We start from the raw sequence: 115,343 nt of genomic DNA on the forward strand, positions 1-115,343 counted from the left end.
TGCTCTATCCGGCATTAGCACCCGTTTCCAGGCGTTATTCCGGTCTGACAGGCAGATTGCCCACGTGTTACTCACCCGTCCGCCGCTGATTCCAGAAGGCAAGCCTCCTGAAACCCGCTCGACTTGCATGTATTAGGCACGCCGCCAGCGTTCGTCCTGAGCCAGGATCAAACTCTCAAACCTATCCTGTGACTCTTTCGAATCACTTCGTACGTTCGCTCTCAGGGCGTGTTCAGTTTTCAAGGAACCAGTCGCTTTCCCTGCCGCCAAGCGGCGCCATCCATCTTACCACACCGCAACCCCGAAGGGAAGCGGGAGTCTTTGGAGGACCTTCACTTGGCAGCCTCCGCTGGAAGACTTACACCGGCTGATCCTATTGGATGGTTCCGCCGACATCCGAACCGCTCGCACCCGAGCGCCTGACTGGCGCTGTGGCCGTATCGGCGATGCCGTCGCAGCAGCGACGTATCCGAATATAGCACGGATCGGCGTAGAGATCAAATAGTAAATTCATCCAATCCACAGTTTCGGATTCCGTTGGATCCTGTTGGCCACCGGGGCGGACGCGGACCATCATCGATGTTCACATCCGTTCAGCACGATGCTGCGGCTCCAGGACGTCGATCCCGCTGAAATCCCCCTGCTCCCAGCGCGCAATCCAACGCCGATCCGCGTCCGTCAATGGATACCCGCGGAGCAGATCCGGCCGGCGCGCCCAGGTTCGGTACAGGGCGTGCACGTGGCGCCATTCTGCGATCTTTTGATGGTGCCCGGACAGCAACGTCGGCGGGACCGCCCAATCCCGGAAGACGGCAGGACGAGTATACTGCGGATACTCCAACAATCCCGCGGAAAACGACTCGTCATGCGCCGACGCCTGATTGCCCAGCACACCCGGCAACAGGCGCGCGACTGCGTCCAACAGCGCCATGGCCGCAATTTCTCCCCCGGTCAGAACGAAATCGCCCAAGGAGATTTCGTCGGTGACCAGGTGTTCCCGGACGCGTTCATCGAACCCCTCGTAATGGCCGCACAAGACCATCCACTCGCGTTCCCGCGCCAACTCCTGCACCAGGCCTTGCGTCAACACCCGCCCCTGCGGCGACATCAGGAGGACGCGCGGACACCCCCCCGGCATACGCGAGCGCACCGCCTCCACCGCATCGAACAACGGTCCCGGTTTGAGCAGCATGCCCGCCCCGCCCCCGAACGGATAGTCGTCCACGGTGCGGTGCCGGTCCGTGGCGAAGTCGCGAAAATTCACCAATTCCACCGCGAGCTGGCCTTGCTCCAGGGCGCGCTTCAGAATACTCGCACCCAGCACACCCGTGAACATCTCCGGAAACAGGGTCAACACGGCCACTCGCAGCATCAGCGTTCCTCCACATCCAGCGGGGCTCCACCCTCGGCCTGTCCCTCTGGCGCACCCGTTCTCTGCCCGACGCCCCCTTGGGAAGCTCCTTCCACGTCCTCCGCCGCGTCGTCCACCACGTCACCGACGACGTCGTCCACGTCCTCATCTTCGTCCAACAGGCCCGGCAGCAGATGAACCGTCATGCGTTTGGCCGCGAGATCGACGTCCAATACACAATCCGGGATCGCAGGCAACAGCACGTCGTTCTTCTGCAGGGGGCCGCGGACCACGTACACGTCATTCGCCCCAGGGCGCAGCACCTCGACCAATCGTCCCACCCACCGGCCGTCGTCCGCGACCACCTCGAGACCAATCAGGTCATGAATGTAGTACGTCCCCTCGGGGAGCGTCTGCAACTGCGACGCATGGACACACAGTTCCATCCCTTTGAAGCGCTCGACATCGTTGATCGACAGCATGTCTTCGAACGCCACCAGCCACCAGTGTTTGTGACGCCTGCCGGACCGCACCGTCACCTCCGCCACGGGCGTTCCGCCAGGCTGCCGGATGTACAGGCGCGACCCTTTCCGAAACCGCACCTGCGGAAAATCCGTCCGGGAGATGACCTTGACCTCGCCCCGGAGCCCGTGCGTGCCTGTGATGGCCCCCACCGTGTAGTAGGTATCCGCCACCGAAATCCCTCCGTTCGCGCAAACAGGGCCGGCGTCCACGCTCCCGTGGCTCCCGGCCCCATGCCACATTCCACCTCAGGCGAACCTTGGACGCTCAGTCGCGCACCGGTTCGCCGCCTCGGCGGATTTCGTGCACAATCCCGTCCTTGATGATGATCTCCGCGCCGCGCAGGATCTTGCTCCAGTCATCCCCCACGTGCACGTCGACGGTCGTCTCCACGCTCATATTTTGAATCTCCGTGCCGAGCTCCATCTGCTGAATTTGCTGGATCTGCTGGATCAACTGCTCGCGCTGCTGAACGCGGGTGTTGCGCTCCTGCTCGATCCGCTGGCGGACCTGCTGCGCCACATCCCCACCCTGGGTCATCGCCTGTTCCAAAAGCTGCCGGCCCTGTTGCTCCAACTGCTCCAGTTCTGCGGTGAGCCGTTCGACCTGGCGCCGCTGCTCGTTCAGGATCTGCTGCTTCGTGGCCTCCGTCAAGATAAACTTGACCGCGACCGGTTGCCGAATCGTGATCACAGCCCGTCCTCCTCCACCGCGCGTCGCCGAACCTGAGGGCCTCAGGAGGATGCGCCCGCCAACCGCGGTCCCCGGAGACAACGAGCCTCACCGGCAGACCTCATGGCGCACCGCACCGCTCCCGACGCCCCCGCCTTCAGGCTTCGATGTCGACCACGACCTGCTGATTCTCCCGATGCGCCGCCGCGCTGACGACGCTGCGGATGGCCTTCGCAATCCGCCCGTGGCGGCCGATGACCTTCCCCGTGTCACTCGGGTGAACCGACACCCGGTAGACCCGCGTCTCTCCGCGCTGCTCCTCCGTGACGACCACGGCGTCCGGCTGGGAAACCAGCGATTTGGCCAGGTACTCCACCAATTCCTTCATCCGACGGCCCCCTGTGCGCGGGCGGTTCGGCACCCCCGCAGACTTACTTCTTACTCAGCTTCAGTTCGTGGAATTGCTTCAGAATTCCTGCCTGCCGGAACAGGTGCCGCACCGTGTCCGTCGGCTGGGCCCCCGTCTGAAGCCAGTGCAGGGCGCGCTCGGCGTTGATCTGGATGGCCGCCGGATCCGTGAGCGGGTTGTAGGTCCCGATCTGCTCGATGAACCGTCCGTCGCGCGGCGAACGCGAATCCGCCACAACCACCCGGTAGAACGGCGCCTTCTTCGCGCCCATCCGCTTCAATCGAATCTTCACTGCCATGGAAAGATCCCTCCGTACCGTACAATTTCTTTCGATCGCGCTACCACCGCGATCCCGCGCGGCTTAACGCCGCTTCTTCTTCTTGTGGTGCCGCCGTTCGCGGCCCACTCCCGGCGCCCCGGACGCGCCCGGCACCTGGCCCCCCGCGAGCCCGCCGAGATCGCCCAGGTCGCCCATCGACTTCAGTGCGTTCAGTGCGCTCCGCCGCCCGAATCGCTTCCCGAGGCCCGCAAAGCGCTTCATCATCTCCCGCGCCTGCTCGAACTGATTGAGCACCTGGTTGACTTCCCGCACCGTGACGCCGCTGCCCATCGCCACCCTGCGGCGGCGGCTTGCGTTCATGATGGACGGGTCCTGGCGCTCTTCCTTCGTCATGGAGGAGATGATGGCATCGATCCGCTGCAGCCGGCGCTCGTCCACCTGCAGGTTCTCTATCCCCTTGATCTTGTTGACGCCGGGCAGCATCTTCAGGATCTGGTCCATGGGCCCGAGTTTGCGCACCTGTTGCAACTGCTCGCGAAAGTCATCGAGCGTAAACTGCGCCGTCCGGAGCTTGTGCTCCATCTCCTGGGCCTTTTCCAGGTCGATGGCCTCCTGCGCCCGCTCAATCAGGCTCAAGACGTCCCCCATGCCGAGGATCCGGGAAGCCAGCCGGTCCGGGTGGAACGGTTCAAGGGGTTCAATCTTCTCCCCGAGACCCACGAACTTGATGGGGCATCCCGTCGCCGCGCGCACCGTCAGCGCCGCACCGCCGCGGGTATCGCCATCCAGCTTGGTGAGGATCACGCCCGTCAAGCCCAGGTGCTGGTGGAACGATTCCGCCACCGTGACTGCGTCCTGACCCGTCATCGCGTCGACGACGAGGAGCACTTCGTCCGGCTGCAGCGCGTCCCGCATCCGCCGCAGTTCGTCCATCAACGGCTGGTCGATGTGCAGGCGGCCCGCGGTGTCAATGATGACCACGTCGGCCCCCTGCCGAATGGCCTCCTCTCGCCCGCTGCGGGCGATGTCGACCGGATCCGCCTGGTTCCCCAGTTGGAAGACCGGGACGTCAATCTGTTTTCCCAGCACCTCCAACTGGTGGATGGCCGCCGGGCGGTACACGTCGGCCGCCACCAGAAGCGGCCGGTGTTGATGACGGCGAAAGGAGAGCGCCAGCTTGGCGGCCGCCGTCGTCTTGCCCGCGCCCTGCAGGCCGACCAGCATCACGACCGTCGGCGGTTTGGCCGCCATGCGCAGCCGTTCCTGGCTGCCGCCCATCAGCTCCGTCAGCTCTTCGTAGACAATCTTGACGACCTGCTGACCGGGCGTGAGGCTCTTCTGCACCTCCTGCCCGATGGCGCGTTCGCGAACGCGATCGACAAACTGCTTGACCACCTTGACGTTGACGTCCGCCGCCAGCAGCGCCAGGCGCACCTCGCGCATCGCGGCCTGCACGTCATCCTCCGTCAGCTTGCCTTTGGATCGCAGTTTGCCAAGCGCCTTCTGCAGGCTGCTCGAGATGCCTTCCAGCATGGCCTCACCCCTCTTCCCACGGCGTCCGCAGGACGGCCGCCAACTCGCGCAGCCAGCCTGCAAACCGATCCCGCTCGGCCTCCGGCAGACAGGCGGCCACTCGGGGCCAAGCCGCCAACATCCGGCGCAGGACCGCCGCCCCGGCCGCCATCGACAGCACCGCCTCGTACGCCTCGAGCTGCTCCTCCGCACGCCGCAGGTTGTCGTGAACCGCCTGCCGGCTGACGCCGAAGTGCTCGGCGATCTCCGCCAACGACCAGTCGTCGAAGTAGTGCAGCTCCACCATCTGCCGCTGTCGTTCGGTCAACAGCTGGCCATAGCAGTCGTAGAGATGGCCCACCCGCGTGACCTTCTCCATGATACGGGCGTCATCCGACATTGTCAAGGAAATCCCCTTTACAGCCAGCTCGGGTCACGGCCGGCAGATCCCCGCCGCGAACGACGCGGCATCGAACGGTTCCAGATCGTCAATCCCCTCGCCGAGCCCGACCCATTTGACCGGAATGCCCTCCTCGCGCACAATCGGGACCACCACGCCACCCTTGGCGGTGCCGTCCAGCTTGGTGACGACCAGGCCCGTCACGGACACCACCTCCTTGAACGCCTTCGCCTGCGCCAAGGCGTTCTGGCCCGTGGTGCCGTCGACCACCAGCAGCACCTCGTGCGGCGCACCCGGCAGTTCCCGGGCGATGACCTTGTTGACCTTCGCCAACTCCGCCATCAGATGAGCCTTGTTGTGTAAGCGGCCCGCCGTGTCGCAGAGGACGACGTCCGCCCGGCGGGCTTTCGCCGCCGCGATCGCGTCGTACACCACCGCCGCCGGATCGGCGCCTTGACTGTGGCGCACGACGTCGCAACCTGCGCGCGTGCCCCACTCCACCAACTGCTCGATGGCCGCGGCCCGAAAGGTGTCCGCCGCCGCCAGGATCACCTTCCGGCCCTCCTTCCCGTAGCGCGCCGCCAGCTTGCCGATGGTGGTGGTCTTTCCGACCCCGTTGACGCCCACCACCAGGTAGAGCGTCGGCCCCGCCTCCGCGGTGCGCATGCGCGCGTCGTTGTCCGCGAACGCCTCTTCCATCGCCCGCTGCAACAGCACCGGCAAACCCGCGGGATCGGACAGCTTTTCCTGGCGGGCCAACTGCCGGACGCGTTCGACCATCCACAGCGAGGTGTCGACGCCCATGTCCGCCGCAATCAACGCTTCTTCCATCTGTTCATACAGCGACTCGTCCAGCTTGCGTCCCTGGAAGACACCCGTCAGCCGCCCCCAAACGGCCTCCCGGCTCTTCTCCAACCCGCGCCGGAACTTGTCGAACAATCCCATTCGCGTCGCTCCCTTCCACGCCAGCCCCTCGTCCACCGCCCGGGAGACGGCCAGTGTTCCCGCCGCGCGGTGAAATGAACCGGGCCACGCCATGCATCCGAGCGTCTCAGGCGCTCTCGAACTCCGGCTCGTCGTCGCCCAGCCGCACCCCGATGAGGGACGACACCCCGGATTCCTGCATCGTCACGCCGTACAGGACGTCCGCTTCCTCCATCGTGCCGCGCCGGTGGGTGATCACGATGAACTGCGTCTCATCCGAGAACCGCCGCAGCTGCTGGGCAAAGCGGCTCACGTTCGCCTCATCGAGCGCAGCCTCGACCTCGTCCAGCACGCAGAACGGCACCGGCCGCACCTTGAGGATGGCGAACAACAGGGCCATCGCTGTCAAGGCCCGCTCTCCGCCCGAGAGCAGGTTGAGATTCTGAAGCTTTTTCCCCGGCGGCTGCGCGATGACCTCAATCCCCGTGGTCAGGGGCTGATCCGGTTCCGTGAGCGTGAGATCCGCCCGTCCCCCGTCGAACAGCTGCCGGAAGGACACCTGGAATTCCGCCCGGATCTGCTCGAACGTCTGCCGGAAACGCCGGGCCATCTCCTCGTCCATTTCGGCGATCACGCGGTTCAAGTTCGCCCGGGCCTGCTCCAGATCGTTGCGCTCGTCCGTGAGAAACTGCAGGCGCTGGCTGAGCCGTTCCCACTCCTCGATGGCCCCGGTCCGCACCGTGCCGAGATCGGCCATGGCCCGCCGCAGCCGGTCGGCTTCCCGTTTTGCCGCCTCGACGTCTTCCGGCGGCGGATGGTGCCCGCGCGCCCACTCGTACGTCATCTGATACGACTCGCCGAGCTTGCGCAAGGCGTGGTTGAGCTCCAAATCGGCCCGTTCCGCCTGCACCTCCGCCCGGTGCAGGCGCTCGTCCAACTCGGCCAGGGCTCGCTGCGCCTCGCGGAGCCGGCGTTCGCCTTCGGCGACCTCCGCCTCGAGGCCACTGCGGGACTGCCGGATCTCTTCGAGCTGGGCTTCCAAGTCCACCACCTGGCCGGCCAACGCTTCCAGACGCGCCGACGCTTCGGCAATCGCGTCCTCCGCCTGGAGTGCGGCGTCCGCCTGAACCGCGATATCCTTCTCCAGCAGGCTCCGCCGGGACGCCAATCGGTGCATCCGGTCATCCAGATCCCGGACCTGGTGAGACAGCGCCTCTTCCTCCTGCTCCAGCCGGGCCACCTCGACCCGCAAGGCGGTGACCGTCTCCTGCCGGGCCGACGCCTCCGCGTCCCAGGCCGCCAGGCGGGCACGCGCATCCGACAGCATGGATTCCAGCTTCCTGATCTCCGCCTCGGCGAGCACCAGACGTTGTGCGGCTTCCGCAGCCCGCGCGCGCCACGCGTCCTGTCCTTGCTGCAGCTGATCCGCGTCCCAACGCACGCTGTCCAGGCGCTCCTGCACCGACTGCCGGCGGGTCCTCGCTTCCTGGGCGGCCGCCTCCGCCGCGGCGAGGGCGGTTTTGGACTCTTCCAAGCGCTCCCATACGGCCTGCTGCTGCCGGCCCAGCGCCGAGATGCGCCCCCGAACGGCGCTTTGTTCGGCGACCAACTGCGCTTCCGCCTCGCGGCATGCCTCCAGGTGGCGCTCCACCTCGCGGCGCTCCCGGCTGCGGCCCAACAGTCCCGGACCGCGCCTGTGATGGCTTCCGCCTGTCATGGCGCCGCCTGGACTGACCACGTCTCCTTCCCGGGTGACGATGCGCACCCGGTAGTCCAACCGACGCGCCAACGCGTTGGCGTCGACGAGCCGCTCCGCCACCACCACGTTGCCGAGCAGGTGCTCCACCACCCCGCGATGCTCCGGCCGGCAGCGCACCAGGTCGCTGGCCACGCCGACGAACCCCGGGGTACCGCGCACCCGCTCCAGGTCCTGCGCGGACAGGCGGCGCGGTTTGATCACCGAGATCGGCAAAAAGGTCGCGCGTCCTGCCTGCCGGCGCTTCAACAGGTCGATGGCCGCCCGGGCGTCCTCCTCCGTCTCCACCACGATGTTCTGCAGTGCCCCGCCAAGCGCCACCTCGACCGCCGTCTCGTGTTCCTTGGCCACCTCGACAAGCGTCGCGAGAGCGCCGTGCACGCCCTGCAGCCGCTGCTTGGCGGACGCCTGCAACACCGTCTTGACGCCGAGCGCGTATCCGTCGTATCCCTCTTCGAGTTCGCGCAACAGATCGTGGCGGGAGGAGAGCGACGCCATCCGCGCCTTCAACTCGTTGAGCCGGGCCGCCAGCGCCGCGTCCTCCTGCCCGAGCGCCTGCACCTGCCGGCCCAACTCCTCCAGTTCGGCTTCCGCGGCGCGCATCTGCGCCTGTTGTTCCGCCGCGGCCTCCGACCACCGGGTCTCTTCGGCGGCGTACCGCTTGGCCTCTTCGCGCAGGCGTTGGAGGTCCGCGTCGAGGCGTTCACGCCGGCGATCTTCCTGAGCGATGGATTCTTCGGCCAGTTTGAGCTCGTTGCGCAGCGACGCCGCCTGGTGATGCGCCTCGATGAGGTCCGCGTTCAAGCGAGCGATGTCGTCTTCCAGGCGTTGGCGCGCCTTCGGATCGACGGCCCCCAAGGCCGCCTCCAGCGCGGCCGCCTGTCCCTCGCGATGCGACCGGACCTCCGCCCGGCGGGCATCCACCTGCTCCCGCTGGCGCCGCAGTTCCTCCCATTCGACCGCCACCTGTTGCCGCTGCGCCTCGCGGTCGGCGATGACCGCCTGGGCGTTCGCCAACCGCTCCCGCGCCAAGGCGAGGTCTCCCTCGCTGCGCTGGCGCGCCTGAAGGTCTTCCATGAGCCGCTTCTGCAGCGTATCCGCGGCGGCCGCCGCCTCTTCAAATCGTCGCCGCGTTTCCTGGAATGCCGTTTCGCGCTCGGCCACCGCCTGCGCCTGCTGGATGCGCAGGCGGGAGAGATCCTCCACGGTGGCCGAAGCCTCCCGCCACCGGTGGTTCAGTTGGTCGATCTCGGCGACCAACAGCGCGATGTCAATCGCCTTCCACTCGGCCTCGAGCGCCTGGTACCGCCGGGCCCGCTCCGCCTCCACCTGAAGGGGACCCGCCTGCCGCTGCAGCTCCGAGAGGAGGTCGTCGACGCGCACGATGTTCGCCGCCGTCTCCTCCAGCTTGCGTTCCGCCTCCCGTTTGCGGAACTTGAATTTCACGATGCCGGCAGCGTCCTCGAACGGCCCCCGGCGATCCTCAGGGCGGGTGGAGAGCATCTCCTCGATGCGCCCCTGCCCGATGATGGAATAGGACTCCCGCCCCATGCCCGAGTCCATGAACAGTTCGGTGATGTCGCGCAAGCGGCACGGCTGCCGGTTGATGAAATACTCGCTCTCGCCCGAGCGGTACACCCGCCGAGTCACCGTCACCTCGTCGAACACCACCGGCAGATGGCGGTCCGTGTTGTCCAGCGTCAACGTGACCTCGCAAAAATTGATGGGCCGGCGCGTCTCGCTGCCGGCGAAGATCACGTCCTCCATCTTGCTGCCGCGCAGATTCTTTGCGCTCTGCTCGCCGAGCACCCAGCGGATGGCGTCGGCGATGTTGCTCTTGCCGCTTCCATTCGGCCCCACCACCGCGGTGATGCCAGGGGAGAAGTCGATTCCGGTCTTGTCTGCGAATGACTTGAACCCCACGACATCAATCCGCTTCAGGAACAACCGGATCCCTCCTCACCGGCAGGCGGCCCAAGCGCTGCAGGGCCTCGCCGGCCGCGCGCTGCTCCGCCTCTTTCTTCGAGCGACCGCTGCCGCGGCCCATGCACTCGTCGCCGACCCAGACTTGGACGACAAATTCCCGGGCGTGCGCCGGTCCGCGCTCTTCCACGGTCTCATAGCGGAGATCCCGGCCCAGATGTTGTTGCACCCACTCCTGCAGCGCCGTCTTGCAATCGAGCGCCGAGGAATAGTCATGTACGTGCGGAAACATGTGACGGTGCGCGAACGCCTGCACCGCGGCCAGCCCTTGATCGAGGTAGAGGGCCCCGATAAACGCCTCGAATACGTCGGCGAGCAGAGCTGGACGGTTTCGGCCGCCCGAACGCTCCTCCCCTTTGCCGAGCCGGATGTACTGTTCAAACCCCAATCCGCGCGCGAACCGGACGAGAGAAGATTCGCACACGATGGACGCCCGCAGGCGCGTCAATTCTCCCTCTGGCAGATCCGGTCGGGTGCGGTACAAGTAGTCGCTGACGACCAGCTCCAGCACGGCGTCGCCGAGGAATTCCAGCCGTTCATTGTCTTGCAGTGCAGGTCTGCGGTGCTCGTTCCGATAGGATGCGTGCGTGAATGCCTGCTTGAGCAGGGCGGGATTTGTAAACGTGATCTCGAGCGCGGACTGCAAATCGTCCCATCTGTTCCTCGCCAAGCGACCTCACCTCTATTTGGAAAAAGCCCCCGGCCCAAGCCGGGGGCTCGCAACCCTGCCAACGCACCGTCACTCCGGTTGATAACGGCTCAGCACGATGACCGCGTTGTGCCCGCCGAACCCGAACGAATTCGACAACGCGTAACGCACCGGCGCGGGACGCGCCACGTTCGGCACGTAGTCCAGATCACACTGCGGGTCCGGTGTCTCCAGATTGATGGTCGGCGGCAGGATCCCTTCTTCAATCGTCTTCACCGTCGCCACCGCCTCGACGCCGCCCGCCGCACCGAGCAGGTGCCCAATCATGGATTTATTGGAGCTGACGGCGAGGCGCTTGGCGTGTTCACCAAACAACCGCTTAATGGCCACCGTCTCCAACACGTCGCCGAGGTCCGTCGAGGTACCGTGCGCATTGATGTAATCCACGTCCTCCGGGCGAATGCCGGCGTCCCGCAGGGCGGCGGCCATGGCCCGGTAGGCGCCCTCTCCTTCCGGATGCGGCGCCGTGACGTGATAGGCGTCTCCCGACATCCCGTACCCGACGATCTCCGCCCGTATGCGGGCCCCGCGGGCCAAGGCGTGATCGAGCGCCTCCAGCACGATGACACCCGAACCTTCGCCCATGACGAAACCGTCCCGGTCCTTGTCAAACGGGCGGCTCGCTTTCTCCGGCGCGTCGTTGCGCGTGGACAACGCTTTCGCGTTGCTGAAGCCCGCCAGCGCCAGATCGACGATGGCCGCCTCGCTGCCGCCCGCAATCATCACATCCGCGTCACCGCGTTCGATGATCTTAAACGCGTCACCGATGGCGTGCGTCCCGGTCGCGCACGCGGTCACGGCCGCTGAGTTCGGACCCTTGGCCCCGAGCAGGATGGAGACCTGGCCGGACGCCATGTTCGCAATCATCATCGGGACGACAAATGGGCTCACCCGGCGCGGCCCCCGGTCCAAGAGGGTACGGTAGTTCTCCAGCAGCGTGTGGATGCCGCCGATGCCCGAACCGATGTACACGCCGACCCGTTCGGCATTCTCCTCATGGATCTCGAGCCCCGCGTCCTCCACCGCCTGCCGCGCGGCGGCGATGGCAAACTGCGTAAACCGGTCGAGCCGGCGCAACTCCTTCTTGTCGATATATGGTTCCGGATTGAAATCGCGAACCACGGCTGCGATCTTGGTGGGGTAGTCGGACACGTCGAACGCGTCGATCCTCGACACCCCCGAGCGCCCCTCCACCAGATTGCGCCAAAACGTGGGGACGTCGCTGCCGATGGGCGTGACCACCCCGAGTCCCGTGATGACGACTCGCCGTTTCACCCTTGCACCCCCATCCGTACCCCGCGATATAACAAAGCCCCGGCAACCGCGCGGGACTCCGTTGCAAAGCTGTCTGTGTCACGACTGATGCGATTCGATATATGTAACCACATCGCCGACGGTCCGGATTTTCTCCGCGTCTTCATCGGAGATCTCCATGTCGAACTCATCTTCCAATTCCATGATCAGTTCGACGACGTCCAGGGAATCGGCACCCAGGTCGTCCTTGAACGTGGAGTCCGGGGTGACCTTGTCGTCCTCGACTCCGAGGCGCTCGACGATGATCTTCTTCACGCGTTCAAACGTGTCAGCCATGATCTCACCCCCTCCTGCGAACAAGCCCACACTCCAGAGTATACTACATGGCCATGCCGCCGTCGACATTCAGCACCTGCCCGGTGATGTACGCCGCGTCGGGCGACGCCAAGAAGGCGACCGCCTTGGCCACGTGCACGGGTTGTCCCACGTGCCCGAGCGGGATTTGTTCCTTCATTTTGGCCACCCATTCCTCGCCGAGCTCCGCCGTCATGTCCGTCTCGATGAAGCCCGGCGCGACGGCGTTGACCGTGATGTTCCGCGGCGCCAACTCCCGGGCCGCCGCTTTCGTCAACCCAATCAGCCCCGCCTTCGCCGAGACGTAATTGGCCTGCCCCACGTTGCCGACAATCCCCACGACCGACGTGATGTTGATGATGCGCCCGGAGCGCTGTTTCATCATCGGCCGGGCCGCCGCGCGGATCAGGTGAAACGCGCCCTTGAGATTGGTGTCGAGGACCGCGTCCCACTCCTCGTCCTTCATCCGCAGCAACAACGTGTCGCGGGTGATGCCGGCGTTATTCACGACGACGTCCAGCCGGCCAAAGGCAGCCAACGCTGATTCTACCAACCGCTCCGCGTCGGATGCAATACGCACGTCCGCCTGTTCGACGATGGCGCGCCCGCCCTCCTGCTCAATCAAGCGAGCGGTCTCCCGCGCCTCTTCGATGCGGCCGACGCAGTTGACGACCACACGGCCTCCGCCGCGGCCCAGCTCGACAGCGATGGCCCGCCCGATGCCGCGCGAAGCGCCGGTGACGATGGATACCCTCTCCTGCACCCGTACACCTCCTCCTTCTCGCCCGTCCGGGGCGTCCGGCCGCTTGAGCCTTCCGCCCGTCCCTCAGGCCTGAATCGCCGCGATGGTCTCGCGCAACGAGACTTCATCTTCTACGTGAAAAGCCGGAATCCTGCGATCCACTTTGCGGATCAGCCCGGAGAGCACCGTGCCGGGGCCGAATTCGATAAAGCCCTCCACGCCCATCTCCAGCATGGCGCGTACCTCATCCTCCCACCGGACCGGCCGGTACAACTGAACCTCCAGTGCCTGCCGAAGCGCGGCGAGGTCCGTGCGTGCGACGGCGTCGACGTTGGCCATGACCGGGATGGTGGTCTCCTGCCAGGTCACCTCCGCCAGCGCGCGCGCCAGGCGCTCCGCGGCCGGCTTCATGAGCGAGCTGTGGAAGGGGCCGCTGACCTCCAACGGGATGACGCGCCGCGCCCCGCGCTCCTTGGCCAACTCGCCCGCCCGGGCCACCGCCTCCGCGGCGCCGGAGATGACAATCTGGCCGGGGCAGTTGAAGTTTGCCACCTCCACCGGCTCTCCCGGCGCCGATGCCTCGCGGCAGACCGCCTCCAGCTCGGCGGCATCCATGCCGAGCACGGCGGACATCGCCCCTTGGCCCGCCGGGACCGCCTCGTCCATCCAGCGGCCGCGCAGGTGCACCAGTCGGACCGCTTCCTCGAAGCGAAGCACCCCGGCCGCCACCAAGGCCGAATACTCGCCCAGGCTGTGGCCGGCGGTGACCACCGGATCGATCCCGGTCAACTCCCGAAACACCCGGTGCGCCGCCGTGCTGACGGTCAACAGCGCCGGCTGCGTATGATAGGTCAGCTTCAGCTCCGCCTCGGGTCCCTCAAAGCACAGCCGGCTGAGGGAGAAGCCCAGCACCCGATCGGCCGTCTCCATCACCTCGCGAGCCGTCGGATAACGGTCGTACAATGCTTTGCCCATCCCTACGTACTGGGCCCCTTGGCCCGGAAACACAAACGCGAGTTTCACCCGATTCCCTCCTTGGCTCGGGAGATCACAGCCGGACGGCCGTGGCCCCCCACGTCAAACCGCCGCCAAACCCAACCATGACAATCAGCTGCCCGGCCCGGGCGCGGCCGCTGCGCACCGCTTCATCCAGCGCAATCGGGATGGAAGAGGCGGAGGTGTTGCCATACCGGTCGATGGTGACGACCACCTTCTCTTCCTCCAACCCGAATCGCTTTCGGGCCGCGTCGATGATGCGGATGTTCGCCTGATGGGGCACCAACAGGTCGATGTCCTCCCGCGCCAAGCCCGCGGCATCCAGCACCCGCTCGGTCGAAGAGGCCATGGCCTTGACGGCGAACTTGAACGTCTCCCGTCCCTCCATCTTGATGAAGTGCTGGCGCGCCGCCACCGACTCCGCGCTGGCCGGTTGGCGCGAACCGCCGGCGGGCAAGTAAAGGAACCGGCCGCCGCTGCCGTCGGAGCCGAGATCGAAGGCGAGGAAGCCGCGGTCTTCCGGCACGCGGCCGACCAACACCGCCCCCGCCCCGTCCCCGAACAGCACGCACGTGCTGCGGTCCTCGTAGTCCGTGATGCGGGACAAGAGGTCGGCGGCGCACACCAATACATACCGCTGCATTCCGCTCTCCACCATCGCCACGGCATTGGCCAGCGCGTACAGAAATCCGGTGCAGGCGGCCGACAGGTCGAAAGCGCCGGCGTGAACCGCCCCGATGCGGTACTGGATCAAGCTGGCCGTGGATGGAAACATCATGTCCGGGGTGACCGTGGCGCAGATCACCATGCCCACGTCCTCCGGCGCCACCCCGGCCGCTTCCAGCGCCCGCTGGCAGGCCTGTACCCCGTAATCGGACGTGGCCTCCCCAGGCTCCGCGATGCGCCGCTCCCGGATACCCGTACGCTCCACGATCCACGTATCACTTGTATCAACCATTTTCTCCAAATCGTGGTTTGTCAACACCCGCGCAGGCAGGGCTGACCCCGTGCCGAGAATCCCCGCTCGGTATGGTCGGTTCACTTGTCGTTCTCCTCCCGCGCCGGCTCAACCCCGTGGGCCAAGCCCTGCGCCATTTTCTGAACCATGTCCTGTTCGACAAAACGGACGGCCTGCCGCAGGGCGGATCGCCACGCCCGCGCGTCGCTGCTGCCGTGCGCCTTGATGCATCCGCCCGCGACGCCGAGAAAGGGGGCCCCGCCGTACTCCGCGTAGTCAAACCGGTTCCGCAGCCGAACGAGGGACGGTTTGAGGACGGCGCCGGCCAACTTCTGCGCCATGCCCGCCGTCAACACTTCGCGGAGCGCGCCGAACAGGCCCAGGCCCACCCCCTCAATCAGCTTCAACACGACGTTCCCGACGAACCCGTCGCACACCGCCACGTCGACCGCGCCGCTGAGCAATTCGCGCGCCTCGACGTTGCCCGTGAAGTTCAGCCCAGAGGCCGCCAACCGGCCATACACTTCTTTGCAGACAGCGTTTCCCTTGCCCGGCTCGGTGCCCACGTTGAGCAACCCCACCCTGGGGTTTGCAATGCCGAGCACGTGCTGCGAATACAGGCTCGCCATCACCGCGAACTGCAGCAGATTGTGGCTGTCGGCGTCCATCGTCGCGCCGGCGTCGGCGAGCATCACCCCGTTCCCGGAAAACGTCGGGAGGACGGGCGCCAACGCGGGCCGGTGGATGCCCCGCAGACGGCCGACGACCAACAGCCCAGCGGCCACCAGTGCACCGGTGCTGCCCGCCGACACCATCGCGTCCGCCTCTCCGTCCCGAACCAGACGCGCAGCGGTCACCAGCGATGAATCCGGTTTCCGCCGCACGGCGCGCGCCGGTTCCTCGTCCATCTCAATCACGCTGTCGGTGTGCAGCACCGTCACCTGACGAGGCCACGGCACGTCCGCAACGGCGCGCATCTTGACCTCGTCTCCCACGAGGACGAACGAGACGTCCGGCCGTTCGGATGCCATCGCCAACACGCCCTGGACGGGCGCGGCCGGTGCCAGGTCGCCGCCCATGACGTCAATCGCGATTCTCACACGTCCACCCCTTCATCCCACGGCGCAATTGCACCGGTCCGCACCGCTTTCGTCCAGATCACGCCTTCCAATACCCGGTCGCCGCCTGCGTACGTAACCGCCTGGCACTTGCTCAGACCCGCGCGCTGCGCCACCACGTCGACGCGGCTGTGCAGCCACTCACCCAGCCGGACCGGCCGGTGGAAGCGCAGCTCCGCCTTGGCGGTCACGACCACGTCCGCATCGACCACCGCCGTGGCCAAGGAGTTGACTTGAGCGAACAGATGGTGCCCCCGCATGATGCCCGTGCGCGCGAACACATGCTCCCGTGACACCTGGAACACCGAGGTGGCGTACCGCCCCAAAACCAGTTCCTGGATGTCGCCGACCACCTCCTGGCGTTCCAGAGAACGGAGCGCGTCCAATTGGCGGCTGGCCATCCGGCGGATGCGCTCACGCACCTCTGGAATGTGAAGTGCTGCACGGTCCAACCGGATGGTGGCCACGCTGACCTGAAAGTGTTCCGCCAACTGCTCGTCTGTCACGAACGGGTCTTCACGGATCTTCTGCACCAACGCCGCCCGGCGTTCCGACTTCTTCAGCGTCCATCCCCCACCGGTGATCCCACAAGGATTATCACCAGATATTAAAACCACGTGATAATTTTACTGTAGCAAGGACGCAGGCTGCGCGCAAGGGTCAGCCCACGATCCTTGCGTACGGCGGGCAGCACGCGCGTCGGTGCGGGTGTGGCCAAAAACCATCCTTGCAATGAAAAAAGCCGGTTTCCACCGGCTTTCCCCGTGATTCACTTCACCTTCAAAACGGTGCGGCCCTTGTAGGAACCGCAATTGCGGCACGCGTGATGCGGCAACTTGTACGCTCCGCACTGCGGGCACGCCACCATGTCCGGCAGCTCCAGCTTGAAGTGCGTGCGGCGCAGGCGCTTGCGGGTCTTCGACACCCGGTGTTGCTGTACGGCCACTTCGAACACCTCCTCGACGTGGTCGTCGCGGCGACCACCCACATCTTACTTGGACCCGTCGTCGGAAAACAAGTCCTTCAACACGTCCAACCGCGGATCCACCGGCCTGCGGTCGCATCCGCACTCGCCCAGGTTGAGGTTCGCCCCGCACACCGGGCACAGACCTTTGCACGCGTCCGAACACACCGGATACACGTCCAACTCCAGATTGATGGCCTGTTCGATGTACGGATCCAGCTCGATGGTGTCTCCCGACAGGTGGTGATCCTCGTCCACCTCATCCGGATTGTCCGTGAACAACTCGTCGAACCGGGTCGTCAGCCCGCGCACGAACGGCTCCAGGCAACGCGAACAGTCGTAGGTCACCCGCGTTGTCAGGCGGCCGTGCACGTGGCTCGTGTGCTGTGCCGCCTCCGCCTCCAGCTCGCAGTGCACCGGATCCATCCCGGCGACCTGCGGATTCTCTTCCACGATCCGCGGCAGGTCCACATCCTCGTGCAACTTCACCGGCCGTCCGGCTTGGCGGAGGTCGGTCACATGCAGCTCCATCTCCATCACCCTGTCGACAACGGATTCCAGTATAGCGTCCCTCGGTGCAGGCTGTCAATCCACGTTACGGAGCGGCGTTGGCCGCCTCGATGGCCGCCCGGATCTTCGGGATGGACGCCACCGCCGCCTGGTAACCCGCGGCCACCGCCTCCGCGCTGCGGTGAAACTGGGAAGTCCCGATATCCGACACGTCCGGTTCGATGGCGACGTCAGGGACGTTGTCCGACGACCGCAAGGCGTGTTCCTGCATCACGTCGATGGACATCGTGACGACGTCCAGCACCGTCTCGGGCACGCGCGACCGGTACACGGCGGCGACGTCCACGCCAATGACCACATCGGCGCCCAACTGGCGCGCCGCAGCCACCGGCACCCGGTCGAGCACGCCCCCATCGACGAGCACCCCTTCCTCGGTCACGACGGGCACGAACACACCGGGGATGGAGATGCTTGCGCGGACCGCGTCGGCCACGCTCCCCGTCTTCAGGATGACCTTGCGGCGGTGGAGCAGGTCGGTGGCCACGCAGGCGAACGGCCGCTCCAGCTCCTCAAATGTGGCGTGGTGCGTCAACAGCCGCAGCATCTCGTGCACCTTCTCCCCGGCGACGAGGCCCACCTTCGGAATCCCCAGGTCGAGCCAGTGACGCACGTGCAGCGAAGCGGCCAGCCGCTCCATGAACCGCGGCCGCATCCCCGTCACATAGAGGGCGCCGACGAGGCTGCCCATGCTGCTGCCGGTCACCACGTGAATGGGGATCTCGTGTTCCTCCAGCGCCCGGAGCACGCCGATATGCGCGAATCCCTTGGCCCCTCCGGAACCGAGCGCCAAGCCAATCACCGTGTCCGCCAAGGTCCCTCACCTCATCCGCGCAGGCCCGCGTCCAACGGGGGATCCTCCGCAGGCGGAGTCGCTTCCCCGCGCTGTTTCCCCCGTCCCCTATTTCCGCCCGCGGGTCTGGAACTTTTCCATCAAGGCGGATGCCACCGGCGGCGGCACCAACCCTTCCAAGGCGCCGCCGCCCGCCGCCACCTGTTTGACAAGCGACGAGCTGACAAAAGCGTACTCCGGCGCCGACGGGACGAAGAGGGTCACGGCCCCCCCGTAAAGATGGCGGTTCATCTGCGCCATCTGCATCTCCGCCTCAAAGTCCACGGCACTGCGCAGTCCGCGCAGAATCACGTCGACCCCCTCCCGCCGTACGTAGTCCACCAGCAAGCCCGAGAATGCGTCCACCCGGACGTTCGGCCAAGGCCGGACCACCTCGCGCATCAGCGCCATCCGCTCCTCCACCGAGAACAGCGGCCGCTTGTCGGGGTTGACCAACACCGCCACGCGCACCTCGTCAAACAACGGCGCCACCCGGCCCAGGATCTCCAGGTGACCGTTCGTCATCGGATCAAAACTGCCCGGAAACACCGCGCGCGTCAATCACTCCACCCCCCTTTCCCACCGCGTCCGCCGCTGCGGCCCCATCCGGTCCGGACGGCGGATGGGATTGGTACAACGAGATGGCGATGTCCCCGTACACGCGGTGCTTGACCCGCCGCAGCCGGCCCACCGCGTCCGGCAGATTCACGCTGCCCGGGTGTTCGCACGCCACACCGTGCCGGATGGGCACCGGGCTGTCCGCGAGGACCGACAGGACACGGGGCCACAGGCCCAGGCGGTACGGCGGATCGACAAACACCCACCCCGCGGCCCAGCCGAGACGCTCCAGGCGCTCCCAGGCCCGCGCCCAGTCCAGCCGCCACACGGAGCAGCGCTCCTCGGCGCGCAACCGATGCACGTTTTCCCGTACCGCCGCCAGCGACCGGGGGTGCGTGTCGACCAACACGGCGTGGTCCGCGCCCCGGCTCAACGCCTCCAAGCCCAAAGAACCCGAGCCGGCGAACAGATCGACCGCGATCCCGCCTTCCCACGACCACCCCATCAAATTGAACAGGGACTCCTTGACCCGGTCCGTCGTCGGCCGCGCCACCTCCCCGGAAGGGGCGACCAACCGGACGCCGCGCCACTGTCCCGCAATGATGCGCATATCCACCCCGCCTCGTTGCCTGCATCGGATCGTCTTCACTGTATCACATGGGCGGCCGAGAAAAAATTTTTCCGCCAGTGCAGGACGCATGTATAATCCCCCGTAAACTGGAAAACCTGTAGACAACAACGGCATCTGCTGTTGTAGGCAACCGCGGGTGAAGGCTTAGTTCCCCATAAGCACTTCCTCCGGTTTCTCCTCTCCCAGACTCGCTGATTCCGGCTTCTGGCCGGGGCCGGCGGCAGAACCCACGCGTACCCGGGCGTGGGTTTTCTGCGTTCGGAATTGTATAATTTCCGCATGGGAGAAGGAGGCGTCTGCGTATGAACCCCCACCTGTGGACCATTTCGGAATACCAACAGCACCTCGCCAAGCGGGACATCTCCGCGGAAGAAGCGGTGCGCGACACCTTGGCGCGCATCCGCCAGTTCGATCCCGCGCTGCACGCGTACATCCACGTCTCTGAAACGGCCGTGGAAGAGGCCCGGCAAATCGACGAACGGCTGGCCCAAGGGCTGCCGGTCGGTCCCCTGGCAGGCGTCCCCGTGGCCGTCAAGGATCTCATCGACACCGAGGACATGCCCACCACCTACGGCGGGCTGCACTTCGCCGGACGCCGCCCGTCCCGCACCGCCACCGCCGTCGCGCGCCTGCGGGCGGCCGGCGCCATCGTGATTGGCAAAACCAATTTGCACGAGTACGCGTACGGCACCACGAATGAAAATCCGCATTACGGACGCGCCCGCAACCCGTGGAACCGCGCCAAGATCCCCGGCGGCTCGAGCGGCGGAAGCGGTGTGGCCATCGCGGCCGGACTGGCCATGGCCGCCCTCGGCACGGACACCGGCGGCAGCGTCCGCATTCCGGCCGCCCTGTGCGGCCACGTCGGCCTGAAACCCACCTACGGCCTGGTCAGTAAGGCAGGCGTATTCCCGCTCGCCGATTCGTTGGATCACGTCGGTCCCATGGCCAGATCCGTCCTGGACGCGGCGCTCCTCCTGTCCGTCCTGGCAGGGCCCGATCCGCGTGACCCGACGACGGTGCGCATCCCGCCCCGGGCGTATCACCAGGTCCAGCCGAAGGCGCGCGCCCGCGTCGGGGTTCCGAAATCCTTTTTCTTCGACAAGTGCCACGCCGGCGTCGCCCAGACGGTTCAGGCGGCCTTGCGCACCCTTCAGGAACACGGGTTCGACCTGGTGGAGGTGGATCTGCCGAACGCACACCAGGTCCCCGAGATGCAGAACGCCATCATCTCCAGCGAGGCGCTCGACGTCCACGAAGCCCTGCTCAAGGCACATCCGGAGCAGTACGGGGAAGACGTGCGAAAGCGCCTGGAGAGCGGGTATGAGATCCGCGGCCATCAGGTGGTGACGGCGACGCGCTTCCGCCGCCAATTCGCCACCGAGATGCAGCAGGTGTTCGCGCAGGTCGACGTGATCGCCACCCCCGCCACCCCCATCACGGCGACGGATGTGGGGCAGCAAAAGGCGCACATCCGTGCGCAGGAGGTCTTGGTCCGCGCACACCTCACCCGCTACACCAACCCGTGGAATTTGACCGGCCTGCCGGCCATCACCCTGCCCTGCGGCCTGGCCCCGGACGGACTCCCCGTCGGGTTGCAGTTGGTGGGCCCGCGCTTCGGGGAGATGAAGTTGTTGGCTGTCGCCCTGGCCGCAGAGTCCGCCCTGCCCTGGAATCCGGTGGCTCCCGATTACCGGTAAAAAAAGCCCCGCGGCCGTCCGAAAACGGGGCCGCGGGGCGTCCGCCAGGGTCAGCGCCACTTGGCGGTCGGCGCAATCACCTGAAAGTCCACCCGATCCTGGTAGCGGCGGGCGGTGTCAATCAACTCCCGAATGAGGTCGTCCGACAACAGATGGGGCTTCAGGCCGAGGTCGAGCAGCTTGGTGTGCACGGCATTGTAATAATGCTCCTCTTTTTCGACGCGCGGGTTCTCGAGGTGGGCAATCTTGGCCTCAATGCCCATCGTCCGCGCCACCCGCTGCACCCGCTCCGCCAACTCCAGCACGGAGAACTGCTCCGTGAACTGGTTGAAGACGCGGAACTCGCCGCGGTCGGCCGGGTGCAGAGCGGCCAGCTCCACGCACTGCAGGGTGTCACGGATGTCGAGGAATCCGCGCGTCTGTCCGCCCTTGCCGTACACCGTCAGGTCGTATCCCACCGCCGCCTGGATGCAGAAGCGGTTCAGCGCCGTCCCAAAAACCCCGTCGTAGTCGATCCGGTTGTACAACCGCTCATCCCGTTTGGTCTCCTCCGTCCACAGCCCGTAGACGACGCCCTGGTTGAGATCGGTGGCGCGAATGCCCCACGCCTTGCAGGCAAACATGATGTTGTGGCTGTCGTGGACCTTGGACAGGTGGTAGAACGAGAACGGCTGTTTTGGATACGGCAGGACGTCTTCCCGCCCCTTGTGCTGAATGCGTATGTATCCTTCCTCGATATCGATGTTGGGCGTCCCGTACTCGCCCATCGTCCCGAGCTTGATGAGATGGCAATCCGGCGCAATCTCCTTGATGGCGTACAGGACGTTGAGCGTGCCGACCACGTTGTTCACCTGGGTGAACACGGCGTGTTCGCGGTCAATCATGGAATACGGCGCCGAACGTTGTTCCGCGTAATGGACAATCGCCTCCGGCTCGAACTCCCGGAAAACACGTTCCACGAAATCATACTGGGTCAAGTCTCCGACGTATGCCCGAATCTCTTTTCCGGAAATTTCTTTCCAAGCCCGTACCCGTTCTTCTAGTGAAGCAATCGGCGTGAGCGATTGAGTTCCCAGTTCCTCGTCCCATTTGCGGCGGATCAAGCTGTCCGCGATCGCCACTTCGTGTCCGCGTTCCGAAAAATGGAGTGCGGTCGGCCAACCACAGAACCCGTCGCCCCCGGCGATCAATATCCTCATGCATCGTCACCCCATCACTGGTCAGTGCGCGAAAACGCGCATTCTAACACTTCTACTCTACAGGTTTTCCGCCCATCCAGCAAGGTGACAAAAAACGGGGCCGCACACCCTGGTTCGGACATGCGGCCCCGGCCGCTCACCACGGCCCGTACGGATCTCCCATCGTTTCGCTCGCCTTGACCATCCACGCCCAATAGGCGCGCAGGCCTTTTCCGCACCACCGCAACACGGTCCGGACAGGTCTCATGCCCACCACCTCGGCATCAGGATGCCCACTCTGTCCGTTCCGCCATACACCCGGTCGTCACACCGTGGTGGCAATCATCTGGCCCATGCGGACCCATTGGCCTGCGTGCACCCGAAAGGCCCCCACCATCCCCGGTTCGAACACCAGGATCACCGTCGAACCCAGTTCAAACCGGCCTATTTCCTCGCCGCGGTCCAACCGGAGCGAGGCGGATCCGCTCTCCATTCGGACCGATCGCCGCCGGACGGGCCCGCGGTATCCCGGGCCATATCCGGTTCGGATGCTGCCGACGATGGTGGCCCCGACCTTCACGACCACAAACCGCCCGCTGGCCGTGTGCACGTACGTGATCAGCCGCTCGTTCTTGGTGAACAGCCCCGGAATGCTGCGCACCCCGGCCGGGTTGACCGGAAACAGGCTGCCCGGGATGTAGCGCCATCCCCGGATGACGCCTGGCAGCGGCATGTGAACGCGGTGATAATCGCGGGGACTCAGGTAGAGCGTGATGTAATCCCCGCCCTGAAACGATTCGGCCTCCTGTGCGTCGCCGAGCAAAGCCGCCAACGTATACGTGCAGCCCTTGACCTGCAGCAGGCTGCCTTCCCGGATGCGGCCGAAGCAACTCACCGTCCCGTCCACCGGAGACACGATGCCCTCCCCGGCGACGGGGCGCGCCCCGCTCTTCAGTCTGCGGCAAAAAAACTCCAGCAGGTTGTCGTACGCGTGCGGCGGGCGCTCCAAATCCTTGCAATCAATCCCGTAGTACCGGATGTACAACGGGATCAAATGCCGGCTCCAGCGGCATCGCGACACCCGCCCCACGCACGCCGTGAGGGTGCGCTTGGGCAGCGCGCCAAGGGTCCATCTCGCGAGTGCCCGTTTCATGCTCCATCCCGTCTTCGCCATCATAATCCTTGATTATGCGCGACGGGGCAGCCAAAGTCCATATTCCGCCCGGTCAGTCGCGGACGGGCGCAGACTGCATCTGCCGCTGCAGATGTTCGCGCAGGGGACGCCACGACGGCAACAGCCAAAAGTCCCCGCTCTCCATGGCCCGTACCGCCTCGTCCCGCGCCACCTCCATCACGCGGAAGTCCCGTGTGAGGTCGCCCACCATGAACTCCGGCAACCCGCTCTGCCGGACGCCAAACAACTCGCCCGGGCCGCGCAGTTCCAGGTCGCGTTCGGCAATCACGAAACCGTCCTGCGTCTCCACCAGCGTCTCGAGCCGCCGCCTGGCCATCTCCCCTTCGGCATCCGACAACAGGATGCAGTAGCTCTGCCAGCGGCCGCGTCCGACCCGCCCGCGCAGCTGATGGAGTTGCGCGAGTCCGAACCGCTCCGCGTGGTACACCATCATCACGGTGGCCTCGGGGACGTGGATGCCGACTTCGATGACGGTCGTGCTGATGAGCACCTGCATCCGCCCTTCGACGAAGGCCCGCATGACTTCGTCCTTGTCCCGGCTGGACATCCGGCCGTGCAACAATCCGACCGAATACCCTGCGAAGGCTTCGGACAGGCGCGAGGCCAGTTGCGTCGCCGAAGCGACATCCGCGAGCTGCTCCGAGTCTTCCACGAGGGGCGCCACGACGTACGCCCGCCGGCCCGCCGCCAATTCCCGCCGAACGAGACGGATGGCGCGGTCCTCCTGGGCGAGCGGCAGCCACCGCGTGACGACGGGTTTGCGGCCCGCGGGCAGTTCGTCCAGCACACCCACGTCAATGTCTCCGTAGATCGCCATAGCGAGCGTGCGAGGGATGGGCGTTGCGGACAGAAACAGCACGTCGGGCCGTCCCCCCTTCTGCCGAAGGCCCGCTCGCTGCTGCACCCCGAAGCGGTGCTGTTCGTCCGTGATCACGAGGCCCAAGTCGCGAAACTGGACGTCTTCGGTCAACAGCGCGTGCGTTCCGACCACGAGGTCCATCTCGCCGCGGGCCAACTGCGCCACCCGCTCCTGGCGCACCTTGCCCGGCGTGCTCCCGGTCACGAGGCCCACCCGCAACCCGAGGGGTTCCAGCCGCGCGACGGCCTCACGAAAATGCTGCTCCGCCAAGATCTCCGTGGGCGCCATCAGGGCCGACTGCCCGCCCGCGCGCGCCATCGCGTAGACCGCCCACAGCGCCACCCACGTCTTTCCCGACCCGACGTCCCCCTGCACCAGCAGACGCATCGGCGCCGGCCGCTGCAGGCGGTCGAGAATTTGCAGACAGACGCGGCGCTGGGCCCCCGTCAGGGGATGCGGCAGGCTGTCTTCAAAGATGCGAAAGGCGTCCTCCGGAACCTCTCTTCCCGTCCCGTCCAGATTCCCTTCGCGCCGGTGGCGTGTCCACTGAAGCTGCAGTTGGAAACAGAGAAACTCCTCGAACACCAGGCGGCGGCGCGCCTGCTTCAGCGCTTCCTCCCCGTCCGGACGGTGCATCCAGCGCAGCGCCTTGGCATGGGTGCACAGCCGGTAGCGCTGGGTCAAGGCCTGCGGCAACAACTCCTCCACTTGATTGCCGTACTGCTCCAGCGCCCGTTCGATGAGGGTCTGGAGCTGAGCAGAGGAGATGGCCTGCGACGCCCGGTACACCGGGGCCCATCGCCCGTACCGGCCGGAGTCCCCCGAGCCGAAATCGGTGTGCGACACGACAAGCGTGCGCCGTGCGGGATCGAACTTCCCGCTGACAATCACCACGCGCCCGTCGGTCAATTTTTCTTTCAGGTAGGGCTGGTTGAACCACAGCCCGGTCACGCGGTGGCGTTGGTCCACGAGCAGGCGCGCCCGCAGGAGCGACCGCCGGTTCTGCCACCGCACCGTCGCCATCCCTTCCACCACGGCGCGGACGGTGACTTTGTCGGACGACGCCTGTGCTTCCAAGGTCAATATCCGCCGGTCCTCATACCGCACGGGAAAGTGATGCAACAGGTCGCCCACCGTCACAATGCCCAGATCCTGCAGCGCCTTGGCCTTCGCCTGCCCGACGCCCGCCACCCATGTCACCGGCAGTGAATCCAGCATCGCGAACTTACTCCACCGAAAGAATGTAATCGTACACCGGCTGACCCCCGGGGCGCGCCTCCATCTCGATTCCGAAGCGCTCGCCCACCGCCTCGGCCAACCGCTCCACTTCGGGTGCCTCGACGCCCTCGCCGTAGAAGACGGTCACCAATTCCGCCCCCTCCTGGCACAGGGCCGCCACCACTTCGAGAAACGCCTGTTCCCGGTCGCCTTGCACACACACCAGGTCTTGATCCACCATGCCGAGATACTGATTTGCCTTCACTTCCCGGCCCTGGTACACCGAGTCGCGCGCCGCGCGGACGACCGATCCCGCGCGCACCTCCGCGATGGCTTGGGTCATTCGGGCGACGTTCTCGTTCGTCCCGGCGGCCGGCAGAAATGCCATCATGGCCGCAATGCCCTGGGGAACCGTCGTCGTCGGCACGACGATCAGGCGATCGCCCGCCACCTCCCGCGCCTGTTCGGCGGCCAACACCACGTTCTTGTTGTTCGGCAGCACGATCACGCGCTCACCGGGAGCGGTCTCCACCGCAGCGAGGATCTCCTGCGTGCTCGGGTTCATCGTCTGTCCCCCGGCCACCAGCGAATCCACGCCGAGGCTGGTGAATACTTCGCGCAGCCCGTCGCCGGCGACGACCGCCACGACCGCGGTCGGTTTGCGCCCCTCCATTCGGGCGGGGGGCGCGGAAGAAGCCGGCTCTGCAGAGGCGCCGCCGGCCTGCGCCCGGATCTGCGCGTGCTGCTCCGTCATGTTGTCGACCTTCACCTTGACCAATTCCCCGTGCGCCAAGGCGTCTTCCAGCACCCGCCCGGGATGGAGCGTGTGCACGTGCACCTTCACCAGATCCCCGGCGGATACGACCAGCAGCGAGTTTCCGTACCCGGCGAGCGTCGCGCGGAGGGCAGACTCGGCCCGTTCCGCATCCCGAGTGCGCACCAACACCTCGGTGCAGTACCCGAACTCCCCTTCCGCGTCCACGTGCGCCGCAGCAAAATCCAGCGCGAGGGGGGCCTCCGGCGTGGCCGTCGCGGCGCGTTGCGCGGCCGCCGCACGGGGCTCCTCTTCCCCGCGCAGCCAACGATCGAACCCTTCGAGAATATACACCAGCCCCTGCCCGCCGGAATCGACGACGCCCGCCTGCTTGAGCACCGGCAGTTGGTCGGGCGTCTTGGCGAGGGCGTCTTTGGCGGCCTGGAGGACCTTGTGCATCCATTCCGGTACAGGGGGGTTCCGCTTCGCCTCGCGCAGGCCCACCGCGGCCGCCTCGCGCGCGACGGAGAGCATCGTGCCTTCGACCGGCTTGGCCACCGCACGGTAGGCAATCTGGACCCCTTCGTGCAGCGCCCGGGCGAAGGCGGGCGCGTCCAACACGTCGGTGTCGGCCGCCGCCTTGGCGAAACCGCGAAACAGTTGGGACAAGATGACCCCAGAATTGCCGCGCGCCCCCATCAAAAGGCCGGAGGCGAGCGCGGATGCCGCCTGCCCCAACGTCGGGTTCGTCAGTCGTTCGAGGCTCTCCATGCCGGCGGCGAGGGACAATTCCATGTTGGTACCGGTGTCCCCGTCCGGTACCGGGAAGACGTTCAAAGCATTGACGGCGTCCACCATCGCCTTGAGCCGCGCGTGCCCCGCGCGAACCAACTGCACGAAAGCGGCACCGTCCAGGTGAGAACGGACAGTCGTCATGAAAACCTCCTAGCGTTCTGCGGCGACGCGCACACCCTGGACAAAGATGTTCACCCGGTCGACGGCGATGCCAATCGATTCGTTCAACACGTATCGGACTTTATCGCGGACGTTTTGCGCCACCTCGTAGATATTCACACCATAGCTGACCACGATGTACAGATCCACCTGCACGTCTTCCCCCGAGATGCGGACCTCCACGCCGCGTCCCGGGTTGTCCCGGCCCAGGAGTTCACTCAGGCTGTCCTTGACCTGCTTCCGGGACGCCATGCCCACCAGACCATAGCAATCCATGGCCGCGAGTCCCGCCACGGTCGCGATGACGTCCTCGGCGATGCTGATGGTGCCATACTCGGTGTGGATGGTCTTCGGCATGCGGAACCCCTCCTGCATCCTGCCTTTATGCAATTGTACTATATCACACAAGCCGGCACCGCCCTGCACGCCGACAGTGATCGCGAACCATTGCGTGAGAGAAGCGGCTTGTGTTACAATTGCAGGCGTTGGCCACGGGGAGGTGCGGAATATGGCGAAACGGTGTGAGATTTGCGGAAAGCAGCCTCAGAGCGGAAACTTGGTCAGCCACGCGGAGAACAAGACCAAGCGCCGTTGGCTGCCGAACCTTCAATCGGTGCGCGTGAACATGGGGGGCACTGTGAAACGGATCAAGGTGTGCACGCGTTGCCTCAAAGCAGGCAAGGTGCAGCGCGCGGTTTGAGGGGTTCGAAAACGTCGAACACGTAGGGGCTGATCCCCGCCAGCGGGAGATCAGCCCCTTGTCGTGATCCGCCCAAACATCCGCCGAACCGTGGCGCCGCCCGTTCAGTCCTTCGAGAACACCCCGATGAATGCCTTGACGATGCCGCCCACGAACTTGGGCAATTTGATTGTATAGAATTTCACCCCGCCGTCCCTCCTTGTTTTCACCGCTGAACACCGTCATGGGCGTACCAGATCGCTAACTATATATATTCGGCCCAGTCGTGGATGTGCACCTGGACGACGGCGCTCAAGCGCGGGGATCCGGCGCCGCGTCAACGGCCGCAGCCCGCAACGCCGCGATGGCGGCCCGGCGGTCCGGGGTGCCGAACACCGCCGATCCCGCGACGAGGACGCGGGCCCCCGCGCGGACCACGGACGGCGCCGTGGCGGGCGTGATGCCGCCGTCGACTTCGATGGGGACCTCCGTCCGGCCGGCGGCGTCGAGAATCCGGCGGGCCTGCTCAATCTTCGGCACCATCGAAGCCAAGAACGGTTGGCCGCCAAATCCGGGATTGACGGTCATGATGAGGACGAGATCGACCAGATCTGCCACATGCACCAGCACATCCAGCCCCGTCCCGGGGTTGACCGCGAGTCCCGCCGCCGCCCCCGTATCCCGGATCAACTGCAGGGCCCGATGGATGTGCGGCGTCGCCTCGGCATGGACCGAAATGGACCGGGCGCCGCTCTTGGCGAACGACTCGATGTGCGCCTCCGGCCGTACCACCATCAAATGTACGTCGAGGTGGGCGCCGGCATGACGGGCGAGCGACGCTACCACCGGTTGGCCCATGGTAATGTTGGGCACGAATCGCCCGTCCATCACGTCGATGTGGATCCAATCCGCCCCAGCCTCCAGCACGGACGCCACCTCGGCGCCCAGTTGACTGAAATCGGCCGACAGGATGGAAGGCGCGATGATCACGTTCAAAACCGCGTCGCCTCCTTCTCGCGAAGGTCCCGCAGAAGCTCCAGGTACGACTGGTACCGCTCCGCGTTCACGTCCCCGCGCCGGACGGCGGCGCGGACGGCGCAATCCGCCTCCTCCGCGTGTTCACAACCCCGGTACGCGCACGACGCAGCCCACGGCGCAAACTCAGGAAAGTGCAGCCGAAGGTCACGCGCGGGCAGATCCAGCTCAAGCTGGCTGAACCCGGGAGCATCGACCACATACGTGTTCCCGCCGAGGTCGAACAGTTCGACGTGGCGGGTGGTGTGTCGGCCCCGCCCAATCTTGTCGCTGACGTCGCCCATCTTGAGCCCCAGCCCCGGCGCCAGGGCATTGCCGAGGGATGACTTGCCGGCGCCGGAGGGACCCACGAACACCGTCACCCGGCCGGTGATGGCCGCCCGCACCGCCTCCACGCCCTGTCTCAACGGCGCGGCCGTGCGCAAGACAGGATACCCGGCCGCCGTGTACGGTGCGGCGGCGCAGTCAACCGCCTCCGGATCGGCGAGGTCACACTTGGTCAATACGACCGTTGCGGACAGTCCGGCCACCGATACGGCCACCAGCGCCCGGTCGAGCAGCCGGGGCTGGAAGTTCGGGGTGACGACGGAGAAGACGAGAAGGGCGTGGTCGACGTTGGCGACCGGCGGGCGCACCAGCTCCGTTCTGCGGGGCAGGACCTCCGTGATCACGCCTTCAGAGGCGCCGACCGGCTGGTACCGCACCCGGTCCCCCACCAACACGCGCACGCCCCGCTTCCGAAATACCCCGCGGGCCCGGCAGCGCCGGGTGACGCCCGCGTCGGCCACATCGAAGAAGCCCGCGAGCGACCGGATCACCCATCCTTCTCCCAAGTCCATTCTCCCTTCCCGGCCGTGTCTCGCCCGTTTCAGGACCCGTACGGCACATTGTACGTCTTCTCAAGACGCCCGTCTTCATAAACGAGGATCTGTCCCGGCGTGTCCGGGGTGACGACGACGTTGACGGTCCATTGCTTGTCGTTCCGGATCACCTCGTCCACCACCATCTGCCGGGCGGACGCCGCATCCGACTTGTAAATCTGCACATGCAGGGCCTTGTGACTCTTATCGGTCACCGTGACCTGGAACGTCTTCACCTGCTGGCCATCCCCGGACGGATTCCCGTCTCCGGTCGTGTTGTCCGGGGGCGTGTTCAATCCCCCGCCGGACTCGCCCGAGTTGTCCGCGACATACAGCGTGATGGTGGATCCCACAGGCACCTGGGCGCCCGCCTGGTACGGCACAATCTTGAACACCTGGTTGTCCTTTACCGGGTACTGCATCCGGACGACCTGGTAGTTGAGCTGGGCCGCGGCCAAGGCCTTTTTCGCGTCGTCCAAAGACAAGCCGACTACCGACGGAACGGTGGTCATCGCGCCGTCGCTCACCTGCAGGACCACCTTGGCGTCCAGGCCGACCATCGTCCCCTTTGGCGGATTGGTCGACACGACCAATCCCGCCCCGAACTGACTGTTCTGCACCGTCTGCTTCGTGATGTTGTCCGGAGACAAGCCGAGGTTTTTCAACTGCTGGATGGCTTCGTCCACCGGCACACCGGAGAGATCCGGCATCTGCACCTGCTGCGGGCCTTTGCTCACCCACAGGGTGACGGCGCGACCAGGTTTCACCTCACTGTTGCCAGGCGGGTCCTGGTCATACACGGTGCCCGCCGGGCTGTTGTTGACGCCCTGCTGTTCGTCGATTTGATTGAAGCCGGCCTGGTGGAGAATGCTCTCCGCCTGCGCCACCGTCTTTCCGCGCACGTCGGGCATGTTGACATTCGGGACCTGGATGAGGTCCATGACGATGTAATAGGCCGCCAGCGCACCGATGCAGACCACCACCAGGGCGACGCCCGACCAGAGCAGGGCCTTCCACCACCGCCGGCGCTTTTTCCCGTTGTCGGTGGCTTCCGCCTCCATCCCGTCCGCCGCCATTCGGCCCGGACCCACCAAAGGCACCGCGATGGTCGCTTCGGTGGCATCATCCGGGACCTGAAATTTTGGCACGTTGGGATGAATCAACGCGTCCTCCAGGTCCCGTTTGACCGCGCGCATGTTCGGGTACCGGTGCTCCGGCGCCTTGACCAGGCAGCGCAGGATGATGTTCTCCACACTCTGCGGCACCGCGGGGTTGATTTCCCGAGGATCCGTGAACTTGTCGCGCAGGTGTTTGAGCGCCACGCTGACCGGGGAATCCCCGGAAAACGGCAGCTGGCGCGTCAGCATCTCGTACATGACGACGCCGAGCGAATAGATGTCGCTCTTCACGTCGGTCGCCGCACCACGCGCTTGCTCCGGAGAGAAGTAGTGCACGGAGCCCAGGACCGAGTCCCCCTGATGATGAGTGATGGTGTTGGTGGTGCTGGCGCGGGCGATGCCGAAATCGGTGACCTTCACCTGTCCCGTCTTCGTCAACAGGATGTTGTGCGGCTTGATGTCACGGTGGATGATGCCGTGGTCGTGGGCGTGCTCCAGGGCATCGCAGATCTGCATCGTGATGTCGAGGGCTTCTTTCACCGGCAGCGGTCCGCGATCGCGGATCACTTCCTTAAGCGTCGGCCCGTCGACATACTCCATGACGATGTAGTGCTGGCCATCTTCCGTGATGCCCATGTCGTACAGGTTGACGATGTTCGGATGCGACAGACTGGCGGCCGACTGCGCCTCGCGCCGGAAGCGGCGCACGAACTCCTCGTCGCCGGCAAACTGGGTCCGCAGCATCTTGACTGCCACCTGGCGGCCCAGCCAGGTGTCGATGGCGCGGTACACCACCGCCATCCCGCCGCCGCCGATCTCCTCCTGCAGGTCGTACCGTCCGCCGAGCAAGCGGCTCACGCTGTCTCACGCTCCTCTCGGCGAACCAACAGCGCCACCGTGACGTTGTCCGACCCCCCGCGCGCCAGAGCCAGCCCAATCAGCTCCTCCGCGGCCTGTTCCACATCCGCCTGCACCTTGGCATCCTGCAGCGGTTCCAGCCGCTCCTTCAACTCCGACGGCTGCACGAGGTTCGACAGCCCGTCCGTACACAGCAGCAACACATCGCCCTCGTCAAACGGGCGGACCGACACGTCGGGATCGGTGAATTCGGCGGTCCCGAGGGACCGCGTGACGATATGGCGCTGCGGGTGATGCTGGGCTTCCTCCTCCGTCAACTGGCCGCGCCGCACGAGCTCCGCCACCAGCGAGTGGTCGTCCGTCACCTGCGCCAACTCTCCTTTGTGCAGGACATAGGCACGGCTGTCCCCTACGTGCGCCAGGCACACGCTGCCGCCGTGGATGAACGCCGCCACCAGCGTCGTGCCCATCCCGACGTACTCGGCGCTGTGCCGGCTCGCCTCCCAAATGCGGTGGTTCGCGGCCTGGACGGCGTCGCGCAGGACTTTCTCCGGCTCCACGCCGGTCCCCGCCTGGCGGTACGCCTCGGCGACGTACTCCGAAACGGTGTCGGCGGCAAGGCGGCTTGCCACCTCACCGGCCTGTGCGCCCCCCATCCCGTCCGCGATGACCACCAGACAGGCCGGCGCCACATCGGTGCGCACTACAAAGCTGTCCTGGTTGTTGGGACGAACCAATCCGACGTGCGTCTTCGCTGCTAACAGCATCTGCTCCTTCACCCCTCCATCCGGCCCGCGTCCCCAAAGGCGACGCGGCCACGCCGCCTATGGCCGCCCATCCGCGTACTCCGCGCGCAACTGGCCGCAAGCGGCCGCGATGTCGTGACCCATCTCCCGGCGAACGGTCGCTTGGACACCGAGCGACCGCAACTCCTTCAAAAAGGCCTGAATTTGCTCCTTTGGCGTGCGCTGGTAGTTTCGCTCCGGCACGTAATTGACCGGGATCAGGTTCACGTGGCTCGGGAGCCCGCGCAACAGCTCCGCCAGACGGCGGGCATCCTCCAAGGAGTCGTTCTTCCCGCCGATGAGGGCATACTCGAACGAGATCCGCTTCCCCGTCTTCCTATGATAATAATGGCAAGCTTCCATGAGCTTCGCAATCGGATACGCTTTGTTGACCGGCATCATCGACGACCGCAACGCATCCGTCGGCGCGTGCAAGGAGACGGCGAGGGTGATGGGACGCCCTTCGTCCGCGAGGCGGATGATGCCCGGCACCAACCCGACCGTCGAGATGGTGATGTGACGCTGGCCGATATTCAACCCATCCGGATGGTTGATGATATCGATGAACTTCATCGCCGCGTCGTAGTTGTCCATCGGCTCGCCCGAGCCCATCAGGACGACGGACGAGACGCGCCCGCCCTCCTCGTCGAGCAGCCGCTGGCTGTACATCAGCTGTTCCACCATCTCGCCCGCCGTCATCTGGCGGATCATCCCGCCCAGGGTCGAGGCGCAGAATGAGCAGCCCATCTTGCAGCCGACCTGTGTGGAGACACAGACGCTGTTGCCGTAGTCGTGGCGCATCAAGACCGTCTCCACCGTCACCCCGTCCGGCCAGCCGAGCAAGAACTTCACCGTTCCATCGATCCGCGACACCTGCCGGGTCAGCTCTCGTGAGACCTGGATGGCGCAGTCCTCGGCCAACCGATCCCGCAAGGCCTTGGGCAGGTTGGTCATCTGATGGACGGAGGTCGCGCGGCGCTGATACAGCCACTGAAAGACCTGTTTCGCCCGATAGCGCGGCTGCCCGAGCTCCGCAAACCACGCTTCCATCTCATCCATGCGCATGTCGTACAGATGCCGCACGCTTGATCCCCCTCACTCCGTCCTGCGCAGACGGGCCATGAAAAATCCGTCCGTACCAAACCATTCCGGGGTGACCCACGCCCCGGCGGACCCCAGAGACACCCGCGCCGCCACCGCAGCGGGCAAATCCGGCCGGACGTCCTCGACCGCCAGCCGCCCGCCGGCGTCCGCCACCGCCGCCGCGACGAGTTCATCGTTCTCTTGCCGGGTGAGCGTGCACGTCGCGTAGACAATTACGCCGCCCGGCCGGACCAACGCCGCCGCCGCGTCGAGCAGCTCGCGTTGCAGTCGCGCGAGCGCCGCCGTGTCCTCCGGGCGCCTCCGCCACCGGATATCCGGGCGCCGGCGGAGCACGCCGAGGCCGCTGCAGGGCGCATCGAGCAACACCGCGTCAAAACGGCCCAACAGCTCCGGCCGCCCGGGCAACGCCCGCGCATCCGAGAGGACGACCTCCACCCGGCCGTCGACGCCGAGCCGCCGGGCCGATTCCTGCAGCAAGCGCAGCTTGTGCGCGTGGATGTCGCACGCCATCACCCGCGCGCCATCCGGCAGGTGCTCCGCAATTTGCGTGGTCTTCGTCCCCAGCCCCGCGCACAGGTCCATCACCGACGCGCAGCGGGCGGGTTTGAGCAGCGGCGCAATCAGCATGGACGCCTCGTCCTGGACCGAGACCGCCCCCTGCCGGTACGGCGGCCAAGCCTCCACGTCCACGCCGCGCCCCAGCCGGATTCCCCACTCGGACACCTGCGAGGGCGAGGCCGGTATGCCCGCCTCCCGCAGCGTTTGAAGCACCTCGTCCCGGGTGGCCCGCCGGGGGTTGACGCGCAGGGAAAGGAGCGGCGGGTCGTTGCAGGCGGCGAGCACCGCCTCCGCGCGTTCCCGGCCCAGGGACGCAGCCAAGGCATCCGCAATCCAGGACGGGTACGAGTGCCGGATCCCCACCGCGTCGGCCCAAGCGGACGCCGCACGCGCCGCTTCCTCCAATCGCTCGGCGGCGGACCGTTGGTCGCGGGTGAAGGCCCGAAGCACCCCGTTGACGAACCCCGCCGCCCGCGGCGCCGTGCGCTTGCACAGATTCACGGCGTCGTTGAGGGCGGCGTACGCCGGCACCCGCGTGAGGTACGCCAGTTGATACACCGTCATCCTCAATATCGTCAACACGCGGCGGTCCAAATCATCGAGCGGACGGGCGCAGTACGGCGCCAACAGCGCGTCCAGGGACCGGCGCCGCTGAACCGTGCCGTAGACCAACTCGGTGCACAACGCTTTGTCCCGGTCGTCGAGCGCCGCATTCCGGAACGCCTGCTGCAAGGCGAGATTCGCGTACTTTCCGTCCGTCTCGATGTCGAGCAAGACCCGCAATGCGACCGAGCGCGCCCGCGCCGTCATCCGCCCGCTCGCCCGCCGGGCTCCGGCTCCGTCAAGTCCATGCGCACCTCATCACGGCGCAGTCCCCGCCACCAATCCGCAGCGGGCATGTGCCGCCGGCCCGCCGGCTGGACTTCGTCCATCCGGAGCCAGCCGTCCGCACAGCGAACCGCGACCCCTGTCCCGGGGAACATGCGCACCACCCCCGGCTCCGCCGGGGCTTCAATCTCCGTGGCGGGCGCCGTCCGCCAGACCTTCAACGGGCCGCCGTCCGCTTGCGCGGACGCCCCGGGCCAGGGCCGCAGCCCGCGAACCTGGTTGTGGACCTCCCGCACCGGACGCCGCCAATCGATCCACTCGTCCGCCCGCGTGATCCGATTTGCGTACGTCACGCCGTCCTCGGGTTGCGGCCGGGGGGTGATCCGCCCGTCGGCGTAATCCGGCAACAACTCCAAGACCAGCGCGGCACCCAGCGCCGCCAGTTTGTCGTGCAGGGTGCCCGCGTCGTCGTCCGGATCAATCGGAATCTCCCGCGCCCCGACAATCGGCCCCGCGTCGAGGGCGGCGATCATCTCCATCAGCGTGACGCCGGTCCGCTCATCCCCGGCGAGGATGGCCCGGTGGATGGGTGCCGCGCCTCGCCACCGCGGCAACAGCGACGCGTGCACGTTCAAGCAGCCCCGCCGCGGGATGTCGAGCAGCCGCTGCGGCAAGATCTGCCCATAGGCGGCGGTGACGCAGACGTCCGGTTCGAGGCGGGCGATGGCCTCGAGGGCCTCCGGCGCGCGCACCCGCTCGGGCTGCCACACAGGCAGCCCGAATTCCGCCGCCGCCCGCTTGACAGGCGGCGGGGTCAGCGTCTGCCTGCGCCCCGCCGGCCGGTCCGGCTGCGTCACCACCCCCGCCACCTCGGCCCACGGAGCGCCCGCCAGCGCGCGCAGCACGGGAACCGCAAATTCCGGTGTACCGAAGAACACGATCCGCACCCTGCCGCTCATCGGGCGTCCTTGCCCTCCATCTCGTACACGATGTCTTCCGGGCGAACGTGATCGATGAACAGGATGCCGTCCAGGTGGTCGACCTCGTGCTGCAACGCGCGCGCCAGCAGGTCCGTCCCCTCGATCTCGAACGGCTCACCGCGGCGGTTCAACGCGCGCACCTTCACGCGCGCCGCCCGCGTGACTTCCGCCCGCATGCCCGGAAGGGACAGGCAGCCCTCGTACGCCCGCTGGCTGCCGCTGCGCTCCAGGATTACCGGATTGATGAGTTCAATCAGCCCGTCGCCGACGTCAATCACCACCAGCCGCTTGAGAATGCCAATCTGAACGGCGGCCAAGCCCACCCCGTCCGCGTGATACATGGTCTCCGCCATGTCATCGAGCAGTTTTTCAATCGCCTTCGTGACCTCCGGCACCGGTTTCGACACCTGGCGCAGCACCGGATCGTTCCCGGTGCGAATCATCCGGATGGACACCGTGATCCCTCCTCGCTTCACAGGCCTGTACGCTCCCGTCCGGGGTCAGACCTCTTTCCTGCGGCGCTACCCGATACGTCCCGCGTTGACATCGAGGACGCAGGTTCCGCCGGCCGAGTGCATCTTTTCGTCGACCGTGCGGAACGCGGCCATGACCCCTTCGCGCACATGTACCCAATGTGAATACTTTACCACAACCTGATACCGGTATTTGTCCTCCACCCGGCCGACGCCCGCGGCGACCGCAGGCAGCACCGTCACCCCGTCTTCCCCGAGGCGGCGGCGCAACTCCCGTTCGAACCGCTGGGCGGCCGACCGGGCCAGGCGCTCCTCGGGGTGGATGGCCCAAAACACGGTGATCTCGCAGAACGGCGGGTACGAAAACGCCTCCCGCAAGGCCCGCTCGCGCCGATAGAAGGCGGCGTAATCGTGGTGCGCGGCGGCCTGGATGGCGTAGTGCTCCGGCCGGTAGGTCTGCACGACCGTCTTCCCTTCCGCCTCGGCCCGTCCGGCCCGGCCCGCCACCTGCGTCAACAGATTGAACGTGCGCTCGGCCGCTCGGTAATCGGGCACGGCCAACATGGTATCGGCCGACACGACGCCGACGAACGACACGTTCGGGAAGTCCAGGCCCTTGGCGATCATCTGCGTGCCGACCAGCACATCCGCATCTCCATCCGCGAAGCGGGAGATCGCCTGCTGGTGCGCCCCTTTGCGGCGGGTGGTGTCCACGTCCATGCGCATCACCCGCCAGGTAGGCCACTGCTCCCGCAGGGCCTGCTCCACCTGTTGTGTCCCGACCCCGTACGGGCGAAGCGCGGGCTCGCCGCACTGCGGACACACGGCAGGGACGGACGCCGTCTCGCCGCAATAGTGGCACTGGAGCCACGCCCCGTCACGCCCCCGATGCAAGGTCATCGAAATGTCGCAATGCGGGCAGTCGAGAGTCTCCCCGCAGCTGCGGCAGAGCAGGAACGCGGCGTACCCGCGCCGGTTGATGAAGAGGATGGCCTGGCGGCCCGACCCGACCGCCTCCTCCAATCCCTGGCGAAGGGCCCGGCTGAACAGGGACCGGTTGCCGGCCCGCAGTTCTTCCCGCATGTCGACCACGGTCACCGGCGGCAACGGTTTGCCGTTCGTCCGCTGGGGCATGGGGATGACGTCCGCCCGACCGCGCTCCACCTCGTGCATCGCCTGCAGCGACGGCGTCGCCGACCCGAGCACCAGCGTGCCCCCGCACCGCTCCATGCGCCACCTCGCCACCTCGCGCGCGTCGTATCGCGGGCTCTCCTCCTGTTTATATGACGGTTCGTGCTCCTCGTCCACGATGATGAGGCGCAGGTTTTCGACCGGCGCGAACACCGCCGAGCGCGCGCCGACCACAATGCGCGCCGCCCCCCGGCGCACGCGCATCCACTCGTCCCGCTTCTCGCCCTGCGACAGGCCCGAGTGCAGCACGGCCACTTGCGGCCCGAACCGTCCGACGAACCGCTGCACCATCTGGGGCGTCAGCGCGATTTCCGGCACGAGGACGAGTGCGCCGCCCCCCGCGGCCAGGCAGGCCTCCATCACCTGCAGATACACTTCCGTCTTCCCGCTCCCGGTCACGCCGTGCAGGACATGCACGGAGAAGCGCTCGTCCACGACCCGCGCCGACAAGCGCCGGATGGCCTCCGCCTGCCAGCGCGTCAGCGCCGCCGGCCGCTCGTCGCGCCCGGCCGCCGCTTCGGGGACGCGCGACACCTCGCGGGCCTCCAACCGGACCATACCCTGCGCCGCCAGCGCTCGGACGGGTTCATCGGACGGACGCAACGACAGGGCCGTCAGCGGCACCCCGCCGGGCGGACAACCCGCCTCCGCCCACGCCGCCGCAAGCGCCTCCAGGATCCGCGCCTGGCGCGGTGCGCGCCGCGACCGTTCCGTCGCGGCCGCCCGCATCGTCTCCAGGGAACCTGTGGGTACGGCGAACCAAATCTGGCGGGCCCCTACCTGGTCGCGCCCGGCCGCCGCTTCCTCGATGCAACCCAGGGCGAGAAGCCGCTCCAGCGCAATCGCCGCGTCCGGGCCGTGGCGAGCGAGTACCTGGCGGTACGACAGCGGTTCCCGCCGCAACGCCTGCCACAGCGGCTGCAGGTCGTCCGGCGGCAGTCCCCGGAAATCCGGGCGGACCCGGTACTTCCGCTGGGGTTGCAGCCGGAAGGCCGCCGGCACCACCGCCTGCAGGCACGCTTGCGTGCTGGCCCCGTAGCGCTCCCCCAGCCACGCCACCAGATCCATCAACTCCGCCGTCAACAGCGGGGTGTCGTCCACCACCGCCAAGAGTGGCTTCAGGTCCCTCGCGGCCGGTCCGTCCACGTCCGCCACCGACCAGACGTACGCCTGGCACAGGCGCCGGCCGAGGGTCACGTACACGCGCTGGCCTGGAGCCACCCGGCCTTCCCACTCGAGAGGAACCCGGTAGTCGAACCGGCGGTCGAGGGCACGCGCCGGGATCTCCACCACGACGCTCGCGACCTGCACCGCCGCCTCAGTCCTCCCGTCGCGCCTGCAAGAGCTCGGCGACGCGGTCGAGGATGCGCTCCGCCACTTCCCGCTTGGACATCAGCGGCAGGGCCTCCTCTCCCCCCTGGCCGTCGAGGACGACGACCCGGTTGGTGTCCACGGCGAACCCAGCCCCAGGTTCCGTGACGTCGTTGACGACGACCAGATCCAGCCGCTTCCTCGCCAGCTTGTCCCGGCCGTAGACCACTGCATCGTGCGTCTCCGCCGCAAAGCCGACAAACACCTGCCCGCTCCTCCGGCGCGCCGCTGCGGCAGCCAGGACGTCCGGCGTGGGTTCCAGCTCCAGCACCGGCGTCCCGTCGGTCTTCTTCCACTTCTGCGCCAGCCGGCGCACCGGGCGGAAGTCGGCGGGCGCGGCCGCGCTGATGAACACGTCCGCCTGGTCAATCACCCGCATCACCGCATCCAGCAGGTCCTGCGTCGAACGGATGGTCTCCACCCGCGCCCCCGGCACCGGCGGCAGCGGCACCGGGCCGGAGATAAGGTGCACCTCGGCCCCCCGCGCCACCGCTGCCTCCGCGATGGCATAGCCCATCTTGCCCGACGACGCGTTGCTCAGGTAACGCACCGGGTCAATCTCCTCGATGGTCGGACCCGCGGTCACCACGATGCGCTTCCCCGCCAGGTCCTGCCGCCGGCGCAGCGTGCGTTCCACTACCTCGAGGATCTCCTCCGGCTCCGCCAGCCGGCCCTTGCCGGTGTACCCGCAGGCCAACTGACCGCTGCCCGGTTCGACCACCACGGCGCCGCGCTCTTTCAGCACCTGCAGGTTCTGCTGCACCGCCGGGTGATCCCACATGTGCACGTTCATCGCCGGCGCAATCACCATGGGCGCGGTGCACGCCAGTGCGGTCGTGGTCACCATGTCGTCCGCGAGACCGTGGGCCAGCTTGGCGATAAGATTGGCCGTCGCGGGGGCGATGACGAACACGTCCGCTTCATCCGCCAGCGCGATGTGCGCGATCTCGGACGGATTGGGCTCCGCGAACGTGTCCACGACCACCGGGCGATGGCTCAATGCCTGAAACGTCAACGGCTGCACAAACCGAGTGGCATTCTCCGTCATCAACACCTGGACGTCGTATCCGCGCTTGACCAAAAGGCTGCACAAGGCGGCGGACTTGTACGCTGCGATTCCGCCGCTGACGCCCAGCAGCACGTTTGCCGGCACGGTGCTCCCCCCTCTTTTCAGAAAAAACTTCCCGCATCGCCATCGCGGATGCGGGAAGCTGTCGACCGCGGAAGACCCGTCCACAGGAGGCCGTCCGCCCGATGCCGTTGACCGGCCGCCGGACGGCCGCCATCGCCCGCCCCCGGCCGTCCGGTGTCACTTCAGCCCTTCCTTGGTCCGATAGAACCGCACCTTGCCTTCGGCGATCTCCCACAGGGCACGGCTCACGCTTTTCGTCGTGCTCGATCCCGGTTGATGCATCGTCCGCTCCTGCAGTTGGCGCGCCCGCTTCGACGTCGCCACCACCAGGCTGTATTTGCTGTCCGTCAGACTCATCAGGTGATCGATGGATGGATACAGCACAGGCATCCCCCCTTTTTCTGCCGCTTCTCGGACGGCCCTCGGAGCGGTCCGGCGTAGCTGCCGGACCGCTCCCGCTACCATTCGGACATCAGATGCAGATTGCGCGACACACTGCAGTGCTCGGCCGTCATGATGGCGCGGATGCGCTCGCACGCCGCCTCGACCACGTCGTTGACGACCACATAATTGTATTCCTTCATCATCTGCAGTTCGTGGCGGGCGGCCCCGAACCGCTGGCGGAACGAGTCTTCCGTCTCCGTTCCGCGCCCCAGGATGCGCGCCTCGAGTTCCGTGGCCGACGGGGGAATGAGAAAGATGAACACCCCCTGCGGATAGGCGCGCTTCACCTGCATGGCGCCCTGGATGTCGATCTCCAACAGCACGTCGTGCCCCGCCGCGAGATTCTCTTCGACGTAGGCGCGCGGCGTTCCGTAGTAATTATCGAACACGCGGGCCCACTCGAGCAACTCCCCGTTCTCAATCATCGCCTCGAACTCCGCCTTCGTGTGGAAGAAGTAGTTCACCCCGTGCCGTTCTCCGGGCCGCGGCGGGCGCGTCGTCACCGACACGGACAGGCGCATGTCGGGCAGTGTCTCCATCAGGGCCTTGCACACCGTCCCTTTGCCGGCCCCGGATGGGCCGCTCAGGACAAACAGAATCCCGGAGCCCCGGGCATGAGCCATGAGCCATCATTCCTCGTCGTCTAGAATTTGGTCTTTGGCCGTCAACCGGTGCGCCACTGTCTCAGGCTGGACGGCGGACAGGATGACGTGATCGCTGTCCATGATGATCACCGCCCGCGTCCGGCGGCCGTACGTCGCGTCAATGAGCATGCCCCGGTCCCGGGCCTCCTGGATGATCCGCTTGATGGGCGCGGACTCCGGGCTCACGATGGAGATGATCCGGTTGGCGGACACGATGTTGCCAAACCCGATGTTGATCAGCTTGATACTCACACGCAGCGCCTCCTCCATGCGGCCGCCGCCGCCTCACTCGATGTTCTGGGCCTGTTCGCGGAGCTGCTCCACCAGCGCCTTGGCCTCCAGAACGGCTTTGGCAATCTGCAGATCCGTCGACTTCGATCCGATGGTGTTCACCTCGCGGTGCATCTCCTGGACGATGAAATCCAGGCGGCGGCCCACCGGGCTGCCCTCGCGGACCGACTTGCGAAATTCGGCGATGTGGCTCTCCAGGCGCACCAGTTCTTCGTCGATGCAGGCCCGGTCGGCGAGGATGGCGGCTTCGGACAAGAGCCGCTGCTCGTCCGCCTGCGGCACCACCGACTTCATCCGATCCCGCAGCCGCCGCAGCACCGCCTCCGCGGCGGCAGGGGCAAGCCGCGCCATCTCCTCCGTCAAACGAGCCAAATCGTCCAGTTTCGCAAGCATGTCGGCCGCTATCCGGCTGCCTTCGCGCACGCGCATCTCGATGAGCCGGTCGCACGCCAAGGCCACCGCCTCCAGGACGTCCCGCCGCAGGGCATCGGGATCGAACGTGCGCGTCTCCACCGTCACCACGCCGGGGTAGGTCATCCAATGGGCCACCGAGACCAGCGCGGGCTTGTCCACCCCCTGCCGCCTCAACGCGGCGCGCTCCGCCTCGCACAGGGCGTCGAGCAGATCCCAGTTGACCGACACCTGGGCCGGCAGGGGCCGCAGCGGTTCGACGGAGACGAACCCATCCACTCGCCCTCGCCCGATTCGCTTCGCCGCCAGCGCCCGCACTTCCTCTTCCAAGGCGAACAGATCCCGCCCGATTTTGATTTGAAATTCGGCGAAGCGGTGGTTCACCGACCGGATTTCGACCTTGACCCGGACCTCGGTTCCCTCGACCACCGCCTGTCCGAATCCGGTCATGCTGCGCAGTGCCATCGGGCCAGCCCTCCAAACGTGACTATATTCTACTGAAATCCGCGGGTTGGCACAACTTTTCCGGCCCAATCGCGCCCATCCGCCGCAAAGCGCGAAAAGACGGGGCCGGTCCATCACCGGTCCCGCCGAGACGGCTCGACGGCCGGGCTTCAGCGCCCAAGCGCGATCTTGGTTTTCAGTGCCTTGCGGCCCGCCCGGCGCAGGGACAGCGCCAGCGTCGGCACGGCGGCCGCCAGGACCACAATCCCCCACTCCGTCGGCGACGGCGGCTCCGTCCCGAAGACCTCCACCAGGGCCGGCACGTACAGCGTCATCAGGAACAGGCCGAGCGAACACAACACCGCCAGCACCAGCCAGGTGTTCTCGAACAGGTTGCGCTTCCAGATGCCGCCCTCCGCACTGCGGCAATCGAACACGAGGATGAACTGGCTCATCGTCAGCGTCGCGTAGGCCATCGTCTGCGCCTTGGCCAGATCGTCGGGATGGGTCTGCAGCGCCCAGATGAACACCGCCAGCGTCACCGCGCCGATGAGGATCCCGCGGCTCAAGATCTTGACGGACAACCCGCGCGCAAAGACGCCCTCGTTGACCCCCCTGGGTGGCCGGGACATGATGTCTTTTTCCGCCGGATCGACGCCGAGCGCGATAGCGGGAAGGCCGTCCGTCACCAGGTTGACCCAGAGGATCTGGATGGGCACGAGGGGCAGCGGCAGCCCGGCCAGCATCGCCACGAACATCGTGACCATTTCGCCCACGTTGCTGGCCAGCACGTAGCGGATGAACTTCTTGATGTTGTCGTAGATGCCACGCCCCTCTTCGACAGCGGCCACGATGGTCGCGAAGTTGTCGTCCGCCAAGACCAACGCGGAGGCCTCCTTGGCCACGTCCGTGCCGGTCATGCCCATCGCGATGCCGATGTCCGCCTGTTTGATGGCCGGCGCGTCGTTGACGCCGTCCCCCGTCATCGCGACAATGTGCCCGCGCGCCTGCAGCGCCTTCACGATGCGCAGTTTATGCTCCGGCGACACGCGCGCGTACACATAGATGTCGTTGGCCCGGCGCGCCAACTCCTGGTCCGCCATCTCGTCCAGCTCGGCGCCCGTGACGACCACGCCGTCCTTGGGCAGAATGTCCAGTTGGCGCGCGATGGTGGTCGCCGTCTCCTGGTGGTCCCCCGTGATCATCACCGTGCGGATGCCCGCCTGGTGGCATTTGCGAATGGCTTCGAACACCTCTTCCCGCGGGGGGTCCATCATGCCGCACAGGCCGACGAACACCAGATCGGACTCCGGATGGCGCTCCGCCTTGGCGGCCTCGACGCTCCGGAAGCGGCGGTACCCGAGCGCCAGGTTGCGCAGGGCCGCCTTCGCCATGTGCTCGTTGGCCGCCGCGATCTGACGCTTGACGCCCGACGAGATGGGCTCCTCCTTGCCGCCCGTCAGGATGAATTTGGAGCGCTCCAACAGGACGTCGGGCGCACCCTTGGTGAAGAGGAACACCTCGTCCCCCCGGCGCACCAGCACCGACATCAGCTTGCGGTCCGAGTCGAACGGGATCTCGTCGATCCGCTCGTACACCGCATCCGGGTCGCCGAACCCGGCCTTTTTCGCCATCACGAGCAGTGCGCCTTCCGTCGGGTCGCCGTGGCATTCCCACGCCTCGCCCTCGTCGGTGGCCACCTGTTTCATCACCGCGTTGTTGCAGGTGGCCGCGATCTCATTCAGCCACCGGAGCGCCGGCCGGCGCATCGGCTGGATGGGCCGGTCCTCGTAGACGAACTCGCCGATGGGGTTGTACCCGGAGCCGGTGACGCGGAACCACTGTCCGTCGGCCCACACCTGCTGCACGGTCATGCGGTTCTGGGTCAACGTGCCGGTCTTGTCGGAACACACCACCGTCGCGCATCCGAGGGTCTCTACGGACGGGAGCTTGCGGACGATGGCATGGCGTTTGATCATGCGCTGGACCCCGAGCGCCAGCGCAATCGTCACAATCGCAGGCAGCCCTTCCGGGATGGCGGCGACGGCGAGGCTGACGCCGGCGAGGAACATCCGGTAAAGGTTCTGGCCGTGCAGGATGCCGGTGACGACCACCAGCACGGTGATGCCGACGGCCAGCCACACCAGCACCTTGCCCAAATCGTCCAGGCGCTTCTGCAGCGGCGTCAGCATCTCCTCCGACTGCTGCATCAGGCCGGCGATTTTGCCCATCTCCGTCTGCATGCCGGTCTCGGTGACCAACACCTCCGCCTTGCCGCGGGTGACGAGAGTCCCCATGTACACCATGTTGATCCGGTCGCCCAGCGGCGAGACCGGATCGACGAAGGCGTTCGCCTGTTTGCTGACGGGCACCGACTCCCCGGTCAGGGACGCCTCCACCACGTCCAGCCCGGAAGCGGTGAGGATGCGCCCGTCCGCGGGGACGCGGTCGCCGCCCTCCAGCAGGATGATGTCCCCCGGCACCAGGTCCTTGGCCGGCACGGTGTCCACCTTGCCCGCCCGCCGGACCCTGGCGGTCGGGGCCGTGAGTTCTTTGAGGGCGGCGAGCGACCGCTCCGCCTTGACTTCCTGGACGAATCCGAGCACCCCGTTGAGGACGATGATGGCGATGATGGTGATGGCGTCGGTGTACTCGCCGAGCAAGCCGGAGATCAGGGTCGCGGCGAGGAGGACAATCGTCATGAAGTCCCGGAACTGATTGAGAAACAAGGTCAACAGCGACACCTTCGCGCCTTCCACCAGCTGGTTCGCCCCATAGTTGGCGCGCCGTTCGCGGACCTGGTCCTCGTCCAAACCGCTCGGCTGGGATTCGAGGATCGCCAAGCAATCCTTGGCGGCCAGCGCGTGCCAGTTCTTCTCCAAATGGAGCCACCCCTTCAGCAATCTTGTCTCGTAATCCATATGCTCGGCCGGGTTCGCCTATGTCCAAGCTTCCACCGCAAAAGGCAGAAGGCGGGACAAGGTGTTCAGCAACAATGCGCCCCACCCTCGCCATGGGGGACGGCCTTTCGTGCGGCGGCGAAGCAGGGAAGGTGCTTCTCTCCGTTTCTGCTGCGTGGGCGTTTCACGCAATGTCTTGCGCAGCACAAACGGAGTAGTTCGTGCGTCAGCACGGACGCCCACGCACAACCGATGGTATACTCAGGGGAGCCATGGCTGTACGAGGAGGGATGGGGACATGGACGGACTGGCGCTGGCGGTGCTGTGCGCCGACTGGAATGAACGATTCGCACGGGCGCGCATCGAGAAGATCCATCAACCGGGCGAGCGGGAGATCGTGCTGACCCTGCGCACGCGAACCGGCGTGCACCGCGTGCTCCTGTCGGCCCACCGGGCGTTAGCGCGCGTCCACCAACTCGTCCACGCCCGGCCGGCGAACCCCGAAGAGCCGCCGATGTTCTGCATGATGCTGCGCAAACGGCTGGAAGGCGGGCGAATCACCGCCATCCGCCAGCAGGGCTGGGACCGGGTGTTGGAGATCCACGTCGAAGCGCTGAACGAGATCGGCGACCGCGTCCAGTACGCGCTCGTCTGCGAGATGATGGGCAAGCACAGCAACCTCATGTTGGTGGAAGCGGACGAAACGGGCCGGCTGGGGCGCATCGTCGACAGCGTCGTCCACGTGGACGCCGATCTCAGCCGCGTCCGCCAGGTGCTGCCCGGCCTTCCGTACCACCCCGCGCCGCCGCTCCCCCGCAAGGCGTATGACGAGGTGACCGAGTCGGACATCGCGGGTCTGGAACTGTGCGCGCTCGACACCAAACGCCGATCCCGCGCCCTGGCCAGCCTCGTCGCTGGAGCGGGAACGGTCACGGCGGCCGAGGTGCTCGCTCGGGCGGGCGATTGCGATCCCGCCGGCGTGGCGGCCGCCCTGCGCGAGGTGTTCACCGCCGCCCTGGAGCGGCGGGAACCGGCGACGCTCGGTCTGGACGACCTGGGATGGCCTGTCGCCGAGGCCCCCTTCCGGCTCACCCACTGCGCCGGGCACGAGATGGTCGGGAACCTCGACGAGGCCCTGGACCGCCTGTACAGCAAGGTGCTCGAACGCGGCCAGACGTCGCGGCTCGCCCAGGCGCTGGCGCGGGATGTGGAGAAGCAGTTGGACCGCCTGCGCGGGAAGATCGCCAATCTGGAGCAGCAGCGGGCGGAGGCGCTCGATCACGACGCCTTGCGCGTGCAGGGGGAACTCTTGCTCAGCTATCCCCACCTGGTGCCCCGCGGGGCCCGCGAGGTGACGCTGCCCAACTTCTACGCGGACGGTGCGCCGCTTCACATCCCGCTCGACCCTGCGCTCACGGCCATCGAGAACGCCCAGCGCTACTTCCACCAGGCGAGCCGCAAGAAACGCGCCATCCCCCGCGTCGAGGCCGAGCTGGCGCAGGCCCGGCAGGACCTGCGGTATCTGGAGGAGATTCTGCTGTACGTCGAAGGGGCACGGCCGGAGGAATTGGCGGCCATCCGCCGGGAGTTGACGCAACAGGGATTCCTGAAGGCGCGCCGCACCCGGACGGCCACGGGCGGGCGCCCGCGGGACGGCGCCCCCGGACACCCGGACGCGTACGAGAGCAGCGACGGGTTGGTCATCCGGGTCGGCCGCAACCACGCGCAAAATGACCGGCTCACCTTGCGCCAAAGCCAGCCCCAGGACGTGTGGTTGCACGCCAAGGACCTGCCGGGATCGCACGTGGTCATCCAGTTGGGCGGCCGAGAGTTGCCCGAGAATACCCTGCATGAAGCCGCCCTGCTCGCCGCGTACTTCAGCCGCGGCCGCGAGGCGGGCAGCGTGGCCGTCGATTACACCCGGATCAAACACGTATGGAAGCCCAACGGGGCGCGCCCAGGCTTCGTGCTGTACGATCACCAGAAGACCCTCTACGTCCACCCCGACCGGCACCGCATCGAGGCGATTCTCGGGCGCCGCATCGAACGGCGGGGTTGACCACTCAACCCTCGGGTACCGTCGGCCACGGCCAGCCGTCCAACAGGGACGTCCGCTGCGCGTCAAAGCGCCGCGCCGTCTCGGCGACCTCGTCCGGCGACAGGCGCAGACGCCACAGATGTCCCAGGGTCTCGGCCACGTCGGTCCGTCCGAGATGATGCGCGAGGAGCACGGCCAAGCGCTGGCCGTGTCCGCGCAGGCCGCCGGCGTCCCGGCGCCGTGCCCACCAGACGGCCCAGCGCGCCACGTCACGCACGCTTGCGGTCGCCGCGAAAGCCTTCCACAGTTCCATGTACAGCCCCAGCGCCTCCACCTGAACCTCTTGCGCGGTGAGGGCTTCGAGCGTGTCCTCGAGCTCTTCCACCAGCAGGAATCCCGACAGGAGCGACGTCGCGCCCGCAGGCTGCGACGAGAAGAGAGACTCCCCGATGGTGGCAATCACCTCCCAGGTGCGGACGCAGAACGTCTGCCCCCGCCGGCTCTGGCGTGCCGCGCACAGGCCGAGCAAGTAGAGCCGCCGCGCGACCCGTTCCACGTAGAACACCTGCCCCTCCACGAACAGGTGGGTGAACGTCAGATGGCGAAACGCCCGGATGACCAACTCGGCGGCCGGCCAGGCCTCCGCCTCGACGTACAGTTGGCCCTGCGCGTAAAGGGCGTCCAGGCCGCCGTTGAGCAGCCCGGTCTCCTTCTCCTTGGCCGCCACGCCGACCATCTCCACCCACTGTTCCACTAAATTGCGGTGGATCTCCAACAGACCGTCGTCCCGGTCCTGCGGCAGCGGCAGCCTGGCGGCGATCCGGAGCATCACGTCCATACAGCGCATGCCCGTCAGCGAGTCGTTGAAGGATGCGGCGCGCTTGGCGATGTCGCAGATCTGTTCGACATTGTCGAGCGCGGCCCGGTAGTCGCCCCGCTGGAAGGCGCGTCCGTACTCGCGCACAATCAGATGGATGATGCGCTCCGGCTTGAGGAGCTGCACGACCGCGTACATGTACCCCAACAGACTGAGGAAGCAGATCATCACCAACACCAGGTCGGCGCTCATTTCGGGCCGCAGGGCGGCCGGGAGCGGTTCGTTGACGGTGTCGGTGATCTTGGTCAGCAGGAAGAAGCTGTGCATGATGGTGACCAGATAGATGAAAAACAGCGAGACGTTGTACGGCAGGCGCATGAAAAAGTCGAGCACCCGGTGGGTGTAATTGCTCGCGGTCAGCTGGATGGCCACCAGGATGATGGAGATGCACAGCGCCAGGATGGTCGAGAGGGAGGAAACGATGGTATTCAGATAGTTGCGGGCCGTGTCGGTGTCCCCCGAGAACACCGCGGGCGTCCAGGCGAACACGGCCACGACGATGGCCGCGGCGACCACCAGGTGCACCACCTGGGAGGACGCCATCCACTGCCAGCCCGCCCGCAGCCGTCTTTCCGCCCGCCAATCCCCCAACCACATCCGCATCCCTCCCTTTCCCGGTGGTTTCACACTTTCCATCCTGCCCCGTGTGATTTATGATGAAACCGAGCGACCCGTGTCCCGGGACAACCCGGGGTCCATGGAGAGGAGCGTACCCGTCATGTCCACGAAAGTCAGCAAACGGCTGGCGGCAGGCGCCAGCATGCCCGCCGCCGACGAGAACGTACTGGCCAATACCCAGGAGGCTGTGCACACCGCACTCACCCGCCTCGGCTACTCCGATACGGTGTATGAGCTGCTCAAGGAACCCATCCGCGTGTTGACCGTGCGCATCCCCGTGCGCATGGACGACGGCCATGTCGAGGTGTTCACCGGATTCCGCGCCCAGCACAACGACGCCATCGGCCCGACCAAAGGGGGCATTCGCTTCCACCCCAACGTCACCCTCGATGAGGTCAAGGCGCTGTCCATCTGGATGAGCATCAAATGCGGCATCTTCAACCTGCCCTACGGAGGTGCCAAGGGCGGCATCATTTGCGATCCGCGCAAGATGTCGGTCCATGAACAGGAGCGCCTGGCACGCGGGTACGTCCGCGCGGTCAGCCAGATTGTCGGTCCCACCAAGGACATCCCGGCGCCCGACGTGTACACCAACCCGCAGATCATGGCCTGGATGTACGATGAATACTCCCGCATCCGCGAATACGATTCACCCGGATTCATCACCGGGAAACCGTTGGTGCTCGGCGGTTCACAGGGGCGCGAGAAGGCGACCGCGCTCGGCGTGTGCATCGCCATGCGCGAGGCGGCAGCCGCGCGCAAGCGGTCGCTCCAGGATCTGCGCGTCCTCATCCAGGGATTCGGCAACGTCGGCAGCAACGTCGCCGCCATCCTGCACGAGATGGGCGTCAAGGTGGTGGGCGTCAGCGACGCGGGCGGCGGCCTGTACGATCCGGAGGGGCTCGACATCCCCTCCCTTCTGGAACAGCGGGACTCCTTCGGCATGGTCACCCCCAACTTCTCGAATGTCATACCAAACGAGGAGTTCCTCGTCCAGCCGTGCGATGTCCTGGTCCCAGCCGCCCTGGAGAACCAGATCACCGCGGACAACGCCAACGATATCCAGGCATCCATCATCGTCGAGGCGGCCAACGGTCCGACGACGCCGCAAGCCGATGAGATCCTCGCCGGACGCAACGTGCTCATCGTCCCCGACGTGTTGGCCAACGCCGGCGGCGTGACGGTATCCTACTTCGAGTGGGTACAGAACAGCCAGGGATGGTACTGGACCGAGGAGGAGGTCAACCAGCGCCTGGAGGCGATGATGGTGCAATCCGTGCACAACATCCTCCGGACCGCGGAGCGGTATCACGTCTCGACACGCCTGGCCGCCTACATGGTCGGCATCAAACCGTTCGCCGAGGCGATGCGCTGGCGCGGCTGGGTCTAACCTTGTTCATCTGCGTTGCGGCGCGCGGCCGGAGGGTTCCGGCGGCGCGCCGTTCTGTTTGCGCAATCTCCACAAAATGTCCACAATTCCACGTGAAAGCCCCTGCCGCACATGGTAAGATGAAACTAGTGCCTTTATCGATTTCTTCCGTGATTTTTGCCCTGCGAGACTTGCGCGGGCAGCCAGATCCGTCATGCGAGACGTCAGAGCAGGCAAGGAGGCAGTCTTATGGAGCACAAGCAGGGTGCACCGCTGCAACCCGACACCGAGCCGCACGTGAGCCTCGACGAGCAGCGGGGACTCACCCGGCGCCAGTTCCTGACCTACGTCCTCGGCGGCACCGGCGCATTCATGGGGACCTTGGTGGCGGCGCCGATGATCGTCAGCGCGTTCGATCCGCTGCACCGCAGCGGCAGCGCCAACTTCTCACGCACCACCTGGAAGGTGTCCGACTTCGACGACAAGCTGCCGAAACACGTGAAGTTTACGGAACACATTGACGACGCGTGGAACTCCCAGGACAAACCGAACGACGTCTACGTCATCAAGTACCAGAACCGCTTGATGATCATGTCGCACGTGTGCACCCACCTGGGCTGCCACGTGGACGGCTCGGAAGACAACGGACAGTCGGTCGCGCCGAAGTACGGCAATGGCCAGTACTGGTTCCGTTGTCCCTGCCACGACAGCGTGTACAACATCTACGGCGTCCCGTCCGACACCTCGCCGGCGCCGGAACCGCTGGCCCTCTACGAGTACCGGATCGACAGCGACGGCACCGTGCTGGTCGGGGGCGCTGTCAAACGCACCAAGGAGACGTGGAACCAGGTGCCCGGCCCGACCATCGCCTGACCCCTCGGTTTCTCCCGTACATAGCGGCCGCCCGTGCCACTTCGGCGCGGGCGGCCATGTTGCATGGGATGCCTGTGATACGATGCCCCGCCCGGTCCCGTCCGTGCGGATTCTCGTCCGGGTTCATGCCCCGGCCATCTCGACCCAGACGGCCGCCAGAGCCGACAGCGGATCGTCCGCTCGCGTCACCGCCCGGCCGAGCACCAGGCGCGTGGCGCCGGCTTTCATCGCCTCCCCCGGCGTGAGGCTTCGCACCTGGTCGTGGCGCGGGGCCCCCGCGGGGCGAGTGCCCGGCACGACGATCTCAAATCCCGGCGGCGCGCACGCGCGGATGCGGCGAGCCTCGAGCGCCGACGCCACCACCCCGTCGAGGCCGCAACGGACCGCCAAGCCGGCCCAGCGTTCCGCCAAGGCCCCCGGTTCGGCCTGTGGCCCCGTCCAGCCCAAGGCGTCCAGGTCCGACGCACCGAGGCTCGTGAGCACCGTCACTGCCACCAGCAGAGGCCGCACCACACCAGATGCCTCCGCCGCCCGGTCCAGCGCCTCCCGGGCAGCCGTCAGCATGGCCGGACCGCCCGACGCGTGCACGTTGACCATCTCGACCTCGAAACGGGCGATAGCGCGCAGAGCCCCCGCGACGGTGTTCGGAATGTCATGGAGCTTCACGTCGAGAAACACGCGCTTGCCCATCGACCGCAGGGCCGACAGGGCGGTGGGGCCGTCGCCGAAGAACAGCTCCAGCCCCACCTTGTATCCGTCGACCGCAGCCCCGAATCGATGCACCAGCGCCTCCGCCTGCGTCCACGTCGGCACGTCCAGCGCCACGTAGGTGGCGCGCCGGACGCCGTCGTACCGGGGCTCGCACAACAACGCCTGCAGCGCTTGGCTCACCGGCCCACCTCCACCTGCGAAGACGCATCCGCCGCGTTTCGTCCGTGGTCCGCCCGCGTGGCCGGCGGCTGAAGCGGCACGGTGGCGAAGCGGATGGTGGAGAGCACCTCCAGCAGGGATGCTGCGGTATCCAGCGACGTCAGGCACGGCACGCCGTGCTCGACCGCGGTGCGGCGAATGCGAAAACCATCCCGCTCGGGCTTGAGCCCCTTCGTCAGGGTGTTGATGACCAACTGAATCTTCCCGTCGCGGATGTCGTCCGCCAAATTCGGCGTACCCTGCGCCAGCTTGTTGACGACGCGCACCGTGAGGCCCTTCTTGCGCAGGAAGCGCGCGGTTCCCTCGGTGGCCGCGATGCGGTAGCCGAGATCCGCGAAACCCTTGAGGATGGGCCACGCTTCCTCCTTGTCCTTGTCGGAAATGGTGGCGAGGACCGTCCCGTGCGCGGGAATGGCCATGCCCGCCGCCAACAGGCCTTTGTACAGGGCCTTGGCCAGCGTGCGTTCGCTGCTCATCACCTCGCCCGTGGACTTCATCTCCGGCCCCAGGGTGATGTCCACCCGGCGCAGCTTGGCGAACGAGAACACCGGCACTTTGACCGATACCAGCGGCTGCTCCGGCACGAGCCCCGTGTCGTATCCGAACTCCGCCAGCGATCCGCCGAGCACCGCGTGCATCGCCAGGTCCACCATCGGGACGCCGGTCACCTTGGACAAGAACGGCACCGTGCGCGACGAGCGCGGGTTGACTTCGAGGACGTACACCTGATCCCCCTGCACGACGAACTGGATATTGACCAATCCCTTGACCGACAGGCCGCGGGCGATCCGCACCGTGTAGTCGACCAGGGTCATCTTCACCGCCTCCGTCAACGACTGGGGCGGGTACACCGCGATGGAGTCCCCCGAGTGCACCCCCGCGCGCTCGATGTGCTCCATGATGCCCGGGATGATCACCGTCTGGCCGTCGCTGACCGCGTCGACCTCCACCTCGGTGCCCTGCACGTACCGGTCAATCAGGACCGGGTGGCTGTGCGAGGCGCGGACCGCGTCCCGCATATACACCTGGAGTTCCTCATCGTTGTAGATGATCTGCATCGCGCGCCCGCCGAGGACGTACGACGGACGCACCAGCACCGGATAGCCCAACCGGCTCGCCGACGCCAGGGCTTCCTCGGCCGAGGTGACGGTCACGCCCGCGGGCCGCGGGATGCCCAGTTCCGCCAGGAGCGCGTCGAACTTCTCCCGGTCCTCCGCCCGGTCGATGTCGTCGAGCGAGGTCCCGACAATCCGCACCCCCGCTTTCGCCAGCGGTTCCGCCAAGTGGATGGCCGTCTGGCCGCCGAACTGGACAATCACCCCGTCCGGCTGTTCGCGTTCAATCACGTTCAGCACGTCGTCGATGTACAGCGGTTCGAAGTACAGGCGGTCGGACGTGTTGAAGTCGGTGGAGACCGTCTCCGGGTTGTTGTTGACAATCACGGCGTCATACCCGACCCGCCGGATGGCCCACACCGCGTGCACCGACCCGTAGTCGAACTCGATGCCCTGCCCGATGCGGATGGGCCCCGAGCCGAGCACGAGCAATTTCTTCTTGGCGCTCGGCGCCACCTCGTCCTCTTCTTCGTACGTACTGTAATAGTACGGTGTTGCCGCCTCGAACTCTCCCGCGCACGTGTCCACCATCTTGTACACCGGCCGGATGCCGAGCTCCCGGCACAGCTGCCGCACCGCGTCCACCGGCACCCCGGTCAGGCGGGCGATCACGCTGTCCGGATACCCCATCCGCTTGACCCGCCGCAGCGTCTCTGCCTCCGCCCGAAGGCCGTCCGTCCCCTTGCCGGCGAGCCCCTCCAGCGTCCGCTCCGCCTCCACCAGACGCTCGATCTTGGCCAAGAACCACCGGTCCATCTTCGTCAACTCATGCAGCCTCTCCCGCGTCACGCCACGGCGCACGGCCTCGGCCAAGAGCCACAGCCGCTCGTCGTCCGGCTCCGCCAGGCGCCGTTCGAGCTCCGCGTCGGACAGCCGGTCCGCCCCTTCCATCTGCAGCGAATCGCGCCCGATCTCCAGAGACCGGATGGCCTTCATCAGGGACTCCTCGAACGTCCGCCCGATGGCCATGACCTCACCGGTGGCTTTCATCTGCGTCCCCAGCTTGCGGTTGGCGCTCTGGAACTTGTCGAATGGCCAGCGCGGGATCTTCGTCACCACGTAGTCCAGCGCCGGCTCGAAGCAGGCGTACGTCTGCTGGGTGACCGGGTTGACGATTTCGTCCAGCCGGTAGCCCACCGCAATCTTCGTCGCCACGCGCGCAATCGGGTACCCGGTCGCCTTGGAGGCGAGCGCGCTGGAGCGGCTCACGCGCGGATTGACCTCAATCACGTAATACTTCCGGCTCCGGGGATCCAGCGCGAACTGGATGTTGCATCCACCCTCGATTCTCAGCGCGCGGATGATGCGCAGGCTCGCCGAGCGCAGCATCTGGTGGTCCTGGTCGGAGAGCGTCTGGCTCGGGGCGACGACGATGCTGTCGCCGGTGTGGATACCGACCGGATCCACATTCTCCATGTTGCACACGATGATGCAGTTGTCCGCCCCGTCGCGGATGACCTCGTACTCCAGTTCCTTGTACCCGGCGATGCTCCGTTCAACCAACACCTGGTGAATGGGGGACAGGGTCAGTCCGAGTTCGACCATCTCCTCGTACTCCTCCCAGTTCCCGGCGATGCCCCCGCCCGTGCCGCCCAGGGTGTAGGCCGGGCGGATGATGATGGGGAAGCCGATCTCGCGGGCGAACTGACGCGCCTCGTCCATGGAGGTGACGATGGCGCTCTCCGGCACCGGCTCGCCCAGGCGGTTCATCAGGGCGCGGAACCGTTCCCGGTCCTCCGCCTCCCGGATGGAATCGAGCTGCGTCCCGAGCAGCTCGACGCCCTCCGCTTCGAGCACCCCCATCTCCGCCAGTTGCACGGCCATGTTCAGGCCCGTCTGGCCGCCCAGGGTCGGCAACAGGCCGTCCGGCCGCTCCTTGCGGATGATCTGAGCGACGAACTCCGGCGTCAGCGGCTCGATGTACACCTTGTCCGCCATCTCCGGGTCGGTCATGATGGTGGCCGGGTTGGAGTTGACCAGCACCACCTCGTACCCTTCTTCGCGGAGGGCCTGACAGGCCTGGGTGCCCGCATAGTCGAACTCCGCCGCCTGCCCGATGGTGATGGGACCACTGCCGATGACCATGATCTTGCGCAAGTCAGTCCGCTTCGGCACGAGGGATCCACCTTCCTTCCTGGACCGCGTCCATCAGCTGCATGAACTCGTCGAACAATCCGTCCGAATCGTCCGGGCCCGGCCGGGCCTCGGGGTGGTACTGCACGCAGAAGGCCGGATACCGGCGGTGAACGAGCCCTTCCACCGTGCCGTCGTTCTGGTTGACGTGCGTCAGCTCCAGGTCGGTGCCCGGCAGCGACGCCGGGTCAACCATATAGCCGTGATTCTGGGAGGTGATGGCGACGCGGCCGGTGCGCAGGTCCTTGACCGGGTGGTTGACCCCCCGGTGGCCGAAGCGCATCTTCACCGTCCGCGCTCCGCACGCCAGCGCCATCAATTGCAGCCCGAGGCAGATGCCGAACACCGGGACCTTGCCGAGCAGCTGGCGGACCGTCTCAACGGCATACGGCGCGTCCTCGGGATCGCCCGGGCCGTTGGAGAGCATCACCCCGTGCGGCCGCCAGGCGAGGATCTCCTCCGCCGAGGTCTGCGCCGGCACCACGATGACATCGCAGCCGCGGGCGAGCAACGACCGGACCACGCCCGACTTCATCCCGAAGTCCATCGCCACCACCCGCCGGCCCTCGCCCGGGCAGCGGTACACCGTCGGCGTCGTCACCCGCGTGATCTGATCCCGGGGCAGGGGCGCCTGCAGTTGTGCCACCAGCGCCTCCGTCGGTGTGTCCTTCGTCGTCAACACCCCGCGCAGCGTGCCGTGTACCCGGATGATCTTCGTCAACCGCCGCGTGTCGATGCCGGCAATCCCGATGATGCCGTGGCTTTTCAGGTACGATTCAAGGGTCCCCACGCTCTGGAAGTGGCTGTCCATCTCGCTGAACTCCCGCACCACAAATCCATGCACGTAGGGCCGGCGCGATTCGACGTCGTCCACGTTGACCCCGTAGTTGCCGATGAGCGGATACGTCATCGTCACAATCTGCCCGCAGTAGGACGGGTCGGTCAGCACTTCCTGGTACCCGGTCATGCCGGTGTTGAACACCACCTCGCCGAACGACTCGCCCTCCGCGCCGAACCCGACGCCGGTGAACACCACCCCGTTCTCCAACACCAAGCGCGCCGTATGCCTCATCTCAACGCCCGCCAATGGGGACCCCCCTCTCGATTCGATGCACCACGCGGCCCCCGCACAGGGTCAGGGTCGGGAAACCGGCCGCGCGCCACCCGCGAAACGGGGTGTTGCGGCCTTTGGAGTAGAACTGCTGGGGGTCAATGACGCGTTCGCTTTCGAGATCCACCGCCACCAGGTCGGCCGGGCCGCCCGGCCGCAGGACGCCGCCCGTCAGGCCAAACGCCTGGGCGGGCCGCGTCGACAGCCGTTTCACCAGCTCAGCCAGGGACATCCGTCCGGCGCCCACCAGATAGGTATACAGGAGCGGGAACACCGTCTCGATGCCGACGAGCCCAAAGGGCGCGTCGAGCAGCGGCTTGCGCTTTTCCTCCTCCGTGTGCGGCGCGTGATCGGTCGCCACCATGTCGAGCGTGCCGTCGAGGAACCCTTCCAGGCACGCGAGGCGATCCCGCTCGCTGCGCAAGGGCGGGTTGACTTTGTAGACCGGGTCCGCCGCCTCGATGACGTCGTCCGACAACAGCAGATGGTGGGGCGTGACCTCGGCCGTGACCCTCACGCCGCGCGCCTTCGCCCAGCGCACCAGCGACACGGCCGATTCAGTGCTGACGTGGCAGATGTGCAGGTGCGCCCCGGTCCGCTCCGCCAACAGCAGGTCGCGCGCAATCATGGCCGACTCCGCCTCGGCGGGGGATTCGGGCACGCCCAGCCGTTCGGCGGCCCCGCGGTCGAACACCCCTTGCCCGGAGAGCGTCTCGTCCTCGGCATGGATGGCCACCGGCAGCCCGGCCTTCGCGGCCTCCGCCAGTGCCTCGCGCATCAGGCCCCCGTGCTGCACGCCGCGGCCGTCGTCCGACAGGGCGATGGCGCCGGCCGCCTTCAGCGCCGCGAAATCGGTCAACCGCTCCCCGCGCTGACCCTGTGTGATGCATGCGATGGGCCACACCCGGCAGTGGCCGGCCTCGTCGGCCCGTTTCCGTATGTACGCCACGCCGTCGGGGGTGTCGATGGGCGGCTTGGTGTTCGGCATGCAGGCAATCTGCGTGAAGCCGCCCGCCGCCGCCGCCCGGGTGCCAGTGGCGATGGTCTCCTTGTCCTCGAAGCCCGGCTCCCGCAGGTGCACGTGCACGTCAATCAGGCCGGGCAACAGCACCTCTCCGTCCAGGAGAATCCGCTCATCGGCCTCCGGCAGGTCCGTCCCGACGGCCAGCACCCGCCCACTGGCGTCGTCCACCAACACGGACACCCCGGTCAAGCTGCCGTCGGTCAGGTCGAGCAGGCGTCCTCCGTCGATCCGCCGTTTCACACCGCATCCCCTCCCAACAGGTCGTCGAGAATCGCCATCCGCATGTACAGTCCGTTCTCCGCTTGGCGGAAGTACGCCGCCCTCGGGTCCTCGTCGATGGCCGCGTCCAATTCGTCCACCCGCGGCAGCGGGTGCAGGATCCGCGCATGCGCCGGCAGCAGCGCGAGTTCCTCGGGCCCGATGCGAAACCGTCCTGCCCCCTCCAGTTCCTCCGGCCGCTCCAGCCGCTCCCGCTGCACCCGGGTCTGGTACACCACATCCACCTCCGGGAGCACCGCCGCCACATCGGACGCTTCCGTCAACTCGAGGCCGTCCGCCCGCAGCCGGTGCGCCAGCGGTTCCGGCAGGCCGAGGCTCGCCAGGTGCAGGAGCGTCACGCGCACCCCGGGGAAGAGGCGCAGCAGGTTCAGGAGGGAGTGCACCGTCCGGCCGTACTTGAGGTCGCCCATCACCGCAATCCGCAGCCCGTCAATTCGGCCGAGTTCGCGGGAGATGGTGTACAGGTCAAGCAGCGCCTGGGTCGGGTGCTCGCCCCACCCCGCCCCCGCGTTGATGATAGGGACGGGAGACAGGCGGGCCGCCTCCGCCATCGTATACGGCTCGTGGTGCCGGACCACGATGGCGTCCGCGTACGCGCCCACGATGCGGAAGACATCCGCCAGCGCCTCCCCTTTCTTGGCCGACGAGTTCTCGATGGCGTTCTCCGCACCCACGACGTTCGCGCCCAGTTTCAACGCGGCCGACTCGAAGGACAGGCGGGTGCGCGTACTGGGTTCGTAAAACAGTGTGGCAATCACCCGTCCCGGCAACCGCTGGCGCAGCCGCTCCCGTGGCAGACCGCGCAGGTGTTCGGCCAGGTGGATGAAGCGCAGGACGTCCTCCCGCGTCATGCCGTCCGTCGTCACCAGATGGCGCACCGCCGCCCGCCGGGGATGTTCATTCACTCTGGTCAACAATCCAAACACCGTCCTCCCCGTCGACTTCGTCGAGGTGCACGTGAATCGACTCCTCGCGCGAGGTCGGCACATTCTTGCCGACGAAATCCGCGCGGATGGGCAGTTCGCGGTGGCCCCGGTCAATCAGGGCGGCGAGCTGGACCCACCGCGCCCGGCCTGTGCACATCAGCGCGTCCAGCGCGGCCCGGACGGTTCGCCCGGTGTACAACACGTCGTCCACGAGGACGACGATTTTGTCGTGGATGTCGAGCCCCGGCACGGGGACGCGGGACCCCTGTCCGGCGCCGAGATCGTCCCGGTACGGACGAGGATCCAGCGCGAACACGGGCGGCCTCATCCCCTCAATGTCCCGCATCTTGTCGGCCATCCGCTCTGCCAAGACGGCGCCGCGGGTACGGATGCCGACGAGCACGACCCCGTCCAATCCTCGGTTTCTCTCCAGCACTTCGTGCGCCATGCGGGTGACGGAGCGGCGCATGGCGTTCGCGTCCATGATCTGCGCCTTGATCTGTGCGCGGGTGTGCATGGTCGCCCTCCTTCCAAACCAAAAGCGGCTGCCCTCCACCCCGAGGTGGAAAGCAGCCGCTCGCAACCAGGTTGCGTCAAGGCTCGGCGCGCCGCACGCGGCACCCGCCGGCCCGTCTCGTTTCCGGCTCCTTTCCAACCTCACGGGATTGGATTAAAGGACGCTCGATTTGAATTCACTTTAGCAGTCCGGGCGGACCCCGTCAACCCCTGTGTCCCCATCACAGGACCCGATCACGCAATCTGGACAACAGCCCCGCCATATCCGCGGGCAATGGAGAGGTGAACGAGAGCCAGATTTGGGTCGCCGGATGGACGAACCCCAGCGTGTGCGCATGCAGGGCCTGGCCCTCGATGGGCAGCGTGTGGCGCGGGCCGTACACCGGATCGCCCGCGAGGGGATGGCCGGTGTACGCCAGGTGCACACGGATCTGGTGCGTGCGGCCGGTCTCCAGGCGCAGGCGCAGATACGTGTACCGCTCGAAACGCTCGACCACCTCGAAGTGGGTGATGGCCGGTTTGCCGCCTTCCGTGACCGCCATCCGTTGCCGGTTTTTCGGGTCCCTGCCGATGGGCGCGTCTATCAGGCCGCGGTCGTGCGTCAACCGCCCGTGTGCAATCGCCAGATACTCCCGCTGCACGGAGTGCGCCCGCAGTTGGGCGGCCAGGCTGTGGTACGCCCGGTCGCTCTTGGCCAACACCAGGAGCCCGGAGGTGTCCTTGTCGATCCGATGGACCACCCCGGGCCGGAAATCCCCGCCCAGAGAGGACAACCGCGTCCCGCGCCCAATCAAGGCATTCACCAAGGTCCCCTGCCAATGCCCTGCCGCCGGATGCACCACCAGGCCGCGGGGCTTGTCAATCACCACGACGTCGTCATCCTCGTGGACCACATTCAACGGGATATCCTCGCCGGCGAGGACAATCGGTTCCGGGTCCGGGATGTCCACCTCGTACCCTTCCCCGGCCTGAACCCGGTCGCTCGCCTTGAGGCGCGTCCGATCGGCCCGCACACGCCCCTCCGCCAGCCAGTCCTGCACCTGGCTGCGCGAGACGTCGTAGCCGAGGTCCTGCAGCGACTCGGTCAGCCACCGGTCCAATCGTGCGCCGTCGTCGTCTGCCTCCACCCACAAGCGCTCCCGGATGCTCATCGGCCCGGGTCCTCCCCCGTGGACCTGTCCTCGCCCGTTGATTGGGCAGCTTCAGCGCCCTGGCGGAACGAACCGAGCAGCAGCATCGCCACGCCGACGCAGACCGCGCTGTCGGCCAGATTGAACACCGGAAAGTGGATGGCTTCGACATACAGGTAATCCACCACCGTACCCGCCGTGACGCGATCCCACAGGTTGCCCAGCGCTCCGCCCAACACCAGCGCCAACCCGATGCGGTTCCACATCGTCAGGCGGTACCGCCGCGCGATGGCCACCACGGTGGTGCTCACCGCCACCGCGACGGCCACCAAAAGCCAGCGGGCATGGCCAAGGATCCCCCAAGCAGCACCGGGATTGCGGATGAAGTGAATGTCAAACACGCCGGGGATGACCGGAATGGTCTGCCCCAGCGTCATGTGGGTTTGAATCCAGGCCTTGATGCCTTGATCGAGGACGAACACCAGAAACGCCACCGGGTACAACAATGGTCGGTTCCCCTTCCCAATCGCCGTTCGTGGATCGGCCATCGCCGACACCGCCCAGTCTACCACATTTGCCGGACGGCGTTGGCGGCGATTTGCGGAGCGGCTCGCCACGCGGAAAACAGAGCACAATGCCGCCACGGACGATGATCAGGGGAGCTGGGACTTATACGCCTCATTCGAGATCCGGTCGGTCTGCTCCACGACCCCCTCGTTGTCGTCCAGGGTGACCTTTCCGTATCCTTCGTAGTCCTGTGCGTAGCTTGGCCGCTGGTTGAAGCGGGCCACCGCCTCCCATGCGTCCTCCCCGTCGAATGCGACGCCGCTCGTGTCGTCCGTGGACGTGCGGCCGAACCCCGGGTGCAGGAACGCCTCTTCCAGCGGCCGCTCCCGCATCGGATGCAACCGTTCGTCCTCCTGCTTGCAGGCGTAGCACAGGGTGGCCAGCGGATTGGCCTCCAACCGCGCCTCGGAAATGGGTCGCCCGCACCGGTCGCACACCCCATATCCGCCTTCGGCGATCCGCTGAAGCGCCCGGTCAATCTCCTGGAGCCGGATGTGATCCAGGTCCCGCAAGGCCAAGTCCTTGCCGCGTTCGAACAGCTCGCTGCCGATGTCCGCCGGGTGATTGTCATAACCGGAGAGTTCGCCGAGCTCGTCGTTCATCGGGTCGTCCAATCCGTACTCGCCGCTGTGCCGGAGACGGTTCAGCACCTGGTCCCGCTCCCTGGTCAGCCACTGGCGTTGTGATTCCCAGCGCTTCATCCCACCAACCCCCTTCTCTCCACTCCACGTCTCAATATGTCGGCTGGTGCAATTCCGCCTGCACGATGCGCACCAACTCCGCGATGTATTTCCCGACGACGGGAAGATTGAGCATGGTCAACGCGTCGAGGATCATCAACGCGACGCCCGCGACGATGGTGAACCCGATGCCGATGCCCAGCCCCCGAAACACGCCGCCGACCCAGTTGAGCCAGGCCAAGCGCCACGGACGCTGCAGCAGATCGGCGTACGCTCCAAAATTGACGCGCTCCAGGTGGTCCGCCAAGCGCTCGACATCCTCGGCGATCCCGCTGCGGGCAGAGGATCGGGCGTCCGCCATGTGGTCTCGCCTCCTGTCTGTAAGGTGAGACAAATCCTGAGGGCGAATGCGCTCCGATGTTTTCCAGGCAAGTTCAAAAGACTGTCACCGTTTTCAGTTAGCGACAGGTGTATCATGGAGAACACACGATGGATTGGGGAGTCGACCTTGCGCAGATACAGATTGCAGGCCCTGTCACTGGCCCTGATGTGGATCGGCGGCATCGAGGTCGCCGCCAGTTTTATCGCCAAGTATTGGTTTCAATTTGACATTCATTCCACGCCGTATTTCTTCCTGGCTCTGCTCGCCGGCATCGTCCTGTACATCGCCTCGAAGCTGATCTGACGTGACCCACGTCATGGGTCCGGACAGCAGCAGGGTCACCCCGGATGATTCCCTCTGGGTGACCCTGGCGGCCATCGTCAACTTTCGGCGCGCACCACATCGGGGATCACGAGGTCCCGGCCGGTCTCCTGCTCAAACCGATCCCAATCCCCGGAATCGAGCATCTCCAACTGCGCCTGGATGAGCGAGCGGAACCGGGCGCGGAAGACCGCCGCGTGGCGCTGAATCTCCTCGACCTCTTGCGCGATCTTGCGCGACTTGTTGAGCGCTTCGCTGACGATGCGGTCGGCGTTCTTCTCCGCCTCCTTCAGAATCAGCTGCGCCTCCTTGCGCGCGTTGGCCTTCACTTCCTCCGCCGTCTCCTGAGCGACGATGATGGACTTGCTCAGGCTCTCCTCGATGTTGGTGAAGTGCCGCAGCTTCTCCTCCAGCTGCGCGATCCGCTCTTCCAGTTCCTTGTTTTGGCGGATGAGCGCCTCGTAGTCCTGGATGATGCGCTCCAGGAAGTCGTCCACCTCGTCTTCGTCATAACCGCGGAATGCACGGCTGAACTCTTTGTTGTGAATGTCCAACGGGGACAGTGGCATCTCGACACACCTCCGTCATTCGACAACCGGTTGCACGCGACCCCAAGAATCGACAAAACGTCCTCAGACAAGTTCGACATGCCCCGTACGAACTCCTGCAACGGCACGACACCCGCCGCTCAAGCATCCGCCTTGAGCACGCCCACTTCCAGCCTCACGCGGCCTTTCTTCGTCTCCCCTTCGACATCGCCGACGCGAATGCGGCCAAATCCGCGCACGGACAACAGGTCTCCGGTATCCAGCGGTGCGGCGGGGTCGGACAGGGGCGTGAAATTCAATTGCACGCGCCCGCCGTGGACCGCCTCTTGCGCCCGCTGCCGCGGCCAGTGGCAAGCCTGCGCAATCACGGCGTCGGCGCGCAGGGAAGCGACGTGCACCACCTCCGGCTTGTAGCGGGGAGGGGCCAGATGGCCTTCGCCCGTCCACCGCTCCACCGCGAGACCCGACCGGCCCGCCTGGCGCCAGGCGCCGAGCAGAAAATCCGCCACGTCGGCGCATACCGCCACCATCGCCTGCCGGCCGTCGACGGCGATGTCCCCCACCTTTCTGCGTTCGATCCCGGTCCCCAACAAGGAGCCCAGCAGACTGCCGTGCGTCAGTCCGGCGGGGTCATCCGTGGCGGCCCGGAGCATCACGACCTCGAAGTCCTCGGGCTGCGGATGCCAGTCCTCCGGCATCACCAGCGCGCGGCGCCGCTCTGCGTCTCCGCCGCCCCAAAAGGCGACCGCCAAGCCCTCGCGGCGCACCAAGGATTCGAGCAGGTATTGTTCCCGCGGCGTCAGAAAATCTGTCCGCTTCCAGGACTGACGGGCGACGACCTGCCCCAACCAATCTTCAATCCGGCGGATGAACGGACGCTCCTCCGGACGAAACCACCCGCCGCTCGTCTCGCCGCCGGTCACAGGGTACGCACCACCGACTCAAGCACGTACATCACCCCTTGTTCCAAGAAGAAATACACGACGACCGCCACCAGAAAGGAAAGGTCAAACGCCACACCGCCGAAGGGCAACGGCGGGATGTACCGGCGAAACGGGCGCAGATACGGTTCCGTCAGGCGTGAGAGGATCTGGCCGAGCTGTGTCTCCGCCAGGTCCGGGATCCACGAGATCACCGCGGTGGCAATCAACACATACCCGTACAGAGACAGCAGGGCTTGAATGAGATTCAGCAAGGCGGTGTACAAGTCCATCGGGGCCCTCCCGCTTCACGTCCCCATGAGAAGGCGCCCGACGCGGATCAGGGTGGCGCCCTCCTCAACGGCGATTGGAAAGTCGTCTGACATGCCCATCGACAGTTCCGTCAATCCCGGGTCGCCCAGCTCGTGGCGCGCTTCCGCCAGGAGTTCCCGCAGCCGGGCAAAGACGGGTCGGACCCGTTCGGGATCCTCCGTCTTGGGTGCCATCGTCATCAGCCCCCGCAACGCCAACCCAGGCAGACTGGCGGTCTCCCGCAACAGCGGGATGGCCTCTTCGGGCGGAATGCCCGACTTGGTCTCCTCTCCCGAGACGTTCACCTGGATGAGCACTTGAACCGTGCGCCCGTACCGGATCGCCTGCCGGCTGATCTCCTGCGCCAGTGCGAGGGAATCCACGGAATGAATCCAGTCAAAGTGGCGCACCACATATTTCGCCTTGTTGGACTGCAGGTGCCCGATGAAATGCCAGACCGCATCACCGGCACCCGGCGCCTCCAACAGCTCGCGGGCGTGCTGCCAACGATTCTCGCCGAACTCGCGCACGCCGGCTTCCAGCAAGGCGGGGACGGCCGACGGCCCGACGGTCTTCGTCACGCCCACCAGCCGCACCGCTTCCGGGGAACGCCCACTGCGCGCGCACGCCTCGGCGACCATCCTCCGGACCCGGTCCAGGCGTTCCTGAAATACGCGTACCGTTGTTTCCAGTCCGACTCACCCTCCGGGCGATAGCAAAGTTCGGCGCGGCCGCATGCCGCCCCGGCTCATCTTGATCTTCCACCCGCGCGGGCAAAATCCTGCTGGAGCCGAACGGCGCCCATCTGCCGGCCGGTCCTCCCGCGGTCCGCCCGATGGGAAAACAGCATGCGCGGATGACAATGGGTGCAGATGCCCGTGTCGTGGACGCGATCCGCCCGCACGCCGGCGCTCAACAGGTCGCTCCGAATGCAGGCCTGCAGGCTGAGCCAATACTTGCCCGGGCGTCCGAAGCGAGGCAGCACAGGCGGCCGGGCAAAAGCCCGGTGCACGGCCTCAACCACCGGTTCATCCACCTCGTAACAGCACCGCCGGATGGACGGCCCGATCCACACATCGAGGTCCTCCGGATTCGTCCCGTACACCTCCTGCAGGGTCTCCACCACGCGGCGCGCGACGTGGTTCACCGTGCCCTTCCACCCGGAATGGGCGGCGCCGACGGCGCGCCGGACCGGATCGAAAAAGAGAACCGGGACGCAGTCGGCGGCCATTACCGCCAGAATCAACCCCGGGCAGTCAGTGACGAGCGCGTCGACGCCGGGGATGGCGGTGTCCGCATCGCGGGCGCCGCGGCCTCGCGAGTCCGGACCCACGACCGCCACCTCGGCGTCATGGACCTGCTGGCCGATGACCAGATCGTCCACGCCTCCGCCCAAACGCTCGGCACAGACTTGGCGGTTGCGGATCACCGCCTCAGGATCGTCGCTCACGCGCATGCCGACGTTCAACGAGTGAAAGGGCGGCTCGCTGACGCCGCCCACACGAAACGAAAACAACCCCTGGACCTGGTCCGCCGGCCACGCCGGATGCACGAACACCGGATCGGTGACAGAACCTGTCCAACGCGTGTACATGCACATCCCTCCCCGCAGCGCTGCAAAGCCGCCTCTCGAGGATTCGCTCAATAGCCGCCGGTTCCCTGCTTCCCGGATTGAGGAGGCAGGTAGTAACCGGCCTCCCGGGCAGGGCGCAGGTCCACGAGAATCACATCCGACCCGATCTTCACGATCTGGTTCCAGGGCACGACATAATCCGGCCCGCCCCCGACCATCCCGAAAAACCTGGCCTGTCCGGGGATGATGATGGCGTGGATGAGACCGCTGTCCGGATCGACCTCCAGATCGCCGATGGTGCCGAGCCGCTTGCCGTCCCCGACGTTCACCACGTCTTTCGCCTGCAGGTCCGAGATTCGCACGTGCACCCCGCCTTTCGGCTGCATCTTGGCTTATGTATATGTACGCCGAAGGGCGAACTTGCGAACTCGCGTCCGCGGGGCATCCGGCGATGGATGGGCACACGGCCCGCCCCCGGCCCCCGGAAGCCCGCCAAGGTTCATGCCTGAATGTGCTTCTGCATCCGGTGGATCGCCGCCTTCTCCAGGCGGGACACCTGCGCTTGCGAGATCCCGATCTCCTCCGCCACCTCCATCTGCGTCTTCCCCTCGAAAAATCGCATGGACAGGATCTTCTTCTCGCGTTCACTCAACTTGCCCATCGCCTCGCGAATGGCGATTTCCTCGACCCACGACTTGTCCATGTTCTTCTCGTCGTGGATTTGGTCCATCACGTAGATGGGGTCTCCCCCGTCGTGGTAAATGGGTTCAAACAGAGAGACAGGGTCCTGAATGGCGTCCAGTGCGAACACGACCTCTTCCTTGGGCAGTTCGAGCGCGTTCGAAATCTCCTGGACCGTCGGTTCGCGGAGATTCTGATTCGTCAGTTGGTCACGCACCTGCAGCGCCTTGTAGGCGATGTCGCGAAGGGACCGGCTCACCCGGATGGGGTTGTTGTCACGCAGGTAACGCCGGATCTCGCCGATGATCATGGGGACCGCGTAGGTGGAGAAGCGCACGTTCTGGTTGAGGTCAAAGTTGTCAATCGCCTTCATGAGTCCGATGCAGCCGACCTGAAACAGGTCGTCCACGTACTCTCCACGGTTGTTGAATCGTTGGATGACCGACAGCACCAGGCGCAGGTTACCGTTGACGAGCTGTTCCCGCGCCCGCTGATCCCCCTCCTTGAGCTTGGCGAAGAGTGCCCGCATTTCCGCGTTGGTGAGGACAGGCAACTGGGAGGTATTGACCCCGCAGATCTCGACTTTGTTCCGCTTCAACTCGCGCTCCCCCCCCTGGATGACTGAACCACGGTGCCATCGGAACGAACGCTTGCGATGGCGGAATTTCCATGTTCAGTATCTCCTTGGGGATTGGGCTTATGCGTCTGGACGTTGGACGGGCGTGTCGCTCCGCTTGTGCTGCGCAAGACGCTTCGCGACACGCCCGTCCACCCGCCACAGGGTCGGGCACGGAAGTTGCTGCTGACACAGCACGAGTGCAACACCCATCTCCCCACACGGGGATGGGGCAAGGAACGCGGTGTTTGCACAGCACGAGTGTAACGGCTGTCTCACGAGACGGGAACTGGCGCGGCGCGCAGCGGCTTGCGCAGCAGAAGCAGAGCGCCGCGCCCCTTCTCCTTCCCCTCCTGCAGGCGGGCGTTTCGCGGAGTGACTTGCGCAGCACAAACGGAGCGAAACGCCCGCCCAATCCTACATCATGCGGTGAAACTCCCTTCGCAGGCGCTTGATGATCCGCTTCTCCAAGCGGGAGATGTAGGATTGCGAGATGCCGAGCAGGTCGGCCACATCCTTCTGCGTCATCTCCTCGCCCTTGCCCAGGCCAAAGCGCAACTCCATGATCTTGCGCTCCCGCTCCGACAGCTTGTCGAGGGCGTCGTACAAGAGCGCGCGATCGACCTCCTCCTCGAGGTTCTTGTAAATGGTGTCGGAGTCGGTGCCGAGGACGTCGGACAGAAGCAGCTCATTCCCGTCCCAGTCGACGTTGAGCGGTTCATCGAAGGACACTTCGGATTTCAGCTTGTTGTTCCGGCGCAGGAACATCAGGATCTCGTTTTCGATGCAGCGGGACGCATAGGTCGCCAGTTTGATCTTCTTGCTCGGATCAAACGTGTTGACGGCTTTGATCAGCCCGATGGTGCCGATGGACACCAGATCCTCAATGTACAGGCTCGTGTTCTCAAACTTCCGCGCGATGTAGACCACCAACCGCAGATTGCGCTCAATCAGCATCGACCGCACCGCGGGATCTCCGGTGGGCAACTTCCTGAGGAGTTCCTCTTCCTCGTCCTTCGTCAAGGGGGGTGGCAGGGCTTCGCTCCCGCCGACATAATAGACTTCTTCAGCGCCACCCGCCAGGCGAATGCGAATCCGAATCCACCACACCTGCAGCCGAATGCGCAGCTTCAGGATCCACGTTGGGGGCGTCCACATCCTCATCAACCCTGTCATCTCCCGTGATTACTTCCGTATGCAGAATCGCCTGAAAGCGGCCCTCCGCAGACAGCGGTTCGTCGTGAACCGCGAGCACACAGCTGCGCCCAACCTGCATCCTCCCGTCGGGCATTCGCACGCGCAAGCCGTCCGGCTTCAGGCCGATGGTCACCTGTTGCTGTCCGCCTGCGCCGCGAAACGGGATCAGCGACACCCGGACCACCCATCCCGTGTGTTCCGGAGGCAGCCGCGAGAACGCCGTCATCCAATCGGGCGATTGGCGCCTCGCCTCCCACAGGGGTTCCGGCAGCAGCGGCCGCAACACCCCGGCCTCGACGAGGCACACCGGCAACCGAGTGAGGGGATCGCGCAGCTGGTTACCCGTGTCGATGAGCGCGGTACAATGCACCTCCTGACCGCCGACACAGAAGGCCACCTCGCACAGGTGTCCCGCCTGCATCCGCAGGGTACGAATGCTTCGGAAGCTGTGGCGAAGGACTCCGACCGCCAACGGAACGGCCACCATCAGGGACAGCGTCCCGGCGCTCGTGACGAATGCCATCCGATGGCCGCGAATGACGGTCCCATTCGCCAACGTGACGCCAGGGACCGCGAAGTGCAACGCCAGGGCGGCTCCGGCGAAGACGAACGCGACGAAGTAGAACATCACCGCGTCGCGCGCCAGTTGCCACCAGGTTCGCGGGGTGAACGCAACCGCCACCATGGCCAGGGACACCGCCGCCTTGCCGTACCACGTGGTGAGCGTGGTCATGTGGGGGGCAAACACCAGCAAGGCGTACGATGCGCCGACCGCGGCGCCCATCACCACCCGCCTCAGCTTCATGCGGCGCTTCGCAATCCAACCGGTGGTCAAGAGGATGGCGAAGTCCATCGCGAAGTTGACAAGCCAGACCACGTCCACATAGACGACCGGCATGTCGTCCCTCCGAAGCGGCGTTTGCCTCAGTATAGTACATGACTATTACGAAGCCTGTCGGAACTTGCACACGAATCGGAGAAAGTTTTGCGGATTCAGGCGGAAGGGTGGCGAAACGCGCGCAGGCGCATGCGCGCCGGGGCATAAAAAAACCGCCCTGAAAAGGGCGGCAGTTCCGGACGTCCCGCTTCACCGATCCCGATTGAACCGGTCCCGTCTGAGCCGTTGATAGGCCGGAATATCCAAGTAGTTCTGCGTGACCGCAATCTCGTCCGAGACCAACACGCGCGAGCGCGGCGGCTGCTGGGGAGCCGTCTGCGCCGCCTGGTTCCCCGGTTGTTGGGCCGGCTTCGGCTGGTTCTCAAATCCGGTGGCGATGACGGTGACCACGATTTCATCGCCCAGCTCGGGATTGATGTGGGCGCCGAAGATCATGTTGACCTCCGGGTCGGCTGCCGTGGACACGATATCGGCAGCCTCGTTGACCTCCCACAGGCTGAGGTTGGCCCCGCCCGCGATGTGCATCAGGACGCCCATCGCGCCGTCGATGGACGTCTCCAACAGCGGGCTGCTGATGGCCTTCTTCGCCGCCTCCGTCGCCCGGTTCTCGCCGGTCGCGACGCCGATCCCCATCAGCGCGGACCCCCGTTCCGCCATGATGGCCTTGACGTCCGCGAAGTCGACGTTGATGAGCCCCGGCACGGCAATCAGGTCAGAGATGCCGGAGACCCCTTGGCGCAGGACATTGTCCGCCTCGCGGAAGGCCTCGAGCATGGGGGTGTTTCGATCCACAATCTCGAGCAGGCGGTCGTTCGGAATGACGATGAGGGTATCCACCTTCTCCTTCAGGTTGCTGACCCCCACCTCCGCCTGCTGCATCCGGCGCTTCTGCTCAAACCGGAACGGTTTGGTCACGACGCCGACGGTCAGCGCGCCCAATTCCTTGGCGATCTCGGCGATCACCGGGGCCGCTCCCGTTCCGGTTCCGCCCCCCATCCCGGCGGTGACGAACACCATGTCCGCCCCCTGCAGCGCGTTGACCAACACCTCGCGGCTCTCCTCCGCCGCCTTCTTGCCGATCTCCGGATTCGCCCCGGCGCCCAACCCGCGCGTCAACTTTTCCCCGATCTGGAGCTTGGTCGGCGCCTTGGACAGCTGCAACGCCTGCGCATCGGTGTTGACGACGATGAACTCGACTCCTTCAATCCCGGACTCAATCATCCGGTTGACGGCATTGCACCCGCCGCCGCCCACCCCGATCACTTTTATCTTGGCCAGCGGTTCGTAATCGACATCGAATTCCAGCATTGCCCGTTCCTCCTCACGCCTCTGCGTTGACTCGCAGCGCACATCCTCACCCATGCGTCCGGGAAGGGAGTCACCTATCACGGCCGCGCCTGACCGCGGCCGGTCAGATGAAATCGCGCAGCCAATCCTTCAGCCGCGTAAACACCCCGCCGCCAGTCCGGACGGGCGATCGCGGTGCCGCCACCGGCTCGGTGTAACTGGAGCGGCCGTGTGTGCGCAGCACGTAGCTGAGGATGCCGACCCCGTTGACGAAAGAAGGATCGCGCACGCCGAGGAACTCCGGAACCGCCACGCGCACCGGCGCCCGCAGTTCGTCCGCGGCCACATCCGCCGCAGCCTGCATCGACATGACGCCCCCGTGCAGCACGTATCCGCTCGGGAGTTCGTGTACAAAGCCCATCTTCTCCACTTCCTTTCGCACCAGGGAGAAGATTTCCTGCATACGCGGCTCGATGATGGTCGCCAGATCATACTGGGTGTATTCCGTCTCCTGGTTGTTCCCGATGCGCGGCACCTTGAACTTCTCGTTTTCGGAGGCCTGCTCCAGGGAGGCGCAGCCGTGGCGCAGCTTGACCTTTTCCGCCACGGAAGTCTGCGTTCTCAACCCGATGGCGATGTCGTGCGTCACATAGTCCCCGCCAATCGGGATGATGCTGGTGCCGAGCAGGACCGAGTTCTGGAACACCGACACGGACGTGGCGCCTGCACCGACGTCCACCAACGCCACGCCGAGTTTTTTCTCATCCGGCGACAGGGCGACGCTGGACGCCGCCAGGGGCAAGAGAACCAGGTTTGCGACCTCGATCCCCGCCTTCTCGACACACCGGACCACGTTGTGAATGGCGGTACGGCTGCCGGTGATGAGGTACGCATCCACCTCCAGCCGCACGCCGAGCATCCCGCGCGGATCGACGATGCCGCGCAGCCCGTCGACCACGTATTCCTTGGCCACCACGTCGATGATCTCGCGCTCCGGCGGGAGCGCGACGACGCGGGCCTGCTGCAGCACACGCTCCATGTCCTCTTCACCGATTTCCCGGTCAGGTGAGGAGACGGCCACCACGCCGTGGCTGTTTTCCAACTGAATGTGGTTGCCAGAAATGCCGACGTAGGCGGAAGCGATGTGAATGCCCACCATGCGCTCGGCGTGTTCCACCGCTTCACGAATCGATTGTACCGTCAGCTCTATATCCACAATCGCCCCGTGGCGGATGCCCTGCGCCGCCGCGGAGCCGACGCCAATCACGTTGATCCCGTTGCCAGCCGGTTCGCCGATGATGGCGCGGACCTTCGACGTCCCGATGTCGAGGCTGACAATGTACTCCCCTTTGGCCAAACCTTGGCACCTCCCTGAGGTCCGCCTGCACAGACGTGTCGTCCCTTGTTATTTCCACAATGAAAACCGCATTCCTCTTTTTGCGCCCGAAGATTTCACAGGAAATACAAACCGCGCCGGACCCGGGGCATCAACGCGAGTCTGCAGGCGGAAGGTGCCCGCCCTCCGGGGCACGGGTCCGCCGGGTGTGCATCCGGTTGAAGGCGATCCGCCGGATCACCGCGATGTTCTGGAACAGGCGCACACCGAATGCCACCACCGCCGCGAGGTACAGGTCGACGCCCAACTGCACGCCGATGTACGCGAGGAGCGCCGCGACCAGGGTGTTGAAGAAGAAGCCCGACAGGAACACCGCCCCGTCAAAGGTCTTCTCCATGCTCGCCCGGATGCCGCCGAACACCGTGTCGAGCGCCGCCAATATGGCAATCGACAGATAACTGGAATACGCCACCGGGATGGTGACGTTGACCGCGAAACCGATGCCCACCCCGAGGATGAGGCCGAGCACGGGCAACCAGATCACGAGCCGCTCACCTCCTTCGCCCACGTCCCGGGCAGGCGTCCGACGTACCCGGGAACCGTCACGCCCTTCTGGTCGCGATGCGGCGTGATGATGCAGTCCTCCTGCATCGTCGCCAGCTCCGCCTGCACGTTGTTCAAGGTCAACACGGCCATCATCCGGTCCACATCGCCGACCGCGTTGATGACGTACGGCGGCACGATGGGCACCGTGTTGACCTGCAGGGACGCCGGACCCCCGAGGGACGAGACCAAGCGGATGGACGAGGTGGTGACCAGCCGCTGGCCGTTGATGGCGATGGCGGTCGCCCCGTTCGCGAACAGTTGGTTGACAATCAGCCCGATTTCCTGATCGGCGATCTCGTCAAACAGGCCGGCCGTCTTGTCGTAATACGGCAGGTTAGGATCAAACTGGATGGTGATGGTGATCCCGGGCCCGCTCACCGGCGTCAGCCCAGCTTCCCGGTCCACGTTCTGCTTGTCCTGCTGCAGCGCCTTGAGCAGGTCGGACTGCCGGCCCTGCGCCGCCTCGAACTGGACCAACTGGGCGCGCTGTTTGGCGATCTCGTCGGTCAGGATGCGGTTTTCCTGCATCTGCGCCTGGATCTCCGTGCGGAGATCCACGTAGCTGGAGATGGGCGCAGAAGCCCCCTGCGGGCGGGAGGAGATCTGCACTGTCAGCATGAACCCGACCACCGTGCTGATCCCGGTCAGCGACCAGAGGAAGCCGCGCTTCTGCACCCTCATCCCTCCCCGTCCCCGGACGTGTCTCCGCCCGCCGTCGGTCCGGCGGTGAACGGCGGCATCTTGATGACCTGCTGGATCTGCGGATCCGACACGTTGACACCGCGCTGGCGCAACGCGTCAAGCACGCCGCCTTGCTGCGTCAGCGCCGATTTGAGCGTCTGCGGATCACCAATCGCCTGGATGACGAACGGCGCCCCGATGCGGTGATCGTTGACGCGCACCACGGGCCCGGTGCAGAACACGCCGGAGGTCGCCACGACCCGGTATCCGTTGATGGAGACGGCCTCCGCCCCGGCGGTGAACAGTTCGTTGATCACGCTGCGGATGTCCCAGTCATGCGTCAGGTACTGGCTGACGTCCCCGCCCTTGGCCACGCCGTCCATCAGCGTCACGCTGACGCCCGGCCCGGTGACGGCCGTCAGCCCGGCGAGGATCCGTTCGTCTTGCAACACCTGTTGGAGCTGTTTCAGGGACCCGTCCGATCCGGCCGATTGCTTTTCGTAGACCGACAACTTCGACGTGATGTCGGCCAATTCCTTTTGCGCCTGCGCGTTGGCCTGTTTGAGGGCGTCGAGCTGCGTCACCATCCGCTGCTCGTCCGTGTCCCGTGCCATCGGCACAGGCGTGACCCGCGCGGACGCCTGTTGCTTGTACTGCACGGAGATCATGAACCCGAGCACCACCGCCACCACGGTCAGCGACAACGTCAATTTCGTCCGTGTTGCGATCACGGTGCATGCTCCTTTCCCGTCTGTCCCGAGGTCGGAAACGGCGTGTAGAGGTACGGAGGGTCTCCGGTCATGTCAATCAGCCCGGGCGCGTATCCCCGGCTCTGGAAATAGGTCACGGCACTCTCCATCTTGCTCAGCCGATCCGCCAGGTCCCCGGCGGGGCACTGGGCGACGAATCCGTTGGCCAGGTATACGGAGGCCACACCAAACCGGTCAAGATGGATCTCCGAGACGCCATCGGGTAGCCTGTCGGCCGACAGCGCCCGGCAGAGGGCGGGGATATACGGATTCGCGGGGACCTGCCCCGGGCGCGCGTCCAAGACCCCGTCCGCGGTGACAATCGGATCGGCAAACCCCGAGGTCTTGGGGGAAACACGAAATACCATCCCGTCGTCCAGGAGGTCGTAAAACCGGCCGCCGGCGGCCAATACCGCCACCAAGCGCTTCTCCTGTACGGCCAACGTCACCCGGCCGCTCAGGTAGTCGGTGTGCACCGACACAGACTGCACCAGAGGCAACCTGTGCACGATAGCATTCTCCACCGACCGGCCATTCACCTGCCAGAAGCTCATCCCGGGGTCCAATCCGCTGGCGGACAGCACGTCGGCGGCGGGTGTCATGCGATTTCCGGTGACCGAGAGGGAACGCACGCGCGTCAACGGCGACTCCAAGAACACCACCGCGGCGACGAACACGAAGAACGCGAGTACCAGCCAGCGGCCCGCCCGCTTGCGCGGCCGGGCGCCCGCCGCCGTCCATTGAGCCGTCTGGCGCACAGGCTTGTCCCTCCTTGGACCCTCATGAAGGTGGACGGATGCGGACTGGCGCGATGGGTGCAAGAAGGCGGCGGGGCATGCCCACCGCCTCGCTCGTCCGGTCCTGACAGCGGTACCCATCCTCACCGGTCACACGCGCACCATGTCGGCTCCCAGGTCTCGCAAATACACATCAATCTGTTGATAGCCGCGGTCGATGTGACGCAGTCCCTCGACGCGGGTGAGACCTTCAGCCGCCAGTCCGGCGACGATGAGCGCCGCTCCACCCCGGAGATCTGTCGCTTCCACCAGTGCGCCCGAGAGCCGGGGTACGCCGCGCACGACCGCAGTGCGCAAGTCGACGGAGACGTCCGCTCCCATCCGGACCAGCTCGTTGACGTGCTTGAACCGGGCTTCGAAGACGCTCTCGCGGATCACGCTCGTGCCCTGGGCCATCGTCAGCAGCGCCATCATCGGTGCCTGCAGATCCGTCGGAAACCCCGGATACGGGGCGGTGCGAATATCGACCGCACGCGGCTGGGCCGAACATTCCACCGTGATTATATCATGATCGACCTCGACGCGGGCACCCGTCTCCCGCAGCTTGCCGATGACCGCGCCGAGATGCTGCGGCTCCACGCCGGTGAGGGTGACACATCCGCGCGTCGCCGCCGCCGCAATCATCATGGTGCCGGCGACGATGCGGTCCGGGATGACGCGGTGCACGGTCCCGTGCAAATGGTGGACACCGGTGACCACCACCCGGTCTTCGCCCGCCCCCTCGACCCGGGCACCGCACCGGTTCAGGAAGCGGGCGAGGTCCACAATCTCCGGTTCGCGTGCGGCGTTCTCAATCACCGTGACGCCGTCCGCCAGCACGGCCGCCATAATCAGGTTCTCGGTCGCGCCCACGCTCGGGAAATCCAGCACAATCTGCGTCCCGTACAAGCGGTTCGCGGCGCAGCGGATGAAGCCGTGCTTTTCCTCGATGGCCGCTCCGAGCGCGCGCATCCCGCGCAGGTGAAAGTCTATCGGACGCTGGCCGATCACGCATCCGCCCGGCTTGGATACCCGCACCTCCCCAAAACGGCTCAACAGCGGGCCCATCAGGAACACCGACGAGCGCATCCGGCGCATCAGCTCTGGCGGCACATTGGTGTGGCGGATGGGCCCCGCGTCCACCTCGACGCGGTCTCCCGTGCGTGTCACCCGCGCGCCGAGCGTCGTCAGGATGTCCATCATCACGCGGACGTCCTCCAGCTCGGGGACCCCTTCCAGCACGCACGTGTCCTCCACCATCACGGTGGCGGCCAGGATTGGCAACACCGCATTCTTGGCGCCATACACCGGGGTTTCCCCGTGCAACGGCCGGCCACCGTGAATCTCAAAGGCGTCCACACCCCATCACCTCCCTGAGGCGGGTTCCCCCAGGATCCTCACCTCCGTCTCCAACTCCACATCGAACAGCTTGCGGACGGTTTCCTGGGCATGGCGGATCAACCAGAGCACGTCCTCCGCGCGGGCGTCGCCGAGATTGACGATGAAGTTCGCGTGCTTCTCGCTGATCTGGGCACCCCCCCGGCGCAAGCCCTTGAGGCCCGCCGCCTCGATGAGGCGCGCGGCATGGGTGCCTGGCGGGTTGCGAAACACCGAGCCGCAGTTGGGCTGGGACAGCGGTTGGGTGCTGGCGCGGCGCATCGACCAGGCGCGCACCTGCTTCACCATCGCTTCCCCGTCCCCGGGCCGGAGGGCGAAAGCCGCCTCGACGACCACCTTCGGATGGTCCTTAAGGATGCTGTAGCGGTACGCGAAGCGCAGATCGGCGTTGGTGAGCCGGATGAGCTGCCCGTCCTCGTCCATCACGTCGGCCCAGACGAGCACATCTTTCACCTCGCCGCCGTACGCGCCGGCGTTCATCATCACCGCCCCGCCGACCGAGCCCGGAATCCCGGTGGCGAATTCGAGGCCCGCCAGATGATGGCGGATGGCGATGTGCGCCGCGGAGACGAAGGAACGGCCCGCCTGCGCTCGCAACAGGCACCCGTCCACCCGGACGTCGGCGAATGCATCGTGCATCCAGATGACCATCCCCCGGATGCCACCGTCCAGCACGAGCACATTCGATCCCCGGCCGATGACCGTCCACGGGAGGCCGTAGTGCTTGGCCAGGCGCATCGCGCCGCGCAGCTCCTCCAGGTTGTGGGGGACCACCAAGAGGTCCGCCGGTCCGCCGATGCGCCAGGTCGTATACGGGGCCATCGGTTCATTCCATCTCACGTCGGTCAGGCCAAACGGCCTGACGTCCATCTGTGTCAGCGGTGAAGGCATCGCCATCCCTCCGATCGCCCGCGCCCGGCGGGGTCCTGCCCCGCCCAGGTCCGTACGTCATCTTATGGGGCGCCGCGCCCCGGGGTGCATACGCCGCGGGCATGTCCATATCATCCAGAAAGCGGGGCATCGGTGCCCCGCCCGCGTTCTCTCGTGCAATGGATCCGCCTGCGCGGCGGACCGTCCGACTCCTTTGACGCGTTCCTGACGCCTGTCGGCCGTCCCCGGCCAGTCAACGGCTTGCGGACGCCGCTTCCATCACCAATTCAAACAGGTCGTCCACCGCCCGGGGTGTGGCCAGCGCCTTGGCCGCCTGCCGCAACCGGGCGCCCTCACCGCCGTCCAACACGCGGGTCAATACCTCCCACAGCCGGTCCGCGGACAGCTCCCGCTCGCGGATCATCAAAGCCGCCCCCCGTTCCGCCAGCCGCATCGCATTTTCTTCCTGATGATTCGCGGTGACATACGGAGAGGGGATGAGGACAGCCGCCAGCCCGAGCGCGCAGATCTCCGCCAGCGTCGAGCTGCCGGCGCGCGTGACCACCACGTCCGCCTGACGCAGCACCGGCGGCATGTCGTGCACGAACGGAACGAGGCGCACATTGCCGGGGACCCGGTCCGCATGGCGCCGGACGCGCGCCTCGACATCGTCGTAGTGGGCCCCGCCGGTGACGTACAGCAGCTGCCACTGCGGGCGGTCCGCGAAACGCGGCAGCAGTTCCGTCACCACTTCATTCACCGTCTCGGCCCCCCGGCTCCCCGCGAAACACACCACCAGCTTCCGCTCCGGATCCAGGCCGTATTCGCGTCGTGCCGCCGCCACGCGGTCGAGGCTCACGTCGAGCACCTCGCTGGCGCGCGGATTGCCCGTCACGACCACCCGCCGGGCGCGCGGAAACCAGCGTTCGCTGTCCGGAAACGAGACCGCCACCGAGTGGGCGCGGCGTGCGCACAATTGATTGGTCAGGCCCGGGCGCGCGTTGCCCTCCCACACCACCGACGGGATCCCGCGCCTGCTGGCGGCGAAGACCACCGGCAAGGTCACGTATCCGCCGGTGCCGACCACCACATCTGGGCGAAAACGGCGCAGCAGCCGATGCGCCTGCCGGTATCCGCGCCAGGTCGTCACCAGGGTCCGCACGGCGGCCAAGCTCAACTCCCGCTTCAGGCCGGCCGCCGGGATGGCGGCAAACGTCAATCCCTGTCGCGGCACGATGTCCCGCTCCAGGCCGCGCTCCGAGCCGATGTACAACACGTCCAGCTGGCCCAGTTCGCGTGCCATGCGGCGCCACAGGGCGATGGCCGGATAGATGTGCCCCCCTGTCCCGCCGCCGGTCAAGACCACGCGCATACCCTCACCTCGCCTTTGTCGTCCGCCCTCATGATAGCAGAGCGGACACCCGTCAGGCGACTCGGTACGCAGACTGGCGGGAAATGTTGAGGAGGATGCCGACGCCGGTGAGCATCAGGGTGAGCGAGGAGCCGCCGAAGCTGATGAATGGCAGCGTGATCCCGGTCGCCGGGATGGACCCGGTCACCACGCCGACGTTGATGAGCACCTGCACGGCGATCATACCGGTGATTCCGCTGGCCAACAGGGCGCCGAAATCGTCCGGGGCGAACATCGCCGTGCGAAATCCGCGCCACACCAACACGGCGAACAACGACAGGGCGGCGGCGCAACCGAGGAACCCGAGCTCTTCGCCGAGGATGGCGAAGACGAAGTCCGTCTGAGGTTCCGGGAGGTACAGGTACTTCTGATGGCTGTTTCCCAGCCCGAGCCCGACCAAGCCGCCCGAGCCCAGGGCGTACAGGGATTGAATGACCTGGTAACCGTTTCCGAGCGGGTCCTGCCACGGATCAAGGAACGCGAGGATTCGGTTGATCCGGTACGGCGCCGCCGCCACCAGACCCGCGAAGCCGAGCAGGCCGAGGCCGGCCAGGCCGGCGAGGTGGGCGACGCGGGCGCCCGCCGCGAACAGGAGGATCACCGTGGTGCCCATGATGACGACGCTTTGCCCCAGGTCGGGCTCGAGCATGATCAGCCCGACCGCGATCAGCGCGAGCAACAGCGGGGGGAGAAAGCCGCGCAACAAGCTGTGCATGCGGCCTCTGGCGTCCGCCAGATAGTGGGAGAGAAACAGGATGAGTCCCAGTTTCGCGAACTCGGACGGTTGGATGCCGAAGGTTCCGATGCCGAGCCAAGCGCGGGAACCCCCGCGGATCTGCCCCACGCCGGGGATAAGGACGACGGCGAGGAACAGGAAACTCAACACCGCGATATGTGGGGCGTACCGGCGGAGGCGGTGGTAGTCGATGTTGGCCAGGGTGAACATCGAGCCGAGCCCCAGGCCGGCCCACAGGAGCTGGCGCTTGGCGTAAAAATACGGGTCGTGGAATTTCTGCGCGGAGATCACGGAGCTGGCGCTATGCACCATCACGAGGCCCATGCCGAGGAGAACCAGGGTCACGGCGACAATCACGATGTCAAACTTCTCCCAGGCGCGTTGCAAGCGGAGACACCTCCCCGAGGAAAGCCGGCGTCCCGGCGGGCGGGCGTCCACCGTCCCTGCACAGGGGGGTACGGTGGACACCGAGCACGTCCCGCCCATGGGACAACTCGTTATAATCTATGCACGGCTTCCTTGAAGATGCGCCCCCGCTCCTCAAAGGACGAAAACATATCCCAACTCGCGCACGCGGGAGACAGCAGCACCACGTCCCCCGGTTCGGCGAGGCGGGCGGCCGCCAGCACCGCCTGGTCGATGGCCTGCACCGGCTCCACGTTCGGGACGCCCGCCGCCCGGCACACCGTGGCCAGCGCGGGGCCGGTCTGGCCGAGGACCACCGCGGCCTTCACGCGCCGCTGGACTTCTGGCACCAGCGGCGAGAAGTCGTCTCCCCGGTTGAGTCCCCCGGCGATCCACACAATCCGCCCTTCGAACGCCCGCAACGCCTGCAGGGCCGCCGTGGGATTAGTGGATTTGGAGTCGTTGTAATACGCAACCCCGCCGACATCGCGCACGAACTCCAGCCGGTGTTCGACGCCCCGGAACCGCCTGAGCACCGCGGCGCAGTCGGATGGAGACGCCCCCGCAGCGACCGCGACAGCGCACGCGGCCAGGGCGTTTTCCAGGTTGTGGTCGCCCCGCAGGGCGATGGCGTCCACCGGCAGCACCGGCTGGCGCTGGCCCCGCAGGTAGACCACTACCTCGCCGTCCTCAATGCACGCCCCCTCCGCCACGCCCGCTCGCCGGCTGAACCAGGCCACCCGGCAGGACAGGGTCTTGGCCCGCTCCCGCAAGATCTGCTGGTCCGCGTTGAGCACCGCGACGTCATCCCCGGTCATGTTTTGAAACAGCCGCCACTTGGCGTCGGCGTACGCCTCGAACGTACCGTGGTAGTCGAGGTGAGCCGGGTACAGATTGAGCAGTGCCGCCACGCGCGGCCGGAACGTCTCTACACCCGCCAACTGGAAGCTCGAGACCTCCAACACCACCGGTTGCTCCGGGCGGACCTGGTCGACCACCCCGGCGAACACGCGGCCGATGTTGCCCGCGACGACGGGCGACAGACCCGCCTCCGCCAGCATATCCCCGACGAGCGTCGTGGTGGTCGTCTTGCCGTTCGATCCGGTGATGGCCACGATGGGCGCCCGCGTCATCCAGGAGGCCACTTCAATTTCCGTGTAAATGGGGATCCCCCGCCGCTCGGCTTCGCGCAGCAACGGCACGGCGTACGGGATGCCCGGGTTCTTGACGATGAAATCCGGCCGATCCTCGAGCAGCGACAGCGGGTGGCCGCCGAACAGCACGGTGGCTCCCATCGCCTCCAGCGCTTCGGCCTCGGGCTCGTCCGCCTTGCGCTCGCGCCCGTCGTTGACCGTCACCCGGCAGCCGCGCCGCAGAAGAAGGCGCGCCACGGCCTCGCCGCTGCGCGCCAAACCCATCACCAATACGCGTTTTCCCGCCATCTCCATCGCTGGTCCCCCTCATGCGTCAGTGCGTCAACAGCGCCAGGCCGCCGAACGCACACAGAAATGACGCCAGCCAAAAGCCGATCACCACTTCCCACTCCGACCACCCGGCCAGCTCGAAGTGATGATGCAGCGGGCTCATGCGAAACACCCGGCGCCCGAACACCTGAAAGGAAAACACCTGGATGATCACCGACAGCGTCTCGACCACGAAGACCAGGCCCATCAAAATCAGCCCGAGTTCGCTGTGGGTGAGCACCGCCACCATCGCCAGCGCGCCGCCGATGGCCAGCGAACCGGTGTCCCCCATGAACACCTTGGCCGGGTGCCGGTTGAACACCAGAAAACCGAGCAGGGCGCCGAACATCGCGGCGCAGAACAACGACACATCGTATTCCGTATGCCACAGGGCGTACAGCGCGTAGGCCGCGAACACGGTCGCGGCGGTCCCCGCCAACAGCCCGTCCAACCCGTCCGTCAGATTGACCGCGTTGGTGGTGGCGAGCAGGACCAACAACAGGAACACACCGTAACCGGCACCGAGCGGGATGACGATGTCGGTGAACGGCACCGCCACCTGGAAGGGCTGGCCCGTCTGCGCCCAATGCCACCACAACAGCGCGAACACGGCCAGCGTCGCTAACACCTGCAGGGCCAGCTTCTGTCTGGCAGTCAGCCCGAGATTCCGCTTTTTGACCACCTTGATGAAATCGTCGATGAAGCCGATGGCCCCGAATGACACGGTCGCCAACAGCAAGAGGGCCATCTCCACGCTGTTGGCGGCGAATTTCATCGTCGTCAGGAGCACCGCGCAGACAATCATGACCCCGCCCATCGTGGGCGTGCCGGCCTTCGTCTGGTGATGCTTCGGCCCCTCCTCGCGGATGCGCTGGCCGAACTTCAACCGGTGCAGGATGGGGATGCAGATGGGCCCGAGCAGCACCGAGATGGCCAGCGCCGCCGCCGCCGTCAACAGCAGCGCCTGCATGTCCACCTGTCATCCCTCCCCGCGTCCGGCCGCTTCCCCGAAACGGTCGCGCAGAGCCGCCCGGGCCACCTCGCGGTCGTCGAAATGGATCTTCTCGCGGCCGACAATTTGATACGTCTCGTGCCCTTTGCCGGCGATGAAGACGACATCCCCCGGCGCGGCCTCCGCAATGGCCGTGCGGATGGCCGCCGCCCGGTCGGTGATGCGCCGCCATCCGCGCCGGTCCGCCACGCCCGCGACCATGTCGTCGAGAATGCGCTCCGGGTCCTCCGTCCGCGGATTGTCGCTGGTCAAGATGACCTCGTCGCTCCAATCGCAGGCGATGCGGGCCATCACGGGGCGCTTCCCCCGGTCGCGGTCGCCGCCGCAACCCACCACGCACCACAGGCGTCCGTGTGCGAACTCGCGCACGGTCGCCAGGGCCTTCTCCAGGCTGTCGGGTTTGTGGGAGTAATCGACGAGCACGGTCACCGGACAGCCGGCGCCCACCCGCTCCAGGCGCCCGGGGATGCCGCGCACCTCCGCCAGCGCCGCAGCCGCTTCCGGGAGCGAAATGCCTTCAATGACCGCCACCGAGAGCGCTGCGAGGGCATTGTAGACGTTGAAGCGCCCCGTCAGGCGCAACGCCACGTCCGCTTCGCCCGCGAACGAGCGCACGTGGAAGCGGACCCCTTCCGGGCGCACCTGCACGTCGGTGGCCCGCACGTCCGCTTCCCGTTCGATGCCGTAGGTGACGCACTCGGCCACCGTCTGCGCCGCCATGTAGGCGCTCGCCTCGTCGTCGGCGTTGAGCACGGCGAAGGACTGGCCGGCGAGATCGTCCCCGTACACGTTGCCGAGGCGGGAGAACAGCTTGCCCTTGGCCATCCGGTAGTTGTCCATGGTCCCGTGGAAATCCAGGTGATCCTGGGACAAATTGGTGAACACAGCGATATGGTAACGCGTCCCCGCCACCCGCCGCAACTCCAGCGCGTGCGAGGACACCTCCATGATGCCGTACCGGCAGCCCCGCTCGGCCATTTCGTGCAGCACCGCCTGCAGCTCCACCGCCTCCGGCGTGGTGTTGACGACCTCCTCGGTGACTCCGGCAATTCGCTTGCCGACCGTGCCGTACAGGCCGGTGACGTAGCCGGCCTGATTGAGGAGATGCTCAATCAGATGCGTGACCGTCGTCTTGCCGCTGGTCCCCGTCACTCCGATGACCTGCAGCCGCTGCGACGGGTGCCGGTAGAACACGTCGGCGACGATGGCCGACGCCAAACGGGTGTCCGGCACCACCACCTGCGTCACCGGCAGGTCGAGCGGCCGTTCCACCAACAGCGCGCGAGCGCCGCGCCGCACGGCCTCGGCCGCGAAGTCGTGCCCGTCCACGGTGTAGCCGCGGATGGCGATGAACAGCGCCCCGGGCTCCACCGAGCGAGAATCGGCCGTCAGCGATGTGATCTCCACATCCGCCGGGTGAATCCAAGTCCGTTTGAGCAACGGGCGAATCAGGGTCTGAAGTTGCAACCGTGAGCCTCCTTCCGCCTGTCACAGCCCAATCTATGGCTTTCGATCCCGGTTGTCAATCAACCGGGCGGTTTGACGTTCCCCAGATACAGCCGGACGGTCGACCCGTCCGGCACCTTCTGGCCCGCCTGGGGCGATTGCCAGATCACATAGGGTCCTTTGCCCTGCACCTCCGTCGACAGCTGGGCCCCGCTGGCGAGGGCGGCGCGTTTGGCCTGGTCGAGCGTCATGCCGACAAAATTCGGCACCTCCACCATCGGGGTATCGTTCCACCGGGGCTTCTTCGGCAAACCCTGCGCACTCTTCGGCACGCCGAGGTACGCCAGGCTGTCCGCCAGAATGCGTCCGACAATCGGCGCCGCAATCTGGCCGCCGAACACGGGCCGGTCCTGCGGATGCGGATTGTCGATGGCGATGTACGCCACCAGCTTCGGATCGTCCGCCGGCGCCATCCCGATGAACGAGACGATGTAATGCCCCGGCTCGTAGCGCCCGTTTTTCGCCACCTGCGCCGTCCCCGTCTTGCCGGCCACCCGGTAGCCGTCCACGTACGCGTTGGTCCCGCTGCCCCTGGCGACGACGCTCTCCAGCGCCTGCCGCACCTGGGCCGCCGTCTGCGTCGAAATCACCCGCCGGACCACCGTCGGATCGACGGTCTTCACCACCTCGCCGGTCTCGTGGTCGACGATGGCCTTGACCACGTGCGGCTGCATCAAAAGCCCGCCGTTGGCCACCGCGCCGACGGCCATCACCTGCTGGATGGGGGTGACCGATACGCCCTGCCCGAACGCGGTCGTCGCGAGCTCGAGTGGCCCCACCTGATTCAGCTTGAAGAGGATGCCGTTGCCCTCTCCCGGCAGGTCGATGCCCGTCTTCGACCCGAACCCGAACTTGCGGATGTACGAGAACAGGGTCTCCTTGCCCAACCGTTCGCCGAGCGCGATGAAGCCCGGGTTGCACGAGTTCTCGACGACGTTGAGGAACGACTCCGATCCGTGCCCGCCCGCCTTCCAGCACTTGATGCGGTGTCCAGCCACCTCGTAATAGCCCGGATCGTAGAAACGGTCGTTGAGATTCACCTTGCCCTCCTGAAGGGCGGCCGAGAGAGTGACGACCTTGAAGGTCGACCCGGGTTCAAAGGTCTGCCAGATGGCCAGGTTTTGGTTGTATGTGTTGGGCGGGAAGTCCTGCCAGTGGCTCGGATCGAAACTGGGATAGTTCGCCATGGCGAGGATCTCGCCGGTCTTCGGGTCCTCGACAATGGCCGTCGCCCGATCCGGCGTGTACTCCGCCACCGCCTGCTCAATTTCCCGCTCGACGAACTGTTGGATCCCCACGTCCAGCGTCAACTGCACGTCCTGGCCGTCCGAAGCCGGCACGTACTGCTCCCCCGTGTCCGGCATCCGTTCGCCGTTGGCCTGCGCGAACAGCGTGATGGACCCCCGTTCGCCTTCGAGGACGCTGTCGTACTGTTTTTCAATCCCGGTGATGCCCTGGTTGTCCGTCCCTGTGATGCCGAGCACCTGCGCCGCGAGGGTCCCGAACGGGTACACCCGCTTTCCTTTTTCGCTGATGTACACCCCTGGGATCCCCAGTGCCCGGACCGCCTCCGCCTGCGCCTCCGTGATGCGCCTGTCGCCCGGTGCCAGGTACACCAGCAGTTGGTTTCGGCCGAGGAGATCCCGGACCTTTTGCACCGGCATCCCGAGCACGGAGGCCAGCTTGGCCGCCGCGGCGTCCTTGTCCCGGACCTGGCGCGGCACGGCGATGACGGTCGGCGCCGTTGCGGTGTAGGTCAGGACCTTCCCGTTGCGGTCGAGGATGGAGCCGCGCTTGCCCTCCAGCGGGATGTCGCGCCGCCACAGGTCGTACGCCCGCTGTGTCAGCCACGGCGACTGCACGGCCTGGATGTACGCCAGGCGCGCAATCAATGCCGCGATGGCGGTGATGAGGCCGAGCATCAACAGAACGAAGCGGCGCCGCATTATGCCCCGCGTCACTCGCACACCCGTCGCCCCCTGCCGTCGTTGTCTGCATCATTCCTATGCGGACAATCTGTCGGCTAGAAGGGGATGTCCGCGGGCGCGTGCCCGCGGACATCCGCATGACGGTGTGAAACGTGTTGCCGGGCAGCAGGGGTAGCATGCGAGACCCTGATGCGGGTTGTCCCGCCTAGGTGCCGTTGCCCGTGCCGCCGCTCGTCGCGTTGCCGGCGGCCCCCGCCTGGCTGGTACCATTTGCCGCTGCACCGTTCGCTGCGGCGGTCGCCGCGGCCGACACCGGATCGGCCGGCGGCTGGAAGGTGACCGTCACCTGGGCACCGGGTGGCACCGGGCGGCCCGGCGGGATCGACTGGTTGACCGCGAAGCCGGACCCCTTCGGCACCAGCTGTGCCCCGAGCGCTGCCAGGATGTTGCCCGCCTCCCGCATCGAGGTGCCCGTCAGGTCCGGCATCAGGCTGCTGCCGCCCGGCCCGCCGCCCAGGTTGACGTAGACCGTGTCGCCCTGAGCGACCTCGATGCCCGCTTGCGGCCACTGGCCGACCACCGTCTGTCCGCTGCCGAAGAACTGGCCCTTGAGCCCGGCCTGCGCCAGAGCCTTTTCGGCGGCCCCCCGGGACTGGCCGGACAGGTTCGGCGTCTGCACATAGTGCACCGTCTGGGCCGGGCCGGGAGCGGCCTGGACCTGCTCAGGGTGATCCGGGGGTACGTGCGCGTACTGGAGGCACTCCTGCAACAGATCGCGCGCGGCCGGCGTGGCGATGGTGCTGCCCCACGTGTTGTCGAGCGCCGTCTTCGGCCAGTACAGCGTGACGAACACCTCGAAGCGCGGGTGGCTCGCCGGCGCGTAACCGATGAACGAGACAATCAACCGGTCGCTGTAATACTTGCCCGTCTGCGGGTCGGCCACGTTGGCCGTCCCGGTCTTCCCGGCCACGTCGTAGCCGGGGATCTTGCCGGTGTCATCGATGCCCTGCGTGATGTCGAGCACCAGCGTGTCGCTGACCTGCTTGATCACGTCCGGGGGCGCCACCTGCGGATTCAACACGGTCGGCTGGATCTGCTTGACGACCTTGCCGGTAGCGGGGTCGATGATGGCCTTGGCCAGGTGCGGCTGCAACAGCTTTCCCCCGTTGGCAATCGCGCCGTAGGCGGCGATCTGCTGCATCGGGGTGACGGCGATGCCCTGGCCGAAACCGGAGGTGGCCAACTGCACCTGGTGACGCGACGAAGGCGGGAAGATGATGGAACTGGCCTCCGCCGGCAGGTCCACCCCAGTCTTGTTCAAGAAGCCGAAGGCCTGCATGTAGTGCAGGAGGTTGTCCCAACCGAGCTTGAGCGCCACGGTGGCAAATCCCACGTTGCTCGAATACTCCAGCGCCTGGCGGAACGTGATGGTGCCCCACCCGCCGGGCTTCCAGTCGCCGATGCGGTGTCCGGCCACCGTGATGTAGCCCGACTTCACCGTTTGATCCAGGGTGATGGCCTTCGTCGCCAGACCCGCGGTCAAGGTGATGGCTTTGAACGTCGAGCCCGGCTCGAAGGCGTCGTTGACGGCCCAGTTGTCCGATAACGCCTTCGGATCGGCGGTCGCGTAGTGGTTGGGATCGTACGACGGGCGACTGGCCATCCCGAGGATTTCACCGGTGTTCGGATCGGTGACGACAATCGCCGCGTGCTCGGGGTGGTATTTGTCGACCAGCTCGTTCATCTTGCTCTCGACGAATCCTTGGATGGTCTGGTCGATGGTCAGCTCGATGTTCTGCCCGGGCACGGGCGGCTTCGTCACCTGCACCGTCGTCTGCAACGGGAATCCCCAGTTGTCCCTGGCATACGTCATCTCCCCGTCGTGCCCGGACAGGACGCTGTTGTACTCGGCCTCCAGGCCCGCGGTTCCGACGCCTTCGCGGTTGACGTACCCGAGCGCGTTCGATGCGAAATCCCCATAGGGATAAAAGCGCTCCTGCGTCGGCGTGAACGTCACGTCCTGCTGATGCGCGCTGCCGATGGCCTTGAGAATCTGGTCCTTGGCCGGCTCCATCACGGGTTCCGGCCAGCGCACCCAGTGGGAACTGCGCTGCAGAACCCCGAGCACTTGGTCCGCCGGCTTGCCGAGAATCGGGGCCAACTGGCCCGCCAGTTGGGACAGGTCGGAGAAAGCCCCGGTCCGGATGTCCAACAGATAAGCAGGCACGTCGTACGCCAGGCGGTGCCCATTGCGATCCAGCAACTCCCCTCGCTGGGCCATGACGGGCTGCGTCACGTACTGCACCTCGGCTGCCTGCGACAAGAGCTTCGGTCCGAACGCCCCCTGGACGTACAAGATCCGGACGGCGACGCCGCCGACCGCGAGCACCGACAGAGCCTGCATCCAAATCACGCGCCGCCGGTGCCGCCGGCTGCCGCGCGGCGGTCGAGGCTCACCTTGGGTGTTCCGCAAGTATGCCCACCACCCTGTCAGTGCCCGGCCGTGCCGGGAACAATCTCCACGGGGTTGGCGTAGCGCGCACCCGCCTTCTCCGCCGTGGACAGGATGCGATCCGGCTTGCTCAAGGTGTCCACCTGCGCGGCCAGGGAGGCGTTTTCCGCCGTCGCCCGCTGGATCTGGCTCTGCAGGCGGTCAATTTGGTTGCTCATCTGGTGAATCGTCGCTCCGGTGCTGGCCACGAACCAGACCACCCCGGCCGACAGCGCGATGCACGCCAGCGTGGAGATGCGCTCCCAACGCGTCCACCGCCGCGCCTGGACGCCCGCCCGCCGCTGCGCCTCGCCCCGCGACGCGGGCGCCGCGGGTCTGTGCACGCGCACGTCTTCGGCCACGGCTCGCTTCAGTGCCTGCATATGGATCCCTCCTCACGCTCGCCTGTGTCACAATCGCTCCAGGATGCGCAGTTTGGCGGAACGCGCCCTCGGGTTGCCCGCGACCTCCGCCTCGCTCGGCACAATCGGTTTCCTCGTCACCAGCCTGGCCTCTGCCGTCCGGCCGCAGGTGCACACCGGAAAGTCCGGCGGGCACACGCATCCCTGGCACCACTCGGCGAACCGCCGTTTCACCAGCCGGTCTTCCAGCGAATGAAAGGTGATTACCGCCAGTCGCCCGCCGGGCGCCAGCACCGAAAACGCACCTTCCAGGCCTTCCTGAAGCGCGCCCAACTCGTCGTTCACCGCGATGCGAAGCGCCTGAAACACCCGTCGCGCGGGGTGCGGCCCGCTTCGACGGGCGGGCGCGGGAATGGCCTCCCGCACCAGTTCCGCCAGCTCGCCGGTCGTCTCGATGCGCCCGGTCTCCCGCCGCCGGACGATGGCCCGTGCCACCCGACGGCTGAACTTCTCCTCGCCGTACTCGAAGAAGATCCGCGCCAGCTCCTCCTCGCTCGCGCCGTTGACCAGGTCCGCCGCCGTCAGCGCCTGCCGGCGGTCCATGCGCATGTCAAGCACCGCGTCCCAGCGGTAGCTGAAGCCCCGTTCCGCTTCATCGAACTGCGGCGAGGAGACACCCAGATCGAACACCACACCGTCCACTAGGCCAAACCGTGCCTCCTCCACGCATCGCCGGACATAGCGGAAGTTCTCCCGCACCAGGATCACCCGGTCCCCATACGGTCTGAGCCGCTCGCCGGCATGGGCGATGGCGGTCTCGTCCTGATCGAGGGCCAAGAGGCGTCCGGAGGGTGCGCTGGCGTCGAGGATGCGCTGCGCGTGGCCGCCGCCCCCGAGCGTGCAGTCGACGTAACGTCCCCCGCCGCGCGGCGCCAAGCCGTCTACGGTCTCTTCCAGCAACACGCTGACGTGTACGAAAGACGACAATCCGTTCATCTCCCAGCCCGGCCGCGCCCGCGCGGGTCACAGATCGAGATCGACCAGTTTTTCCGCGATCTCGGCGAACGACTGTGACGCCTCCTCCGCGTACGACGACCACAGGACATGGCTCCAAATTTCCACACGATTCGACACACCGAGGACGACAACATCTCTGTCTAGCTTTGCGTAGTCCCGCAGTCCGGCCGGGATCAGCACACGTCCTTGCTTGTCCGGCTCACACACGGTCGCTCCCGAGAAAAAGAAACGCACAAACGCCCTGGCGTCGGCCCGTGTCATGGGCAGGCGCTTCAATTTCGCCTCTAACGTCTCCCACTCGGACATGGGGTATACGAACAGACAGGTGTCGAGGCCGCGGGTCATCACAAACGACGGACCCAGCTCGTCGCGAAACTTCACGGGCAAGGTGACTCGTCCCTTGTCATCCAGCGTGTGCTGGTACTCGCCCATGAACACGCGACCCTCACCACCTCACCCCAGTAGTCCACTTTACCCCACTTTCCCCCACTGCTCACCACTGTGGTAAGGTTTTCGCCCCACGCGGAAAAATTCCTGCCTGTTTGCCGCCGATTTTCGAAAGATCTTGTTCGGCCGCCCGGATGCCTGTGAAGGCATTGAGGTCCATAGAAAAGAACCACCCTGCCGGCGCCCCCCGGCAGAGTGGTTCCACAAGATATTCCGTTCCCGCATGCTCAGGGAATCCTGTGGCCTGTCCGTCACAGGCGCACGTGGTAGACTGCGCCGGGTTGAGTGAAATCCCCCCAAAACGGGAGCTCTCCCAACCAGGCGAGGCCAAACTGCGTCCAGATGTTCAGCGGGCACAGGCGGCGTTCCTGCGCGCTGCCGTCCGTCCATAGCCAGCGCTCGATGTGCCGCAGCTGCCGCACCTCCGCCTCGTGCCGGATCTCGAACAACCGGCGCGCCTTTGCCTCGGTCCGCGCGATGCCCGCCTTCTCCCGTTCCAACTGCCGGTGCGCGATGGCCGCTACCTGCGGGCCGAGATCCGCCAGAGCATCCGCGAACGCCTGCCACCGGCGTTCGCTCTCCTGCACAAACCCGGCCATCGCCTCGGCCACGCGGTCAATCCCCAGACGGCTCAGCGCCGGCGAGACCAAGTCCACCGGCCGCGAACCCATCTCGTCCGGCACGGCCCATTTCTCCATGTTGCGCACTACGCTCGGCGGGTAGACCTGCACGCGATCCCGCAGGACGAGCGGCGGCAGGCGATGGCCATGCGCATGAAACACACCGCGCGCCAACGCATGGTACGCAATCTCGGCCGGCCCCCCCACATACGCGAGGACCGGCAGCAGCGTGTCCTGGACCACCGGCCGCAGGAGCACGTTGGAGCTGAAAGCGGTCGGACGCTCCTCCGCCAGGCGCAACCAATCGTCTGCAGGCAGACGCAGGCTGTGCCCGCGCGCCTGCAGATGGCCGCCGCCCGCATCCTCGACGACGAACCGGCGCCCCCGTTCATCCACGTAAAACAGGGTGGTGTTTGCGGCGTCCCGGACCACCGCCGGCTCGATGCCAAGTCGCTCCACCGCCGCGTACGCTTCGTCCAGCGCCGCCCGCACCCCTTCGCGGCGTGAGATGGCACGCCGCCACACGGGGCGCACCAATTGCCGCAAGTCCGGCAGGCAGGGGTCGAGCACCACCAATCCCAGCGGTTCCACCAAGCGCCACAACAGACGGGTGAACCACTCCGCCATCGTACCGCCCGGCAGAAAGGCCTCCCGGATGCCGGCGAGCACGTCCGCTTTGTCCGGCGCGTCCGGCAGCCATCTGTAGGCCTCTTCCAAGACCCGCTCCACCTCAGCCGGCGCCGGCCGGACGTGGTGGACCATCTGGCGTTCCGGCACGTGCGTCGTCAGGTGCAGACGCCGTACCTCGTCGGCGCCGTCCAGGACGTAGGCGTGGTTGACCTCCGCCCAGTCGTGGTCTTCAGAGGCCACCCAAAAGACCGGCACCACCGGCCGCCCCAACGCCTGTTCCAGACGATGCGCCAAGCCGATGGCGCTGAGCGCCTTGTAGACGGTGTACAGCGGCCCGGTGAACAGGCCGGCCTGTTGCCCCGTGACGACCGCCACGCTCTCTGGATCGCGCAGACGGGCCAGCTGGGCCAGGGCCGGCGCCGGTGCCCCGAGGCGCGTCATGTACGCCTCCAGCGCGCGGACCAGCGCCTCCCGATGCGCCGCCGGAAACCGCGGCAACAGATCCGCCGCGCGCATCCGGTAGGTTTCGACACGGCGCGGGTCCTGCCCGTCAAACAAGTGGGCCACCGTTGCAAAGGATTGCTGGTGAAGGTCTGTCAACCGGTTCCCGCTGGACTCCGGTCTCCGTGTCCACTGCATGGCTCCCTCTCCCTCGCTTCGCCGTCCTCAATACGCGCGCTGGTACGGCTGGGGAACCGACACGGGCTTGTTCAGCCGCCGAGCCGCGGTGTGCGCCCAGTGCTTGTCGCGCAGAAAACCGCGCGCCACCGCCACCATGTCTGCGCGCCCCTCCTGCACGACCGCGTCGGCGAGCAGCGGGTCATCGAGCATGCCGACGCTCGCCACCACCGCGCCCGTCGCGCGCTTGATGGCGTCCGCAAACGGCACCTGGTACCCGGCGTACGACTTGGGAGCCACCGGCACGTTGCCGCCCGAACTCACGTCGATGACGTCCACGCCCGCTTCCAGGAACGCACGACAGTACAGGATCATGTCGTCCATGGTGTACCCGTCCGGGCTGTACTCGGAGCCGGAGACCCGGATGAACACCGGCATGTCATCGGGCACCGCCTCGCGCACCGCACGCACCACCCGCAGCGGGAAGCGCACCCGGTTCTCCGGCGAACCCCCGTACGCGTCCGTACGCTGGTTGCTCAGAGGAGAGAGGAACTGATGCAACAGATAGCCATGGGCGCCGTGGATCTCGATGACGTCGAAACCCGCCTGCACCGCGCGTTTGGCCGCGGCGGCAAAAGCCCGTTCGATGGCATCCAGGTTCTCTTCGTCCAATACCACCGGCTTCTGGTAGTGTTCGCTGAACGGGATCGCAGACGGAGCGACAATGGGCTCTGACACATCGGCCTTCCGGCCGGCATGACCGAGCTGGACGCCGATTTTCGTGCCCCAGCGGTGCGCAAAATTGACCACGCGAGCTATTCCCTCCACCTGCTCGTCCGACCACAGGCCGAGGTCCCGCTCGCTGATGCGTCCGCGGGACTCCACCGCCGTGGCCTCGACGAACATCAATCCCGCACCGCCCAGGGCGAGCGACCCGTAGTGGACGATGTGCCAATCGTTGACACGACCGTCCGGGCCCGCCTGGTACTGGCACATCGGCGAGACAATCACGCGGTTCTTGAAGGTCACACCGCGCAGCGTGATAGGATCAAACAATTCGGGCATGCGTCCACTCCCTCTCTGTCTGTCGCGAAAGTCGCGCCTTATACAGGATACACCGGATGGCGGCGTCGGCCAAAATCGAGCCGTTTCGACCGGTACACCGCGAGCCGGGCCGACACCTCCTCGCGCAACCGGTCCGGATGGATGACCGCGTCCACCACCAATTCCGACGCCAGGCGGAAGATGTCGATGTCCTGCCGGTATTCCTCCCGCTTCGCGGCGACGAACGCCGCCCGCTCCGCCTCCGGCAACGCTTGAATCTTGTTGCTGTACACCGCGTTCACCGCTGCCTCGGGCCCCATGACGGCAATCTCGGCGTTTGGGAACGCCAGGCAGACGTCCGGTTCAAACGCCGGTCCCGCCATCGCGTACAGACCGGCCCCGTACGCCTTGCGGACGATCACGCTCATCTTCGGCACGGTAGCTTCCGACACGGCGGCAATCAGTTTGGCGCCGTGGCGGATGATGCCGGCGCGCTCCACCTTGGTCCCAATCATGAAGCCGGGCACGTCCGCCAAGAACACCAAAGGGATCCGGAACGCGTCGCAGAGCGTGATGAAACGGGCCGCCTTGTCGGACGAGTCGACGAACAGCACCCCGCCCTTGACGCGGGGCTGGTTGGCGACGATGCCAACCACCTGCCCGCCGATTCGCCCGAGGCCGGTGATGATTTCGGGCGCGAACAATTTCTTGATCTCATACCACGACCCGGCGTCTATCAGCCGGTCGATGACCTCATACATATTGAAAGGCGCGTTCGGATTGCCGGGGATCACCTGGGACAACGGCCGGTCGAAGGGGACCGGGTCGCAGGGCGGCGCCGTCGGGGGCGCCTCCTCCCAGTGGGATGGCAGGTAGGACAGGTACGCCCGGGCGGACGCGATGGCCTCGTGCTCATCGGCCGCCAGGACGTCCCCGCAACCGCTCACCGTGCAGTGCATCCGCGCCCCACCCATCTCCTCCAGCGTCACCTTTTCGCCGATGACCATCTCCGCCATCCGGGGTGAACCCAGGTACATGCTGGCGTTTCCCTCGACCATGATGACCAGATCGCAAAACGCCGGGATGTAGGCCCCGCCCGCCGCCGAGGGACCGAACAAGACGCAGACCTGCGGGATGGCCCCGGACAGGCGCACCTGGTTGTAAAAGATGCGGCCCGCCCCGCGCCGGCCGGGAAACATCTCCACCTGGTCGGTGATGCGCGCACCCGCCGAGTCCACCAGGTACACCAGCGGAATGCGCAGCTTCTCCGCCGTCTCCTGGATGCGGATGATCTTCTCGACGGTCCTCCATCCCCAACTGCCCGCCTTCACGGTGCTGTCGTTGGCCATGACCGCCACGGGACGGCCGTCCACCCGTCCGATGCCGGTGACCACCCCGTCGGCCGGGAGATCGTCCACCAGACTGTTGGCGAGCAGCCCGTCCTCCGTCTCCAGGCCGTCATCGAACAGAAGCCGCAATCGATCGCGCACGAACAGCTTGCCGGCTTCCCGGTTCTTCTCATGATAGCGCGGCGGCCCTCCCGCCTTCGCCCGCGCCTCCCGCTCTGCCAGGAACTCCTGCCGTGCATCGCCGGCCATGACGCCACCCCCATGAGATTTCCTCTGTGTCGCGGCCCGTGTGCCGTTGGGTGCACAGGCCGGCATCCGTCTCCCGCGTCGGGCTCCCCTACCGGCCCTGATAGCGCGGCTTGCGTTTCTCCGCGAAGGCCGCCAGCCCTTCCCGCCGGTCCTCGGTGGGAATGACGCGCTCGTACGCCGCCCGCTCCAGCGCCAGGCCGGTGGCCAGGTCGGCGTTCACCCCGTGATCCACCGCCCATTTCGCCTGCCGCACCGCCACCGGGCCGTTTTGCGCGATCTCTTCGGCCAGCGCCCGTGCGGCGGCCCGTGCTTCGCCCTCCGGCACCACCTGGTTGACCAGGCCGATGGCCAACGCCTCCTCGACCGGGATCCGGCGCGCCGTGAAGATCAGTTCCTTCGCCTTCGCCACCCCGACGAGCCGCGGCAGCCGCTGGGTTCCGCCGGCTCCGGGGAGGATGGCGAGGCTCGTCTCCGTCAGGCCGAGACGCACCCCCCGCGCCGCCACCCGCAGGTCGCACGCCATCGCGAGCTCGAGCCCCCCGCCAAAGGCGGAGCCCTCCAGGGCCGCGATGACCGGCATCGGCAACGCGGCCACCTGTTCGACGACCGCGCGGATGCCATCCACCGTCCGCCGCACCTGCCCCTCGTCCATGCCGCGGCGTTCCTTCAGATCCGCGCCGGCGCAGAACGCCTTGTTCCCCGCCCCGGTGAGGATGACGGCGCGCACGTCCGGATCGTGTCGAAGGTCGTTCAACGCCGCTTGGAGCGCCGCGACCAACGCCGCGGACAGGGCGTTGGCCGCTTCCGGCCGGTTCAGGGTGAGCGTCACCACCCCGCCGTCCGCCTCCCGCAACAGCACGTCGTCAGCCACGGCCCGCCACCTCCTGATCGCCCCCCGCCCCGGCGGCCCTGGCGGCCTGGCCGCGGCGGACCGCGCTGGCATGGCTCGCGAGCGCCTTCCCGAGTGCCTGCTCGAGCCAACGGGTGGTCTCGGCCAGCGCCGCCTCGTCCACGCCGGTCGAAACGCCCATCCGGTGCAGCAGATACACCACATCCTCGGTCGCCACATTGCCGGTCGCACCGGGTGCGTACGGGCAGCCGCCGAGGCCGCCCGCCGACGCGTCGAACCGCCGGACCCCCGCCGTCATCCCGGCCACGATGTTCGCCAAGGCCGTCCCATAGGTGTCGTGAAAGTGCAATGCCACCCGATGCAGAGGCACCTCCCGTGCCAGCGCGGAGACGACGGCCATGACCTGCGTCGGGACGGCGACGCCGATGGTGTCCCCGATGGACAGCTCATCCACGCCCAGCTCCAGCAGGCGACAGGCGATCCCCACAACCTGGTCCACCGCCACCCGGCCCTCGTAGGGGCATCCGAAGGCCGTCGACACGTAGCCGCGCACCGGCAAGCCCGCCGCCTTTGCGCCGGAGATGACCGGCGCAAGCACCGGATAGGTGTCGGAGATGGACTTGTTGATGTTCTTTCGATTGTGCGTCTCGCTCGCCGACAGGAAGACGTTCACGCCCCCGACGCCGGCTTGCAGGGCGCGCTCCAGCCCCCGCTCGTTCGGGACCAGGGCGCTGTACACCACGCCCGGGCGGCGCTCGATGCGCCGCATCACCTCGTCTGCGTCCGCCAGCTGCGGGATCCACTTGGGATGCACAAAACTGGTGACCTCGATGGACCGGAACCCCGCAGCGGCCAATCGGTCGACCAACTCCACCTTGACCTCGGCCGGCACCGGGCGCGCTTCGTTCTGCAACCCGTCCCGCGGCCCGACCTCGTACAGGCAAACCGCCTCCGGTAGGTTCATCGTCCCCGCCTCCCCTGCCTCAGGGCTCCAGCTCCAACAATACGTCCCCCTCGTCGACGAACACACCCTCCTGCGCGGCGATGCGGCGGACCGTCCCCGCCGCCTCCGCGGCCACGGGCACCTCCATTTTCATCGACTCCAACACGACCACGTCCTGGCCCGCCGTCACCGAATCGCCCACCTTCACCAACACCTGCAGCACCGTTCCGGCCATACTCGCCCGGACCTCCGCCATCTGCGCGTCACCCTTCCTGTCCGTCTGTGCGGGTGGATCCTTCTTTCTGCAACGAAGCGATGAAATCGGTCGTCGTCCGCCCTTCTGAAAACGCTTGCGCGGCAGCGATGCGTCGCAGGAGCGGCAGGTTCGTCTGAATGCCCTCGACCACGTATTCGTCCAGGGCGCGGCGCAACCGACGCACCGCCTCCGCGCGGTCCCGACCGTGCACAATCAACTTGCCGATCATCGCGTCGTAATACGGCGTGACGGTCGATCCGCTGACGACCCCGACATCATTCCGGATCCCGTCGCCTTCGGGCAGCGCCAGCCGCGTGATGGTGCCCGGCGACGGGAGCATGCGCTCGGGGTCCTCGGCGTAGACCCGGCATTCGATGGCGTGCCCATCACACCGCAGATCCTCCTGCCGGAACGGCAACGGTTCGCCCGACGCCACCCGCAGTTGCCACTCCACCAGGTCCAGGCCGGTGATCATCTCCGTCACCGGGTGCTCCACCTGCAGACGTGTATTCATCTCGAGGAAATAGAACCGTCGCGCTGCGTCCACCAAGAACTCGACCGTCCCCGCGTTCACGTACCCGATGGCCGACGCCGCCGACATCGCCGCCTCCCCCATCCGCCGGCGCAGCGCATCGTCCACGAAAGGCGAGGGGGCTTCCTCCATCACCTTTTGGTGCCTCCGCTGGATGGAGCACTCGCGCTCCCACAGGTACACGCCATGGCCGTGTTCGTCGAACAGCACCTGGATCTCGATGTGCCGCGCTGGCCAAATGCACTTCTCGAGAAACAGGGTCCCGTCCCCGAAATACGCCTGGGCGTGCTGCGCATTGGCAGAAAACGCCCGCTGGAGCGCCTCCGGTCCGTCCACTGCCTGCATTCCAATGCCGCCACCGCCCGCCGACGCCTTCACCATCACCGGATAGCCGAGGCGCTCCGCCTCCTCCCAGGCTTCCTCCAGGCTTCCCAGAGCCGCTTGCGTCCCCGGCACCACCGGCACCCCCAGTGCCATCAGCCGCCGGCGCGCCTCCACCTTGCTGCCCATGGCGGCCATCGCCTCCGGACCCGGTCCGATGAAGACGAGTCCGGCATCCCGGCACGCCTTGGCGAACGCAGGGTTCTCACTGAGAAAGCCGTACCCCGGATGGACGGCGTCCGCGCCCGTTCGCCGCGCGGCATCCAGAATGGCTTCCGTACGCAGATAACTCCAGACGACCGGGGGCGGCCCAATCCGCACGGCCTCGTCCGCCTCCTGCACATGCGGCGCGTCCGCGTCGGCGTCCGAATACACCGCCACCGTCGCCACGCCCAGCCTCCGGCACGTGCGCAAGATGCGCCGGGCGATCTCGCCGCGATTGGCAATCAGAAGCTTTTGAACCAACGGCCTGCCTCCTCTCCCGTCGCTCCCATTTAGCGTATCAAGAACGCAGAGGGTTTGCAAAAATCGGACGGATCGGCGTATGGCCGTCCATTGGTGGGCGGCGGCGGTTGTGTTACAATCATGCACTGTACGCACGGGACGCCCCTGCTTGTGGAAACGCCGGTGATCCTCCCGCCGGCCAGCCGGGGCGATCGCTGACAGGCAGGTGTCGCGGATGTCCGATTTCATCGCTCATTCCACCACCCGGCCGCTGTTCGGGCAACTGGCCATCGTCACCGGTGCCTCGCGCGGCATCGGCCGCTCCATCGCCCTAGCACTCGGCCGGGCCGGGGCCCACGTCGTGGTCAACTACCGGAGCTCGCGGGAGGCCGCGGAACAGGTCGTCGAGGAGATCCGCGCCAACGGCAGCAGATCGTACGCTGTCCAGGCCGACGTCACCGATCCGGCCCAGGTCGAGGCCCTGATGACCGCCGCCACCGGCTTCGGGATCCCCCGCATCCTCGTGAACAACGCCGGGATCGCCAGCGCGCGCCTGCTCCTCGACACCACGCTCGAGGAGTGGGAGCAGTTGATCAAAAGCAACTTGACGGCGCCCTTCCTGTGCACGAAAGCCGTTTTGCCTCACATGCTGCGGGCGCGCTACGGCCGGATCATCAACATCTCATCCATCTGGGGCATCACGGGCGGTTCGTACGAAGTGGCGTACTCCGCCACCAAGGGCGGCATCCTCGCGTTCACCAAGGCGTTGGCCAAGGAGCTCGCTCCCTCTGGCATCACCGTGAACGCCGTGGCGCCGGGAGCCATTGAGACCGACATGCTCAACCGCCTGTCGGCGGAGGACCGGCAGGCCCTCGCCGGGGAGACGCCGGTGGGCCGGCTCGGCCGTCCGGAAGACGTGGCCCACGCCGTCCTGTTTTTGGCCTCCCCGGCGGCGTCGTATATGACCGGCCAGGTCATCAGCCCAAACGGCGGACTCGTCACCTGAACGCCGCGGCCGCCGTGCAGGCCCTCCCCGGCGGCCTCCGCCCATGATGACCTTCGACCCATTCCCTCGCCCCGCGCCCGATCTGCACACCCACGGCGTCCGCCCGGGCACGGACAATGTCCGCCTTCATCTGATCCACAGAGAGCACCGCACCACCTCCCGGGCCGGCAGCGGACGCGCCCCGCTGCCGGCGTAACCTGCCGTCGCATGCCGTGACCATCCTCTGCGGAAGGAGATGCCCGTGTGAGCGCATCCCGGCACAGCCGTTCCCGCAAAACCCGCGCCGCATTCCGCTCCCGCCGGAAGCGCCGCCCGTCTCGGCGGTGGAACCGTCCGCTGATGCGCGCGGTGGAGCGAGAGGCACGGCGCCTTGGACTGGAGCCCGAGGCGTTCCTCCGGTCGGCGGTGGCCCTGTCCAGGCAGTTGCGCGCGCTGTTGCCGAAGGACGCCACGCTTCCACAGGAGTTGCCGTCGTGGCTGGAGAGCCCGTGGATGGGCGCCGCCCTGACGGCCATCGTGCCCACCCTGGTTCAAGCGCTGCAGTCCGGTGCCATCGATGCCCTGCTGAAAGGGCTCGGCAAAGGGGAGGGCGATCCCGCCCCTGATCACGGTCCGCATGACACCAGGCCCGGGCAGGCCCCGGAATCACCCCCTGCCGCGGCGTCCACCCCGGATGCGAATGTGCGCACCACCGTTCCGTGGACGCCGTTGCGTCCGTACCGGGACACGGCCTATACCTTGCCTGTCGACTGGGAATGGTTCTGATTCCCGTCCCCCGCCGGCGCGAGCTGAACCCCGAAGCGCCGCAGGTGCAGACGAACGTTCACCTGCACGTCGGCATCCTTCAGCCGGTCCTCCCAGGGGTACGAGATATACGCCTGATGAGTCGGGAACAGGTGCCGCGCATGCAACGACACGGGGACCACATCGCACTGATACCGGTTGAGCAGCAGCTGCAGAACACTCGTAAACTGGCCCGCCAGCTCCTCGTTGAGCGCCTGTTCCACGCGCAAGCGCGTCTGTGGCAGGGAGTAGTTGGCGCTGCCTTTCATCGACGCCACGTCCGCCTCCATCGGAACCAGCACGCGGATCTTCATGGGATTCCCGAGCGCCACTGTATAGACCGGGCCCCGCTCGGCCTTCAGGGCCAAACTCAAGAACTGTCCTTTGGTCAAGGGATCCGGAACGGTCATTTGCGGGCGCTTGATGCGCCCCTGCAGGATGGCGATGAGCATTGCCTGTTGGCCGTCGATGGTGCCCACCAACTTGCCCTCCTTGAACAGGGCCGCGCCCATCCACTCCACCGGATTCCCGCCGCTGCGAGCGACCCGGCCCGGCGAGAAGGACATCGGTTGCCCTCCGTCGTCCTTTTGGCCTTGCGGATTTTGTTGGACTTCCTGGTTCACGGAGAGCATCGGGATCATGGCGGCCATGTGGTGCTCCGAGGAAACGGTGACAAAGTCGTGCAATGACACCACCGGGAACAGGCCGCTCCGTTGGCCCACGTCCGCGATGCTGTCCGGCATGCGCGTCGGAGAATGCTCCAGGACAGGCTTGTCAGCCGCGATAATGTCGTGTGCGCGGCCATGGGCCACACCCAGGTACAGGCTTGGCCGGAACTCGCGAAACCGCGTCATCGCCTGGAGTTCGTCGGACAAGCCTTCGCGAGCCAACTCCTCGCCGAAGATGACCTGACCCAGATGGTCCAGGGACATCGCGCGCTCCACGCTCGAGTTGGCAATGGTCAGCGCCTCCATGATGTTGTGCCCGCGAAAGGTGACCGGTCCCGTTCCGGCCAACGGCTCCCCGCCCTTGCCGCCACCGGAAGACGTCGCCGGATTCTGAGGCAGGGCGATGCGAAACGTGCAGTCGATGAGCCCGTCCGGCGCCTTGTCGATGCCGAGGGTGGTGACAAACGCTTGCTGCTCCAATTCCTTGCGGTCATAGCATCCGCTGGTCATCCCGCACAGCGCCGCAAGGGCGGCGACCGTGCACCAGCGCGCAGGCCTCATCCGTTTTCCCATGCTGCCTCACCCCGCATAGATTGGCACGGAACACACACGGCCATACAAGTCGGAATTGTGGTACCATGAGAGAAGACGGGCATGGCGGAGCAGACGCCGTGGCCGGCGAAGGACGGCGAGAGGAGGGATAAGGTGGACCCCGTCGTCGTGCGGTTGAAAGTGAACTTCAAGACGTTGGAGGAGTTCCGCAGGTTTCGCGAATACGGCCTGGAGGAGCTCTCCATGTACGAAGACCTGCAGGCCAACATGATTGAAAACGATGCGGACTCACCGTTCTACGGGGTGTACGAAGACGGCCGGCTGGTGGCGCGCATGAGCTTGTACCCCGTCAGCGCGCGGTTCGACCGCTATTTCACACCCCCGAGAGACCACCTGGAACTGTGGAAATTGGAGGTCTTGCCCGGATACAAGGGGAAAGGCTACGGACGCGCGTTGGTGCAACACGCACAGTCGTTCGGGTTGCCCATCAAGACCAACGTCCGCTGCGGGGCCCATGAATTCTTCACGAAACTCGGGTTTTATCCGGTGAAATACAACCCTGAACGAGACCACGGCCAAAATCCGTACCTCTGGCTGCCCCCTGAGGAGCCTCGGCCGGCGTCATCGTGAAAAGAAGCGGGTCGTCCATCGGGGACAACCCGCTTCCTCCTTGCGCCGGCCGGCATGACGGTCATTCCGCCTGTTGCGCCGGCAAGTCGCTGGCCACGCGCTCCAAATTGCCGTATTCGTCAATCCGGTACATGAACCCGCCGCTGACGGCCTCGCCGTCGAGGAACGCCGCCTTGCGCGCACGTTCAAAGATCTCCACCAACGCCCGGTAGTCTTGGACCACCACTTGGTGATCGCGGCGCAGCCGCTCCAACTGGGTGAGGACCTCCCGATGGGTGTGCTCAAGGGACTCGTACTTCTCCTTCCACTCGTTGCACTCCCGTTGCGCCGCCCGCCAGCGCGAGGCCCAGTGCTGCGCCGTGTTTTTCTCCTGGCGCAAGAATCGCAGCACTTGCGCCCAACTCATCAAGGTCGCCGTCGGGTGGTCGTAATCGCCGCCCTCCAACTGGGCCTGAATTTTGGCAGACTTGCGTGCCTTGCGGTCCTGCTTGGCCAGCTCAATCTGACCCCGGTACTGTTTGCGCACACACGCGTTCCAGCGAAACCCGCAGGCGGCCGCGGTGCGCCCGAGCTTTCGGCTGGCCTCGTTGAATCCCGCCAGCTGGGTGCTGCCCTCGCGGATGTGCTTCAACACGACCTCCGCCAGAATGGCGTCGTCTTCCGTCGTCCAGGCATCTTGTCTCATGGTCCGCACGGTTTGTTTCATGTCGATGTTCCTCCCGCCATTACGCCCGTTGACATTTCCGATGACAGAAACTAACTCTAGTGATTCCCCGTCAAGAGAGGGGATATACACGGAACGTCAAAAAAACCCGCTCTCGGAAGAGAGCGGGCCTCGTCAACGAGCGCCGGACAGCCTTCGCGGCCGGATGGAGCGCCAGCCCAGCCGGCGGTAGACGGCCGGATCGCCGGCCTCCGCGAAGCGGATCACCGCCACCCTGCCGGCTGGCCGCGGCGGTCTTCCCCCCAGCATGCGCCACAGCGCAATCGCCAAGGTCAACCAGCGGCTGCGCAACACCGCCTGCCACAATCCGTACAGCATCAGCAGCCACTTGGCCGTTCGGTACACGGCGCGCAATCCACCCATCAGCATCACCCCTTGCCGGCGGATGTGTCCGCACGCAGGGTTAGCTTGTACGTTTGCCACAGCCGTCAATCGGCAATCGAGTCCTCGGCATGAAAGGTCTTCATCGTCGTCCGCGCCACGGCATCCTCGACCAAGGCGTCCACCGGAAGGGGTTCCTCAGCCGCTTCCGCCTCTTCGAGGCTCGGTTTCGTACGCGGGTTCGGCGGTACGAAGATGGTGCAACAATCTTCGTACGGCAGGATGGAGGTGTCGTACGTGCCGATCTCGCGTGCCATCCGGATGATCTCCACCTTGTCCATGCCCACGAGCGGACGCAGTACCGGCAGGTTGGTCACCGCATTGATGGTGCGCATGCTCTCCAGCGTCTGGCTGGCCACCTGGCCCAGGCTCTCCCCGGTCATGAGGGCCAGGAGCCCCCGCTGCCGGGCAATCCGGTCGGCAATCCGCAGCATCATCCGCCGCATGATGGTGATGTACAGCGGCGCGGGGCAATGTTTGCGGATGGCGGTCTGCACGTCCGTGAAGTGGACCGTGTGCAGCGTCACCCGGCCGCCCCAGCCGGCGAGGATTTGGGCCAGCGTCTCGACCTTCTCCAGCGCGCGTTCGCTCGTGAAGGGAAAGCTGTGAAAGTGAATCGCCTCGAGCGTCACGCCGCGCTTCATCCCGAGCCATCCTGCCACGGGGCTGTCGATCCCGCCGGACAACAGCAACCCGGCCCTTCCCGCCGAGTGTGCGGGCATCCCCCCGACCCCCGGGACGACGCGCCCGTACACGTGGGCCTCCTCGTCCCGGATGTGGATATACACCGTCACATCCGGGTGATGCACGTCCACACGCCACTGCGGCAGGGCCCGCAGGCAGGCCCCGCCGACCTCGTCCGCCACCTGCGGGGAGTTGAGCGGAAATCGTTTGTTGGTCCGCTTCACTTCCACTTTGAACGTCGGCGGACGTCCGGTGGGTGTCTCACTGGACTGGAGGACGCGGATGGCGGCGGATCGAAACGCGTCCAAGTCCAAGTTCACGACCTCCACCGGGCTCAGGGAGGTCAGGCCGAAGACTCGCCGCAACCGCTCCAGAACAGGTTCCACCTGCTCATCCTCGAGGGTGATTAGCACCCTTCCCGCAATCCGCTCGGCCTTGGCGCCCTGCCAAGGGCGCAGGGCCGCACGGATGTTCCGCAGGAGCAGCCGCTCGAAGTCGGACCGGTTCTTCCCCTTCAGGCTCATCTCGCCGTACCGGGCGACAATGTGCTGGACCAACGGTCACACCCCCGTACCCACCGTGTCGTACAGCCAGGCCACCTGTCGCCGGATCACCTCGATGGCCCGATTCATCGCTGCCTCGTCCGTGTGCCATCCGAACGAGAACCGGATGGCGCCGGTCACCTCCGCCGCGTCGAGGCCCATCACTTCGAGGACGTGCGACGCCTTCGCGTGCCCGCCTCGGCTGGAGCAGGCCGATCCGGTCGACACGTACACGCCCTCCGCTTCCAACGCGTGCACAAGCACCTCGCCCCGCAGCCCCGGAAAAGAGGCGCTGACGATGTAGGGCGAAGCCTCCCGCGGCCGGTGTACGCGGCACTGCGGGATCGTCCGCAATGCCTCGCAGAATTGTTCGGACCACGCCGACATCTGCTGGTACCGCTCTGCCGCCCGCTCCGACGCATGGCTGGCCGCCGCGCCGAGGGCGGCGATGCCGAGGGTGTTCTCCGTCCCGGAGCGCAATCCCCCTTCCTGTCCGCCTCCGAACAACACGGGGTCCAGCACCAGTCCCGGCCGGATGTACAGCGCGCCAATGCCCTTTGGCGCTCCAATCTTGTGGCCGGAGACGCTGTACATGTCCGCCTGCGCAAGGCTGGCCGCAGAGGGGATCTTGCCAAACGCCTGAATGCCGTCGACGTGGAAGATCGTCTTCGGCCTTTGGCGTAAAGCCTGGCCGATCTCCGCCACCGGCAACACAGCGCCGGTTTCGTTGTTCACATGCATGACGCTGACCAAGACCGTGTCGTCCGTGACGGCCTCGAGCACCCGTTCGGCCGGAACCCAGCCGTCCGCATCCGGTGCCACGTACGTCACACGCCAACCTTCGCGCTCGAGGGCACGGAACGGCTCGAGCACCGAGGGATGCTCCACCTGCGTCGTCACCACATGCCGGCCGCGCCCCCCGTGCCGCCGTGTGGCGCCGAAGATGGCCAGGTTATTGGCTTCCGTACCGCCACCCGTGAACACAACCTGGCCGTCCCGCACGCCGAGCGCCCGCAGCACTTGTTTGCGCGCCGCCTCGATGCGCCGCTCGGCCTCCAGCCCCTTGCGATGCAGGGAGGACGGGTTGCCATACACGGAAAACATCTCCTGGATGATTCGCTCGACCTCCGGCAGCAGTGGGGTCGTCGCCGCATTGTCCAGATATACCTCCATCGCCGCCTCCCCCTTTCGTCCACGTATAGAGTAGCAGATGAAGCGCAGAACGCAAAAACGCCGTCTGCGCAGCACCGTTGCGCAGACGGCGTGGCACCGCCCGACCGGCGCACGCAGCGCGGCCAGCCGGACACGTGTAAAGGTGACAGGGCAAAGGCCTGTCGGCCCGTCAGCGATGGGTGAGAACCGAGTCGAGGCGAGACACCGGTGCACCGCCTATCACGAGCCGGGCGAGATCGACAATGCGGCAGGAGTAGCCCCACTCGTTGTCATACCAGGCCAGAACCTTGACCGTCGTGCCCTCCATCACCAGGGTGGACGGGCCGTCGACGATGGCCGAGCGGGAGTCGCCGTTGAAGTCCACGGATACCAACGGCTCCTCCGTATAACCGAGGAACGGGGCGAGTTCCGTCGTCGCCGCCCGGGCCAACGCTTGGTTGACCTCGTCCGCCGTGACAGGGCAGGCCAGTTCCGCCACCAGGTCGACGATGGACACGTTCGGGGTCGGCACCCGCAGGGCAATGCCGTTCAGCTTGCCCTGCAACTCCGGCATGACGAGTCCGATGGCCTTGGCCGCCCCCGTGCTGGTTGGAATGATGGATTCCGCGCAGGCACGCGCCCTGCGAAGGTCTTTGTGGGGATTGTCCAGGTTCTTCTGGTCATTGGTGTAGCTGTGCACCGTCGTCACCAGGCCGCGCCGGATCCCGAACGTCTCGTGCAGGACCTTCACCACCGGACCCAGGCAGTTGGTCGTGCACGAGGCCCCCGACACGATATGGTGCCGTTCCGGATCATAGGCGTCGTGATTGACCCCCATCACCACGGTGACGTCCGCGTCGGCCGCCGTTTTGGCAGGCGCCGTAATGATCACCTTGCGCGCCCCCTGCGACAGATGCACGCCGGCCGTCTCGCGGGTGCGGAACTTCCCGGTCGCCTCCACCACTACGTCCACGCCGAGGTCACCCCAGGGCAGTACGGACGGATCCCGCGTGGAGAACACACGCGTCTCCACATCGCCTGCCCGCCAGCCGTCCGCCGTAAACTCCACAGGCACATCCCACCGCCCATGGACTGAATCGTACTTCAGCAGGTGGGCCAACGTCTGTGCGTCCGCCGTACCGTTGACCGCCACCACGTCGATGCCGCCGGTCTCCACGGCCCGCCGGTACACCATTCTGCCGATACGGCCGAAGCCGTTGATGGCCATCCGAATCGTCATACCGCGCAACGCCCCTTCTTTGCGAATCCCTTGGAGTCTTCCCTCCTTATATTACACAAAGAAGAGGATATGTTCTATACTCGAAGGCCGTCTTTGTTGAGATTAGTATGTCACAATTCGACGCGGGGCGCTGGGCAAATCCATGTCCCGGTTCCCTCAATGTCCTGTATAGACATACCAGACCCCGAGCGCCAAGAACACCAGTCCCGCCACCAGACAGCCGATGGCCAGCCGCCTCAACAACGCGCTTCCCCTCACTTTTCCGTCACGCTTCGACCTCCAGCACCTGAAACCGCTCGCCCATCCCGCCCGGGAGGACGAGTTGCTTGAATTGCCCCGTCCAACGCGTAGCCTCCAGCCACCACGCGGCGGGCTTGACCCGCTCTTCCAGGACCTCGACCGCCCCCGCTTCCATGAGAAAACGCCCCTGATTCTGCAACCGCACCACCCGCAGCCCGGCGGCCTCCGCGCACGCCATCGCGGCTTCCCAATGGACGTCGGCCGTTATATCGCACCGGCCCGTGTCCGACAACGGATCGACCAGCTGGTGCGCCCGGTAGGCGCGTACGGTCCCGCGTGGCCGGAGGCCCGACGCCCACTCCTCGGACCGAATGCCGTAGTCGAAGAACAGTGCCCGCAAGGGGCGCCCCAACTGGGCTACGCGCGTGAAAAACGGCCTCAGGCCAAGGCATACCTCGGCCTCGGTCCCCGCGGGATTGGAGAGGTGTGCCGCCGCGAAAGCCGCCACGTCCGCATCGGCGGGACGCCAATCCAGAGACAGCCCATACCCGTCCCACACCACATCCGCCTGTTCCCATCGGTCTTCAGACACACGGCGGACGCGTTCCACAGGCAAGGCGTCCAGCACCTCGTTGGCGTAGGCGAACGTGGGCAGATCCTCGGCCGGCTGCCCCCATGTGAACACGACCCGCCCCTGATTGGCCACGAGGCGCTGTTGCTGACGCTGCATGAGGGCGTCAGACACGTCCACCAGCGTGTAGCGCACGTGCACCCCGTCGGGGAGACGGGCGGAGAGGGCGTTCGCCATGACCTCCGCCATCTCCCCCTGCCCGCCGCCCCACTCGACCACCTGCCACGCGGAGGGACGCCCGAACGACGCCCACGCCTCGGCAGCCACCCGCGCGAGGACGGCCGCGAACAGCGGCATTTGGGCGGCGGTGTAAAAATCTCCGCCCGCGCCGCCAATCCGCACCGCCCCGGTGTAATAACCGCCCTCCCCGTACAGCGCCAGTTCCATGTACCGTCCGAAGGACAGGCGACCCTGTCCCCGGAGGGCCCGCCACACCTCTGGCTCAGGCGCCGGCGGCCGGTGTGATGACCTGGTCAATGAGACCGTACTCCTTTGCTTGTTCCGCAGACATGAAGAAGTCGCGATCGGTGTCACGTTCCACGCGCTCCAACGGCTGTCCGGTGCGCTCGCTGAGGATCTGGTTCAAGCGCTGGCGGGTTTTGATAATGTGCTCCGCGTGGATGGCGATGTCGGTGGCCTGTCCGCGCGCACCCCCGAGGGGCTGGTGGATCATCACCTCGGAATTGGGCAGCGCGAAGCGTTTTCCCTTGGCACCGGCGGCCAACAGCACAGCCCCCATACTCGCCGCCAACCCCACGCAGATGGTGGACACGTCCGGCTTGATGTGCTGCATCGTGTCATAGATGGCCAGTCCCGCGGACACCGAGCCGCCAGGGCTGTTGATGTACATCTGAATGTCCTTGTCGGGATCCTCAGCCGCCAAAAACAGCAGCTGGGCGATGACCGCGTTCGCCACATCTGAATCGATGGGGCTGCCAAGGAAGATGATCCGGTCTTTCAGCAGGCGCGAATAGATGTCATACGCCCGCTCCCCCCGGCTGGTCTGTTCCACGACAATCGGTACCAGGCTCATGGTTAGACCTCCTCTTCCGCCCCGCATAGCGGGGACCTTGTTCCACAGAATGCCCGCTCCCAGTATGCCGCAACCCGCACCATTTGGTCAAGATTAGTCAAGGTCAAACATACATCTCCCGCACGGTGGGCACCCTACGCCCCAGATTGTGTAGAAGGAGGCAAGCCGCGTGCAAATCAAACCGAATCTCGGCGTTGTGGATCGATACATTCGCCTCGCCGGCGGGCTCGTCCTGTTGGCCAGCGCATCAGGCCGGCGAAAATGGTCTCTCTCCCGGTACGCGCTGGCGGGCATCGGAGCGATGAAGGTGGCCGAAGGGATCACCGGATGGTGCCCGCTCGTCCAGTTGGCGCAGGCCACCACCGAAGCCGTGGAAGGCGAGGCGGAGACCCGGCCGCGGCAGCGCGAGCATCGGGATGGCGCCAAGGATGCCGCGCACGGCGTGCATCGGCCGCCCGACCGCGAGGCGCCAAAAGCCCAGGAACGGCCCCATCAGGAGTGGGCAGATGACGCCGATCATACGGACCGCGAGCGGCGGCGTGGATCCGAGCGGGCTCACGACCAGCACCGCGGGATCGATCCCGCCGAAGCCCAAGCCCTTGAGGACATCGCCAAACATGGAATCCACGAAGCGTACCAGTGACGGCTGACGAAACGGGGGTCGCGCGGCATGGGCGCGAACCCCCGTCTCGTCGACCTCCGCATCGGTCTTCACCGCTTTGTGGCACCGCGCCCTGGCAGGCCATCCGGCTGTTCATACCACCCGAGACCGGCGGAACCTCACCCCGTACTTCCCGCGGCGGGTTTGGTACACCTGCACCTCTCCCGGGGCGACCGCGCCACGGATGCGCTCGTCGGCCTCAATCCACATCACGGCACAATACGCCTCGAATTTGGACTCGTACAGCCCGGCGAAGTACACCCAGTCCTCCATGGCACCGCCTCCCCGTGCGTAGTATGCGCGGGGAGGCCCGGAAGGTCTTCGGGCAAAAGTTGTATCGGGTCACACCCAGACCCGGTCTCCGCCAATGTTCAACACGTTTTCGCTTCCTATGATGTGACGGGCAATCATCATGGCTTCCCAGTTCCGGCCGTGGTATCCCGTCACCAGGCGCTCAAGGATCTTGACCTGGTACCCGGCGTCGACGAGGGAAAACATGGTGGCGAGCACCGCGCCTTCCGAATCCACGCCGGCGATGTGAACTTCATCGATGCCCGCGACCTCGAGGATCTTTTTCGTATCCTCCGTGTAGCCGGAATACGACCGCTTTTCCACCACATGGGCCTTCGGATGGGACAGAAGCAGGGTGTCCCGGCCCATCAGCTCGTCGTACACCCACCTCGTCAGGATGACGGCGGCGTACGCGTCCGCATGCTGGTTGATGTACCGCTGGCACAGCGGCGCTATGTAATCCAAGGTGTTGCGCAGAAAATCCTCCTGAACGTCCAGGACAATCAGACCCTTCGGCACACGGTTCACACCCTTCCATCGCTTTCCGTCCCCATCGTACCACGCGCCCCGCTCGCCGGTGAAGCCCGGGAGCGTCACATTTTACAGGATTATCACACGCAGTATACCACGTTTCCCTTCTGCACACACCCGGCACCTTCGGCGGACCGCACTTCTCCCCAAACGGGTGTTCTGATAAAATATAAGAACAGTACGATGAGACATCTCACCCCTGCGACCGCGGCCGCGCCGTCGGCCGGGCCAGCGGCATACCGTACATCACATCAATCCCGTTCGTTGCAGTGCTCCCGTTGCCAGGGCGCCATGGCTTGTTGAGGAGGGATGGACATGGTTGCAAGAGAAGAGTTGCTGTTGCTGAAAACCAAAATCCTCCCTGCCGGGGCAGACGCGATAGTGGACTTCCTGGCCTCCCGCCACCAGCAGATTGAGATGACGCACATCGTGCTGGAAAATGTGCCGCTGCTCATCATCGGGCGGCATGGGATGATTGCACGGATTCCGTCCGGGGGCGCGATGCACAAGATCAGCCAACCGAACGAGATCCTGGAGCATCTAAAGCAATACCTCAATAAACACGAGACGTTGTATCTGTTTATCAACCTGCCGGACCTGCCCCTGCCGCGCGAGGTCACGCAGGTGTTGGAGGAAGTGATCCGGCGCGACGCGCGCAAACTGGAACTGCGCCGAACCATCGACGAAGCGCTGGAAAAGCGGGACCGGGAATTGTTCTACAAGGCGAGCCGGGAGTTGAATGCGCTCCTGGCGGAGTCGTACGACTCCACGAACACGCACAACCGCGGCCTGTTTTGAGCACGCGGCCGCCTCATGTCACGGGAGGAGTCGAGCGCATGGCGGAAGGATTTTTGCTGTACGACGAGACCGAACAGACCAGCACCCGGTATCTCGGCTACGCTGGGGAACACGGCCGGTACGACGTGGCCATCATCAACACCGGCCATTTCTTTGGCAAGCGGCTGGTGATCTCCATTCAAAACGGGCGTAGCGCCATCCTGAACGATGAAGATGCGGCGAACATCCCGTACCTGATGCAGGCGTTCGACATCCGCAGCGAGGACGAGGCGGCCGAGTTCTCCGAGCTGTTGCTCGCCAACCTCTGACCCAAGGGCGCGACCCAATCACCGGTTCGCGCCCTGTACCTCGATAAAGTCATGGTGCTGCTCGGCGAATGCGCGGGCGGCCTCCTCGTATTCGTCCTCCTCCGGTACCTCCAGGCGCAAATCAGGCGCCTCCCCCTCCACGCGGAACAGCACCACCTCGGAACCGTGCCCCTCCACGGGATAGTAGGCGCCGTACGCCTGCTGCCCGGCGAGAAAATAGCTGCCCAGGACGTAGCGTCGCGGTGCCCCGCCGTCTTCCTGCACCTGCACGAAAAAGATGGATTGCACCGTGTCGAGCACCCGCTGCGTGAAGGTCTCCCCCGGGTAGTCCAGCACGAGGCCGTCCTCACGCTGTTCCCGAATGAGGAACAGGAATTTGGCGTCATCTCTGTTCCAGCTGAACAGCATCAGGTGCGCGTTTTCGAACAGAAACGCGTACTGTTTCGCCTTCGGAAAGGCGTACCGAGGATTCTCCCACTGCACTTTCGCCGCCCCCATCCATCGGTGCCGCACGGACCGTCCGGTCGCGGGGCTGCCTGCACCGAATGAGCCCCGTCCGATCACAGAAAAACAGCAGGGTTTCCCCTGCCGCCTCCTGTCCGTTTACGCCTCCGCGCGCTCAGACTCCTTGGCCAGCGCCCGGTCGAAATTCTCCTTGGTCTCGGACGCGCACGTCACCAACATCCAGATGACGCCCAAGGCCGCCACCGCCATGCCTAACAATCCGTGCACGAACCGCGCCCCCTTTCGCCGCCTAGACTCCCTCTTTAGCTTAAAAATGATTCAAGGCCCGGTCAAGGGTTCATACACCCGCTCACGCAGATTTTGCCACCGGCTTCCGTCTGGCAGACCGATGAGCGCCATCCAAGGCCCCTCTGTAGTATAATGATGCTGGGGACACCCACCATCCGCCTGTGCCGAGGATAAAAAGGAGTTGTACCCATGATCAACCGTACACGCAACGTGCGATATCTGTTGTTCACATTGGCATTTGCGCTGGTGCTTGTCGGTCTGCTGACGCATTCATACACCCTGTTGGCCATCCTCGCCATTGTGTCCATCGCCCTGGCGGTGATCGGAGACAAGATCGAGAATGAGCCATCCGAACCGTTCAAGCACCTGAACGAAAACCACCATCATTTCCACCACGGTGCCAGGAGATCGTGATGCTTGACCGAAACGAATTGTGGGCCCAGACGGAGGAACTGGCGGACCTCATCATGCAGGCGCCGGAAATCGCCCGGTATCAGGAAGCCGAGGCAAAGATGAAGTCGCATCCCACCGCCAGCCGGATGATCCAGGAGTTGAAGGACCTTCAGGAACAGGTCGCTGAGTTCCAGGCCCGGCAGGTTCCCCCGATGCACTACGTTCACCTGCTGCGGGAGACGGAATCCTTGCTAAACCGGCTGGAAAAAATACCGGAAGTGGCGGAGTTTCAACGGGCCCAGGCCGCGGTCAATGACCTCCTGCAGGCACTCACGCAGCGGCTGGCACGGGCTGTCCTGGAACGCGTGGCCGATGTCCAAGAGGGCGGCTGAGGGCCGGACTGTTAGGGCATCGGAGATGCCGTTCCGACGCGACGCACTACGTCTCAGCAGTATTTGACAATGTTGCCGCCGGCATGGTATGTTCGGTGGGTATGCTTCCCGTGATGGGGGAAAGAAGGTTCGGCAATGGCAGATCATGATCACACCCACGAGCATGAGCACGACCACGAATTCGAAGATGAAGTGATTGTGCTCGAAGACGAGGATGGCCAGGAACACCGCTTCATCCTTGGCGACGTGATCACCGTCGACGAACAAGACTACGCCATCCTGCTTCCCATCGACGACGACCTCGAAGAGGGCGTCATCTTCCGCATCGCCGGAGAAGACGGAGAGGACATGGTGCTGGAAGACATCGAGTCGGACGAGGAATGGCAGAAGGTCGTCGACGCCTACAATGAGTATATGGACGACCTGGACGACGAGGATGAAGAGGGCTGAAGCGTAGCCTGTGCGCGTTCCCGGGCCGACCTTCGCGGTTGGCCTGTTTTTTGTGTCCACCGTCGGGGGCGCCCCACGTGCCATCCCGCCGTACAGGTTCGCCTCAAGGAGGACTCCATGCACGCAACCGGTTCGTCCCTTCGCAACGTGGCCATCGTGGCGCACGTCGACCACGGCAAGACCAGCCTGGTCGACCAGTTGCTCCGGCAGTCCGGTCTGTTCCGGAGCAACGAACACATTGAAGAGCGCGCGCTCGACTACAACGACATCGAACGGGAGCGAGGCATCACCATCCTCGCCAAGACGACGTCCATCCCGTACGGATCGCACCGCATCAACATCGTCGACACCCCCGGGCACGCCGATTTCTCCGGCGAGGTGGAGCGCATTGTCAAGATGGTCGACGGCGTACTGCTGGTGGTCGACGCCTTTGAAGGGGTGATGCCGCAGACGCGGTTCGTCCTCTCGAAGGCATTGGAGGCCGGATTGGTCCCGCTCGTGGTCATCAACAAGATGGACCGCGAGAACGCACGCCCGGCGGAAGTGGTGGACGAGGTGTTGGACCTGTTCATCGATCTCGGCGCCACCGAAGCCCAGTGCGACTTCCCCGTGGTCTACACCTCAGCCCTGCGCGGGACGGCTTCCACCGACCCCAGTGAGCTCGGCACGGATATGCGGCCGCTGTTCGACGCCATCGTCTCCCATATCCCGGCTCCGGAAGGCGACCCGGAAGGCCCGCTGCAGATGCAGGTGACGATGCTCGATTACAACGAGTTCTTGGGCCGCATCGGCATCGGCCGGATTGCCCGCGGGCGGATCAAGGCCGGACAGCCCATCGCCGCGGTCAAGCGGGACGGGAGCGTGCAGCGCACCCGGGCGGCCAAGCTGTTCTCCTTCTCCGGACTCAAGCGCGTCGAGGTGGATGCCGCCAGCGCCGGGGACATCGTGGCCGTCGCCGGTGTGGAGGGGATCACGGTGGGCGAGACGATGTGCGATCCGAACGTGATCGAACCCCTCCCGCTTCTGGCCATCGACGAGCCGACGCTGCAGATGACGTTCATGGTCAACGATAGCCCCTTCGCAGGCCGTGACGGGCAGTTCGTCACCTCGCGCAAGCTGCGTGAGCGCCTGCTCGCCGAACTGGAGTCGGATGTGTCTCTGCGCGTCGAGGACACGGAGGATGCGGACGCCTGGCTCGTCTCGAGCCGCGGTGAGTTGCACCTTTCCATTCTCATCGAAACGATGCGGCGCGAGGGGTACGAACTGCAGGTGTCCAAACCGCACGTCATCGTCCGCAGAAACGAGCGCGGTGAACTGGAGGAGCCGATGGAACACTTGGTCGCAGATGTGCCGTCGGAGGCGGTCGGCAGCGTGATCGAATCTCTCGGACTTCGCAAAGGCAAGATGCTGAAGCTCGAGCCGAGTGTGTCCGGCGAGATGACGCGGCTCGAGTTCATCGTCCCGTCACGCGGCCTGATTGGATTTCGCAATGAGTTTCTCACGCTCACGCGTGGCTACGGCACAATGCACCACCGCTTCGACCACTACGGCGCATGGCGGGGCGACGTCGTCACCCGCCGCCAGGGTGTGCTGATTGCCAGCGAGACGGGTACCGCGACGGCCTACGCCATTCAGAACCTGGAGGACCGCGGGGTCCTGTTTGTCACCCCCGGCACCGAGGTGTACGAGGGCATGATTGTCGGCGAGCACAACCGCGAGAACGACCTGACGGTGAATATCGTCAAAGCCAAGCACGTGACCAACGTCCGTTCGTCCACGAAGGAAGAGACAGTGCGCCTGAAGGCCCCGCGCCTGCTCACGCTGGAACAAGCCATCTCCTATATCGAAGATGACGAGCTGTGCGAAGTCACTCCGCACCACATCCGCTTGCGCAAACGGGCACTGACCAAGTCGGAACGGGAAAAGTTGGCCAAGGCCGGCAAGAGCCCGTCATCCGGATGACGCGGCCGCAGCGCGCCAGTTGTTGGCATTGTTCAGGCTCATTCCGGCGGTCTGTCCGCCCTCCCCGCCGATCAGCGCGATCGCATCCGCCAACTGGAGCTTCAACTGGCACAGGCCATCGCCATGGATCCGCCAGACCATGAGGTGGAGCAGCGCGCGCTGATCGACGAGATTCGCCGAATCCGGGAGAAACTGGCGTCTTTAAAGGGGCAGGGTCGATGAGGATGTCTGCTGGATCAGCGAAACCACAGCATGGGCAGAAGGATGACGCGTTCGTAACTTCTGCCCACACCTCGTGGTGAGGATCTTTCAACCCGGTCCGGATGACGAACGCGTTTCGTGCGTCGAGGGTGACTCGTTCCTGAGGATGAGGGCAAGCACGACTCCGAGAGCACTCATACCCGCTACGAGCCAGATCACATCGTGAAACCCGGATGTCGCCGCATCCGCGAGGTGATGCTGTACGGAGACTGGAAACCTCGATCCATCGATCGGAGGGCTTTGGCGAACCAGACTGTCCGGAACAACCATGGACCCCAGCGCTTGCTGTATGCGCACGTGCTCACGCACCTGATACAACGTTACAATCAGAGCGATCCCGAGGGTGCCACAGATACGCTCCACAACGTTGAACAACGTGTTGCCGTCCGGTACCTTGGCCTCGGGCAGTGACTTGATGATGCCATTGAGGAGTGGTTGGATCACCAACCCGATGGCGAATCCGCGACCGCAAAGAATCAGCGCCATGAGCAAGGGGGGAGTGGTCGCCGTCACCGTCAGAAGTCCCACGGTGCTGAGCGTAAGGAGGACCATACCGAAAACGACGGTTCGACGCACGCCCCACCTGGACGGCAATCGATTGCCCAACACTGCGCCGATGCCGGTGATGAGTCCTTGCGGCAGCAGAGTCATTCCCGCCACCACTTCGGATCTGCCTTGAATCTCCTGCATGAACGCCGGCACCAGTAAGACAACTGCAAAGGTAACCACCGAGACGAGGGCTGCCAGCGTAAGTGCGAGAACCTGTTGCGGTTTCTGAAGGAGTGTCATG

Annotated in this window: 119 protein-coding genes and 1 rRNA gene (1 of these 120 running past the window's edge); 16 read left to right on the forward strand and 104 right to left on the reverse strand. The window is 66.0% G+C overall.

Annotation, left to right across the window (positions count from 1 at the left end; genetic code table 11):
* The 23 genes from BM357_RS04545 to rsmD all read right to left on the reverse strand — a co-directional run.
* A 16S ribosomal RNA gene (locus BM357_RS04545) occupies positions 1–183 on the reverse strand; the annotation flags it as partial.
* Positions 184–583: 400 nt separating this feature from the next.
* Entirely contained in the window at positions 584–1,369 is a 786-nt protein-coding gene (gene trmD / locus BM357_RS04550) for a tRNA (guanosine(37)-N1)-methyltransferase TrmD (RefSeq protein ID WP_175511453.1), read from the reverse strand.
* Between the two features lie 2 nt (positions 1,370–1,371).
* Positions 1,372–2,046, reverse strand: a complete 675-nt coding sequence (rimM, locus tag BM357_RS04555) for a ribosome maturation factor RimM (protein WP_074950130.1) — start codon at positions 2,044–2,046, stop codon at positions 1,372–1,374.
* A 94-nt stretch (positions 2,047–2,140) separates the two neighbouring features.
* Positions 2,141–2,566 carry a YlqD family protein gene (locus BM357_RS04560; RefSeq protein WP_245783837.1) on the reverse strand — a complete coding sequence of 142 codons (426 nt, stop codon included), beginning with the start codon at positions 2,564–2,566 and terminating at the stop codon, positions 2,141–2,143.
* 136 nt (positions 2,567–2,702) lie between these two features.
* Positions 2,703–2,933, reverse strand: coding sequence for a KH domain-containing protein (locus BM357_RS04565; protein WP_074950132.1), 231 nt, complete (start codon positions 2,931–2,933; stop codon positions 2,703–2,705).
* Between the two features lie 43 nt (positions 2,934–2,976).
* A complete protein-coding gene (gene rpsP, locus BM357_RS04570) occupies positions 2,977–3,252 on the reverse strand; it encodes a 30S ribosomal protein S16 (RefSeq protein ID WP_074950133.1) in 276 nt (91 codons plus the stop codon).
* Positions 3,253–3,315: 63 nt separating this feature from the next.
* Positions 3,316–4,767 carry a signal recognition particle protein gene (gene ffh, locus BM357_RS04575; RefSeq protein WP_074950136.1) on the reverse strand — a complete coding sequence of 484 codons (1,452 nt, stop codon included), beginning with the start codon at positions 4,765–4,767 and terminating at the stop codon, positions 3,316–3,318.
* Between the two features lie 4 nt (positions 4,768–4,771).
* Positions 4,772–5,125 (reverse strand): YlxM family DNA-binding protein, encoded by a 354-nt coding sequence (ylxM, locus tag BM357_RS04580; RefSeq protein WP_074950436.1) that lies wholly within the window; start codon positions 5,123–5,125, stop codon positions 4,772–4,774.
* A 54-nt stretch (positions 5,126–5,179) separates the two neighbouring features.
* Complete coding sequence (gene ftsY / locus BM357_RS04585) at positions 5,180–6,091, reverse strand: signal recognition particle-docking protein FtsY (protein WP_074950138.1); 912 nt, start codon at positions 6,089–6,091, stop codon at positions 5,180–5,182.
* Between the two features lie 106 nt (positions 6,092–6,197).
* Entirely contained in the window at positions 6,198–9,773 is a 3,576-nt protein-coding gene (gene smc / locus BM357_RS04590; RefSeq protein ID WP_074950139.1) for a chromosome segregation protein SMC, read from the reverse strand.
* Positions 9,754–10,479 carry a ribonuclease III gene (gene rnc / locus BM357_RS04595; RefSeq protein ID WP_074950141.1) on the reverse strand — a complete coding sequence of 242 codons (726 nt, stop codon included), beginning with the start codon at positions 10,477–10,479 and terminating at the stop codon, positions 9,754–9,756. The genes smc and rnc overlap by 20 nt, the downstream gene beginning before the upstream one ends.
* Before the next feature lie 69 nt (positions 10,480–10,548).
* Positions 10,549–11,793: a beta-ketoacyl-ACP synthase II gene (gene fabF / locus BM357_RS04600; RefSeq protein WP_074950143.1), complete on the reverse strand. Its 1,245-nt coding sequence runs from the start codon at positions 11,791–11,793 to the stop codon at positions 10,549–10,551.
* 78 nt (positions 11,794–11,871) lie between these two features.
* Positions 11,872–12,108 (reverse strand): acyl carrier protein, encoded by a 237-nt coding sequence (acpP, locus tag BM357_RS04605; RefSeq protein WP_029420549.1) that lies wholly within the window; start codon positions 12,106–12,108, stop codon positions 11,872–11,874.
* Between the two features lie 43 nt (positions 12,109–12,151).
* Positions 12,152–12,889: a 3-oxoacyl-[acyl-carrier-protein] reductase gene (gene fabG, locus BM357_RS04610; protein ID WP_074950145.1), complete on the reverse strand. Its 738-nt coding sequence runs from the start codon at positions 12,887–12,889 to the stop codon at positions 12,152–12,154.
* A 63-nt stretch (positions 12,890–12,952) separates the two neighbouring features.
* The gene (gene fabD / locus BM357_RS04615; protein ID WP_074950147.1) at positions 12,953–13,891 is read right to left on the reverse strand and encodes an ACP S-malonyltransferase; all 939 of its coding nucleotides are present in this window, start codon (positions 13,889–13,891) and stop codon (positions 12,953–12,955) included.
* A gap of 25 nt (positions 13,892–13,916) precedes the next feature.
* The gene (locus BM357_RS04620; RefSeq protein ID WP_074950149.1) at positions 13,917–14,906 is read right to left on the reverse strand and encodes a beta-ketoacyl-ACP synthase III; all 990 of its coding nucleotides are present in this window, start codon (positions 14,904–14,906) and stop codon (positions 13,917–13,919) included.
* Positions 14,903–15,922: a phosphate acyltransferase PlsX gene (gene plsX, locus BM357_RS04625; protein ID WP_074950151.1), complete on the reverse strand. Its 1,020-nt coding sequence runs from the start codon at positions 15,920–15,922 to the stop codon at positions 14,903–14,905. Before plsX ends, BM357_RS04620 begins: the two co-directional genes overlap by 4 nt.
* Entirely contained in the window at positions 15,919–16,557 is a 639-nt protein-coding gene (fapR, locus tag BM357_RS04630) for a transcription factor FapR (protein WP_281245565.1), read from the reverse strand. The genes plsX and fapR overlap by 4 nt, the downstream gene beginning before the upstream one ends.
* Before the next feature lie 152 nt (positions 16,558–16,709).
* Positions 16,710–16,886, reverse strand: coding sequence for a 50S ribosomal protein L32 (gene rpmF, locus BM357_RS04635; protein ID WP_074950153.1), 177 nt, complete (start codon positions 16,884–16,886; stop codon positions 16,710–16,712).
* Between the two features lie 45 nt (positions 16,887–16,931).
* Positions 16,932–17,435 (reverse strand): YceD family protein, encoded by a 504-nt coding sequence (locus BM357_RS04640; protein ID WP_074950155.1) that lies wholly within the window; start codon positions 17,433–17,435, stop codon positions 16,932–16,934.
* 64 nt (positions 17,436–17,499) lie between these two features.
* The gene (locus tag BM357_RS04645; RefSeq protein WP_074950158.1) at positions 17,500–18,285 is read right to left on the reverse strand and encodes a patatin-like phospholipase family protein; all 786 of its coding nucleotides are present in this window, start codon (positions 18,283–18,285) and stop codon (positions 17,500–17,502) included.
* Positions 18,286–18,372: 87 nt separating this feature from the next.
* The gene (coaD, locus tag BM357_RS04650) at positions 18,373–18,864 is read right to left on the reverse strand and encodes a pantetheine-phosphate adenylyltransferase (protein WP_074950160.1); all 492 of its coding nucleotides are present in this window, start codon (positions 18,862–18,864) and stop codon (positions 18,373–18,375) included.
* The gene (gene rsmD / locus BM357_RS04655; RefSeq protein WP_074950162.1) at positions 18,833–19,471 is read right to left on the reverse strand and encodes a 16S rRNA (guanine(966)-N(2))-methyltransferase RsmD; all 639 of its coding nucleotides are present in this window, start codon (positions 19,469–19,471) and stop codon (positions 18,833–18,835) included. Before rsmD ends, coaD begins: the two co-directional genes overlap by 32 nt.
* Before the next feature lie 323 nt (positions 19,472–19,794).
* Between rsmD and BM357_RS04660 the strand changes: the two genes are divergently transcribed.
* Positions 19,795–21,192 carry an Asp-tRNA(Asn)/Glu-tRNA(Gln) amidotransferase GatCAB subunit A gene (locus BM357_RS04660; protein WP_074950164.1) on the forward strand — a complete coding sequence of 466 codons (1,398 nt, stop codon included), beginning with the start codon at positions 19,795–19,797 and terminating at the stop codon, positions 21,190–21,192.
* A 50-nt stretch (positions 21,193–21,242) separates the two neighbouring features.
* Here BM357_RS04660 and BM357_RS04665 read toward each other — a convergent pair whose 3' ends face one another.
* The 5 genes from BM357_RS04665 to BM357_RS04685 all read right to left on the reverse strand — a co-directional run bounded on the left by BM357_RS04665 (position 21,243) and on the right by BM357_RS04685 (position 27,707).
* On the reverse strand, positions 21,243–22,391 hold the full coding sequence (locus BM357_RS04665; RefSeq protein WP_074950165.1) for an NAD-dependent epimerase/dehydratase family protein: 1,149 nt from the start codon (positions 22,389–22,391) through the stop codon (positions 21,243–21,245).
* 304 nt (positions 22,392–22,695) lie between these two features.
* Entirely contained in the window at positions 22,696–23,523 is an 828-nt protein-coding gene (asd, locus tag BM357_RS04670) for an archaetidylserine decarboxylase (RefSeq protein WP_074950440.1), read from the reverse strand.
* Positions 23,524–23,596: 73 nt separating this feature from the next.
* Positions 23,597–25,642, reverse strand: a complete 2,046-nt coding sequence (gene recG, locus BM357_RS04675) for an ATP-dependent DNA helicase RecG (RefSeq protein WP_074950166.1) — start codon at positions 25,640–25,642, stop codon at positions 23,597–23,599.
* 7 nt (positions 25,643–25,649) lie between these two features.
* Entirely contained in the window at positions 25,650–27,332 is a 1,683-nt protein-coding gene (locus BM357_RS04680) for a DAK2 domain-containing protein (RefSeq protein ID WP_074950167.1), read from the reverse strand.
* Between the two features lie 9 nt (positions 27,333–27,341).
* Entirely contained in the window at positions 27,342–27,707 is a 366-nt protein-coding gene (locus tag BM357_RS04685) for an Asp23/Gls24 family envelope stress response protein (RefSeq protein ID WP_029420565.1), read from the reverse strand.
* Positions 27,708–27,858: 151 nt separating this feature from the next.
* Here BM357_RS04685 and rpmB point away from each other — a divergent pair, with 151 nt between their 5' ends.
* Positions 27,859–28,050, forward strand: a complete 192-nt coding sequence (rpmB, locus tag BM357_RS04690) for a 50S ribosomal protein L28 (RefSeq protein WP_074950168.1) — start codon at positions 27,859–27,861, stop codon at positions 28,048–28,050.
* Between the two features lie 104 nt (positions 28,051–28,154).
* On the opposite strand, the gene spoVM is transcribed toward rpmB, so the two are convergent.
* From spoVM to BM357_RS04765, 16 genes are all read right to left on the reverse strand, one after another.
* Positions 28,155–28,259 carry a stage V sporulation protein SpoVM gene (spoVM, locus tag BM357_RS04695; RefSeq protein WP_074950169.1) on the reverse strand — a complete coding sequence of 35 codons (105 nt, stop codon included), beginning with the start codon at positions 28,257–28,259 and terminating at the stop codon, positions 28,155–28,157.
* 82 nt (positions 28,260–28,341) lie between these two features.
* A complete protein-coding gene (gene rpe / locus BM357_RS04700) occupies positions 28,342–29,025 on the reverse strand; it encodes a ribulose-phosphate 3-epimerase (protein ID WP_074950170.1) in 684 nt (227 codons plus the stop codon).
* A complete protein-coding gene (gene rsgA, locus BM357_RS04705) occupies positions 29,022–29,903 on the reverse strand; it encodes a ribosome small subunit-dependent GTPase A (RefSeq protein ID WP_245783839.1) in 882 nt (293 codons plus the stop codon). The genes rpe and rsgA overlap by 4 nt, the downstream gene beginning before the upstream one ends.
* 29 nt (positions 29,904–29,932) lie before the next feature.
* Positions 29,933–31,900: a Stk1 family PASTA domain-containing Ser/Thr kinase gene (gene pknB, locus BM357_RS04710; RefSeq protein WP_139234567.1), complete on the reverse strand. Its 1,968-nt coding sequence runs from the start codon at positions 31,898–31,900 to the stop codon at positions 29,933–29,935.
* Positions 31,897–32,679 carry a Stp1/IreP family PP2C-type Ser/Thr phosphatase gene (locus tag BM357_RS04715; protein WP_245783840.1) on the reverse strand — a complete coding sequence of 261 codons (783 nt, stop codon included), beginning with the start codon at positions 32,677–32,679 and terminating at the stop codon, positions 31,897–31,899. Before BM357_RS04715 ends, pknB begins: the two co-directional genes overlap by 4 nt.
* Positions 32,680–32,724: 45 nt before the next feature.
* Positions 32,725–33,750, reverse strand: a complete 1,026-nt coding sequence (gene rlmN / locus BM357_RS18910) for a dual-specificity RNA methyltransferase RlmN (RefSeq protein WP_175511454.1) — start codon at positions 33,748–33,750, stop codon at positions 32,725–32,727.
* Between the two features lie 30 nt (positions 33,751–33,780).
* Positions 33,781–35,157 carry a 16S rRNA (cytosine(967)-C(5))-methyltransferase RsmB gene (gene rsmB, locus BM357_RS18915; RefSeq protein ID WP_083430190.1) on the reverse strand — a complete coding sequence of 459 codons (1,377 nt, stop codon included), beginning with the start codon at positions 35,155–35,157 and terminating at the stop codon, positions 33,781–33,783.
* Positions 35,154–36,134: a methionyl-tRNA formyltransferase gene (gene fmt / locus BM357_RS04725; protein ID WP_074950172.1), complete on the reverse strand. Its 981-nt coding sequence runs from the start codon at positions 36,132–36,134 to the stop codon at positions 35,154–35,156. Before fmt ends, rsmB begins: the two co-directional genes overlap by 4 nt.
* The gene (gene def, locus BM357_RS04730) at positions 36,131–36,610 is read right to left on the reverse strand and encodes a peptide deformylase (RefSeq protein ID WP_074950174.1); all 480 of its coding nucleotides are present in this window, start codon (positions 36,608–36,610) and stop codon (positions 36,131–36,133) included. The genes fmt and def overlap by 4 nt, the downstream gene beginning before the upstream one ends.
* A gap of 66 nt (positions 36,611–36,676) precedes the next feature.
* Positions 36,677–39,130, reverse strand: coding sequence for a primosomal protein N' (gene priA, locus BM357_RS04735; protein ID WP_074950176.1), 2,454 nt, complete (start codon positions 39,128–39,130; stop codon positions 36,677–36,679).
* Positions 39,131–39,137: 7 nt separating this feature from the next.
* On the reverse strand, positions 39,138–40,343 hold the full coding sequence (gene coaBC / locus BM357_RS04740) for a bifunctional phosphopantothenoylcysteine decarboxylase/phosphopantothenate--cysteine ligase CoaBC (RefSeq protein ID WP_074950178.1): 1,206 nt from the start codon (positions 40,341–40,343) through the stop codon (positions 39,138–39,140).
* A 156-nt stretch (positions 40,344–40,499) separates the two neighbouring features.
* Complete coding sequence (gene rpoZ, locus BM357_RS04745; RefSeq protein ID WP_074950180.1) at positions 40,500–40,706, reverse strand: DNA-directed RNA polymerase subunit omega; 207 nt, start codon at positions 40,704–40,706, stop codon at positions 40,500–40,502.
* A gap of 74 nt (positions 40,707–40,780) precedes the next feature.
* Positions 40,781–41,389 carry a guanylate kinase gene (gene gmk / locus BM357_RS04750; protein WP_074950182.1) on the reverse strand — a complete coding sequence of 203 codons (609 nt, stop codon included), beginning with the start codon at positions 41,387–41,389 and terminating at the stop codon, positions 40,781–40,783.
* A gap of 6 nt (positions 41,390–41,395) precedes the next feature.
* Positions 41,396–41,662 (reverse strand): extracellular matrix/biofilm regulator RemA, encoded by a 267-nt coding sequence (remA, locus tag BM357_RS04755; protein WP_029420579.1) that lies wholly within the window; start codon positions 41,660–41,662, stop codon positions 41,396–41,398.
* A gap of 33 nt (positions 41,663–41,695) precedes the next feature.
* A complete protein-coding gene (locus BM357_RS04760; protein WP_074950184.1) occupies positions 41,696–42,577 on the reverse strand; it encodes a YicC/YloC family endoribonuclease in 882 nt (293 codons plus the stop codon).
* A 149-nt stretch (positions 42,578–42,726) separates the two neighbouring features.
* Positions 42,727–45,477: a calcium-translocating P-type ATPase, SERCA-type gene (locus BM357_RS04765; protein WP_074950186.1), complete on the reverse strand. Its 2,751-nt coding sequence runs from the start codon at positions 45,475–45,477 to the stop codon at positions 42,727–42,729.
* A 277-nt stretch (positions 45,478–45,754) separates the two neighbouring features.
* On the opposite strand from BM357_RS04765, the gene BM357_RS04770 reads away from it, so the two are divergent.
* Complete coding sequence (locus BM357_RS04770) at positions 45,755–47,515, forward strand: Rqc2 family fibronectin-binding protein (protein ID WP_074950188.1); 1,761 nt, start codon at positions 45,755–45,757, stop codon at positions 47,513–47,515.
* 4 nt (positions 47,516–47,519) lie between these two features.
* Here the strand turns inward: BM357_RS04770 and BM357_RS04775 are convergent, their stop codons facing one another.
* Positions 47,520–48,968 carry a DUF2254 family protein gene (locus BM357_RS04775; RefSeq protein WP_074950190.1) on the reverse strand — a complete coding sequence of 483 codons (1,449 nt, stop codon included), beginning with the start codon at positions 48,966–48,968 and terminating at the stop codon, positions 47,520–47,522.
* Between the two features lie 121 nt (positions 48,969–49,089).
* On the opposite strand from BM357_RS04775, the gene BM357_RS04780 reads away from it, so the two are divergent.
* Together BM357_RS04780 and BM357_RS04785 are read left to right on the forward strand one after the other, a co-directional pair.
* Entirely contained in the window at positions 49,090–50,379 is a 1,290-nt protein-coding gene (locus BM357_RS04780) for a Glu/Leu/Phe/Val family dehydrogenase (protein WP_281245566.1), read from the forward strand.
* A gap of 228 nt (positions 50,380–50,607) precedes the next feature.
* The gene (locus BM357_RS04785) at positions 50,608–51,231 is read left to right on the forward strand and encodes a QcrA and Rieske domain-containing protein (RefSeq protein ID WP_074950192.1); all 624 of its coding nucleotides are present in this window, start codon (positions 50,608–50,610) and stop codon (positions 51,229–51,231) included.
* 123 nt (positions 51,232–51,354) lie between these two features.
* Here BM357_RS04785 and pyrF read toward each other — a convergent pair whose 3' ends face one another.
* The 10 genes from pyrF to BM357_RS04835 form a co-directional block, all read right to left on the reverse strand.
* Positions 51,355–52,122: an orotidine-5'-phosphate decarboxylase gene (pyrF, locus tag BM357_RS04790; protein ID WP_245783842.1), complete on the reverse strand. Its 768-nt coding sequence runs from the start codon at positions 52,120–52,122 to the stop codon at positions 51,355–51,357.
* Positions 52,119–55,391 carry a carbamoyl-phosphate synthase large subunit gene (carB, locus tag BM357_RS04795; protein ID WP_074950194.1) on the reverse strand — a complete coding sequence of 1,091 codons (3,273 nt, stop codon included), beginning with the start codon at positions 55,389–55,391 and terminating at the stop codon, positions 52,119–52,121. The genes pyrF and carB overlap by 4 nt, the downstream gene beginning before the upstream one ends.
* Entirely contained in the window at positions 55,375–56,481 is a 1,107-nt protein-coding gene (gene carA / locus BM357_RS04800; RefSeq protein ID WP_074950453.1) for a glutamine-hydrolyzing carbamoyl-phosphate synthase small subunit, read from the reverse strand. The genes carB and carA overlap by 17 nt, the downstream gene beginning before the upstream one ends.
* A 1-nt stretch (position 56,482) precedes the next feature.
* The gene (locus BM357_RS04805) at positions 56,483–57,784 is read right to left on the reverse strand and encodes a dihydroorotase (RefSeq protein ID WP_074950196.1); all 1,302 of its coding nucleotides are present in this window, start codon (positions 57,782–57,784) and stop codon (positions 56,483–56,485) included.
* Positions 57,781–58,740 carry an aspartate carbamoyltransferase gene (gene pyrB, locus BM357_RS04810; protein WP_245783843.1) on the reverse strand — a complete coding sequence of 320 codons (960 nt, stop codon included), beginning with the start codon at positions 58,738–58,740 and terminating at the stop codon, positions 57,781–57,783. Before pyrB ends, BM357_RS04805 begins: the two co-directional genes overlap by 4 nt.
* Entirely contained in the window at positions 58,721–59,266 is a 546-nt protein-coding gene (gene pyrR / locus BM357_RS04815; RefSeq protein ID WP_074950198.1) for a bifunctional pyr operon transcriptional regulator/uracil phosphoribosyltransferase PyrR, read from the reverse strand. Before pyrR ends, pyrB begins: the two co-directional genes overlap by 20 nt.
* 220 nt (positions 59,267–59,486) lie before the next feature.
* Positions 59,487–60,416, reverse strand: a complete 930-nt coding sequence (locus tag BM357_RS04820) for an RluA family pseudouridine synthase (protein WP_074950200.1) — start codon at positions 60,414–60,416, stop codon at positions 59,487–59,489.
* The gene (lspA, locus tag BM357_RS04825) at positions 60,413–60,943 is read right to left on the reverse strand and encodes a signal peptidase II (protein ID WP_074950202.1); all 531 of its coding nucleotides are present in this window, start codon (positions 60,941–60,943) and stop codon (positions 60,413–60,415) included. Before lspA ends, BM357_RS04820 begins: the two co-directional genes overlap by 4 nt.
* Before the next feature lie 105 nt (positions 60,944–61,048).
* Positions 61,049–61,663, reverse strand: coding sequence for a TraR/DksA C4-type zinc finger protein (locus tag BM357_RS04830; RefSeq protein ID WP_074950204.1), 615 nt, complete (start codon positions 61,661–61,663; stop codon positions 61,049–61,051).
* 31 nt (positions 61,664–61,694) lie between these two features.
* Entirely contained in the window at positions 61,695–62,003 is a 309-nt protein-coding gene (locus tag BM357_RS04835) for a DUF5665 domain-containing protein (protein ID WP_074950206.1), read from the reverse strand.
* A gap of 147 nt (positions 62,004–62,150) precedes the next feature.
* On the opposite strand from BM357_RS04835, the gene BM357_RS19700 reads away from it, so the two are divergent.
* Positions 62,151–62,327, forward strand: coding sequence for a hypothetical protein (locus tag BM357_RS19700; protein WP_175511441.1), 177 nt, complete (start codon positions 62,151–62,153; stop codon positions 62,325–62,327).
* Positions 62,328–62,404: 77 nt separating this feature from the next.
* Here the strand turns inward: BM357_RS19700 and BM357_RS04840 are convergent, their stop codons facing one another.
* The 34 genes from BM357_RS04840 to BM357_RS05005 all read right to left on the reverse strand — a co-directional run bounded on the left by BM357_RS04840 (position 62,405) and on the right by BM357_RS05005 (position 97,508).
* A complete protein-coding gene (locus BM357_RS04840) occupies positions 62,405–62,914 on the reverse strand; it encodes a DivIVA domain-containing protein (protein ID WP_074950208.1) in 510 nt (169 codons plus the stop codon).
* Between the two features lie 119 nt (positions 62,915–63,033).
* On the reverse strand, positions 63,034–63,816 hold the full coding sequence (locus BM357_RS04845; RefSeq protein WP_074950210.1) for a YlmH family RNA-binding protein: 783 nt from the start codon (positions 63,814–63,816) through the stop codon (positions 63,034–63,036).
* The gene (locus BM357_RS04850; protein WP_083430194.1) at positions 63,813–64,106 is read right to left on the reverse strand and encodes a YggT family protein; all 294 of its coding nucleotides are present in this window, start codon (positions 64,104–64,106) and stop codon (positions 63,813–63,815) included. Before BM357_RS04850 ends, BM357_RS04845 begins: the two co-directional genes overlap by 4 nt.
* 15 nt (positions 64,107–64,121) lie before the next feature.
* Positions 64,122–64,817: a YggS family pyridoxal phosphate-dependent enzyme gene (locus BM357_RS04855; RefSeq protein WP_217647672.1), complete on the reverse strand. Its 696-nt coding sequence runs from the start codon at positions 64,815–64,817 to the stop codon at positions 64,122–64,124.
* 56 nt (positions 64,818–64,873) lie between these two features.
* Positions 64,874–65,719 carry a peptidoglycan editing factor PgeF gene (gene pgeF, locus BM357_RS04860; RefSeq protein WP_175511442.1) on the reverse strand — a complete coding sequence of 282 codons (846 nt, stop codon included), beginning with the start codon at positions 65,717–65,719 and terminating at the stop codon, positions 64,874–64,876.
* Between the two features lie 47 nt (positions 65,720–65,766).
* Positions 65,767–66,084, reverse strand: coding sequence for a YlmC/YmxH family sporulation protein (locus BM357_RS04865; protein ID WP_074950216.1), 318 nt, complete (start codon positions 66,082–66,084; stop codon positions 65,767–65,769).
* A gap of 113 nt (positions 66,085–66,197) precedes the next feature.
* Positions 66,198–66,977 carry an RNA polymerase sporulation sigma factor SigG gene (gene sigG, locus BM357_RS04870; RefSeq protein WP_074950218.1) on the reverse strand — a complete coding sequence of 260 codons (780 nt, stop codon included), beginning with the start codon at positions 66,975–66,977 and terminating at the stop codon, positions 66,198–66,200.
* Between the two features lie 435 nt (positions 66,978–67,412).
* Positions 67,413–68,153 (reverse strand): RNA polymerase sporulation sigma factor SigE, encoded by a 741-nt coding sequence (gene sigE, locus BM357_RS04875; protein ID WP_074950220.1) that lies wholly within the window; start codon positions 68,151–68,153, stop codon positions 67,413–67,415.
* Positions 68,062–69,090: a sigma-E processing peptidase SpoIIGA gene (gene spoIIGA, locus BM357_RS04880; RefSeq protein WP_074950222.1), complete on the reverse strand. Its 1,029-nt coding sequence runs from the start codon at positions 69,088–69,090 to the stop codon at positions 68,062–68,064. The genes sigE and spoIIGA overlap by 92 nt, the downstream gene beginning before the upstream one ends.
* 189 nt (positions 69,091–69,279) lie before the next feature.
* Positions 69,280–70,398 (reverse strand): cell division protein FtsZ, encoded by a 1,119-nt coding sequence (gene ftsZ, locus BM357_RS04885; protein WP_074950224.1) that lies wholly within the window; start codon positions 70,396–70,398, stop codon positions 69,280–69,282.
* A gap of 103 nt (positions 70,399–70,501) precedes the next feature.
* Entirely contained in the window at positions 70,502–71,734 is a 1,233-nt protein-coding gene (gene ftsA, locus BM357_RS04890; RefSeq protein ID WP_074950226.1) for a cell division protein FtsA, read from the reverse strand.
* Between the two features lie 130 nt (positions 71,735–71,864).
* A complete protein-coding gene (locus BM357_RS04895; protein ID WP_083430195.1) occupies positions 71,865–72,257 on the reverse strand; it encodes a small basic family protein in 393 nt (130 codons plus the stop codon).
* On the reverse strand, positions 72,254–72,994 hold the full coding sequence (locus tag BM357_RS04900) for a DUF881 domain-containing protein (RefSeq protein ID WP_245783845.1): 741 nt from the start codon (positions 72,992–72,994) through the stop codon (positions 72,254–72,256). Before BM357_RS04900 ends, BM357_RS04895 begins: the two co-directional genes overlap by 4 nt.
* 2 nt (positions 72,995–72,996) lie before the next feature.
* Positions 72,997–73,731 carry a DUF881 domain-containing protein gene (locus BM357_RS04905; RefSeq protein WP_245783846.1) on the reverse strand — a complete coding sequence of 245 codons (735 nt, stop codon included), beginning with the start codon at positions 73,729–73,731 and terminating at the stop codon, positions 72,997–72,999.
* Entirely contained in the window at positions 73,728–74,507 is a 780-nt protein-coding gene (locus BM357_RS04910) for a cell division protein FtsQ/DivIB (RefSeq protein WP_074950230.1), read from the reverse strand. Before BM357_RS04910 ends, BM357_RS04905 begins: the two co-directional genes overlap by 4 nt.
* 129 nt (positions 74,508–74,636) lie before the next feature.
* On the reverse strand, positions 74,637–75,884 hold the full coding sequence (gene murA / locus BM357_RS04915; RefSeq protein ID WP_074950232.1) for a UDP-N-acetylglucosamine 1-carboxyvinyltransferase: 1,248 nt from the start codon (positions 75,882–75,884) through the stop codon (positions 74,637–74,639).
* A gap of 6 nt (positions 75,885–75,890) precedes the next feature.
* A complete protein-coding gene (murB, locus tag BM357_RS04920; RefSeq protein WP_074950234.1) occupies positions 75,891–76,814 on the reverse strand; it encodes a UDP-N-acetylmuramate dehydrogenase in 924 nt (307 codons plus the stop codon).
* A 232-nt stretch (positions 76,815–77,046) separates the two neighbouring features.
* Positions 77,047–78,165 (reverse strand): undecaprenyldiphospho-muramoylpentapeptide beta-N-acetylglucosaminyltransferase, encoded by a 1,119-nt coding sequence (gene murG / locus BM357_RS04925; RefSeq protein ID WP_074950236.1) that lies wholly within the window; start codon positions 78,163–78,165, stop codon positions 77,047–77,049.
* 52 nt (positions 78,166–78,217) lie between these two features.
* Positions 78,218–79,327, reverse strand: a complete 1,110-nt coding sequence (gene spoVE, locus BM357_RS04930; protein ID WP_074950238.1) for a stage V sporulation protein E — start codon at positions 79,325–79,327, stop codon at positions 78,218–78,220.
* Positions 79,328–79,437: 110 nt separating this feature from the next.
* Complete coding sequence (murD, locus tag BM357_RS04935) at positions 79,438–80,793, reverse strand: UDP-N-acetylmuramoyl-L-alanine--D-glutamate ligase (protein ID WP_074950240.1); 1,356 nt, start codon at positions 80,791–80,793, stop codon at positions 79,438–79,440.
* 19 nt (positions 80,794–80,812) lie between these two features.
* A complete protein-coding gene (gene mraY, locus BM357_RS04940) occupies positions 80,813–81,784 on the reverse strand; it encodes a phospho-N-acetylmuramoyl-pentapeptide-transferase (RefSeq protein WP_083430198.1) in 972 nt (323 codons plus the stop codon).
* A 3-nt stretch (positions 81,785–81,787) separates the two neighbouring features.
* Positions 81,788–83,287, reverse strand: coding sequence for a UDP-N-acetylmuramoyl-L-alanyl-D-glutamate--2,6-diaminopimelate ligase (locus tag BM357_RS04945; protein WP_074950242.1), 1,500 nt, complete (start codon positions 83,285–83,287; stop codon positions 81,788–81,790).
* Between the two features lie 59 nt (positions 83,288–83,346).
* Positions 83,347–85,293: a stage V sporulation protein D gene (locus tag BM357_RS04950; protein WP_483869891.1), complete on the reverse strand. Its 1,947-nt coding sequence runs from the start codon at positions 85,291–85,293 to the stop codon at positions 83,347–83,349.
* A gap of 166 nt (positions 85,294–85,459) precedes the next feature.
* Positions 85,460–87,727, reverse strand: a complete 2,268-nt coding sequence (locus BM357_RS04955) for a PASTA domain-containing penicillin-binding protein (protein WP_074950244.1) — start codon at positions 87,725–87,727, stop codon at positions 85,460–85,462.
* A gap of 17 nt (positions 87,728–87,744) precedes the next feature.
* Positions 87,745–88,128 carry a septum formation initiator family protein gene (locus tag BM357_RS04960; RefSeq protein ID WP_074950246.1) on the reverse strand — a complete coding sequence of 128 codons (384 nt, stop codon included), beginning with the start codon at positions 88,126–88,128 and terminating at the stop codon, positions 87,745–87,747.
* A 27-nt stretch (positions 88,129–88,155) separates the two neighbouring features.
* Entirely contained in the window at positions 88,156–89,094 is a 939-nt protein-coding gene (gene rsmH, locus BM357_RS04965; RefSeq protein ID WP_425426513.1) for a 16S rRNA (cytosine(1402)-N(4))-methyltransferase RsmH, read from the reverse strand.
* A 36-nt stretch (positions 89,095–89,130) separates the two neighbouring features.
* On the reverse strand, positions 89,131–89,562 hold the full coding sequence (gene mraZ / locus BM357_RS04970; RefSeq protein WP_074950250.1) for a division/cell wall cluster transcriptional repressor MraZ: 432 nt from the start codon (positions 89,560–89,562) through the stop codon (positions 89,131–89,133).
* Between the two features lie 260 nt (positions 89,563–89,822).
* Entirely contained in the window at positions 89,823–91,460 is a 1,638-nt protein-coding gene (gene bshC, locus BM357_RS04975) for a bacillithiol biosynthesis cysteine-adding enzyme BshC (protein ID WP_074950252.1), read from the reverse strand.
* Positions 91,461–91,487: 27 nt separating this feature from the next.
* The gene (locus tag BM357_RS04980) at positions 91,488–92,504 is read right to left on the reverse strand and encodes an NADH:flavin oxidoreductase/NADH oxidase (protein ID WP_074950254.1); all 1,017 of its coding nucleotides are present in this window, start codon (positions 92,502–92,504) and stop codon (positions 91,488–91,490) included.
* Between the two features lie 38 nt (positions 92,505–92,542).
* Positions 92,543–94,081, reverse strand: coding sequence for an acyl-CoA carboxylase subunit beta (locus BM357_RS04985; RefSeq protein WP_074950256.1), 1,539 nt, complete (start codon positions 94,079–94,081; stop codon positions 92,543–92,545).
* Between the two features lie 88 nt (positions 94,082–94,169).
* Complete coding sequence (locus BM357_RS04990; protein ID WP_074950258.1) at positions 94,170–94,952, reverse strand: enoyl-CoA hydratase; 783 nt, start codon at positions 94,950–94,952, stop codon at positions 94,170–94,172.
* On the reverse strand, positions 94,945–95,895 hold the full coding sequence (locus tag BM357_RS04995; protein WP_074950259.1) for a hydroxymethylglutaryl-CoA lyase: 951 nt from the start codon (positions 95,893–95,895) through the stop codon (positions 94,945–94,947). The genes BM357_RS04990 and BM357_RS04995 overlap by 8 nt, the downstream gene beginning before the upstream one ends.
* A 19-nt stretch (positions 95,896–95,914) precedes the next feature.
* Entirely contained in the window at positions 95,915–96,130 is a 216-nt protein-coding gene (locus BM357_RS05000; RefSeq protein WP_074950260.1) for an acetyl-CoA carboxylase biotin carboxyl carrier protein subunit, read from the reverse strand.
* A gap of 7 nt (positions 96,131–96,137) precedes the next feature.
* Positions 96,138–97,508, reverse strand: a complete 1,371-nt coding sequence (locus BM357_RS05005) for an acetyl-CoA carboxylase biotin carboxylase subunit (RefSeq protein WP_074950261.1) — start codon at positions 97,506–97,508, stop codon at positions 96,138–96,140.
* Between the two features lie 214 nt (positions 97,509–97,722).
* Here BM357_RS05005 and ymfI point away from each other — a divergent pair, with 214 nt between their 5' ends.
* Positions 97,723–98,493 (forward strand): elongation factor P 5-aminopentanone reductase, encoded by a 771-nt coding sequence (gene ymfI / locus BM357_RS05010; protein ID WP_074950262.1) that lies wholly within the window; start codon positions 97,723–97,725, stop codon positions 98,491–98,493.
* Here ymfI and BM357_RS19705 read toward each other — a convergent pair.
* Complete coding sequence (locus BM357_RS19705) at positions 98,486–98,641, reverse strand: hypothetical protein (RefSeq protein WP_175511443.1); 156 nt, start codon at positions 98,639–98,641, stop codon at positions 98,486–98,488. The genes ymfI and BM357_RS19705 overlap by 8 nt on opposite strands.
* A gap of 95 nt (positions 98,642–98,736) precedes the next feature.
* Here BM357_RS19705 and BM357_RS05015 point away from each other — a divergent pair, with 95 nt between their 5' ends.
* Entirely contained in the window at positions 98,737–99,258 is a 522-nt protein-coding gene (locus BM357_RS05015) for a hypothetical protein (RefSeq protein WP_074950263.1), read from the forward strand.
* Here BM357_RS05015 and BM357_RS05020 read toward each other — a convergent pair.
* Positions 99,225–100,517, reverse strand: a complete 1,293-nt coding sequence (locus tag BM357_RS05020; protein ID WP_074950265.1) for a Ger(x)C family spore germination protein — start codon at positions 100,515–100,517, stop codon at positions 99,225–99,227. The two genes, BM357_RS05015 and BM357_RS05020, sit on opposite strands and share 34 nt — an antisense overlap.
* Positions 100,518–100,598: 81 nt before the next feature.
* Here BM357_RS05020 and BM357_RS05025 point away from each other — a divergent pair, with 81 nt between their 5' ends.
* A complete protein-coding gene (locus BM357_RS05025) occupies positions 100,599–101,126 on the forward strand; it encodes an N-acetyltransferase (RefSeq protein ID WP_083430201.1) in 528 nt (175 codons plus the stop codon).
* 61 nt (positions 101,127–101,187) lie between these two features.
* Here BM357_RS05025 and BM357_RS05030 read toward each other — a convergent pair whose 3' ends face one another.
* The 7 genes from BM357_RS05030 to clpP form a co-directional block, all read right to left on the reverse strand.
* Entirely contained in the window at positions 101,188–101,832 is a 645-nt protein-coding gene (locus BM357_RS05030) for an RsfA family transcriptional regulator (RefSeq protein WP_245783847.1), read from the reverse strand.
* Positions 101,833–101,964: 132 nt separating this feature from the next.
* Entirely contained in the window at positions 101,965–102,213 is a 249-nt protein-coding gene (locus tag BM357_RS05035) for a hypothetical protein (protein ID WP_074950267.1), read from the reverse strand.
* A 65-nt stretch (positions 102,214–102,278) separates the two neighbouring features.
* Positions 102,279–103,472 (reverse strand): tRNA uracil 4-sulfurtransferase ThiI, encoded by a 1,194-nt coding sequence (gene thiI, locus BM357_RS05040; RefSeq protein WP_139234568.1) that lies wholly within the window; start codon positions 103,470–103,472, stop codon positions 102,279–102,281.
* A gap of 3 nt (positions 103,473–103,475) precedes the next feature.
* The gene (locus BM357_RS05045; protein ID WP_074950269.1) at positions 103,476–104,630 is read right to left on the reverse strand and encodes a cysteine desulfurase family protein; all 1,155 of its coding nucleotides are present in this window, start codon (positions 104,628–104,630) and stop codon (positions 103,476–103,478) included.
* Between the two features lie 169 nt (positions 104,631–104,799).
* Positions 104,800–105,849, reverse strand: coding sequence for a type I glyceraldehyde-3-phosphate dehydrogenase (gap, locus tag BM357_RS05050; protein WP_074950271.1), 1,050 nt, complete (start codon positions 105,847–105,849; stop codon positions 104,800–104,802).
* 265 nt (positions 105,850–106,114) lie between these two features.
* Positions 106,115–107,197, reverse strand: coding sequence for an SAM-dependent methyltransferase (locus tag BM357_RS05055; protein ID WP_074950273.1), 1,083 nt, complete (start codon positions 107,195–107,197; stop codon positions 106,115–106,117).
* Positions 107,163–107,753 carry an ATP-dependent Clp endopeptidase proteolytic subunit ClpP gene (gene clpP / locus BM357_RS05060; RefSeq protein ID WP_074950275.1) on the reverse strand — a complete coding sequence of 197 codons (591 nt, stop codon included), beginning with the start codon at positions 107,751–107,753 and terminating at the stop codon, positions 107,163–107,165. Before clpP ends, BM357_RS05055 begins: the two co-directional genes overlap by 35 nt.
* A 169-nt stretch (positions 107,754–107,922) precedes the next feature.
* Here clpP and BM357_RS05065 point away from each other — a divergent pair, with 169 nt between their 5' ends.
* Complete coding sequence (locus tag BM357_RS05065; protein ID WP_074950277.1) at positions 107,923–108,396, forward strand: YgaP family membrane protein; 474 nt, start codon at positions 107,923–107,925, stop codon at positions 108,394–108,396.
* Between the two features lie 111 nt (positions 108,397–108,507).
* On the opposite strand, the gene BM357_RS05070 is transcribed toward BM357_RS05065, so the two are convergent.
* Positions 108,508–108,687 (reverse strand): hypothetical protein, encoded by a 180-nt coding sequence (locus tag BM357_RS05070; RefSeq protein ID WP_074950279.1) that lies wholly within the window; start codon positions 108,685–108,687, stop codon positions 108,508–108,510.
* A gap of 69 nt (positions 108,688–108,756) precedes the next feature.
* Positions 108,757–109,224, reverse strand: a complete 468-nt coding sequence (locus BM357_RS05075; protein WP_074950473.1) for a cysteine hydrolase family protein — start codon at positions 109,222–109,224, stop codon at positions 108,757–108,759.
* A gap of 327 nt (positions 109,225–109,551) precedes the next feature.
* Between BM357_RS05075 and BM357_RS05080 the strand changes: the two genes are divergently transcribed.
* Positions 109,552–110,034 (forward strand): IDEAL domain-containing protein, encoded by a 483-nt coding sequence (locus tag BM357_RS05080; RefSeq protein WP_074950281.1) that lies wholly within the window; start codon positions 109,552–109,554, stop codon positions 110,032–110,034.
* 38 nt (positions 110,035–110,072) lie between these two features.
* Positions 110,073–110,342 carry a DUF3055 domain-containing protein gene (locus BM357_RS05085; protein WP_074950283.1) on the forward strand — a complete coding sequence of 90 codons (270 nt, stop codon included), beginning with the start codon at positions 110,073–110,075 and terminating at the stop codon, positions 110,340–110,342.
* Between the two features lie 18 nt (positions 110,343–110,360).
* Here BM357_RS05085 and BM357_RS05090 read toward each other — a convergent pair whose 3' ends face one another.
* Entirely contained in the window at positions 110,361–110,825 is a 465-nt protein-coding gene (locus BM357_RS05090; protein WP_139234569.1) for a hypothetical protein, read from the reverse strand.
* Positions 110,826–110,945: 120 nt separating this feature from the next.
* Complete coding sequence (locus BM357_RS20445) at positions 110,946–111,074, reverse strand: hypothetical protein (protein ID WP_269320483.1); 129 nt, start codon at positions 111,072–111,074, stop codon at positions 110,946–110,948.
* Between the two features lie 210 nt (positions 111,075–111,284).
* Here BM357_RS20445 and BM357_RS05095 point away from each other — a divergent pair, with 210 nt between their 5' ends.
* The 4 genes from BM357_RS05095 to typA all read left to right on the forward strand — a co-directional run bounded on the left by BM357_RS05095 (position 111,285) and on the right by typA (position 114,292).
* Positions 111,285–111,509, forward strand: coding sequence for a hypothetical protein (locus tag BM357_RS05095; RefSeq protein WP_029420648.1), 225 nt, complete (start codon positions 111,285–111,287; stop codon positions 111,507–111,509).
* Complete coding sequence (locus BM357_RS05100; RefSeq protein WP_051662929.1) at positions 111,509–111,880, forward strand: YlbF/YmcA family competence regulator; 372 nt, start codon at positions 111,509–111,511, stop codon at positions 111,878–111,880. Before BM357_RS05095 ends, BM357_RS05100 begins: the two co-directional genes overlap by 1 nt.
* A gap of 135 nt (positions 111,881–112,015) precedes the next feature.
* Positions 112,016–112,330 carry a DUF1292 domain-containing protein gene (locus BM357_RS05105; RefSeq protein WP_029420650.1) on the forward strand — a complete coding sequence of 105 codons (315 nt, stop codon included), beginning with the start codon at positions 112,016–112,018 and terminating at the stop codon, positions 112,328–112,330.
* 117 nt (positions 112,331–112,447) lie between these two features.
* Positions 112,448–114,292, forward strand: a complete 1,845-nt coding sequence (gene typA / locus BM357_RS05110; RefSeq protein ID WP_074950287.1) for a translational GTPase TypA — start codon at positions 112,448–112,450, stop codon at positions 114,290–114,292.
* On the opposite strand, the gene BM357_RS19710 is transcribed toward typA, so the two are convergent.
* Both BM357_RS19710 and BM357_RS05115 read right to left on the reverse strand, forming a co-directional pair.
* Positions 114,281–114,433, reverse strand: coding sequence for a hypothetical protein (locus BM357_RS19710; RefSeq protein WP_175511444.1), 153 nt, complete (start codon positions 114,431–114,433; stop codon positions 114,281–114,283). The two genes, typA and BM357_RS19710, sit on opposite strands and share 12 nt — an antisense overlap.
* A 168-nt stretch (positions 114,434–114,601) precedes the next feature.
* Positions 114,602–115,343, reverse strand: the 3' end of a protein-coding gene (locus BM357_RS05115; protein ID WP_074950289.1) for an MDR family MFS transporter. It continues 794 nt past the right edge of the window; 742 of the gene's 1,536 nt are visible here — the last part of the coding sequence; its start codon lies off the right edge, out of view; it ends in the stop codon at positions 114,602–114,604.

Source organism: Paenalicyclobacillus macrosporangiidus, from assembly GCF_900116805.1.
GTDB classification, from domain to species: Bacteria; Bacillota; Bacilli; order Alicyclobacillales; family Alicyclobacillaceae; genus Alicyclobacillus_H; species Alicyclobacillus_H macrosporangiidus.

What these genes read in the sequence shown, in the direction of transcription:
- ftsY (WP_074950138.1), bottom strand. Translation starts at nt 6,091, where the DNA reads ATGGGATTGTTCGACAAGTTCCGGCGCGGGTTGGAGAAGAGCCGGGAG.
- clpP (WP_074950275.1), bottom strand. Translation starts at nt 107,753, where the DNA reads ATGAGCCTGGTACCGATTGTCGTGGAACAGACCAGCCGGGGGGAGCGG.
- BM357_RS05080 (WP_074950281.1), top strand. Translation starts at nt 109,552, where the DNA reads ATGGTTGCAAGAGAAGAGTTGCTGTTGCTGAAAACCAAAATCCTCCCT.
- BM357_RS04865 (WP_074950216.1), bottom strand. Translation starts at nt 66,084, where the DNA reads ATGCAGCCGAAAGGCGGGGTGCACGTGCGAATCTCGGACCTGCAGGCG.
- murB (WP_074950234.1), bottom strand. Translation starts at nt 76,814, where the DNA reads ATGCCTTCACCGCTGACACAGATGGACGTCAGGCCGTTTGGCCTGACC.
- rsmB (WP_083430190.1), bottom strand. Translation starts at nt 35,157, where the DNA reads ATGACGGCGCGGGCGCGCTCGGTCGCATTGCGGGTCTTGCTCGACATC.
- BM357_RS04660 (WP_074950164.1), top strand. Translation starts at nt 19,795, where the DNA reads ATGAACCCCCACCTGTGGACCATTTCGGAATACCAACAGCACCTCGCC.
- sigE (WP_074950220.1), bottom strand. Translation starts at nt 68,153, where the DNA reads ATGTGGACGCCCCCAACGTGGATCCTGAAGCTGCGCATTCGGCTGCAG.
- BM357_RS05100 (WP_051662929.1), top strand. Translation starts at nt 111,509, where the DNA reads ATGCTTGACCGAAACGAATTGTGGGCCCAGACGGAGGAACTGGCGGAC.
- BM357_RS04840 (WP_074950208.1), bottom strand. Translation starts at nt 62,914, where the DNA reads ATGCCACTGTCCCCGTTGGACATTCACAACAAAGAGTTCAGCCGTGCA.
- gap (WP_074950271.1), bottom strand. Translation starts at nt 105,849, where the DNA reads ATGACGATTCGGATGGCCATCAACGGCTTCGGCCGTATCGGCAGAATG.
- BM357_RS04665 (WP_074950165.1), bottom strand. Translation starts at nt 22,391, where the DNA reads ATGAGGATATTGATCGCCGGGGGCGACGGGTTCTGTGGTTGGCCGACC.
- BM357_RS04785 (WP_074950192.1), top strand. Translation starts at nt 50,608, where the DNA reads ATGGAGCACAAGCAGGGTGCACCGCTGCAACCCGACACCGAGCCGCAC.
- BM357_RS05030 (WP_245783847.1), bottom strand. Translation starts at nt 101,832, where the DNA reads ATGAAACAAACCGTGCGGACCATGAGACAAGATGCCTGGACGACGGAA.
- BM357_RS04850 (WP_083430194.1), bottom strand. Translation starts at nt 64,106, where the DNA reads ATGGACTTGTACACCGCCTTGCTGAATCTCATTCAAGCCCTGCTGTCT.
- lspA (WP_074950202.1), bottom strand. Translation starts at nt 60,943, where the DNA reads ATGGCCGATCCACGAACGGCGATTGGGAAGGGGAACCGACCATTGTTG.
- bshC (WP_074950252.1), bottom strand. Translation starts at nt 91,460, where the DNA reads ATGCAGTGGACACGGAGACCGGAGTCCAGCGGGAACCGGTTGACAGAC.
- BM357_RS04685 (WP_029420565.1), bottom strand. Translation starts at nt 27,707, where the DNA reads ATGCCGAAGACCATCCACACCGAGTATGGCACCATCAGCATCGCCGAG.
- BM357_RS04960 (WP_074950246.1), bottom strand. Translation starts at nt 88,128, where the DNA reads ATGCAGGCACTGAAGCGAGCCGTGGCCGAAGACGTGCGCGTGCACAGA.
- murD (WP_074950240.1), bottom strand. Translation starts at nt 80,793, where the DNA reads ATGGAGATGGCGGGAAAACGCGTATTGGTGATGGGTTTGGCGCGCAGC.
- BM357_RS04980 (WP_074950254.1), bottom strand. Translation starts at nt 92,504, where the DNA reads ATGCCCGAATTGTTTGATCCTATCACGCTGCGCGGTGTGACCTTCAAG.
- BM357_RS04565 (WP_074950132.1), bottom strand. Translation starts at nt 2,933, where the DNA reads ATGAAGGAATTGGTGGAGTACCTGGCCAAATCGCTGGTTTCCCAGCCG.
- BM357_RS04835 (WP_074950206.1), bottom strand. Translation starts at nt 62,003, where the DNA reads ATGGCGGACGCCCGATCCTCTGCCCGCAGCGGGATCGCCGAGGATGTC.
- BM357_RS04985 (WP_074950256.1), bottom strand. Translation starts at nt 94,081, where the DNA reads ATGGCCGGCGATGCACGGCAGGAGTTCCTGGCAGAGCGGGAGGCGCGG.
- BM357_RS04995 (WP_074950259.1), bottom strand. Translation starts at nt 95,895, where the DNA reads ATGAACCTACCGGAGGCGGTTTGCCTGTACGAGGTCGGGCCGCGGGAC.
- BM357_RS05085 (WP_074950283.1), top strand. Translation starts at nt 110,073, where the DNA reads ATGGCGGAAGGATTTTTGCTGTACGACGAGACCGAACAGACCAGCACC.
- rpsP (WP_074950133.1), bottom strand. Translation starts at nt 3,252, where the DNA reads ATGGCAGTGAAGATTCGATTGAAGCGGATGGGCGCGAAGAAGGCGCCG.
- rsgA (WP_245783839.1), bottom strand. Translation starts at nt 29,903, where the DNA reads ATGGACTTGGGAGAAGGATGGGTGATCCGGTCGCTCGCGGGCTTCTTC.
- BM357_RS05025 (WP_083430201.1), top strand. Translation starts at nt 100,599, where the DNA reads ATGGCGGAGCAGACGCCGTGGCCGGCGAAGGACGGCGAGAGGAGGGAT.
- BM357_RS04760 (WP_074950184.1), bottom strand. Translation starts at nt 42,577, where the DNA reads ATGGCACTGCGCAGCATGACCGGATTCGGACAGGCGGTGGTCGAGGGA.
- BM357_RS04780 (WP_281245566.1), top strand. Translation starts at nt 49,090, where the DNA reads ATGTCCACGAAAGTCAGCAAACGGCTGGCGGCAGGCGCCAGCATGCCC.
- rsmD (WP_074950162.1), bottom strand. Translation starts at nt 19,471, where the DNA reads ATGCGCATCATTGCGGGACAGTGGCGCGGCGTCCGGTTGGTCGCCCCT.
- carA (WP_074950453.1), bottom strand. Translation starts at nt 56,481, where the DNA reads ATGAGGCATACGGCGCGCTTGGTGTTGGAGAACGGGGTGGTGTTCACC.
- BM357_RS05095 (WP_029420648.1), top strand. Translation starts at nt 111,285, where the DNA reads ATGATCAACCGTACACGCAACGTGCGATATCTGTTGTTCACATTGGCA.
- BM357_RS04820 (WP_074950200.1), bottom strand. Translation starts at nt 60,416, where the DNA reads ATGAGCATCCGGGAGCGCTTGTGGGTGGAGGCAGACGACGACGGCGCA.
- BM357_RS05000 (WP_074950260.1), bottom strand. Translation starts at nt 96,130, where the DNA reads ATGGCGGAGGTCCGGGCGAGTATGGCCGGAACGGTGCTGCAGGTGTTG.
- pyrR (WP_074950198.1), bottom strand. Translation starts at nt 59,266, where the DNA reads ATGCACACCCGCGCACAGATCAAGGCGCAGATCATGGACGCGAACGCC.
- recG (WP_074950166.1), bottom strand. Translation starts at nt 25,642, where the DNA reads ATGCTGGATTCACTGCCGGTGACATGGGTGGCGGGCGTCGGGCAGGCG.
- BM357_RS04770 (WP_074950188.1), top strand. Translation starts at nt 45,755, where the DNA reads ATGGACGGACTGGCGCTGGCGGTGCTGTGCGCCGACTGGAATGAACGA.
- rpmB (WP_074950168.1), top strand. Translation starts at nt 27,859, where the DNA reads ATGGCGAAACGGTGTGAGATTTGCGGAAAGCAGCCTCAGAGCGGAAAC.
- acpP (WP_029420549.1), bottom strand. Translation starts at nt 12,108, where the DNA reads ATGGCTGACACGTTTGAACGCGTGAAGAAGATCATCGTCGAGCGCCTC.
- BM357_RS19710 (WP_175511444.1), bottom strand. Translation starts at nt 114,433, where the DNA reads ATGGTCTGGCGGATCCATGGCGATGGCCTGTGCCAGTTGAAGCTCCAG.
- BM357_RS04765 (WP_074950186.1), bottom strand. Translation starts at nt 45,477, where the DNA reads ATGGATTACGAGACAAGATTGCTGAAGGGGTGGCTCCATTTGGAGAAG.
- ffh (WP_074950136.1), bottom strand. Translation starts at nt 4,767, where the DNA reads ATGCTGGAAGGCATCTCGAGCAGCCTGCAGAAGGCGCTTGGCAAACTG.
- BM357_RS04680 (WP_074950167.1), bottom strand. Translation starts at nt 27,332, where the DNA reads ATGACGACTGTCCGTTCTCACCTGGACGGTGCCGCTTTCGTGCAGTTG.
- BM357_RS05105 (WP_029420650.1), top strand. Translation starts at nt 112,016, where the DNA reads ATGGCAGATCATGATCACACCCACGAGCATGAGCACGACCACGAATTC.
- ylxM (WP_074950436.1), bottom strand. Translation starts at nt 5,125, where the DNA reads ATGGAGAAGGTCACGCGGGTGGGCCATCTCTACGACTGCTATGGCCAG.
- ftsZ (WP_074950224.1), bottom strand. Translation starts at nt 70,398, where the DNA reads ATGCTGGAATTCGATGTCGATTACGAACCGCTGGCCAAGATAAAAGTG.
- fmt (WP_074950172.1), bottom strand. Translation starts at nt 36,134, where the DNA reads ATGAGCGGCAGGGTGCGGATCGTGTTCTTCGGTACACCGGAATTTGCG.
- BM357_RS05045 (WP_074950269.1), bottom strand. Translation starts at nt 104,630, where the DNA reads ATGGAGGTATATCTGGACAATGCGGCGACGACCCCACTGCTGCCGGAG.
- rlmN (WP_175511454.1), bottom strand. Translation starts at nt 33,750, where the DNA reads ATGCGCATGGATGAGATGGAAGCGTGGTTTGCGGAGCTCGGGCAGCCG.
- BM357_RS04830 (WP_074950204.1), bottom strand. Translation starts at nt 61,663, where the DNA reads ATGAAGCGCTGGGAATCACAACGCCAGTGGCTGACCAGGGAGCGGGAC.
- ymfI (WP_074950262.1), top strand. Translation starts at nt 97,723, where the DNA reads ATGTCCGATTTCATCGCTCATTCCACCACCCGGCCGCTGTTCGGGCAA.
- pgeF (WP_175511442.1), bottom strand. Translation starts at nt 65,719, where the DNA reads ATGTACACGCGTTGGACAGGTTCTGTCACCGATCCGGTGTTCGTGCAT.
- BM357_RS04640 (WP_074950155.1), bottom strand. Translation starts at nt 17,435, where the DNA reads ATGGAGCTGCATGTGACCGACCTCCGCCAAGCCGGACGGCCGGTGAAG.
- asd (WP_074950440.1), bottom strand. Translation starts at nt 23,523, where the DNA reads ATGAAACGGGCACTCGCGAGATGGACCCTTGGCGCGCTGCCCAAGCGC.
- BM357_RS05070 (WP_074950279.1), bottom strand. Translation starts at nt 108,687, where the DNA reads ATGGAGGACTGGGTGTACTTCGCCGGGCTGTACGAGTCCAAATTCGAG.
- gmk (WP_074950182.1), bottom strand. Translation starts at nt 41,389, where the DNA reads ATGGCTCATGCCCGGGGCTCCGGGATTCTGTTTGTCCTGAGCGGCCCA.
- BM357_RS05020 (WP_074950265.1), bottom strand. Translation starts at nt 100,517, where the DNA reads ATGGGAAAACGGATGAGGCCTGCGCGCTGGTGCACGGTCGCCGCCCTT.
- typA (WP_074950287.1), top strand. Translation starts at nt 112,448, where the DNA reads ATGCACGCAACCGGTTCGTCCCTTCGCAACGTGGCCATCGTGGCGCAC.
- murG (WP_074950236.1), bottom strand. Translation starts at nt 78,165, where the DNA reads ATGCGCGTGGTCTTGACCGGCGGCGGGACAGGGGGGCACATCTATCCG.
- BM357_RS05035 (WP_074950267.1), bottom strand. Translation starts at nt 102,213, where the DNA reads ATGGGTGGATTGCGCGCCGTGTACCGAACGGCCAAGTGGCTGCTGATG.
- spoIIGA (WP_074950222.1), bottom strand. Translation starts at nt 69,090, where the DNA reads ATGCCGGTCGTCTATGTGGACGTGGTCTGGCTTGTCAACTTCGCGATG.
- BM357_RS04775 (WP_074950190.1), bottom strand. Translation starts at nt 48,968, where the DNA reads ATGTGGTTGGGGGATTGGCGGGCGGAAAGACGGCTGCGGGCGGGCTGG.